The 108,412-nt window shown below is 69.3% G+C and carries 129 protein-coding genes and 4 pseudogenes (1 of these 133 cut by a window edge); 54 read left to right on the plus strand and 79 right to left on the minus strand.

Translation table 11 applies throughout. The features are described from left to right. The first annotated feature begins 219 nt into the window (after positions 1–219). The 4 genes from H288_RS0123035 to H288_RS0123050 are packed head-to-tail and all read left to right on the plus strand — an operon-like array spanning position 220 to position 1,119. Positions 220–480, plus strand: coding sequence for a hypothetical protein (locus tag H288_RS0123035; RefSeq protein ID WP_020094939.1), 261 nt, complete (start codon positions 220–222; stop codon positions 478–480). Then, positions 477–677 (plus strand): hypothetical protein, encoded by a 201-nt coding sequence (locus H288_RS0123040; protein ID WP_020094940.1) that lies wholly within the window; start codon positions 477–479, stop codon positions 675–677. Before H288_RS0123035 ends, H288_RS0123040 begins: the two co-directional genes overlap by 4 nt. A 4-nt stretch (positions 678–681) precedes the next feature. Then, positions 682–864 carry a hypothetical protein gene (locus H288_RS0123045; RefSeq protein WP_020094941.1) on the plus strand — a complete coding sequence of 61 codons (183 nt, stop codon included), beginning with the start codon at positions 682–684 and terminating at the stop codon, positions 862–864. Between the two features lie 12 nt (positions 865–876). Next, complete coding sequence (locus H288_RS0123050; RefSeq protein WP_020094942.1) at positions 877–1,119, plus strand: hypothetical protein; 243 nt, start codon at positions 877–879, stop codon at positions 1,117–1,119. Between the two features lie 10 nt (positions 1,120–1,129). Here the strand turns inward: H288_RS0123050 and H288_RS0123055 are convergent, their stop codons facing one another. The 3 genes from H288_RS0123055 to H288_RS0123065 are packed head-to-tail and all read right to left on the minus strand — an operon-like array spanning position 1,130 to position 3,107. Beyond that, positions 1,130–2,458, minus strand: coding sequence for a Y-family DNA polymerase (locus H288_RS0123055; protein WP_020094943.1), 1,329 nt, complete (start codon positions 2,456–2,458; stop codon positions 1,130–1,132). After that, positions 2,455–2,907 carry a translesion error-prone DNA polymerase V autoproteolytic subunit gene (umuD, locus tag H288_RS0123060; protein WP_020094944.1) on the minus strand — a complete coding sequence of 151 codons (453 nt, stop codon included), beginning with the start codon at positions 2,905–2,907 and terminating at the stop codon, positions 2,455–2,457. Before umuD ends, H288_RS0123055 begins: the two co-directional genes overlap by 4 nt. Before the next feature lie 5 nt (positions 2,908–2,912). Beyond that, positions 2,913–3,107 carry a hypothetical protein gene (locus H288_RS0123065; RefSeq protein WP_020094945.1) on the minus strand — a complete coding sequence of 65 codons (195 nt, stop codon included), beginning with the start codon at positions 3,105–3,107 and terminating at the stop codon, positions 2,913–2,915. 201 nt (positions 3,108–3,308) lie between these two features. On the opposite strand from H288_RS0123065, the gene H288_RS0123070 reads away from it, so the two are divergent. After that, on the plus strand, positions 3,309–3,560 hold the full coding sequence (locus H288_RS0123070) for a hypothetical protein (RefSeq protein WP_026605220.1): 252 nt from the start codon (positions 3,309–3,311) through the stop codon (positions 3,558–3,560). Positions 3,561–3,990: 430 nt separating this feature from the next. Here H288_RS0123070 and H288_RS0123075 read toward each other — a convergent pair whose 3' ends face one another. Then, on the minus strand, positions 3,991–4,188 hold the full coding sequence (locus H288_RS0123075) for a hypothetical protein (RefSeq protein ID WP_020094947.1): 198 nt from the start codon (positions 4,186–4,188) through the stop codon (positions 3,991–3,993). 521 nt (positions 4,189–4,709) lie between these two features. Here H288_RS0123075 and H288_RS35180 point away from each other — a divergent pair. Beyond that, positions 4,710–4,925, plus strand: a complete 216-nt coding sequence (locus tag H288_RS35180) for a hypothetical protein (RefSeq protein WP_158684222.1) — start codon at positions 4,710–4,712, stop codon at positions 4,923–4,925. Between the two features lie 226 nt (positions 4,926–5,151). Here H288_RS35180 and H288_RS34145 read toward each other — a convergent pair whose 3' ends face one another. Beyond that, positions 5,152–6,093 carry a glycosyltransferase gene (locus H288_RS34145; protein WP_081636522.1) on the minus strand — a complete coding sequence of 314 codons (942 nt, stop codon included), beginning with the start codon at positions 6,091–6,093 and terminating at the stop codon, positions 5,152–5,154. A gap of 383 nt (positions 6,094–6,476) precedes the next feature. On the opposite strand from H288_RS34145, the gene H288_RS0123085 reads away from it, so the two are divergent. Then, positions 6,477–6,674, plus strand: coding sequence for a hypothetical protein (locus H288_RS0123085; protein ID WP_020094949.1), 198 nt, complete (start codon positions 6,477–6,479; stop codon positions 6,672–6,674). Positions 6,675–6,856: 182 nt separating this feature from the next. Beyond that, on the plus strand, positions 6,857–7,183 hold the full coding sequence (locus H288_RS0123090) for a hypothetical protein (protein WP_020094950.1): 327 nt from the start codon (positions 6,857–6,859) through the stop codon (positions 7,181–7,183). Positions 7,184–7,507: 324 nt separating this feature from the next. Here H288_RS0123090 and H288_RS0123095 read toward each other — a convergent pair whose 3' ends face one another. Beyond that, positions 7,508–8,221, minus strand: a complete 714-nt coding sequence (locus H288_RS0123095; protein WP_020094951.1) for a class I SAM-dependent methyltransferase — start codon at positions 8,219–8,221, stop codon at positions 7,508–7,510. Between the two features lie 289 nt (positions 8,222–8,510). Continuing rightward, entirely contained in the window at positions 8,511–8,645 is a 135-nt protein-coding gene (locus H288_RS36280; RefSeq protein ID WP_020094952.1) for a hypothetical protein, read from the minus strand. Between the two features lie 287 nt (positions 8,646–8,932). Here H288_RS36280 and H288_RS35185 point away from each other — a divergent pair, with 287 nt between their 5' ends. Beyond that, positions 8,933–9,829 (plus strand): class I SAM-dependent methyltransferase, encoded by an 897-nt coding sequence (locus tag H288_RS35185; protein ID WP_158684223.1) that lies wholly within the window; start codon positions 8,933–8,935, stop codon positions 9,827–9,829. Between the two features lie 48 nt (positions 9,830–9,877). Beyond that, positions 9,878–10,573, plus strand: coding sequence for a hypothetical protein (locus H288_RS35190; protein WP_158684224.1), 696 nt, complete (start codon positions 9,878–9,880; stop codon positions 10,571–10,573). 65 nt (positions 10,574–10,638) lie between these two features. Here the strand turns inward: H288_RS35190 and H288_RS35195 are convergent, their stop codons facing one another. Beyond that, entirely contained in the window at positions 10,639–12,141 is a 1,503-nt protein-coding gene (locus H288_RS35195; protein ID WP_158684225.1) for a hypothetical protein, read from the minus strand. A gap of 7 nt (positions 12,142–12,148) precedes the next feature. Continuing rightward, on the minus strand, positions 12,149–13,618 hold the full coding sequence (locus tag H288_RS0123120; protein WP_081636523.1) for a glycosyltransferase family 61 protein: 1,470 nt from the start codon (positions 13,616–13,618) through the stop codon (positions 12,149–12,151). Positions 13,619–13,754: 136 nt separating this feature from the next. Between H288_RS0123120 and H288_RS35200 the strand changes: the two genes are divergently transcribed. Continuing rightward, on the plus strand, positions 13,755–13,985 hold the full coding sequence (locus tag H288_RS35200) for a hypothetical protein (RefSeq protein WP_158684226.1): 231 nt from the start codon (positions 13,755–13,757) through the stop codon (positions 13,983–13,985). Positions 13,986–14,096: 111 nt separating this feature from the next. Here H288_RS35200 and H288_RS0123125 read toward each other — a convergent pair whose 3' ends face one another. The 12 genes from H288_RS0123125 to H288_RS0123180 all read right to left on the minus strand — a co-directional run bounded on the left by H288_RS0123125 (position 14,097) and on the right by H288_RS0123180 (position 22,266). Continuing rightward, a complete protein-coding gene (locus H288_RS0123125; protein WP_020094957.1) occupies positions 14,097–14,453 on the minus strand; it encodes a hypothetical protein in 357 nt (118 codons plus the stop codon). Between the two features lie 65 nt (positions 14,454–14,518). Next, positions 14,519–14,944, minus strand: coding sequence for a hypothetical protein (locus H288_RS0123130; protein WP_020094958.1), 426 nt, complete (start codon positions 14,942–14,944; stop codon positions 14,519–14,521). Then, positions 14,944–15,210 (minus strand): hypothetical protein, encoded by a 267-nt coding sequence (locus H288_RS0123135; RefSeq protein ID WP_020094959.1) that lies wholly within the window; start codon positions 15,208–15,210, stop codon positions 14,944–14,946. The genes H288_RS0123130 and H288_RS0123135 overlap by 1 nt, the downstream gene beginning before the upstream one ends. A 1-nt stretch (position 15,211) precedes the next feature. Beyond that, complete coding sequence (locus H288_RS32715; protein WP_020094960.1) at positions 15,212–15,850, minus strand: lysozyme; 639 nt, start codon at positions 15,848–15,850, stop codon at positions 15,212–15,214. 13 nt (positions 15,851–15,863) lie between these two features. Continuing rightward, positions 15,864–16,199 carry a septal ring lytic transglycosylase RlpA family protein gene (locus tag H288_RS0123145; protein WP_020094961.1) on the minus strand — a complete coding sequence of 112 codons (336 nt, stop codon included), beginning with the start codon at positions 16,197–16,199 and terminating at the stop codon, positions 15,864–15,866. A gap of 109 nt (positions 16,200–16,308) precedes the next feature. Then, positions 16,309–17,811 (minus strand): hypothetical protein, encoded by a 1,503-nt coding sequence (locus H288_RS0123150; protein ID WP_020094962.1) that lies wholly within the window; start codon positions 17,809–17,811, stop codon positions 16,309–16,311. Positions 17,812–17,819: 8 nt separating this feature from the next. Continuing rightward, on the minus strand, positions 17,820–18,056 hold the full coding sequence (locus tag H288_RS0123155) for a hypothetical protein (RefSeq protein ID WP_020094963.1): 237 nt from the start codon (positions 18,054–18,056) through the stop codon (positions 17,820–17,822). A 2-nt stretch (positions 18,057–18,058) separates the two neighbouring features. Beyond that, positions 18,059–19,228, minus strand: coding sequence for a hypothetical protein (locus H288_RS0123160; RefSeq protein ID WP_020094964.1), 1,170 nt, complete (start codon positions 19,226–19,228; stop codon positions 18,059–18,061). Positions 19,229–19,230: 2 nt separating this feature from the next. Beyond that, positions 19,231–19,704, minus strand: a complete 474-nt coding sequence (locus tag H288_RS0123165; protein WP_020094965.1) for a hypothetical protein — start codon at positions 19,702–19,704, stop codon at positions 19,231–19,233. Further along, positions 19,701–20,267 (minus strand): hypothetical protein, encoded by a 567-nt coding sequence (locus H288_RS0123170; RefSeq protein WP_020094966.1) that lies wholly within the window; start codon positions 20,265–20,267, stop codon positions 19,701–19,703. Before H288_RS0123170 ends, H288_RS0123165 begins: the two co-directional genes overlap by 4 nt. Positions 20,268–20,274: 7 nt before the next feature. Beyond that, on the minus strand, positions 20,275–21,519 hold the full coding sequence (locus H288_RS33570; RefSeq protein ID WP_020094967.1) for a tail fiber protein: 1,245 nt from the start codon (positions 21,517–21,519) through the stop codon (positions 20,275–20,277). A 15-nt stretch (positions 21,520–21,534) separates the two neighbouring features. Next, positions 21,535–22,266, minus strand: coding sequence for a hypothetical protein (locus H288_RS0123180; RefSeq protein ID WP_020094968.1), 732 nt, complete (start codon positions 22,264–22,266; stop codon positions 21,535–21,537). A gap of 147 nt (positions 22,267–22,413) precedes the next feature. On the opposite strand from H288_RS0123180, the gene H288_RS0123185 reads away from it, so the two are divergent. Further along, positions 22,414–22,656, plus strand: coding sequence for a hypothetical protein (locus H288_RS0123185; RefSeq protein ID WP_020094969.1), 243 nt, complete (start codon positions 22,414–22,416; stop codon positions 22,654–22,656). On the opposite strand, the gene H288_RS0123190 is transcribed toward H288_RS0123185, so the two are convergent. The 17 genes from H288_RS0123190 to H288_RS0123275 form a co-directional block, all read right to left on the minus strand. Next, positions 22,603–25,887: a hypothetical protein gene (locus tag H288_RS0123190; protein ID WP_020094970.1), complete on the minus strand. Its 3,285-nt coding sequence runs from the start codon at positions 25,885–25,887 to the stop codon at positions 22,603–22,605. The genes H288_RS0123185 and H288_RS0123190 overlap by 54 nt on opposite strands. Beyond that, a complete protein-coding gene (locus H288_RS0123195) occupies positions 25,887–27,665 on the minus strand; it encodes a hypothetical protein (RefSeq protein WP_026605222.1) in 1,779 nt (592 codons plus the stop codon). Before H288_RS0123195 ends, H288_RS0123190 begins: the two co-directional genes overlap by 1 nt. A gap of 9 nt (positions 27,666–27,674) precedes the next feature. Further along, positions 27,675–28,961: a hypothetical protein gene (locus H288_RS0123200; RefSeq protein WP_020094971.1), complete on the minus strand. Its 1,287-nt coding sequence runs from the start codon at positions 28,959–28,961 to the stop codon at positions 27,675–27,677. Between the two features lies 1 nt (position 28,962). After that, entirely contained in the window at positions 28,963–29,385 is a 423-nt protein-coding gene (locus tag H288_RS0123205) for a hypothetical protein (protein WP_020094972.1), read from the minus strand. Then, on the minus strand, positions 29,386–29,691 hold the full coding sequence (locus H288_RS0123210) for a hypothetical protein (protein WP_020094973.1): 306 nt from the start codon (positions 29,689–29,691) through the stop codon (positions 29,386–29,388). It abuts the gene before it with no gap. Continuing rightward, positions 29,688–31,187, minus strand: a complete 1,500-nt coding sequence (locus H288_RS0123215) for a hypothetical protein (protein ID WP_020094974.1) — start codon at positions 31,185–31,187, stop codon at positions 29,688–29,690. The genes H288_RS0123210 and H288_RS0123215 overlap by 4 nt, the downstream gene beginning before the upstream one ends. A gap of 3 nt (positions 31,188–31,190) precedes the next feature. Continuing rightward, positions 31,191–31,841, minus strand: coding sequence for a hypothetical protein (locus H288_RS0123220; protein WP_020094975.1), 651 nt, complete (start codon positions 31,839–31,841; stop codon positions 31,191–31,193). Positions 31,842–31,848: 7 nt separating this feature from the next. Next, on the minus strand, positions 31,849–32,487 hold the full coding sequence (locus H288_RS0123225; protein WP_020094976.1) for a hypothetical protein: 639 nt from the start codon (positions 32,485–32,487) through the stop codon (positions 31,849–31,851). Positions 32,488–32,580: 93 nt separating this feature from the next. Further along, positions 32,581–32,973, minus strand: coding sequence for a hypothetical protein (locus H288_RS0123230; RefSeq protein WP_020094977.1), 393 nt, complete (start codon positions 32,971–32,973; stop codon positions 32,581–32,583). Positions 32,974–33,067: 94 nt separating this feature from the next. Continuing rightward, positions 33,068–34,165: a N4-gp56 family major capsid protein gene (locus H288_RS0123235; RefSeq protein ID WP_020094978.1), complete on the minus strand. Its 1,098-nt coding sequence runs from the start codon at positions 34,163–34,165 to the stop codon at positions 33,068–33,070. Positions 34,166–34,874: 709 nt separating this feature from the next. Further along, on the minus strand, positions 34,875–35,900 hold the full coding sequence (locus tag H288_RS0123240; RefSeq protein WP_020094979.1) for a hypothetical protein: 1,026 nt from the start codon (positions 35,898–35,900) through the stop codon (positions 34,875–34,877). Between the two features lie 60 nt (positions 35,901–35,960). Continuing rightward, positions 35,961–37,919, minus strand: coding sequence for a portal protein (locus tag H288_RS0123245; protein ID WP_043713050.1), 1,959 nt, complete (start codon positions 37,917–37,919; stop codon positions 35,961–35,963). Continuing rightward, positions 37,916–39,238 carry a PBSX family phage terminase large subunit gene (locus H288_RS0123250; protein WP_020094981.1) on the minus strand — a complete coding sequence of 441 codons (1,323 nt, stop codon included), beginning with the start codon at positions 39,236–39,238 and terminating at the stop codon, positions 37,916–37,918. The genes H288_RS0123245 and H288_RS0123250 overlap by 4 nt, the downstream gene beginning before the upstream one ends. Further along, positions 39,228–39,518, minus strand: coding sequence for a DUF5681 domain-containing protein (locus tag H288_RS0123255; protein ID WP_020094982.1), 291 nt, complete (start codon positions 39,516–39,518; stop codon positions 39,228–39,230). The genes H288_RS0123250 and H288_RS0123255 overlap by 11 nt, the downstream gene beginning before the upstream one ends. A gap of 139 nt (positions 39,519–39,657) precedes the next feature. Next, positions 39,658–39,837, minus strand: coding sequence for a hypothetical protein (locus H288_RS0123260; RefSeq protein WP_020094983.1), 180 nt, complete (start codon positions 39,835–39,837; stop codon positions 39,658–39,660). Next, complete coding sequence (locus H288_RS0123265) at positions 39,834–40,016, minus strand: hypothetical protein (RefSeq protein ID WP_020094984.1); 183 nt, start codon at positions 40,014–40,016, stop codon at positions 39,834–39,836. The genes H288_RS0123260 and H288_RS0123265 overlap by 4 nt, the downstream gene beginning before the upstream one ends. Before the next feature lie 217 nt (positions 40,017–40,233). Next, the gene (locus tag H288_RS0123275; protein WP_026605223.1) at positions 40,234–41,187 is read right to left on the minus strand and encodes a site-specific integrase; all 954 of its coding nucleotides are present in this window, start codon (positions 41,185–41,187) and stop codon (positions 40,234–40,236) included. Here H288_RS0123275 and H288_RS0123280 point away from each other — a divergent pair. Further along, positions 41,186–41,479 carry a hypothetical protein gene (locus tag H288_RS0123280; protein ID WP_020094987.1) on the plus strand — a complete coding sequence of 98 codons (294 nt, stop codon included), beginning with the start codon at positions 41,186–41,188 and terminating at the stop codon, positions 41,477–41,479. The genes H288_RS0123275 and H288_RS0123280 overlap by 2 nt on opposite strands. A gap of 134 nt (positions 41,480–41,613) precedes the next feature. Here H288_RS0123280 and H288_RS0123285 read toward each other — a convergent pair whose 3' ends face one another. From H288_RS0123285 to H288_RS0123360, 17 genes and pseudogenes are all read right to left on the minus strand, one after another. Beyond that, a complete protein-coding gene (locus tag H288_RS0123285; protein WP_020094988.1) occupies positions 41,614–41,868 on the minus strand; it encodes a hypothetical protein in 255 nt (84 codons plus the stop codon). Between the two features lie 167 nt (positions 41,869–42,035). Then, positions 42,036–42,281 (minus strand): hypothetical protein, encoded by a 246-nt coding sequence (locus H288_RS35205; protein WP_158684227.1) that lies wholly within the window; start codon positions 42,279–42,281, stop codon positions 42,036–42,038. Positions 42,282–42,332: 51 nt separating this feature from the next. Next, positions 42,333–42,572, minus strand: a complete 240-nt coding sequence (locus H288_RS0123290) for a hypothetical protein (protein ID WP_020094989.1) — start codon at positions 42,570–42,572, stop codon at positions 42,333–42,335. A 4-nt stretch (positions 42,573–42,576) separates the two neighbouring features. Continuing rightward, positions 42,577–43,446: a hypothetical protein gene (locus H288_RS0123295; RefSeq protein WP_020094990.1), complete on the minus strand. Its 870-nt coding sequence runs from the start codon at positions 43,444–43,446 to the stop codon at positions 42,577–42,579. 95 nt (positions 43,447–43,541) lie between these two features. Then, on the minus strand, positions 43,542–43,973 hold the full coding sequence (locus tag H288_RS0123300; protein ID WP_043713052.1) for a hypothetical protein: 432 nt from the start codon (positions 43,971–43,973) through the stop codon (positions 43,542–43,544). A gap of 22 nt (positions 43,974–43,995) precedes the next feature. Then, a complete protein-coding gene (locus H288_RS0123305; protein ID WP_020094992.1) occupies positions 43,996–44,295 on the minus strand; it encodes a hypothetical protein in 300 nt (99 codons plus the stop codon). Then, the gene (locus tag H288_RS32730; protein WP_020094993.1) at positions 44,292–44,885 is read right to left on the minus strand and encodes a hypothetical protein; all 594 of its coding nucleotides are present in this window, start codon (positions 44,883–44,885) and stop codon (positions 44,292–44,294) included. Before H288_RS32730 ends, H288_RS0123305 begins: the two co-directional genes overlap by 4 nt. Continuing rightward, the gene (locus H288_RS36020; protein ID WP_245274564.1) at positions 44,857–45,708 is read right to left on the minus strand and encodes a hypothetical protein; all 852 of its coding nucleotides are present in this window, start codon (positions 45,706–45,708) and stop codon (positions 44,857–44,859) included. The genes H288_RS32730 and H288_RS36020 overlap by 29 nt, the downstream gene beginning before the upstream one ends. A gap of 4 nt (positions 45,709–45,712) precedes the next feature. Then, positions 45,713–46,330, minus strand: coding sequence for a class I SAM-dependent methyltransferase (locus H288_RS0123320; protein WP_020094995.1), 618 nt, complete (start codon positions 46,328–46,330; stop codon positions 45,713–45,715). Between the two features lie 100 nt (positions 46,331–46,430). Further along, on the minus strand, positions 46,431–46,889 hold the full coding sequence (locus tag H288_RS0123330; protein WP_106735942.1) for a hypothetical protein: 459 nt from the start codon (positions 46,887–46,889) through the stop codon (positions 46,431–46,433). A 227-nt stretch (positions 46,890–47,116) separates the two neighbouring features. Beyond that, a pseudogene (locus H288_RS32740) lies at positions 47,117–47,386 on the minus strand (DUF2312 domain-containing protein); the annotation flags it as partial. A 68-nt stretch (positions 47,387–47,454) separates the two neighbouring features. Next, positions 47,455–47,748, minus strand: coding sequence for a hypothetical protein (locus tag H288_RS0123340; protein ID WP_020094999.1), 294 nt, complete (start codon positions 47,746–47,748; stop codon positions 47,455–47,457). A 2-nt stretch (positions 47,749–47,750) separates the two neighbouring features. After that, positions 47,751–48,239: a hypothetical protein gene (locus H288_RS0123345; RefSeq protein ID WP_043713027.1), complete on the minus strand. Its 489-nt coding sequence runs from the start codon at positions 48,237–48,239 to the stop codon at positions 47,751–47,753. A 360-nt stretch (positions 48,240–48,599) separates the two neighbouring features. Next, positions 48,600–49,016: a hypothetical protein gene (locus tag H288_RS35210; RefSeq protein ID WP_158684228.1), complete on the minus strand. Its 417-nt coding sequence runs from the start codon at positions 49,014–49,016 to the stop codon at positions 48,600–48,602. An 89-nt stretch (positions 49,017–49,105) separates the two neighbouring features. After that, complete coding sequence (locus H288_RS35215; RefSeq protein WP_158684229.1) at positions 49,106–49,270, minus strand: hypothetical protein; 165 nt, start codon at positions 49,268–49,270, stop codon at positions 49,106–49,108. A 214-nt stretch (positions 49,271–49,484) separates the two neighbouring features. Beyond that, complete coding sequence (locus tag H288_RS35220) at positions 49,485–49,877, minus strand: hypothetical protein (protein WP_158684230.1); 393 nt, start codon at positions 49,875–49,877, stop codon at positions 49,485–49,487. Continuing rightward, the gene (locus H288_RS0123360) at positions 49,877–50,119 is read right to left on the minus strand and encodes a helix-turn-helix transcriptional regulator (protein WP_245274565.1); all 243 of its coding nucleotides are present in this window, start codon (positions 50,117–50,119) and stop codon (positions 49,877–49,879) included. The genes H288_RS35220 and H288_RS0123360 overlap by 1 nt, the downstream gene beginning before the upstream one ends. Before the next feature lie 94 nt (positions 50,120–50,213). Here H288_RS0123360 and H288_RS34155 point away from each other — a divergent pair, with 94 nt between their 5' ends. From H288_RS34155 to H288_RS0123405, 9 genes are all read left to right on the plus strand, one after another. Next, positions 50,214–50,603: a helix-turn-helix transcriptional regulator gene (locus tag H288_RS34155; RefSeq protein ID WP_158684232.1), complete on the plus strand. Its 390-nt coding sequence runs from the start codon at positions 50,214–50,216 to the stop codon at positions 50,601–50,603. 438 nt (positions 50,604–51,041) lie between these two features. Further along, a complete protein-coding gene (locus H288_RS35225) occupies positions 51,042–51,191 on the plus strand; it encodes a hypothetical protein (protein WP_158684233.1) in 150 nt (49 codons plus the stop codon). Between the two features lie 2 nt (positions 51,192–51,193). Beyond that, the gene (locus tag H288_RS0123375; RefSeq protein WP_020095006.1) at positions 51,194–51,478 is read left to right on the plus strand and encodes a hypothetical protein; all 285 of its coding nucleotides are present in this window, start codon (positions 51,194–51,196) and stop codon (positions 51,476–51,478) included. Then, a complete protein-coding gene (locus tag H288_RS0123380; protein WP_020095007.1) occupies positions 51,475–51,738 on the plus strand; it encodes a hypothetical protein in 264 nt (87 codons plus the stop codon). Before H288_RS0123375 ends, H288_RS0123380 begins: the two co-directional genes overlap by 4 nt. After that, entirely contained in the window at positions 51,735–52,151 is a 417-nt protein-coding gene (locus tag H288_RS0123385; RefSeq protein ID WP_020095008.1) for a hypothetical protein, read from the plus strand. Before H288_RS0123380 ends, H288_RS0123385 begins: the two co-directional genes overlap by 4 nt. Continuing rightward, positions 52,148–52,447 (plus strand): hypothetical protein, encoded by a 300-nt coding sequence (locus H288_RS0123390; protein WP_020095009.1) that lies wholly within the window; start codon positions 52,148–52,150, stop codon positions 52,445–52,447. The genes H288_RS0123385 and H288_RS0123390 overlap by 4 nt, the downstream gene beginning before the upstream one ends. Positions 52,448–52,452: 5 nt before the next feature. Beyond that, positions 52,453–53,175, plus strand: a complete 723-nt coding sequence (locus H288_RS0123395; protein ID WP_020095010.1) for a YqaJ viral recombinase family protein — start codon at positions 52,453–52,455, stop codon at positions 53,173–53,175. Next, positions 53,172–53,849 (plus strand): hypothetical protein, encoded by a 678-nt coding sequence (locus H288_RS0123400; RefSeq protein ID WP_020095011.1) that lies wholly within the window; start codon positions 53,172–53,174, stop codon positions 53,847–53,849. Before H288_RS0123395 ends, H288_RS0123400 begins: the two co-directional genes overlap by 4 nt. A 2-nt stretch (positions 53,850–53,851) precedes the next feature. Continuing rightward, complete coding sequence (locus H288_RS0123405) at positions 53,852–54,319, plus strand: hypothetical protein (protein WP_020095012.1); 468 nt, start codon at positions 53,852–53,854, stop codon at positions 54,317–54,319. A gap of 32 nt (positions 54,320–54,351) precedes the next feature. Here the strand turns inward: H288_RS0123405 and H288_RS32745 are convergent, their stop codons facing one another. Next, positions 54,352–54,696: a hypothetical protein gene (locus H288_RS32745; RefSeq protein WP_020095013.1), complete on the minus strand. Its 345-nt coding sequence runs from the start codon at positions 54,694–54,696 to the stop codon at positions 54,352–54,354. A 325-nt stretch (positions 54,697–55,021) separates the two neighbouring features. After that, positions 55,022–55,321 carry a hypothetical protein gene (locus H288_RS32750; protein WP_020095015.1) on the minus strand — a complete coding sequence of 100 codons (300 nt, stop codon included), beginning with the start codon at positions 55,319–55,321 and terminating at the stop codon, positions 55,022–55,024. Between the two features lie 61 nt (positions 55,322–55,382). Here H288_RS32750 and H288_RS35230 point away from each other — a divergent pair, with 61 nt between their 5' ends. Next, on the plus strand, positions 55,383–55,553 hold the full coding sequence (locus H288_RS35230; RefSeq protein ID WP_020095016.1) for a hypothetical protein: 171 nt from the start codon (positions 55,383–55,385) through the stop codon (positions 55,551–55,553). 41 nt (positions 55,554–55,594) lie between these two features. Here the strand turns inward: H288_RS35230 and H288_RS0123430 are convergent, their stop codons facing one another. Then, positions 55,595–56,107: a hypothetical protein gene (locus H288_RS0123430; RefSeq protein ID WP_245274566.1), complete on the minus strand. Its 513-nt coding sequence runs from the start codon at positions 56,105–56,107 to the stop codon at positions 55,595–55,597. A gap of 146 nt (positions 56,108–56,253) precedes the next feature. Between H288_RS0123430 and H288_RS0123435 the strand changes: the two genes are divergently transcribed. The 3 genes from H288_RS0123435 (at position 56,254) to H288_RS0123445 (ending at position 58,174) form a co-directional block, all read left to right on the plus strand. Beyond that, complete coding sequence (locus tag H288_RS0123435) at positions 56,254–56,763, plus strand: hypothetical protein (protein ID WP_020095018.1); 510 nt, start codon at positions 56,254–56,256, stop codon at positions 56,761–56,763. Continuing rightward, positions 56,760–57,119, plus strand: a complete 360-nt coding sequence (locus tag H288_RS0123440) for a hypothetical protein (protein ID WP_020095019.1) — start codon at positions 56,760–56,762, stop codon at positions 57,117–57,119. The genes H288_RS0123435 and H288_RS0123440 overlap by 4 nt, the downstream gene beginning before the upstream one ends. 74 nt (positions 57,120–57,193) lie before the next feature. Continuing rightward, entirely contained in the window at positions 57,194–58,174 is a 981-nt protein-coding gene (locus H288_RS0123445; RefSeq protein WP_020095020.1) for a site-specific integrase, read from the plus strand. Positions 58,175–58,799: 625 nt separating this feature from the next. Here the strand turns inward: H288_RS0123445 and H288_RS0123450 are convergent. The 8 genes and pseudogenes from H288_RS0123450 to H288_RS36030 all read right to left on the minus strand — a co-directional run. Continuing rightward, complete coding sequence (locus tag H288_RS0123450) at positions 58,800–59,621, minus strand: oxidoreductase (protein ID WP_020095021.1); 822 nt, start codon at positions 59,619–59,621, stop codon at positions 58,800–58,802. 328 nt (positions 59,622–59,949) lie between these two features. Next, positions 59,950–61,356, minus strand: a complete 1,407-nt coding sequence (locus H288_RS0123460; RefSeq protein WP_020095023.1) for an MATE family efflux transporter — start codon at positions 61,354–61,356, stop codon at positions 59,950–59,952. A gap of 36 nt (positions 61,357–61,392) precedes the next feature. After that, on the minus strand, positions 61,393–61,626 hold the full coding sequence (locus H288_RS32755) for a hypothetical protein (RefSeq protein ID WP_158684234.1): 234 nt from the start codon (positions 61,624–61,626) through the stop codon (positions 61,393–61,395). A gap of 309 nt (positions 61,627–61,935) precedes the next feature. Then, positions 61,936–62,522 (minus strand): annotated as a pseudogene (locus tag H288_RS36025) (IS3 family transposase); the annotation flags it as partial. Between the two features lie 254 nt (positions 62,523–62,776). Next, a complete protein-coding gene (locus tag H288_RS0123475) occupies positions 62,777–62,968 on the minus strand; it encodes a hypothetical protein (RefSeq protein WP_020095026.1) in 192 nt (63 codons plus the stop codon). 92 nt (positions 62,969–63,060) lie between these two features. Continuing rightward, positions 63,061–63,231, minus strand: coding sequence for a hypothetical protein (locus H288_RS35715; RefSeq protein WP_170855082.1), 171 nt, complete (start codon positions 63,229–63,231; stop codon positions 63,061–63,063). Positions 63,232–63,803: 572 nt separating this feature from the next. Then, the gene (locus tag H288_RS0123485) at positions 63,804–63,992 is read right to left on the minus strand and encodes a nuclease (RefSeq protein WP_245274567.1); all 189 of its coding nucleotides are present in this window, start codon (positions 63,990–63,992) and stop codon (positions 63,804–63,806) included. A 935-nt stretch (positions 63,993–64,927) separates the two neighbouring features. Further along, positions 64,928–65,131 (minus strand): annotated as a pseudogene (locus H288_RS36030) (hypothetical protein); the annotation flags it as partial. Here H288_RS36030 and H288_RS36035 point away from each other — a divergent pair. The 4 genes and pseudogenes from H288_RS36035 to H288_RS0123500 all read left to right on the plus strand — a co-directional run. Continuing rightward, positions 65,124–65,224, plus strand: a pseudogene (locus H288_RS36035) (peptidase S24); the annotation flags it as partial. The pseudogenes H288_RS36030 and H288_RS36035 sit on opposite strands and share 8 nt — an antisense overlap. 296 nt (positions 65,225–65,520) lie before the next feature. Further along, positions 65,521–66,507: an NAD(P)H-binding protein gene (locus H288_RS0123495; RefSeq protein ID WP_026605224.1), complete on the plus strand. Its 987-nt coding sequence runs from the start codon at positions 65,521–65,523 to the stop codon at positions 66,505–66,507. Between the two features lie 314 nt (positions 66,508–66,821). Then, positions 66,822–67,445: a glutathione S-transferase gene (locus H288_RS34175; RefSeq protein WP_081636526.1), complete on the plus strand. Its 624-nt coding sequence runs from the start codon at positions 66,822–66,824 to the stop codon at positions 67,443–67,445. A 589-nt stretch (positions 67,446–68,034) separates the two neighbouring features. Beyond that, positions 68,035–69,045, plus strand: coding sequence for a glycosyltransferase (locus tag H288_RS0123500; protein WP_081636527.1), 1,011 nt, complete (start codon positions 68,035–68,037; stop codon positions 69,043–69,045). A gap of 323 nt (positions 69,046–69,368) precedes the next feature. Here H288_RS0123500 and gcvA read toward each other — a convergent pair whose 3' ends face one another. Beyond that, on the minus strand, positions 69,369–70,259 hold the full coding sequence (gcvA, locus tag H288_RS0123505) for a transcriptional regulator GcvA (RefSeq protein ID WP_020095032.1): 891 nt from the start codon (positions 70,257–70,259) through the stop codon (positions 69,369–69,371). A gap of 95 nt (positions 70,260–70,354) precedes the next feature. Here gcvA and H288_RS0123510 point away from each other — a divergent pair, with 95 nt between their 5' ends. Next, the gene (locus H288_RS0123510) at positions 70,355–71,311 is read left to right on the plus strand and encodes a zinc-dependent alcohol dehydrogenase family protein (protein WP_020095033.1); all 957 of its coding nucleotides are present in this window, start codon (positions 70,355–70,357) and stop codon (positions 71,309–71,311) included. Between the two features lie 408 nt (positions 71,312–71,719). On the opposite strand, the gene H288_RS35720 is transcribed toward H288_RS0123510, so the two are convergent. Continuing rightward, positions 71,720–71,884, minus strand: a complete 165-nt coding sequence (locus H288_RS35720; RefSeq protein ID WP_020095034.1) for a hypothetical protein — start codon at positions 71,882–71,884, stop codon at positions 71,720–71,722. Positions 71,885–72,142: 258 nt separating this feature from the next. Between H288_RS35720 and H288_RS0123520 the strand changes: the two genes are divergently transcribed. Both H288_RS0123520 and H288_RS32770 read left to right on the plus strand, forming a co-directional pair. Beyond that, complete coding sequence (locus H288_RS0123520; RefSeq protein WP_020095035.1) at positions 72,143–73,270, plus strand: Gfo/Idh/MocA family oxidoreductase; 1,128 nt, start codon at positions 72,143–72,145, stop codon at positions 73,268–73,270. 2 nt (positions 73,271–73,272) lie between these two features. Continuing rightward, on the plus strand, positions 73,273–74,355 hold the full coding sequence (locus H288_RS32770; RefSeq protein WP_020095036.1) for a Gfo/Idh/MocA family oxidoreductase: 1,083 nt from the start codon (positions 73,273–73,275) through the stop codon (positions 74,353–74,355). Between the two features lie 80 nt (positions 74,356–74,435). On the opposite strand, the gene H288_RS35235 is transcribed toward H288_RS32770, so the two are convergent. Continuing rightward, a complete protein-coding gene (locus tag H288_RS35235; RefSeq protein WP_020095037.1) occupies positions 74,436–74,579 on the minus strand; it encodes a hypothetical protein in 144 nt (47 codons plus the stop codon). Positions 74,580–75,149: 570 nt separating this feature from the next. Between H288_RS35235 and H288_RS0123535 the strand changes: the two genes are divergently transcribed. Beyond that, positions 75,150–75,581 carry a helix-turn-helix transcriptional regulator gene (locus H288_RS0123535; RefSeq protein WP_020095038.1) on the plus strand — a complete coding sequence of 144 codons (432 nt, stop codon included), beginning with the start codon at positions 75,150–75,152 and terminating at the stop codon, positions 75,579–75,581. A 166-nt stretch (positions 75,582–75,747) separates the two neighbouring features. Then, on the plus strand, positions 75,748–77,355 hold the full coding sequence (locus H288_RS0123540; protein WP_106735940.1) for an EAL domain-containing protein: 1,608 nt from the start codon (positions 75,748–75,750) through the stop codon (positions 77,353–77,355). A 37-nt stretch (positions 77,356–77,392) separates the two neighbouring features. Here H288_RS0123540 and H288_RS0123545 read toward each other — a convergent pair whose 3' ends face one another. Then, on the minus strand, positions 77,393–78,295 hold the full coding sequence (locus tag H288_RS0123545) for an MBL fold metallo-hydrolase (protein WP_020095040.1): 903 nt from the start codon (positions 78,293–78,295) through the stop codon (positions 77,393–77,395). 243 nt (positions 78,296–78,538) lie between these two features. Here H288_RS0123545 and H288_RS0123550 point away from each other — a divergent pair, with 243 nt between their 5' ends. The 4 genes from H288_RS0123550 (at position 78,539) to H288_RS0123565 (ending at position 81,575) form a co-directional block, all read left to right on the plus strand. Beyond that, complete coding sequence (locus H288_RS0123550) at positions 78,539–79,204, plus strand: SCO family protein (protein ID WP_020095041.1); 666 nt, start codon at positions 78,539–78,541, stop codon at positions 79,202–79,204. A gap of 87 nt (positions 79,205–79,291) precedes the next feature. After that, positions 79,292–80,881, plus strand: a complete 1,590-nt coding sequence (locus H288_RS0123555; protein WP_020095042.1) for a glucan biosynthesis protein — start codon at positions 79,292–79,294, stop codon at positions 80,879–80,881. A gap of 93 nt (positions 80,882–80,974) precedes the next feature. Beyond that, positions 80,975–81,205 (plus strand): hypothetical protein, encoded by a 231-nt coding sequence (locus H288_RS0123560; protein WP_020095043.1) that lies wholly within the window; start codon positions 80,975–80,977, stop codon positions 81,203–81,205. A gap of 4 nt (positions 81,206–81,209) precedes the next feature. Then, positions 81,210–81,575, plus strand: a complete 366-nt coding sequence (locus H288_RS0123565) for a hypothetical protein (RefSeq protein WP_020095044.1) — start codon at positions 81,210–81,212, stop codon at positions 81,573–81,575. 9 nt (positions 81,576–81,584) lie between these two features. Here the strand turns inward: H288_RS0123565 and H288_RS0123570 are convergent, their stop codons facing one another. After that, positions 81,585–81,851: a hypothetical protein gene (locus H288_RS0123570; RefSeq protein WP_020095045.1), complete on the minus strand. Its 267-nt coding sequence runs from the start codon at positions 81,849–81,851 to the stop codon at positions 81,585–81,587. Between the two features lie 384 nt (positions 81,852–82,235). Here H288_RS0123570 and H288_RS35725 point away from each other — a divergent pair, with 384 nt between their 5' ends. Further along, positions 82,236–82,589, plus strand: a complete 354-nt coding sequence (locus tag H288_RS35725; protein WP_020095046.1) for a hypothetical protein — start codon at positions 82,236–82,238, stop codon at positions 82,587–82,589. Here the strand turns inward: H288_RS35725 and H288_RS0123580 are convergent. Continuing rightward, positions 82,571–83,290, minus strand: coding sequence for a Crp/Fnr family transcriptional regulator (locus H288_RS0123580; RefSeq protein ID WP_020095047.1), 720 nt, complete (start codon positions 83,288–83,290; stop codon positions 82,571–82,573). The genes H288_RS35725 and H288_RS0123580 overlap by 19 nt on opposite strands. Positions 83,291–83,715: 425 nt before the next feature. Between H288_RS0123580 and rpoN the strand changes: the two genes are divergently transcribed. The 4 genes from rpoN (at position 83,716) to H288_RS0123600 (ending at position 90,035) form a co-directional block, all read left to right on the plus strand. Beyond that, complete coding sequence (gene rpoN / locus H288_RS0123585; RefSeq protein ID WP_026605226.1) at positions 83,716–85,290, plus strand: RNA polymerase factor sigma-54; 1,575 nt, start codon at positions 83,716–83,718, stop codon at positions 85,288–85,290. A gap of 75 nt (positions 85,291–85,365) precedes the next feature. Next, complete coding sequence (gene glmU / locus H288_RS0123590) at positions 85,366–86,742, plus strand: bifunctional UDP-N-acetylglucosamine diphosphorylase/glucosamine-1-phosphate N-acetyltransferase GlmU (RefSeq protein WP_020095049.1); 1,377 nt, start codon at positions 85,366–85,368, stop codon at positions 86,740–86,742. A gap of 146 nt (positions 86,743–86,888) precedes the next feature. After that, entirely contained in the window at positions 86,889–88,715 is a 1,827-nt protein-coding gene (gene glmS / locus H288_RS0123595; RefSeq protein WP_020095050.1) for a glutamine--fructose-6-phosphate transaminase (isomerizing), read from the plus strand. Between the two features lie 168 nt (positions 88,716–88,883). Continuing rightward, complete coding sequence (locus H288_RS0123600) at positions 88,884–90,035, plus strand: M20 family metallopeptidase (protein WP_020095051.1); 1,152 nt, start codon at positions 88,884–88,886, stop codon at positions 90,033–90,035. A gap of 4 nt (positions 90,036–90,039) precedes the next feature. Here the strand turns inward: H288_RS0123600 and H288_RS0123605 are convergent, their stop codons facing one another. Next, complete coding sequence (locus tag H288_RS0123605) at positions 90,040–91,035, minus strand: aldo/keto reductase (protein WP_020095052.1); 996 nt, start codon at positions 91,033–91,035, stop codon at positions 90,040–90,042. A gap of 93 nt (positions 91,036–91,128) precedes the next feature. On the opposite strand from H288_RS0123605, the gene H288_RS0123610 reads away from it, so the two are divergent. After that, on the plus strand, positions 91,129–92,016 hold the full coding sequence (locus tag H288_RS0123610) for a LysR family transcriptional regulator (RefSeq protein ID WP_020095053.1): 888 nt from the start codon (positions 91,129–91,131) through the stop codon (positions 92,014–92,016). Between the two features lie 14 nt (positions 92,017–92,030). Here H288_RS0123610 and H288_RS0123615 read toward each other — a convergent pair whose 3' ends face one another. The 5 genes from H288_RS0123615 to H288_RS0123635 form a co-directional block, all read right to left on the minus strand. Further along, entirely contained in the window at positions 92,031–93,161 is a 1,131-nt protein-coding gene (locus tag H288_RS0123615) for a serine hydrolase (RefSeq protein WP_020095054.1), read from the minus strand. Between the two features lie 143 nt (positions 93,162–93,304). Continuing rightward, positions 93,305–94,282 carry an FAD:protein FMN transferase gene (locus H288_RS0123620; RefSeq protein WP_020095055.1) on the minus strand — a complete coding sequence of 326 codons (978 nt, stop codon included), beginning with the start codon at positions 94,280–94,282 and terminating at the stop codon, positions 93,305–93,307. Further along, a complete protein-coding gene (locus H288_RS0123625; protein WP_026605227.1) occupies positions 94,279–96,378 on the minus strand; it encodes a 4Fe-4S binding protein in 2,100 nt (699 codons plus the stop codon). Before H288_RS0123625 ends, H288_RS0123620 begins: the two co-directional genes overlap by 4 nt. Positions 96,379–96,695: 317 nt before the next feature. After that, the gene (locus H288_RS0123630; protein WP_020095057.1) at positions 96,696–97,703 is read right to left on the minus strand and encodes a YVTN family beta-propeller repeat protein; all 1,008 of its coding nucleotides are present in this window, start codon (positions 97,701–97,703) and stop codon (positions 96,696–96,698) included. Next, entirely contained in the window at positions 97,700–98,953 is a 1,254-nt protein-coding gene (locus H288_RS0123635) for an ABC transporter substrate-binding protein (protein ID WP_020095058.1), read from the minus strand. Before H288_RS0123635 ends, H288_RS0123630 begins: the two co-directional genes overlap by 4 nt. Positions 98,954–99,179: 226 nt before the next feature. Here H288_RS0123635 and pedF point away from each other — a divergent pair, with 226 nt between their 5' ends. From pedF to H288_RS0123680, 9 genes are all read left to right on the plus strand, one after another. Further along, the gene (gene pedF / locus H288_RS0123640; RefSeq protein WP_026605228.1) at positions 99,180–99,599 is read left to right on the plus strand and encodes a cytochrome c-550 PedF; all 420 of its coding nucleotides are present in this window, start codon (positions 99,180–99,182) and stop codon (positions 99,597–99,599) included. 31 nt (positions 99,600–99,630) lie between these two features. Beyond that, on the plus strand, positions 99,631–100,449 hold the full coding sequence (locus H288_RS0123645) for a transporter substrate-binding domain-containing protein (RefSeq protein WP_020095060.1): 819 nt from the start codon (positions 99,631–99,633) through the stop codon (positions 100,447–100,449). 347 nt (positions 100,450–100,796) lie between these two features. Next, positions 100,797–102,566, plus strand: coding sequence for a PQQ-dependent methanol/ethanol family dehydrogenase (locus H288_RS0123650; RefSeq protein ID WP_026605230.1), 1,770 nt, complete (start codon positions 100,797–100,799; stop codon positions 102,564–102,566). A 174-nt stretch (positions 102,567–102,740) separates the two neighbouring features. Further along, a complete protein-coding gene (locus tag H288_RS0123655; protein ID WP_020095062.1) occupies positions 102,741–103,400 on the plus strand; it encodes a response regulator transcription factor in 660 nt (219 codons plus the stop codon). 258 nt (positions 103,401–103,658) lie between these two features. After that, a complete protein-coding gene (locus tag H288_RS36285) occupies positions 103,659–103,790 on the plus strand; it encodes a hypothetical protein (protein ID WP_020095063.1) in 132 nt (43 codons plus the stop codon). Then, on the plus strand, positions 103,787–105,835 hold the full coding sequence (locus tag H288_RS0123665) for an FUSC family protein (RefSeq protein WP_020095064.1): 2,049 nt from the start codon (positions 103,787–103,789) through the stop codon (positions 105,833–105,835). Before H288_RS36285 ends, H288_RS0123665 begins: the two co-directional genes overlap by 4 nt. Continuing rightward, positions 105,832–106,041 (plus strand): DUF1656 domain-containing protein, encoded by a 210-nt coding sequence (locus tag H288_RS0123670; RefSeq protein ID WP_026605231.1) that lies wholly within the window; start codon positions 105,832–105,834, stop codon positions 106,039–106,041. Before H288_RS0123665 ends, H288_RS0123670 begins: the two co-directional genes overlap by 4 nt. Continuing rightward, a complete protein-coding gene (locus tag H288_RS0123675; RefSeq protein ID WP_020095066.1) occupies positions 106,038–106,964 on the plus strand; it encodes an HlyD family secretion protein in 927 nt (308 codons plus the stop codon). The genes H288_RS0123670 and H288_RS0123675 overlap by 4 nt, the downstream gene beginning before the upstream one ends. Before the next feature lie 73 nt (positions 106,965–107,037). Beyond that, the gene (locus H288_RS0123680) at positions 107,038–107,328 is read left to right on the plus strand and encodes a hypothetical protein (protein WP_020095067.1); all 291 of its coding nucleotides are present in this window, start codon (positions 107,038–107,040) and stop codon (positions 107,326–107,328) included. A gap of 82 nt (positions 107,329–107,410) precedes the next feature. On the opposite strand, the gene H288_RS0123685 is transcribed toward H288_RS0123680, so the two are convergent. Further along, positions 107,411–108,412 carry the 3' portion of an NAD-dependent succinate-semialdehyde dehydrogenase gene (locus tag H288_RS0123685; protein WP_020095068.1) on the minus strand. Its footprint extends 471 nt past the window's final position, so only the last 1,002 of its 1,473 coding nucleotides appear in the window; its start codon lies beyond the right edge, outside the window — the gene reads right to left on this strand; it ends in the stop codon at positions 107,411–107,413.

Here is a 108,412-nt window from a genome sequence, read left to right on the forward strand (position 1 = left end):
TCTGGGGGACTAGGGGTCGTGGGTTCGAATCCCGCCACTCCGACCATTAAAGCCTTTCTGCTGAAAGGCTTTTTCCACGAACAACCGGCCGGCCGCCGGTAAGCCGAAGCGGAACGGACGGTGCACGTGGGGGCCATGGGGCGCCAAAACCACCCACGGAATCCCCCACGGTGTGTTCTCGGTTGGTGCGCCGCTCGTGTTGGAGGGTAGCCGGAGCCGATGGCCAAGGAACCGCCGACCGTCTCCGAACTGCGCAAAGCCGCTGAGGTCACCGACCAGGAGATCGATGCCGCGGCCGACGCCGTGCTCGCGGACCTGGCGACCGAGGCCTACCCGCTGGCGAGGGGCTGGACCCTCGACCTCGTTGAGACGCTCCGCACGAACACGCGGGCGGCCGAGGCGTTGACTACCGACAAGCCGGCCTGGAAGCGCAACATGATCCGGACTGCGATCCTGCTGGCGCACCCGGTGAAGGGATGAGCGGCGACACCGATCCCGACCACGCGGCGTCCGTCGACCGCCTGATGGAGCGGTTGAGCGGCTTCGCGCAGGGAATCGGGATAAGCGGCATCGAGGCGCGCGAGATCATCAAGCGCGTGATCGCGTCCGACCCGTCAGCGGGCGACGGAGACCTGATGGCCAAGGCCCGCACCTGGATGCTGATCGCGCTGGGTTAGCGGCATGAGCGACGAGGCCGACCCGATCATGGAGGCGGTCGACGCGCTCCGCGCCGCTGGCGTCGCGGTGTGGCCGATCGGCGACGAGCTCGAGCACTGGCAAATTGGCGATCTGGTCTATGCCGACGCCGATCTGTGGCGCCTGGCCTCGAGCCGTGGACTCGTCGAGGACAGCGACTCGCGATAGTCCGTCGCCGCCATGCCTTCCGAACCGAAAGCCCCGATCCGTGGCCGTCACCTTGAGGCCCTGCGCGCCGTCGCCGAGAACCCCGGCGGACTGAGGCATGAGGCCTACCCGACCGTGATGCCGATCCTGGAAGAGCTCGGCTACGTCGAGGAGCGCACAACGCGCGGCAACACCGGCAGGCGCGTATGGCACCTGACGCCGGGTGGGCGCGAGCTACTGATCGCGCTTGGTATCCGCGAGAGCGCCGAACCCTGACGCCCGACCTTTAGGTGTAGGCGACCGGCAGCTCGCTCACCTGCGTCGTGTACCGCGGCGTGCGCATCTCGAACTTGGTGTTCCAGTCGCGCCGGCTCACCAGCCCCGCCCGCGCCGGCACGACGGCGCCGCGTCCCCAGCGCGCGTTGCACGCGTCCATCGCTGCCATCAGCGGCCCCGACCGGTCCCGATCCAGCGCGCCGATCAGCGCCCGCGGGCTGTGCGACAGCGGCACGAGGTCGTTCGTGACGATCCCGGCCTTGCTGTACCGCCACGGCCGCACGCCCGGCTCGCGCCAGGTCCGCGCCACCCCGTGCCGCGCCGCCTTGATCAACGCCAGCGTGTCCGACGAGTGCTCGGGCAGCTGTACGGTGGTCGAGACCGAGCGCATCGGCTCGTCCCGGTCGTGTTCGCTCGTGTGATAGAATATCGTGACGTGGTTGGTGCCCAACCCCTCCCGCCGCAGCTTCTCCCCGAGCCGCGTGGCGTGCGCCGCTACCGCCTCCTCCAGCACCGCCCGCTCGGTGATCCGGCCGGAGAACGAGCGCGTCACTGCGCAGCCCTTTCGCCGCGCCGGCACCATCTCCAGCGGCAGGCAAGCCGCGCCGCGCAGCTCGTAGATGATGCGCTCGCCGACCACGGTCAGGCCCTTGCGCACCGGGCGTGGGTCGAGGTCGCGCAGGTCCGCCACGCTCTCGACGCCCATCGCCTGGAGCTTGGCCAGCGAGGCCCGGCCGATGCCCCAGACCTCGGCGACGTCGATCCGGCACAGCCAATGCGCGTAGGCCGCCGGGTCGGTCAGGTCGCACACGCCGTTCAGCACCGGCACGGTCTTGGCGATGTGGTTGGCGAGCTTGGCCAGCGTCTTGGTCGGGCCGATGCCGACGCAGGTCGGGATCCCGGTCCAGGCCCGGACCGTGGCGCGCAGGTCGCGCGCGAGCTCGCCCCGTAAGACCGGCGCCACGTCCGACAGGTTCAGGAAGCTCTCGTCGATGGAATAGATCTCCACCTGCGGGCTGAACTGCCGGTAGACCGCGTTGGTCCGCCCCGACATGTCGCCGTAGAGGGTGTAGTTCGACGAGAACACCCGCACGCCCTGGACCCGGCACAGGTCGCGGATCTTGAAGTACGGGTCGCCCATCTTGATGCCGAGCGCCTTGGCCTCGCTGGTGCGGGCGATGGCGCAGCCGTCGTTGTTCGAGAGCACGATCACCGGCACGGTGGCGAGCTTGGGGTCGAACACGCGCTCGCACGAGCAGTAGAAGCTGTTGCCGTCGATCAGCGCCACGGCGCGGCCGCCGCCGATCCGGTCGCGCTGCCGGGCCTCGGGCGTGCTCACGAGAGCTGCCCGCGGGCGACGTGCCAGCGGATCGAGAAGCGCACCACGCCCCAGATCACGCCCTCGCCGAGCTCATCGATCGCGAAGGCGGGCAGGTCCGGATTGCAGAAGGCGAGCCGGGCGACGTTGCCGTCGATCACGAGGCGCTTGCAGCTCATCTGGCCGTCGACCGCCGCGACGACGATGCTGCCGTGCCCGGCCGTGAGGCTTCGGTCGACGCAGGCGAGATCGCGGTCGTAGATGCCAGCGCCCTCCATGGACGAGCCGCTGATCCGCCACAGGAAGGTGGCGGGCGGGTTCGGCACGAGCCAGCGCGGCAGCTCGAGCGCGCCTTCCAGGAAGTCGTCGGCGGGCGACGGGAAGCCGGCGCATAGGGCCTGCCCGAGCAGCGGCACGCGGACGGCGTCGGGGCTGTGGATCAGCAGCTCGTCGATCCGGTGAACTGACATGAGGTTCAGGCTGCGCAGATGCGGCCGCGCGCGTAGCCGTGGGAGACCAGCCGCCCATGGTCTGCGATGTGGCGCTCCGCGGCATCGATGTCGGCAAGGGCGTCGGCGATCGCCTGCACCAGCGCCGTCCAGCCATCCCGATGCGCGGCTTGGTAGTAGTGGAGTGCGATCGCCTCGGCTTCAGTGAGACGAAACTCCACAGGTGGCTCATGCGGGAGAGCGTGCATCGCGTTCCGATTCCCTGCTAGAACAGACTGAGAACAAAGCGCAGGGGTGATCGCGGTTCAACCGCCGGATCGGCGGCAGCTTGGATAGCCGTGGATCTCTGTGGAAGGCACCCGGAAACGCCAATGCTGTCCGGGCCTTGGCGCTACCGAGACCGCTTGGAGGAGAAGACGACGATGGCGATGAAGACGGCGTTCGTGGTGCAGCCCTTCGAGCTTCATCGGAAGCGGCTGCGGCCGGCCCGGCAGGAGCCGGCGCAGACCGAGAGCGGGGCGGTGAAGAAGGCCGAGAACCTGGCCAAGCAGATGCCGGGCGCGGCGGCGCTGAAGGTGGTGGCTGACGACGAGACCGGCGAGCTGGAGGGCGTCACGATCCTCGGCCAGTGGGGCGAGATCCCCGACGATTTCGCCGAGAGCCTGCAGGGCTGATCGTCAGCTGCTTCCCTTCACCACCAACTGTCAGGCTGGCAGCTCACAGGCCCAACTGACCTTCGCCTGGTAGCCACAAGGCCGCGATCTTCGCTTTGGAGGAGAACTCGGTTGCAAGGCGCGGCTCGCTCACGCGCACCCTATGCTGCCGATATCAACCTGACATGACGCTTGGGTAAGATTTTAGCTATGAGGTTGCGCCTCGCGTTAAACGCCGTCGCTCTAAAGTTGCATCCATGCGGAGGACGACGATGACGCGGCTCAAGTTTGATAAGGCATGGGCGCTCGTGCTGCTTGGTACAGCACTGACTGCTGGCACATTTACAACTGCGATTATTCGTCTTGTGCAATCGTTTAACTAGAATAAATTCTCACAATGCCACAGTTTCCGTCGTGATGACGCGCGCTTATTAGAATTGTCGACGTAAATCTAGATCAGACTGCCCGCTGACGGGGCGGTTAGCGTCTTCCCGGCTCGGGTAACCAGCTTCGAGAACGCCAGCGCGGCTGCCGACGCCTGTGCTTCGGACGGGAAGGTCCGGTCCGATTCCATCACCGGCAGATGCGTGGAGTCGAGCAGCACCCAGGTCCAGAGATGGCGGCCGGTGGATCGGATCTCGAAATGCATGGTCGGCTCGGTATGCGAGTGGACATACCGGCACATTGCGCCTGGAAAAGGCCTGAGGCGTTAATGGCTCGCTGGGCGCAACATCCTATGCCGGCTCACATCGCGGTTGCCCCCGACATCCTCGCAGAACACAGGCAGGATCAGCCGCGCCTTTGACCGGGAATTCCCAGGCCAGCGGCCTATTTTCGTGCGGCTAGCGATCGAGCAAAAGCAAAAAGCTTCCGGCGATCAGATGCATCCTCGATTTGGATCCAGAGCCGGAGTAGCTCGCTGGGAGTGTCTACCGCAGGGCCAGCAGCGATCGCCTCTCGGAGCGCCGCTTCCGACACTCCCAATGCCTCGGCGATCTGTCCCATGCGCGCTCCGTTCCGAGCGTGACCCTCACCATCATCAGCAGGACTATTCACCGCTACAAAGATCCTAACCGGCGCTCATAAAGCGCCGACCGACGCCGATCCCGATATATCAAGACGCCTTGCCGCAGCCGCGTAATCCCTGTGCGCCACTTAACCTCAGTACGAATGCACTGGTATCGTTTCGCAGCACTGGAGGCGCTGGTGGAGCCACCAAACGATTTCGAGGCGATGGCAGAGACCTGCATCGCCAACCACGAAGCGATCCTCCAACACGGATCGCCTGAGATGCAGACCGCCTCACGCATGCTGCTTTACGCATTGGCCGAGGAGATCCGCCGACGTGAGCAGACAATGTCCGCCGTGAATGACGACGAGGCTTAACGCGCCTTGGCCGCGAACTCCCAGACCGGCGGCCCCTAGGTCTGCCCGGGCTTGGTCCGGTAGCCGGAGAACCGGTCGAACACGATCCGGTCCTGCTCGACGCCGAAGACCATTCAGTCATTGACCATCGCGACGCCGGTATGTTCACTTAAGAACCAACGAAGCCATCCATGAATGATCAAATTCAGACTTGGCCAATCCACATACCAGTCGCTATTGAGCCTCTTTAGTTAAGATTGAGGCGCTCTGGTATCCTAGAAAAAATCTTAGGATCGGTATCCTGAAGAGTCTTTATCATATCGACTTTTCCAGTTCGGACATAAAGCAATAGCAGCAAAGCTGCGAATGGAAGTGCGCGATTTTCTTCGTACCAAACGGAGTCGGCGTCGCTTAGAATTCGCCTCGCAGCGGCGAGATGGAATTTCAGCTCGGCAATCCCGTGTTTGAGATTTTGCTTGTCCCAGTTGCTATCGTAGTCCCACCACATACCATTTGAATGACGGCGGTAGACTGAAGTGACTTCGTCTAGAAAGGCGATGTCTCCTTCACGAGCGTGCACCATGTGCAGATAGTAATCGCCAGGCAAAATACCTCGCGGAACATGATCCTCGACCCTTCTTTCCGTAAATATCCACCTGTAGACCACCGTACATGTCGGGATTGGGTTTGTATTCATCAAGTCAGCCAAATTGAAGCGGCTCCGGTTTGCGATAATGCTGCCCTTGGGGGCAACTTCGTCAGACAATGAAGCATCATCGTATATGATCCGCGCCTTACTGAAACAGATCGACAAAGATGGGTCATCCTTTAGTATTCGAATTTGTTTATGCAACTTGTCGTCAGTAATAAAATAATCGTCACCATCGCACATTGCGACGTATTTTCCACGAATATGCTGGCATGCTTTGGTGAAATTTTCCTCCGCGCCGACATTTGTCGTTTGAACAAAATGCCTGACGATTTGAGGGTGCCTATCGGCGTATTCCCGTACTATGTCCGTCGTTCCGTCCGTGGAAGCATCGTCAGCAACGATTATCTCGAATGAAACATCCTTTTGAGCTAGAAAGCTATCCAAACATTCGCGAATAAATTTCGCATGATTGAATGCAAGGCAAATGATTGTAACTTCCGGATTTGTGGCAATCGATGCTATAGTTGATGCAGTCATTTTCGGGCCGTGCGTATCGAGATCTGGCTATGGCAGTCTGTCAATTGGGTCGTGCCTGATGTCAATGGATTGATCGCGCTGCGAACGCTGCGCGAGGGAACATCGTGGCGCACCGCAAAAAGCCGGGTCGTCGGCTACTTCAATGGCTAAAGGGCGGTTCCTGTGGGCCGCTCGGCCCCGCCCCGATCTGCTCACGGGGCGGGGGAGCGCCTGATCTCACCAGCGTGTGAGCCGAGCCGATACGCAACTTGGCTCGCAGGCAGGATGGTCGATGGCGGCTACCGGGCCGTGCCCATGCCGGCGACCGGCTCGTCCCGCGTCGGGATTCGGGCTATTTTGAAGCCCGATCCGGCGAACCATGGGCTCGAAGCGAGAGGGGTGTCATGGACCCAGAACCGCTTACCATCGACAACGAGGCCGAGGCCAAGCAGTACCTGACGGATCTCCTTCGCCACCGGGATTTCCAATCCATGGACGTGATCGAGTCGCGCTGCGCCAAGCTCGTCCCGAACCCGACCGTGAAGGCCTATTTCTTGGCCGAAGGCGCCAAGATGCTAGCCAAGTTGAAGGGCCAGCTCTGAACGAAAAAGCCCCGCGCGGCGGTGCCGGCGGGGCTGAGTGAATCCCTGTGAGGAATACCGGGCCATCGCAGGCCGCGGGGCAGCGCGGGGCACAGAGCCACTCGCGCACGGGGATCGGTCAACGCTTGCGGCGCAGCTCGAAATGATGGATCGAGCGTGGGTCTCGTGTTCGGAGATCGATCATGAAGCTGCGCATGCTGCGGCCGTTCAGACGCCCTCCGTCGTTCGTTAAGGTCCGGCTGCCCGGCTTCGATCCCGTCTACTATCTGAACGCCTACCCGGATGTGCAGGTCGCGGGGTTGAACCCGCTCGACCACTACCTTCGGCACGGCTGGAAGGAAGGCCGGGATCCGAGCGCGGGCTTCAGCACATCGGGCTATCTGGCCGCGAACCCCGACGTAGCCGCCTCCGGCCACAACCCGCTCGTGCACTTCGTGAACACCGGCTTGGCCGAGGGTCGGAGCGGCTTCTTCAAGGACCCGAAGTCGCCAGCTCCGAAGCCGCGCTGAGGATTGGGCGTGAGAAAGCCCGCGCCGGCGGACCGGGTGGGCTGAAAGGGGTTGCGTCGGCGAGGTCAGACCGACTGAGAGCTGACCACAGACAAAGAACCGACCTGCCGACGCACGACCGCGAGGCGGTCGCGACGCGACGTGTCGTCTGGAAAAGCGGATTGATCAACCTCGGCTAGCACGAAAAAGCCCCGCGCGGCCGTGCCGGCGGGGCTGAAGTGGCGGCGGCCGTCCAAGCTGCCGGTCGCGGTGCAATAGCAGACGATGGGGCACGAAAAAACCGCCGCGGCCGGAGCCGGGCGGCCAATCATTCCCCTTCCAGGTTTAGCGCTTGGCGCAGAGCGAGAGGGCTGGCCCGTTTGAGTTTGCCGCATCGGACTGCACCGACGTCGTGAACCCGCGATCGTGGAAGAATTGGATCAGGCTGTCGTGCTCCAGCCAGACCGCGTGCCGCTCGGAGCCGCCTGAGAAGCCCCGCCAGGCCATCGCTGCCTCCGGATAAAAGCGCTTCACGCCGCGATACGGCGAGCCCTTCAGGGCGGCTGGCTTGGCATAGAGGTTGTTGTCCGGACGCGCCTGGATTGCCTCGTGATCGTAGTAGTGGGTCCAGAGCATGATGCGGTCAGCCTTGCTGGCCATCCGCTCCAGGAGCACCAGCGGCTCCGTCATGTGGTAGAGGACGCCGCAGGCGATGATCGCGTCGAAGCGAGGGCAGTCGGCGAGGTACGGGACGAAGTTCCCCAGCTTGTAGGTGACGCGCTTCATGGCCATCACCTCCTTCATGCAGAGGCATTTCAGGAAGGCGCGCGAGTTGCCCTCAATCGCGGTGACCGAGGCGGCGCCGAGCCGCTCCAGTAGGTAGGAGTGTGCGCCCTCCAGCGGGCCGAGCTCGAGAACGTCGAAGCCCTCGAACGGTCCGAGTACCTCGTTGGCCCAGGCTATCCTCGGATCCGTGAACAGCTCGGCATAGCCGGGGCTGGCCACGGCGCCGGCATCCGGCGGCAAGATGGTCGACCACTCCCCGTGGAAGAGGTCCATAACGTTCTGAAGATCGGGGGCAGACCTTACGAAGTCTCTTTCCGACGACATCCGGGACCTCAGGCGCGAGCATGGGCAACTCGCCGATCGGCTCGCGAGTTTGCCTCACCCCTGCCGCCGGCACGTTGATCGCTGCTACAACGATAGCGATCCGCCGCCTACCGGTGGTTGATGCGATGCAGTCGCGTTCGCGCAAAAAACCGCCGCGGCCGGAGCCGGGCAGTTCGAGGTGGTCTCGTCGGGGAATGTCGAGGCCCGGTCTACGCGCGGGCGTGCGGGGTGGTTCCGGTCAGATCCTCGGCTCTCGGTCGAGCCAGGGCCGCAGCTTCTCGACCAGCCAGCGCAGATCCGGCTGGGTCAGGTTCAGGACGGCGCGGTCGTTGGCTTGGCGTGCCTTGCTGATCGAGGCCGATCCCGCTTCCACGGGCGTGGCCGGCGGAGGCCCGCCACGGCGCGTCGGGCGGGCGGATTTCGGCGCCGCGAGGCGTGCTCGGCCAGGCGCTCGATCTGGTCGCGCTAGGTGGCGACGGCGGTCGGAAGGTCGGACATGGTCGCCGCGTTAAGGCTTAATGGTTGCCAGAACCCAAAAGCCGCAGCTGACATAGGAGAAGGCGAGTGACCGATGCGCCATAGCGAGGCGCGGCGAACGTGACTAACGCTAGCCGCAACCGGGCATCAGATCGCCGCAACCAAGTATGTGAGACGTAAACGATGGAAAAGAACCTGCTTGAAAACATATATTACGGTGGTGAGTTAGACAAATTAGAAGAAGGGACAAAGTGGCTCAAGCACTATCTTCGTAGGTCGGAGCCGCTATTCGATGGCGAGGCGCCGAACGTTGACCTAGATGCCACAAGTGCATTCGTGAGGGAGTTTTTCTCGAAATATTATGACGGCGCGTTCGGCGGCCCTATCACTCCAGGGGACGCCGCGTTCATTATGATATTCATGAGCGCCATCAAACCAAGTTTAATGATGGAAATTGGCGTAGCATCCGGCATATCATCGGCATTTATTTTGTCCTGCGCTGAGCACCTGCAACTAACAAGCGCGGGAACCTTTCTGAACAGCTTCGATATCTCCAAATCACATCAACCCGGTTTTGATGTTGGCCAAGTTCTAAGAACTCAATTCAGGCATCTTGAGCCACTTTGGCGGCTCAACACAGAACTAACGTCTTTAGACATATTGATGGACAGAGTCGCCTACATGCAGCCCACCACGGGACCAAGTATGGCGTTCATCGACGGGGGGCACGAGCATCCTTGGCCTTTCATCGACATTTTTGCGATGTCCAAGGTGCTGCCGCACAATTCTTGGATATTGCTTCAAGATACGCAGATAATGGAGCGGTGGATTGCTGACTGTATTATACACGGCTCACCTGCTCCTCGGCCTGTCCGCGGTGTCAACATAGCGTTGTCGCACTGGCCGGGCAGCAAGATCGTTGGGCTCGATATTTGCTACAACATGGCGGCCATAAAGCTCGATGTCAGCGCAGAGGCAATCGCGACATACTGCAGAGCTATGCTCAGTTATCCGTATGAGGATACCGATCTTGCGAATAATAACATCGCGGCTGAGCTGATGAGCCGATTTCTTGATTAAGACGAATGTCGCCTTTCTCGCCCTCTCATTACAAGGCTCAATGCTATAATGGAAACGCCCGAACAGCTTTCGATATATTACGGGAATGGAAAGGAACAGTTTGGCGCCCTGCTCGATGAGGTTGGCAGAGCTGCGACTTCTAACCATGAAACAGATCTCTGCCGCATCATGAAAAGATGCGGTAGTGACAAAGGATTAGGATGGCATAATTATACCTTGCTTTATCAGGAGCTTTTCAGGCCATTTATCAACGAAAGATTTCATCTCCTCGAAGTCGGCATTGGGACCAACAATCTAGATGTGCCTTCGAATATGGGAGAGTCCGGAGTCCCGGGTGCATCGCTACGAGGATGGCGTGAGTTCTTCTTACACTGCACTGTCTGCGGAGCAGATGTGGACAAGCGCATTCTCTTCGAGGAAGACCGGATCAGGACATTTTTTGTCGATCAAAACGACACGTCTTCGATTGACAACCTATTCTCGACCATACCTCATATCGAATTCGATATTATTATCGACGACGGTCTCCATGAGGTCATCGCAAATCGTAATTTGTTTGAGCGAGCCATACATCGGCTGAAATCAGGCGGCGTCTATGTTATTGAAGATATCGTGACAACATTCGTCAACCTGTCAAAATTTGACGAGCTCATTGCGCAGTCCGGAATGTCAGGCTTTATCTATCAGTTGCCCAGCGAGGCGAATAAGATCGACAATGCCGTCGCTGTGATCAAGAAGGCTTAGCCCTCAACGCCCCGACCGGCTATGCAAAACCTCGGTTTCGCGCGCCGCGGACCGAGGGCATGCCGTCAATTGTAGAGAAGGGAGTGTAGCTTACCCCTGAGATTGCAGACCCGCTTCAGGGTGTTAGCTGCGGTGTTGTTCCAGTCAACGCATCTGTTGAGCGGTACGTCGCCGAGGGACGGCTCACCTGGTCGCACATAGAGGCCAGTCTGCGCGCCCGCGTCGCCGCTCCCAACCAGCGCTATAGACGCATCGTGCGACCCACCGGGCTGAATGGTTGGCGTCGTGCCGGGGACAAGGAGTGGCCATCCAAGGCCTTCCTTGGCTGCGCCGGCCACCTCGAGCAGGACCTGCTTGTAGAGGCGCCCCGTCAAGACCAAGCCGCCGGCGCCCTGCGCGTCCAGGCCGAAGCCGATATTGGCGTCGGCGCCGCGGGCTGTGAGAGTGGGCGCAAAGCCCCTTCCGGTGCCGGATACCTCGATCCGGTTCACGGTGTCGGGAGTGTTCAAGACCCGCATGCCCTCAGCGCCCGCCAAACCGCCGAGACTGACGCCATCTCCCTGCACATCGATCTGGGTGAGCCTGGAGCCGTTTCGGACGCCGTTCTTAATTCGCAGCGGGTCTGGGCTGGTGGCCTCTCGAAATGACCCCGCTGCGATCTCCCACTCGCCTGTTGCCCGCCCCGAGATTGTCAGCGTTTCCTCGATCGCGCCATTTTGCTTCCCGATGCGAAGCGATGCGACCTGATCAGCGATATTGGCGCTGTAGCGGTATGCTACGTTTGCCTTGGTGACCGACCCATCTGATAGTGTGATCTGTGTCGGACTCTGGAATGTAACGGAGGTATAGGTTTTACCGTCAATGACAATGCGGAAGTCTGTCTGCTTCCCCACGTACGGCAAGAACTGCTGGCCGCTGACCCAAGTCACAACACCCTTAGCGACGTTTGCGCGGCCCGTCCCAGTTGTCATGACATACTGGAAGAAAACGTTGCTCATCGCCGGCAACTTTACGGGAGACCCATCCAGGTTGGTCAGAGTCAAACTGTTGCCGCCAACGGCAACAGACGCCACCCGATAAGGTGCACGATTTAGATAAAACCGATCGCCGACCCAGATCGGATCAAAGATCGTACCTTCAACTCGGGTGACCACGTTCGAGGTGCCGGTGGTGGATGCGTGCCCCTGGGCGCCAGCCCCACCAACAATCCATTCGGTCGGATTATAATTAAGCGATGTGACCGCTGCGGCCCAATTCGGATGTCCATCGTTGCGAAGGATCGTGCCTTGATAGCCTTGGTCGGCCCTGCCGCCGCCTATGACAAGGCCGCCTGCGCCCATATTGCCGCCGAGCCCGAGATACTCTGGGTAGACCAAGCGATGCCGATCAGGGGTCGCAAGCAGTCCCGGAAGCTGCGCACGATTGCTATCCGGCTGCTTCGCGTCGGCGCGCTGATCAGCTCCTGTTGGATCAGTGAAGGACTGCTCACCTAATCGCTGGAGCTGTTCCGCAGAGATTGGCGTAGGCGCAAGTGCGACGACGCCAATCAGAAGTGCGATGCGTCTCACCTGCACCTCACCGTGCGTCCAATGTGGCTCCGCTCGCGACCAAGATCTCGCGAACACCTTCGAGGAACGGCGCTATCTCGACCTCTTGAACGATGCGCTCTACCGGCAGTTTCTTCTGCTCCGGTGGCAGAGGAAGGCAGATCGCTGCGTACGCACGGCCCATTAAAGCGGCAATATGGTAATTCCACCAGTTCTGATGATTTTCGTTGAAGATCTCGATCACGGTGCAGCTCGGCGGCGTATACATGACGTTGTGCAGAGACCCGCCATGCACAGCCATGATGATGCTCGCCTTGCCGAAGAGCGACCGCTTTTCAATCTCGGATAAGTGGCCGGGATCGACGCGAATGAAATCGAACTCCTTCTCAAGCGCGTCCGCGACCTGGTCCTCATTCGAGAACCCTCGGCTGTTACCGACGTCCCGGCGCGAGAAAAATAGTCTCAGCCCTTGATCCTGCTGTGCGGGGCTTGCCTCATAGAGGCTCCGGAAGGTCTCCCCAACCAAATTCGAGAATGCGTATATGTGTGCCAAACGATGCGTCGACGGCACGTAAAGCCGCCTATAGCGCTTGGTCGAGTGATGCCGCCCTGGCGAGACCATGGGATAATTGACCCGCAGATCGCGCAAATGGTCGGCCCGAAACGCCACGGACTCAGGCGGCGCTATGAAGAGTGTCGGATGCTCCAGCAGCCCCATCGCACGGAGTCGCTCAAGCATGAGCGTCGTCGGAAGCTCCTGCACGAGCCAGTGCGCGAAGTTGGGGTCGGATAGCGTATTGGTTACAAAGAGCGGCTCTTCGTTATATTCTTCAACCTCGCCAGCGGCGAACTTCAGGGTCTTAGCGCCCTCATCCCATTCGGCATTGTAGTGACGAGGCCTGCGGGCGTGATAGGTCGTCGAGAAAAGCGGCACACAATTCCGGTCCGTGATCACGCTGCCGCCAAAGACCCAAGCGTCATGAATGACGTCGCACCTAACCTCTTCGGCGTCGTATGAGCCGGTGAAGTTCGCGAAGAAACTTATGCGGGCGCTCTGGTTGATAACTTTGACTGGCGGAGGAAGCTGCACACGCCGCCCCTCCTCTATAATAATTGAGTAGTCGATTAGGTCGCGCTCGAATTGTCGGCATTCGCTCAGCGTGGTCGCAGTGTGTCTAAGGCGTCCTGTGTGAGCGAACGGAATGTGATTGACCCGGATCAGAATATGCGCGATCGGCTTTCCAGATGGAACGGACGAGGCGAAAAACCCCTTCATCATATTGGGGCCGAAGCCATCAGCCCTTACAATTTCAAACAGAGTGGTAACCCTCCTCGATCCGTCGAGGACGGCAACTTGTCCATTTATATATTCCCAGTACCTCTCGTTGAAAGATGGCCCAACTATATCGCCGCTTAGCTTGAACTGTAAGTGCGAAACGAATTGACTTTGGTCATTCCTATACAAAGCCCATTCGCCAACGAGGCTATAGTCAGTCATGTACCGGCCCAGCGAGATCCCGTCCTCAGAAGCGCCGCAGCCTTAGCATGGAGCCCACCTGCTGGCACGCCTATGCCTTGCCTTGCGCTCTGCCTGCCGCTACGCCTGCCTAACGATCCGCCACCAAGGGGATTCCATGCGCGACGTTTGGTCGGATGAAAATGTCTACGCAATGATCGAAGAGCATCTTGGCCCTGATGCCGCCGACAAGCTAAGGCGGCAAGACAAGGAAGATCTCAGCAAGCGACCCATGGATAGAAGCGCCGAGCCTTCAAGATCTGCCATCAAGGATACTAGCATCGGCAATGCTGTTAGCTCCGGCAGCAGCGAGCAAGTCGGTCTGCGCACATCAATCAATCACGTCTGATCAGGAATCAGAAAAGCCCGCCGCGGCGGTGCCGGCGGGGCTAAAACGACGAAGGGCGCCCCGTCCGAAGCCAGGGCGTCCAGGGCGTTGACGGATGTTAACAGCCGCGGGTCAGTCGGGCGGGCGTCGCATGAAGGCCTTCAGCATCGCCTCGCGGGTCTCCTTCATCTCGTCCCGCACCGAGACCACCATGTCGTCGATACGCCGCTCCAGCCGGGTAATGACGTCGCCGGTCACGTAGGTCCGCGCCACCTCGATCTTGAAGGCGTTCAGCTTCTCCTCGAGCGACCGGATCTCGATCTTGGCCGCGGCCATGTCGATCGTCAGCGGCGAGACCGCCTCCTTCGTGCCGGTGCGCAGCTTCCCGATGATCCAGTCTGCGCCCTTGCCGAGCGCGATCAGGAACAGCGCGAGCGCGATGAGCTGCGCCCAGGTGATCGGCCCGGGCGACAGGAAGGACGTGTCCATGGGGGCGGTCTTTCGCTGCCTGCCCCCTGCGGGGAAGACGGAGGGTGAGGGTCAGAGGGAGGCGGCTACTTGCCGAAGATCCGGCGGACGGTCGGCGCGATGCCGGCGACGCCGATCACCGAGAGCACGATGGCGTTCTCCATGGCGTCGTACGGCGCCGGCAGCTTCGCGACCTGCCAGTTGAACCGGAAAGTGCTGTCGAGAACGATCGCGCCGAAGTGGATCATGCAGAGCCCGAACGCCGTCGGGATCATCCAGGCGGTCCAGGGCGACAAATGCTGCTCGGCGCGCTCCTGCGCGACGATCTTGCGCTCCTCGATGTACGCCGAGAGTTGTGCCTGGCCGACCGTGACGTCACCCGTCACGTTCTGCGCGTTCGTCAGCACGCCGTTGTCGGAGCGCTTGTTCAGATAGGCGAGCACCGCCTGGACGATGCCGGAGCCGAACAGCTTCACGAGGAGGCTGCCGGCCATGGCGAGGGCGGCGCCCATCAGCGCGGACCGGCGGCCGGCGGCGGGCCGACCATGGCGAGGCGCCGGATCACGACGCCCAGCACGACGCGCGCGATCGCCAGGATCGAGGCGGCCTTGGCGCCCCAGCCCGGCGGCAGCAGGACGGTGAAGTCGACGCCGGCCAGGGCATCGAGGACGTCCGGCACCGCCAGCACGAGGGCGAGCGCGTAGATCCGGTAGCCGCGCGCGGCTGCGTACCAGCGCATGATGCCGAGGCGGATCCGGTGAGAGCGGTCGCGGAGCATGTCAGGCCACCTTGGTCTTGCGGGAGAGGAGGGCGTGCAGGCGCGCCCAGAAGCCGGGCTCCGCGGCAGGGACCCACGCGGAGGCCGGCGGCTTGGCGCCCATCATCGTCGCGAGCGGATCAGGCACGCTCACCGGAGCCGGCAGCGTGCCGGCCATCGCCTTCACGGGCGAGCGGTCACCACGGCGCGCGTAGACCTTGGCGCCATCGTAGGAGGCGAGGGCGGCCTGGTCGTGCTCACCCTGCCGGCGCGAGATGATCGCGGCCGGCTTGTTCCACATCAGGAATGCCTCGACGGCACCCGCCAAGTCGCCGGCATTGGCGCGGCGGACCACGGTCGAGTGGGCGAAGCCGACCGGCCCGATGTTGTAGGCGAGGCTTACGCAGGCATCGAATAACGGCTGTGGGACGGGCTTGGCCAGGGCAGCGCGCACGGGCGCCGCGTACTTCTCCAGCGCGGCCGCGAAGAGCGCGTCGGACTGGACTGGCGTGATCGTCAGGCCCGGCACGACCTTGATCAGCCCGGAGGCGGTCGTAATCCCGGTTCCGATTGTCCAGACGCCGACGGAATCCTTGTAGGCGGTCAGCCGGGTGCCTTCGCGCCCCTCGAGGGCGGCGCGTCCGATGGGCGAGACGTCCATGGTGGTCTCCGGGTCAGCCGAGGATGGCGAGGTGGACGCGGCCGACGCCGGTGAGGCCGATGGCCCGGGCCGCGCCGCGCGAGAGGTCGATCGCCCGGCCGGCGATGAACGGGCCGCGGTCGTTGATCCGCACCACCACCGAGCGGCCGCCGTAGGTCACCCGCACGCGGGTGCCGAACGGTAGGGCACGGTGCGCCGCGGTCAGGCCGTCGGGCGCGAACCGCTCGCCGTTCGCCGTGCGGCGGCCGGAGCCGTACCAGGAGGCGACTTCGGCACGGGCGCACGAGGCCGATCCCGCGAGCGCGAGGCACGCGAAGGCGGCCCGCAGCGCGTTGCGCGGCAGGAGCATGAGAAGCGTCCGAGATAACGGGAGGGCCGAGTGGTCGAGCAGTCGCCTGACGTCAGGTTACCACCCTGCAGCGGGGATCTGCGGGGTATCAGCGATGCGGACCGAAGCGCTACTGATACGTGATCGCGCGCAACGCATTCGCCACGTTGCAATAGCGCTTCATCGTGTTGGCCGTAGAGTTATACCAGTCGGCGCAAAAGGCATTCGGGATATCGGAGGTCGTCGGGTCAGAGGCGCTGATGTAGAAATTGTTCTGGATGCCGGCGTTCTTGCCGATCAGAACAACTGGACCGTTCGCACCGCCTGCCGTGACGAGTGCCTGTCCAACGCCGTTGCTGAGCGTCGGGAAGCTGGTCGCGCCAGCAACCGAGTTGCCCTGCATGATGGTCGTGGCGCCGTTGTAGCCCTTCACCTGCAACGCGCCGGAGCCTTGCGCCTGAAGGGTCACAGGTACGTTGGCGTCGATGTCGCTTTGGCTGGCTAAGACCGGCCCAGACGTGCCGGTTGATGGCGCCGCCATGACCCACCGGCTTTCCGTCCCGGAGGATGGTCCAAGGACGCGCAGGACATCGAGGCCGTAGTCGCCGCCCAGCGTCAGATCGCCGTTCGGCTGAAGACCGAGTTGCGCGCGCAGTCCGCCGGGCGCCGTGTAAGCACCAGAGCCGATCGTTAGCTTTCGATGCTTGCCGACACCTGCGACTAGCGTGTTGATAAAGAAACCATTCGGTGTGGCGGCAAGGGTGAGGTTCTCCTCGCTCGCGCCCCAAAGTTTCTGAACACGTATTGTGGAGATTTGGTTGTTGATATTGCCGTAGCAGGCAAAGGAAACATTGCTCTGGGTGCCGGCACTGGTTGCCAGCGTCATCGAACGACCGTCCGAGGTGACCGAGGCGACGTTGTAGACGGTGCCGTTCAGCTTCACCGTCGGCACTTTGAGGAACAGCTGACCACTGACCCAGGTGACGGCTGTCCCTGAGACGTTTGCGGTGCCGGTCGCACTCGTCACTAGGTAATTAATCAGCTCAGTCTGGTTTGCCGGGAACGAAACCGCGCTCCCGTCGAGGTTAGTTACCGTGAGCGACCCGCCGTCGGCCGCCACACTGGCTACTTTGTAGTTCGTGCCGGCAAAGTAGAAGTACGGCTGCCCGACCCAGGCAGGATCGTAAAAGTTGCCGTCGATCCTGGTCACGGTGTTCCCGCCTGCCGTGACACTCGCTTGCCCCTGAGCCGGCGAGCCGTAGAGGACGAGTTCGACAGGGTTGTAGGTGATGCCGGATTGCAGGCGGTTCCAGTTCGCGTGGCCGTCAGAGGCAAAGGTCGAGCCTGCCGCCCCGGTCGGATCGAGGATCTTGAATGTGGGCGCCGCTGCCGTGCCCCCAAAAGTCGGCGCGTAGAGCATCCGCGAAAGGGACTGCGCAGGAGCAGACGCATTCGGCGTTACGCTCATCCCCGACACGTCACCGGTGGAACCCGGTCCGTTCAGGATGATCCGGTCCACATTCGGCCGGTACATATCCGGCGAGGCGTACCGGGATGCCTTCGTCGCGTCGTAGGCGAGCGCGTGGCTGGAGAGCAGCGTTAGAAAGGCCGCTAGGGTCGTGCGGAAGCGCATCTCGGTCCTCAGGAGGCGACGAACTGGAGGGTGTTACCGGAAATCCACGGATCTCCGACGCCAAGACCATCCGGCGACTTCGGCAGGAGGTCGTAGGCGGCGCGGAGCACCGCCGCGGGCTGGGCCTTCAGCAGCGCCAGGGCGAGCGCCGGGCTGATCAGCGTTCCGGCATCGAGGGCGGCCTGCGCCTGGGCGGTGGTGGCGAACTGGAGCGGGGTCGGCGGCGGGATCGCGGGCGCGGCCATGGTCAGTTCCCCTCGTAGAAGAAGACGTCGCCAACCGTGCCGTTGACGGAGACGGCGCTGGCGTTCGAGCAGGCGAACGAGGCGGCCTCGCCCGGTGCGAGCGGGTAGCCTGGGCCGGTACCGTCGATCACCGTCGTCACGCCGGCGGGCCCGACCACGCCGGGCGCGGCCGAAGTCTGCGCCGCGTTCGAGGTCTTGGCCTTCACCACGATGCCGTTGACCAGCGCCACGTTCGGGAGCGCCACGGCGGTACCGGTGGTCGCGATCTTCACCTGGCCGGTGACGATGCTTGCGGGCGTCGGCGTCGCGACCTTCAGCGTACTGGCCAGGAGCGCCCGGATCGCCTCGGACTTCGCGTCGGTCGCCGCGCCCGCCGGAAGCGGGAGGCCTGCGGCCGAGATCGGCTGGGTGACCCCGGATCCGTCGACCGGGATGCGCCCGGCGACGAGCGCCGGCACCCGGGCGAGGAGGGCGGTCCAGTTCCCGAGGCCGCGGCGGAGCAGCGCCAGGACCGAGGCTGGCGCCGTGTCCGAGCCCGGGTCCGTGTCGGACGGTGCGCCGAGACCGGTCGCGAGGTTCGATAGGGTGGCATTCCCGGTGCCCTGGAGCGCGGAGGTGGCGGCGCCGGCCGGCAGGGGCAGAGCCACCGCCGAGACGGGCTGCGTCACGCCCGAGCCATCGACCGAGAGGCGGCCACCGACCAGTGCGGACGGCAGCCGATCCCGGATCGCGGCGAGCACCGTGGCGATGCCGGTCTGCGTCCCGAGCAGCCGCGTCACCTTGGCGATCAGCGAGCCGGCGCCGGCATCCGAGCCCGGCGCCGCATCCGTGGGCGTCCCGATGCCGGTCGAGATGTTCGACAGCGTCACGTTGCCGGTGGCGAGGAGCGCGCGGCAGGCCTCGAGGCGGACATCGCTGGCGACATCCACGCCGTCGTCGCGGAATCCGATGATCGGTCCGGGCGACAGGAACTTGGTGTTGAAGACGAGGGTCAGGACCTGGCCGTTGATCGACTTCCGGCCCAGGCCACGGCGCCCGACGGCGTAGATCCACTGGTTCGTGGGCTCGTGCAGGACCGCCAGCACGGTGCGCGGGTCGATATTCACGCCCGAGAAGTCGAGCGTGCCCGCGGCGGGGTTCAGCACCACGCCGGTGAGATCGATCTGCTTCATGCTCAGATCCCGCCGAAGACCAGGGCCGCGGTGATCGCCGCATCCTCGGCATCGCTGCGCGCGATGCCGCCGAAGTCGCTGACCCAGCCCGGGCCGGACGCGATGGCGAGGTAGAAGGCACCCGCGCGCACGGCGCCGGCCGGCGGAGCTGTGCCGTTCATGTCGAGCCAGGGGCGGGCACCGGTGCCGTCGACGTTCAGCGTCGGGTCGTCGGTGTTGTCCCGGTCGACCTGGACGAGGACGGCGACGCCGGGGCGGGGCGTCCGGACACCCGAGGCGGTGCGCGCCACGTAGGCGTTGAACATGCCGCCTGTGCGGATCGCGCCGCCCTGGTCGCCGACGTAGCCGGCGAGGGCCGACATGAGATCGCGGATGAGACCCGGCAGCTCACGGGCGGAGGCGCCGTCGAGCGCCGGCACGCCGGCATCCGAGACCGCGTTGGCGGCGGGCCGGGTCGACCAGTCGAAGACGCTCACGACTGAGCGCCCGTCGTGACCTGGAACATCCCGTTGTTGTACCAGAGCTTGCCGGCGCCATCGGGCGCTTCCTTCGGCAGCAGCGCGGCGAGCGCCTCCATGGCCGTCTGCGCGTTCATCACCTGCAGGTCGGTCGCGGCCGGGTTGATCTTGCGCCACGCCGGCTTCTCCGGCGATACGGCCTCGTCCCAGGCCACCATCTGAAGCTGGCCCTGGACGACCGCGCCTGGCGCCAGCTCGCCGCCGTCCGCCGCCAGGAACGCCACCGGCCCGTAGCCGTCGACCATGAGGGACGGCTCGGCCTCGTTCGTCCGATGCGCCCAGAAGGCGATCATCGTCCCGGGTCGCGGCTTCAGGCCGGAGAAGGTGTTCACCGCGTAGAGGTCGCTCAGCCCGACCGAGACCAGCGCGCCCGACGTGTCGGCGATGAACTGCGCCACGCCGGCCATGAGCCCGCGCACCAAGCTCGCGTAGACGCGCGCCGACACGCCGTCCGGGACGGGCATGGCTTTGTCCGCGATGGCGTTCAGCCCCGCGTTGGTGGACCAATCGAAAGCGCTCATCGGGGCCTCAGGTCTTGATCGCCCAGGTCACCACGGCGCCTGGAGGGACGTTCGGGTGTGGGTCGCCCGAGCCGGCCGCGTCGATCACCAGCTTGTGGGTGTGGTTCGGTGCCGGATCGATCGCGTGGGTGTGGTCGCCGTCGATCGGGATGTCGTGCCCATGAGACCCGCCGGGATCGGTCGCGAAGGCGTGGCCATGATTGCCACCGGGCAGCGTCGCGAAGGTATGCTGGTGAGGGCCGCTCTGCGTGGTCTGGCCGTTGCCGGGACCGCCCAGGTTGATGCCGGTGACGACCTGAGAGTTGTTGGGCGGGCTGGTACTGACGAGGCCGTAGCCGTACTGGACGACGTGGGCATGATCGCCGCTGACATCGGTCGTCCCGATATGGTTGTGGTCGCCACTCAGCCCGGTTGAGCCGGTGTGGGTGTGGTCGCCACCGAGCTTCGTGCCGCCGTGGTTGTGAGCCCCGGTCGTCTGCACGGACGGCTGGAAGAAACCGGCCGGCGACATGGTCGAGGTATGAATGTGGCTGGGCATCTGGTTCGCCAGCATTGCCACGACCTCGGAGCCCCCGAGATAGCCGAGCGAGCCGACGAGGCCTCCCGCCCCCGAGAGCAGGTTCAGCCCGCGGTTCGCGCCGAACAGTGACCGGCCGCGCAGGTCCGGCAGATTGAAGGTCGTGAAGCCGTCGCCGTTGCCCCAGAACGTGCTGATCGCGGCGAGAAGGGCGGCGTAGCTGGTGCGCGAGATCGGGCGGCCGTCGCAGATCTCCCAGCCCGACGGCACGTTGGGGCCGCCGAACGCCTTGATCGCCCCAGCCTGCTCCGTGGTCGGTGACAGGGTCCGGTAGACCTGCGCGTCGGGGTCGTACACGACCGACCAGACGACGTTTTGCCCGATGTCGCCGGGCCCGAACTGCGTCCCGTCCCAGCGCAGCCAGGGCTTCGGGGTGTTTCCGTCGGCGCACAGCGTGCACGGGTTGAGGTTGGTGGTCGTGGTCCGGAACTTGAGCGTGTGCGCCTGGGCCGCGGCCTTCGCCGTCACGCCCTGCCGGGTGATGACCGTGTAGGCGTCCGAGCCGTAGGCCTGGTTCACGCCCGCGTTGTCGAGCATCCAGAGCTTCATGGATGCCATCAGCGCGCGCATGGCGTCGTTGATGGTCTTGGCCGGCTGCCCCTCGTTGAAGATGATCGGGGGATCCGAGACGTCGTTGCCCGAGGGCGCGACGTCCCAGTTGATGGCGCCGGGCATAGAGCCGTCCTCGGGTTAGCGGGTCGTGGCGCCGGGCAGCAGCGCGAAGAAGCGCTGAGCGTCGAAGGCGGGCGCCTGCCGGCGGGCCGGGTGCATCTGGACCGGGGCCGGGGCGGGCGCCGCAGCGGCCTGCGCGACCGGTGAAGCCGCGGGAGCATCGGCGGCGGTGAGTGTCCGGAGCAGCGAGGCGACCTGGAGGCTGCGGTCCGCCTCGGGCGCCTGCATCGTGGCGCCGGCTGCCGGGGTAACGGAGCCGGCGGTACCGGCCGCGACCGGGCCGGACAGGCCGAAGGCGCCGCGGGGCGAGGCCGCGCCGGGCGAGAAGGCGCCGCCCAGGAAGGCCTCAGCCTTCGCCCGGTGCCCGGCCATCTGCGTGTTGACCTTGTCGGCGACGGTCCCGGGCGTGCCCCCGTTCGCCGTGTCGCTCCGGTCATAGAGCCCGGGCCGGCCGGCGTTCACCGTCGAGTAGAGGTCGAGCATCCCCATACCGGGCTTGAAGCCGCGGTCGGTCAGGTAGCGCTCGACGGCGGGAAGCTGGTCGGCGAAGCTCTGGTCCTGGCTCGCGCCGTACTGCTGCTGCTCGGTCGGCCCGAACTGGATCAGGCCGATGTGCCGGTTGCCCGAGCCGCCCCGGATCGAGGGGCTGAACCCGCTCTCGAACGACATGACGGTCGCCAAGTCGAGCGGGTCCGCGCCGATGCGCTGCGCGCTGGCGATCAGCGCGTCGCGGTCTGCGGCAGTCGGCATGTCGGGAGGTCCTGAAACGACAAAAGCCGCCCTTGCGGAGCGGCTTTCAGGGTCCGGCGCGCAGCGCTGCGGACGGTGGCTTAATCCCGCGGTTCGCCCGTCGGGTCAAGGGTGCTTCGGAACGCGAGGCCGTGCTACGCTGGCGCCATGCCGACCCGCACCGACGTCATCCTCTGCTGGCTGCTCTTCACCGCAGCGATGGCGGCCCTGTCGTGGCTGCTGCACACCATCGTGCCGCCGATCATGACCAGCCTGCAGGACGCGATCGGCGTCGGAACGCTCGGCATCCTGATGCTGGCCGGATGGCTCATGTTCGCCTTCTACGTCTACCCGCCCCTACTGCGGGGCTGGCTCGCGCGCCGGCGCCAGTCCCGCATTCGCCAGGGATAGCAGCCGCGTCGTGAACAGCTCGGCGTTCTTGCTGCCGGGCGGGGACTTCGCCAGCGCACGCAGATCCGGGAGTGCCTTCGGGTCGAACATCAGGCGCGCCACGGCCTCGCCCGAGTTCAGCATCCGCGCCCGCATCATCGCATCGCCGATTCCATGCTTGGCGCCGACCGCCAAGCCAGCGATGCCGCCCTTCACGCCGCCGGCCGCCGCACCCGCCACCATGCCGGTGACCGCGTCCGAGACCGCCTGGCCGACGTGGGTCTTGCCGGACTGGAATTCCTTCTGGATGGCGTGGTTGAACGCGGTGTCCGACCCCTTCGCCGGCCGGTAGCCGGTCGCCTCCAGAGTCGTCAGGAGCCGGTCGAGCCCGCCCCAGCGCGTCTCGCCCTCGGGCAGAGCGCGGATCACGGCTTCGAGGTTATGGCGCTGCTGGGCGTTGCCCCGGATCGCGGACGCGAACCTGGCGCCCCCGTACTGCGAGGCGACCCCCTTCGACTGCTGGGTCGCTTCGTTGAACACGGTCTCCAGGTAGGTCCGGGCAAGGCTCTGCGCGGCCGGGGCGTCGTTGCGGGCCAGCGCCTGCATCGCGCTCGCCACCTCGACATGGCTGCCGGGCCCGGGGTTCGGCGCGAACAGCGCGCGGGTCGCGGCGGCGACGTCCGGACGCTGGGCGATCTGGCCGAGCGGCGACGCCTCGATCCGGGCCATGCCCTCGCGCGCCATCGTCAGCCGCGACAGCCGGTCCCGCACCTCGGGGAGGGCATCGAGGACATCGGCATGCTCGCGCATCGCCGCGCGCAGCGTATCCGCCGAGAGATCGCCGTTCCCACCCGTCGCCCGGTCGAGGATCTGCGTCTCGACGTGGCGGCCCAGCGCCTGGCGCGAGTTCGGCGCGGGCTGGGCCAGCATCTCGCGCGCGGCACTGGGCTGGCCAACGATGCCGGGTACCTGCTCGGTCGGTGTCGCCATGCGGCCGGTGAGATCGTCCCGCCGGACCACTCGGCCGAGCGGGTTGTTGCCGGTGAACGGCTCCAGCGGCGCCGAGTTGGCGGCGAAGTTGGCGTCGGCGGTCGCTACCTCCGGCACGCTCTTCAACTGAGCGTCGAGCGCCGAGCGGGTGGCCTGGAGGTCCCGGACCTTCGTCGCGTCGCCGACGTCCTGCGCGGCGCGGATGCTGAAGTCGAGCCGCTCGCGGGCGTGCAGCAGGCCAGCGACGCTCATGTCGAGGTCGCCGCCGGGCTCGCGCAGGTCGCGGCCGGCCGCCGTCAGGGCGCCCCGCACATCACCCTTGGCGGTCCGCCCCTGCTCCGCCACCGCGGCGAGCGCCGGGCGCGGATCGACCTGTCCGAACCGGACGTCGGGGATCTCCTCCGTCACGGTCGGCGTCTTCACGAGCGGCGCGGGCTGCTCCCGCATCGAGTTCACGGTGCGCTCGAACGCGTCGAGGGGCTCGGCTGTCTCCCCGCGCATCAGGGCGCCGAGCGTCCGCGACCGGACATCGGGATGCACGCTGGCCGGGTCGATGCCGGCCGCGCGCAGGTCGCCGTTCAGCCGGGTCTCCGCCTGCGAGAGCGCTGCCGCATATTCGTCACCGAGCTGCCCGGCGGTCGGGCCGGCCCCCATCGCCCGGCTGGAGCCGAGCGGGTACGAGGGGACGCCCCGCTGCTCGTTCTGGAGCTTGCGCAGCAGCTCGGACGAGATGTCCCGCGCCATGCCGCCGTCGGCGTCGGGGCGGAAGTACCCCTCCTCGATCAGCCGCTCGCGCCAGAAGTTGTCGATCGACTTCCCGCCCGGCCGCGCGACGTTGCCGAGGCCGGGGATGCCGAACCGGTGCAAGTCGGTGGCCAGCACGTCGCCTTCGAGCGGCAGGCCGCCGTTCTGGGCGATGAACCGCCCGAGGCTGACCGGGTCCGCCTCCTGAATGGTGCCATCGGCGCGACCCGGGGGCGGCCCGAGCGGTGCGGGCGCACCATCCGCGAACTGCGGCCGGCTGTACCGCTGCGGCGTCACGATCGGCTCGCCGGGCCGCTCCACGGTGGTCGTGCGCTCGATGCCGACCGTCTCCGGCGCAGCGCGCGCGGCGCGATAGTCGACGTCCGCCTGCCCGGCCCGCCGCGCCTCCAGGCCATCGGCCACGCCGCGGAGCTCGTCCTGGATCGTGCGGCCGGCCTGCTCCGGCGTGATCCGGGGCCCGGTTGCCGCACGCGCCTGCGAGAGCGCGGTACCCTCGGGCGTCTGCATCACGCCCTGGCGCGCGGCGGTCTGGACATTGAAGCCGAGGCCAGTCGGGCTCGCGGGCTCCGCGCCGATGCGATCGAACAGGGCGCGGCCGGCGTTGTCGACCTGCGCGGGGCGGGCGGCGTAGAACTCGCCGGCGATCCAGCTGCCCTCGCCGCCTGAGTTGGCCGCCACGCGGGCGAGCTGTGACGCGCGCACCGCCTTGCCGCCGGTGGCCGCGTTCAGCGCCTCGTCCACCGACAGCGCAACCGGGCCGCCCGGGCTGTTCATCGCGCCATCGCGCAACGACTGTGCCGCCGCCAGCTCGGATTCCGTGAGGCCGTGGGTCGCCTCGCGCAGAAGGTGCTCGCCGGGATTGCCGCCCTTGATCGCGCGGACGACGCGCCCGACGCCGGCACCAATCGCCGGGCCGGCCACACCGAGACCACCGCCGATCGCGGCGCCCTGCTCGATCGCACCGAGGTCGCCCCCGGACCGGACGGCAGCGTCAGCGCCGCCGAGACCGGCTCCCGACAAACCGGAGGCCGCCATGCGGATGGGGAGCGCGGCGCCCGAGATGCCGAACGCCGCGGGCGCGGCCGCCATGAGGGGCAGCGCGCCGACGACACCACCACCGATCTCGCCGGCACCGGCCGCGATCGGGTGCTCGGCCGCCGTGCGCTCGCCGAACCGCTCGACGTTCGCCAGCTCGTCCGAGAAGCGCGTGTCGTTCTTCAGTGCACGGATGCCGGCGGCGGCGCGGTTCGCTCCCGCGAGCAGGTATGGGCCGACGACGGGCACGCCCTCGATCAGCCCGCGACCGACCGCGGCCGGCGCATCACCCGGCTCGGCCGCCGTCGGCGCGTCCGAGAAGCCGCGGTGCAGCTTCAGCAGGTCCGCATCCGACATGCCGGCGAGGTCCGCCTTTGGCGCGGCGCCGGCCGTCGCCTGAGGCGCGGGCGCGCTCTGGTAGAGGCGCTGCAGCTCGTCGTCGGAGATCTTCGAGAGATCCATCAGCGCATCATCCCGCGGCGGCGCATCTCCGCCTCGACCGCGGCCCGGTCAGGCGCGGCCGGCTTGTACTGGTAGACCTCGGGCTGCTCCACCTTGAAGAAGCCCGCGCGCTGCGCCGTCTCCGGCGTCGCGAACCGATCCACGCTCGCGTTGTGGTGGGCGATCGTGTTCTTGGCGAGGATCTCCTGCGCCTCGATGCCGGCGCGCAGGGCCGCCTCGACGCTGGACCGGTCGCCCGACGAAATGGTCTTGCCGAGCTGGAGATCCATGTTGGTCGTGTGGCCGGACTGGCTGATCGCCTTCGCCAGCTCGGCGCTCTTCTGGGTCGCCGCCTGGTCGAACAGCTGCGAGTTCGTCACGTAGCTGTCCGGGATCCCCAGGACCTGCGCGGTGATCGCCCGAGCCTGCGTCCGCCAGTCGGCGCCCGCGCCCGCCACGATGCCCCGGTCGAGCGCCTCCTTCTGCCGGTTGATGGCGGCGATGGTGCCGATCGCGCCCTCGGCCTTCGCCCGGCTCTCGGTGATCGCCTTGACGGCGGCCTGATCCAGTTCGGCGTTGGCCTTCTGCGGGAGCTGGTTCGTGCCCTGCGTCAGGGCGACGTGCGGCATACCCTTCTCGTCGTACGCGCCGGGCGTGCCCGCCGGTGTACCCGGGGGCGGCTCGATCATGCGACCGTCGGCCCCGACCGTGCCCCACACCCGGGCGCCGCCCGTCGCCGGGGCGACCGGGGTCAGCGCGGACGGGCCATCGGTCTCGCCGATCCGGGACTTGTTCACGCCGACGATCGACCCGTCCGGACGGGTGATGATCTGCACGTCGTCCTTCGAGCCGGCGGCGGTACCCTCGGCCTGCGCCTGCGCGCGGGCCTTCAGCGTCGCGGTATCCTGCGGGCCGCCCGCAACCGGCACGAGGCCGGTCGAGGTACGGACGTAGCCCTCCGGCGCGCCGTAGTTCCCCGAGAGGAAGCTCTTCACGAAGTCCGGGTTGCCGGCGAGCGCGACGGCATCCTCGGCCGACGTGCCGGGGAGCTTCGTCATGATGGCGCGGGCGGTCAGGTTCTGGACGCCCTGCTCCTGCTGCGCCTTCCGGGCCTTCAGACCGAACTCGGCCTGGGCCAGCGCGGAGGCGGCCCGCTTCCCTTCGTTGTCCTGGTAGGCCTTCAGCCCGGCCGCCGCGCCACGACCGAAGCCGGGCGTCGACATGAGGCCGATCCCGAGCGAGGTCAGGAGGTCGCCACCGCCGTTCGCGTTGAGATTTCGCAGTCCATCGCCGATCCGGTCGAGGAGTGACGGCTCCGCAGCGGGAGCAGCCGGCGAGGGCGCCGCGGGGGCTGCGGTCGACGCGGTCGTCGCAGGAGCGGCGGGCGCCGGAAGGCTGCCAAAACTCAGCGGGCGCGGCGGCGCGGCGGCCGGTGCCGCATCATCACCACGCGGCGCGGCCGGCGCGCTGACCGGCATGGCGGGCCCGCGTGAACCGACGAGGCTGGGCAGCGGCGAACGCTCCGGCTCCGCGGTCATGGGCGCCGACATCTGCGGAGGCAGGGCGCCAAACATGCGCAACGGGGCGCGGGCGGGCGCCTCGGGCTCGACGACGGGCGCCGGCGCGGCGACCTGCGGCTGCATGGTCGGCGCGGTCGGGGGCACGAAGCTGGTGAAGCCGGGCGGGACCGCCGCCGGCACATCATCGGCCGAGACATCCATCTGCGGCCGCGCCTGCTGCATCAGGCGGGCGATATCGGCTGGGGAGAGGGCGCCGAACGGCGCGAGACCTGCGGACACGACGCGCTCCTACTTGCCGATGAACTTCGAGGCGGTGCCGGCGATGGCCAAGCCGCCACCGAGGAGCTGCTGGAGCACGCCTGGCTGCGGGATCTTCTGGACCGACGTGCCGCTCGAGGAGCCGCCCAGGCCGGCGATCGGGTCGACGATGCCGGCGTAGAGCCCGAGTTGCTTCCAGGGCGACGCCTGCTGGTCGGCGAACTGCTCCTGCGCGGCGTCGAGCTGGGCCTGCCGGTCCGCGTCGAGGGCGGCGCCAACCCCCGCCAGGGTCAAGCCGGGCTGCTGGAGGTTGGCGATGATCGTCCCGACCATGCCGAGACCCTGGAGCGCCGCGGCCCGGTCCGCCTGCGCGGCCGACAGCTTCAGTCCGGCGGTCTGGATGCCGTTCTGGATGTTCTGATTGTCGATGCCGGCCAGCGCGGTCGCGCCGCCGAGCGCCGTCGTGTTCGTCGAGTTGTACAGGCCGGCCCCGGACAGGGCGAGGCCGGCGTTGACCTGCTCGGCGTTGTTGATGCTGCCATAGAGCCCCTGTTGGAGGCTGGTGCGGGCGTTGCGCGAGCTGTCGATCGCTGTGGCCGCCTGCGCCTGCCGGGTGCGCTCGTTATCGTAGTCGGTGTAGCGCGCCTGCGTGGCGATCCCGCCGAGGGTATCGGCGATGGTGGCGGCATACCTGCCAGAGCCGCTGCGGCCCGCTGCGCCCATCTTCTGCGCGATCGTCGAGGCGGCCTCGCCCTGGCTCCGCCCGATCACCGCGTCGAGGTACGGGTTCGCCCCGCCCAGGAACTTGCCGTCGGCGGCATTCTGCAGCGACTTCTCCGTCTGCGTCTGGCCGGACAGCCCGTTGAGCAGGCCGGTGTAGCCGTCGGTCGAGAGGTTATAGTCGCCCCGGCTGAGCGCCCGCGCGGTCGAGTAGGCGAGGTTGTTCGGATCGGCCATCGTGTCGGCGAGCTGGCTAACCCGCGACGTGTCGATCTTCCCGACGCTGTCGAGACCGGAGAGCGCGGCCTGGATGCCAGAGGTCGTGCCGCCGTTCTGGAGGAGGCCGGTCAGGTAGCTGTCGCCGGCCTTGGCCGCACCCTGTCCGGCGTTGGCGTTGCCGGCGATGGTGTCCAGCGCCGCGAGCGAGGTATCGCCGAGGCCGGCATAGCGCGGGCCGGTGTAGACCTGCGAGCCGACGCCCGAGTTGTACGCCGCGGTCGCGCCGGAGAGCACACCCTGGAGCGCGGGCTGTGCCGGCGCCCACGGATCGTTGTTCTGCTGCTGGACCGTGGTCTGGGTCTTGGTGCCGCCGCCCATGTCAGGCCCCGATGCGCTTCGTGAAGTGGTGGCCGAGCTCGCAGGGCGCGGCGGTGTAGTCCGGCAGCACGCGGGCCCAGCCGCGGCGGCCGACGAACTCGACGGTGGAGCAGCCCAGCCGGGCGGCGCCGCGCTCGACGGCGGCGATGACGGCGCCCCATGGGCCGGCCGCGCGGCCACCGAGGGACAGCACCCAGCAGGATAGGCGGCCGCCGCGGTGCTGGCGGACCTGCGTCACGCCCGCCGCCACGAACCGGTCGCCCTCGAAGATCCCGACAAGCTGCGCCTCGCCCGCCGCGCAGGCCGCGAGCAGGCCACCCACGGTCAGGTCGCAGCGGGGCAGCGCGCAGGCGGCGCCCAGGCATGCCTCGACGCGCTCGGCGAGGTCAGGCGCGAGCGGCATCGACAGGGGCTGGAGGCGCATTCAGGCCCGGCGCATCTCGAAGCGGAAGGTGCGGTCAGTCGCCGGGTTCAGATCGTGCCCGAGCGTGAAGCTGCGGCGGTCGGCCGAGACTAGCCACACGGTCGCCTTCGACGCGGATTCCGTGATCGGGACCCAGCGCGGCAGCGCGCCCGGGCCGCCATTTTCGCAGGGCACGACGGTTCGCGAGACCCCGTTGGCCAGGGTGAAGGTGCTGGACGCAATCGCGTTAGTGGCGCCGCGGGCGAGGTCGTCGATCGCGCGGCTGAAGAGCGACAGGTCCTTCTCGTTCCGACCGGGGACATTCATCGCGAGCCCTCTGCCGTGGCATCCGGCTCGATCGCCGAGACGTAGGACCAGGTCGTGCCGGCCGGGATCCGCACCCGGGCGCGGTGGTACCGGCCCGACGCGCGCGCCGGCGCGAACCGCTCGACGGTCGGCGCGGACTCGGTGAGCCACCGGACGGGGGTCGAGGCCCCGAGGCTCTCGCGGACGCCAAGTGTCAGGCGCCAGTCGTCGGCATCCGTGTCGACGCGGCCCGCGCGCACGAAGGCCCGGTTCGGCCGGGCCAGCATGGCGTCGGGGGTCTGCACGACCGCTTCGAGGGGCGCCCCGTCGAGCACGGCGAGCCGGTTGTCGGTCGTCATCACCGCGAGCAGCGTCGCGCCGCCCTGGTACATCGGGTCGTCGAGCGAGGGCTGGGCCGGGTCGTCGATCGACCCCTCGATGCTGTCGACCGAGGTGTCCGGCGTCGCGGCCGACATGCCGAAGCGGATCGGGGTGTTGAGGAAAGACCAGCGGTCGAGGAGCCAGTCGTACAGCAGCGCCTCGCCCAGAAGGGACGGGTCCGCGGCGTCGGTGCCGGCGAGCCGATAGGCGAACAGGATCCGCTCGCCGGTCGGGTCGCGGAACGCCACCGTCATGCCGACCCGCTCCGGATCGACGCGGCCCTGGAAGAACCGGTTCACTCGCTCGGCGCCGATTGGCTGCGACGGGCCGCCGCCGATCACGAGGGCATAGAAGCCATCCCGGTCGAGGAAGAAGATGCGCGGGCCGACCTTGGCGATGCACCAAGGCGCCACCGCGCCGCGGTTCTCCTCGAGCACGGAGCAGTCGAAGATGTTCCCGGAATCCGGGCTCAGCGTCATGCGCCGGATCGCCCGCTCCTGGAAGATCACGCCGTACTCGCCACCCGCGAAGCCGGTCACCGCCCCGCCGTCGGGAAGCTGCTGCTCGTCGGCCTCGTGACCGTCGAGGCCGAGGCCCCACTGCTCAATGTCGCCGCTGTCCGACCACCGGACCGACTGCGGGCTATCTGGCAGACCGGCGAGCACGAGGAAGTCGCCGACCACGCCCATGTGCCGGGCCCGGGGCGGGTTGCCGAGAAGATCCGTGAACGGCTGCGTGCCGGCCTGGACGACGTCGATGGTAGCCTTCTGCACGGGGGTGCCGGCCGAGCAGGCGAGCAGCAGGGTGCCGTAGACCGCGAAGGACCAGTAGTCCCCCGGCGGCACGCTGTAGGAGGTGCACGGGTTCGTCACCTCGTGCCACGCCTGGTCCGTGGTCCGGTATACGAACAGGCCCTTCGAGGTGCCGGCCACGTAGATCGGGAAGTTGTAGGTCGGGGAGAACACCGCGATCGCGCCGCGGCACTCCGCCGGCAGGGCAAGCGACAGCGGTACCGGCGCCAGGACCGGGCCGTAGCCGTCCGAGCGCGGCACCACGTTCGTGGCCACCGCCGAGACCGCGGCGTCGACCGAGGCCGTATCGGGCGCGAACGGCGCCAGCTTGATCGGATCGGGCACGGCTTAGTTCGGCGTGTCGCGTGCGGTGGCCTCGGCCTGATCCTCGGCCGTGCGACGCGGGCGACCGCCCGTCTTCTGCGAGTCGCCCTGGCCCATCAGCGCCTGGAGGAACGCCATGCCGTCGGCGAGCCACTTCTGGTTCCGGGCCTCGTCCTTCTGGAACCGGTAGGCCTCGGCCATGACGCCGTAGAGGTACAGCTCGGGCGCCTTGGTCAGGAGCCAGTTCGTCGGCGCGGCGGCGGAGAGCGCCGGGATCTGCCGGTAATAGGTCAGGGAGACCTTGCCCGGCTGGAGCGAGCGGGTCTGCACCTGGTCGCCGAGCACGGTGAAGTACTGCGGGTCGCCGTTCGGTCGGAACCGGTGCCGGAACTCCGGGCTGTCCGGCTCGACGTAGCGCAGCATCTGCACGCGCGAGAGGTCGGCCGAGGACCACTGGAGCGCGATCCACTCCAGATAATCGCCCGGGATGGTGTAGCCGGGCGCCGACGCGGTGAGGGCGGCCGTCGCCATCATCTCCCGGGTGCGGAGCTGCCGGTTCAGCCACGCCTCTGTGACGCGCACGAAGTAGGGCAGGAACTCGGTCAGGTCGGTGCGCGCGAGGTAGTTCTCGAACGCGGCCGACAGGCTCGGGTAGTCCGTGATCTCGACGGCCATGGGCGCCTCAGAGGTTATAGGCCTGGACCTGGCCGGTGGAGGCGATGACGTTCGAGCGCCCGCGGAGCGCTCGCAGTTCGTCGTCGACGATCTGGGCCTGCATCTGCGCCATCGGCGCGCTCCGCAGGGCGTTCAGCGCGAGGTGCCACTTCGCCTGGGCCGCGATCAGGCCGGAGGCCTCCTCGGTCCAGGCGTTGGCCTCGTCGAGCGCCGGCGCCGGCAGGCGGACATGCGCCATGATCCGCACCGTCCATGCGTCGGACGGCATCGGCCACAGCCGTAGCGAGCGGCCGAAGTACGCGTAGGCGCAGGGCCGCGACTGGCTGGTGGGCTCGTCGCCCTTCTCGATCCAGGCCTCGTCGACGCGCTGCAGGACGGTCGGGGTCTCGCCGTCGAGCATGACGACGCTGTCGATCGCCATCAGGTCCGGGATCGCACCAGCATCGCCGGCCGCGTAGACGTCCGACCCGGCGATGGTCTGGAACGTCACATAACCCTCGTTGAAGAAGAAGCGGTCCGGCTGGAAGAACCGGATCGCCCGGTCAACGGCGGTCGCGATCTGCGGGCCGAGGTCCGCGCGCTCGATGTCGTCCGCGATCTCCGCGTACAGGTCGGCGAGCGTCGGCCGCCCGTCCTTGGTCGGCATCGGGCACCGTCTCCGTCTTCGAGGGCGGCGGCGGGGCGCTACGCTCCGCCGCCAGAACCGCCGCGCCGAGGTGCAGCAGCATCCACGCCGACATCAGGCGTCGTTGTCGGGGGTGTAGTGGACCACGATCGTGGCCACGCCCGCGGCCGGGGCGCCCGCGATCGTGCCGTAGACCGTGGTGTCGGCGGCGAGGCGGCCCTTCAGGATCGCGGTGTCGACGCGCTTCACGCCGGCCGCGGTCACGACGGTATCGGCCGCAGCGGCGAGGTCGTTGCCGCCCGCGGCCGAACCGAGGACGAGCGAGGCGCCAGCCGAGAAGGCGGTCTCCACCAGCACGAGCAGCGAGGTGATGAGCGCGCCGGCCGGCAGCGAGGCCGGCATGACGAAGGCGCCGTTGGCGAAGTTCACGGTCTTGCGGACGGTGTGCGAGACCTGCTCGCGCAGCTCGCGCGCGGGCGGCTGCACCGGGGTGACGTTGGTGGGCACGGTGGCCTCCGGGTTCGGGACAGGCAGGGAGGAGCGGCGGGCCGGAGCGCGAAGCCCCGGCCCGGGTCAGCCGTCAGGCTGGATCAGCGACCGATCAGGCGTCGGCGGGCTTGGCGTAGGTCGGGATGACGATCGTGCCGAAGTCGTCGCCGTTGAAGGTCGTCTTCTTCAGACCCCAGATCGCCCAGGCCGAGACCTCGAGGTTCCGCTTGTGGTCGAGCAGCTCCTCGTTCCAGCGGTACCGGGTGTCGCCGCCGGCCTTGCCGTAGGCGATGGTCGCCGCCTGAGCGCCGAGCAGCACCGCGCGGCGGGTGTTCGGGACGGCCGTCATGCCGTCGGCCGAGACGCCAGCGGTGACGTCCTGCGCCTCGCGGAGCACGACGCCGTTGTACTCGCCGAGCGCACCCGAGAAGATCGGCGAGTTGCTCGACTGCATGCCGGCCATCGCGGCCTTCTGGATGTCGAGCCACTGGCCGGTGCCGATGTTGGTGCGCAGCGACGTGATCTGCTCGGTGGCGAGGTACATCACGTAGAGCTTGCGCCCTTTGACCACGACCGGCCGGATCATGACCTTGCGGTTGACGCCGCCGGTCTTGGCCAGCTCGACCGCCTTGTCGATCAGGTCGAGGGTGAAGCCGTCCGCGTTGGTCAGGGCGGCATCGTTGGCGCGGCCGTTCGGGCGGAAGATGCGGCCCGCCGTCGCCGGGGTGACGACGTTGTTGGCGGTGAACTTCTTGGCGCCGTTGAGCTGGTTCGCCGGGGTGAAGCCGCAGACGTGGTTGAAGAAGCACACCGTGCGGCGGGTCTGGAACCAGTCGGCGATGCCGGCGCGGGCGGTCTCGCGCAGGTTGAACGGCACGCGCTGCTGGTCGATCGTGTTCTCGGACTTCACGCCGACGACCTCACCGAGCTCGTCGATGGTGACCTTGTCGGAGTTGACGCCGATCTGCTCGCCGTTGCCCTCGGCCACGTCAGACGAGGAGAAGCCCGGGCCGCGGAGCTGCATGCGCAGGCCGAAGGTGACCTGGTCGCCGTTGCCCTTCTTGGTTTCGGTCTTCTCCTGGATCACGGCGTCGTCGCCGGTGCCGACCAGGGGATCGATGTCGATGGACTTGTTGGCCTCGGCCGCGAGCTTCTTGCTCCACAGCTTGACGGCCACCGGGTCGTTCTGTCCGAACGCGGTGTAGGACATGGGGGTGCCTCTGAAGGCTGGATTCCGTGGGGGAGGGTTCGTGCGGGCCGTGCGTCGGCGCGCGGACGGAAGCCGGGCCCCAGAATGACCGTTGGGGACGGGGTCGGACGGGCGCCGTGCGTGGCGCGGACGAAGGCACTGACGCGGCCGGGCGGATCCTGGCGTGGATCAGACGAACGACCAGACACGCGCGAGCGCCCCGCCTTGCAGCAGGGTCAGACACGGGGCCGGACGGAACTCGGGGAGGCGCAGAGACGGGGCAGGGGGGGCCCGCACGTCTCGCGACAGATAGTCCTTTGAGCGGGTTCGCCCGTCGGGTCAACTGAGAAGTCGCCCCCGCGTACGAACAGAGACCGTTAACCGGACCACGAACGTCGCTACTCACGCCGGAACGCCTCCCGACCTTCACCGTTACGGCCAAGGTTGGGAGGCGCGGATGTTGAACAGGATGCGGTCTACTTTTGCACGATTGCAGGCCTGGAGCAGCGCGTCGAGCGAACTTCTGGCTCCAAACGAAGCCCAGACCTTTCTCGCAAGCCGGCTCGCCGCAATATCATCGGTGGAGCCGCCCACGGCCGCTAACGATGACGCCCTGTCAGCAGCGAGAGCTGCGATCCAGCGTCACCTGAGAGAGATCAACTATCATCGCCGAGCTCTCGCGGCTCAACAGGCCGAACTGGATCAGCGCTGATCGTCGCGCGGCGCCGGATCAGCCGCCCATCAGCGCGCGGATCCGTGCCGGATTCGATGCCATCAGCTTCTCGAAGTCGGCCTCAGACATGCTGGACAGCGTCTCCAGTGTGATTTCGCCCGCGGGCTGGCCACCAGCGGCCGAGAGCGAGCGGCCCGGGCCCGCCTGCCCGGCGGCAGCGCGCGCGGCCCGCTCGACGGCGGTCTCGGCGGGAGCGGCAGCAGCCGGGGCGGGGGCTGGCTCCGGCGCCTTCGGGGCGAACCCGCGGCTCTTGGCCAGCGCGGCGATCATGGCGGCGGGCGACTGCCCGCGCTGGCGGGCGGTCTGGGCGAGGTTGAACTCCTCCTCGCGCACCGCCTCGATCGCGTCCTTCTGGGCCATGCCGAACAGCGTCAGCTCGGCCACCCGGCCGGCGAACAGGTGCTCGTAGGCGTCCGCGACCGAGGCGTCGGCCTGGATCGCGGTGCGGAGGTCCTGCTGGTAGAAGCCGATCACCTCGTTCCGCTCGTCGTTGGCGCGGCGGGACTCCTCGGCCTTCTTCTGGCTCTCGGTGATCTGGGTCTGGCCGGTGCGCAGCGCCTCGATCTGCTGCTCCAGGTGCTTCGCGTACCCGAAGATGTCCTCGGCCGGATCCGGGACTTTCACCGGCTCGGGCGCGGCCGCGGGCTGGGCCGGGGTGGCGGGGCGCTGCATCGCCTCGGACAGGATGCGCAGGCGCTCGTCGCCGCGGGCGAACCGCTCGCGCAGTTCGTCGCGCTCCTTCTCGACCGCCTTCCGACGCTCACGCTCCTCGTGCAGGGCGCCGTGCGGGACGAACTTGCCCTTCTCGTCGCGCGGCTGGGCTTCAGGGGCAGCCTCAGGCTCACCGGTCTCGGGCTCGGCGGCCGGCGGCTCGGCAGCGGCCGGGGCGGGCTCGGCGGCCGGCGGCGTCAGGCCATCGGAGGCGGGGGCTTCCTCGCCGCGCTCGTAGGCCTCGAAGGCAGCCTGCTCCTCGGGCGTGAAGGCGTCTTCGCCGCCGCCGGTGGCGAGGTCGTTGTCGGTCATGTGGTCCTCGTGACGTGAAGGGTACGAAAGCCGGCGTGCGCCGCCGGCGGGCGTAAGGGGTCAGGCGGCGGCTTCCGCGGCCTGGGCTGCGGCCTCGGGCGCCGTGAGCAGCTGCGCGAGCTGCACCGCCGCCGAGGCGTGATCCTGATGGGTCAGCGCCTGCTCGCGCCCGGCCTTGGCGTTCTTGAGGTTCGCGCCGGCGGCCATGTCCTGGATCCGGGCGACCGCCGTCTGCACGGCGAGGGCCTTCTGCTGCTCCTGCTCCGGCGTGTCGGCCGTCTGGGCGAGCAGGTCGCGCATCTTGGCCACGAACGAGGCCGGGAACGGCGAGTAGGGCAGGATCTCGAGCAGGACCTGAGGCGTGATCATGTCCTTGATGATCGGCAGGACGCTGGTGAAGGTCTGCCACACGATCTGCTGCTGGTTCGGTGAGGCCGGAGCGTCGTCGATCACCACGTCGAAGTCGCCCATGGTCCGGTCGCGGATGAGCGGCACGACCTTGGCGCCCTCATCGCCCACGATCCGGATCAGGCGACCGTCCGAGAGGTAGGACTGGATGAAGTAGAGGCGCACCCGGCCGATGTGCTTCCGAGCCCGACGCAGGGAGTCGAACAGCGTCGCCAGGATCGTCATGGCGGCCTGCTTGCGCTGGTACTCCAGCACGCCCGCCTGGTCGTTCTGCTTCTGGCCGAGCAGCTCCAGGTTCACGCCCGACGTGTCGCGGATGGAGCCGATAGCGAACTCCATGAGCTGCCAGTGCCCCGACGGCAGCACCGGGAGCGGCTTCTCCTTCATGCGCGCCGACATTAGGGCGCCGTCGTTCACCCAGGAGATCGCGCCGGGCTTGGCGATGCTGGCCTCGAAGGCGCGCTGGTCCGGGACTGCGCCCTTCTCCATGATCCAGCCGCCCTTCGACTGGCGGTTGAGCATGTCGAGGGTCTGCGACAGCCACTTGTTGGCGAAGCGCTGCGGGTCGCGCATCGGCCGCACGATGCCGAACCACGTGCCCTTGTTGTGGTCGCGGTCGCCGGTCAGGCAGGCGTAGGAGAACTGGTCGCCGGCCGGGGCCGGGCCCTCCTCCAGCACCACGGCGCCGAGGAAGGCGCGGCGGTAGACCCGCTTCATCCGGTGGAACACCTTCAGCGGGATGCCGACCATCTCGGCGCGGCGCGTGAGGACGGCGGCCTGCTCCGGCTCCATCTCCTGCGGCTCGCCGGTCGTGGGCTCGATCACCATCGCGACGCGGGCGCGCTCCCACCACTGGCACTCGACGATCGTCACGCGCGAGGACGAGGCGTCGGCATCCTGGCCCGGCCGGTCGATGCGGCGCTCGCCGGGCTGGATCTCCCGATGCTCACCGTCGCCGTCGCGATCCTCGGCCCAGGCGGCATCGAGGAGCGCAGGGTCGACGTCGGGGAACAGCGCCTCGGCCTCGGCCCTGTCCATCGTCTTCGCACGGAACAGGCGGCGGGCGTCGGCGAGGTTCCGCTTCCGGGCCGCGGCGTCCCAGATCATTTCCAGCGCGTTGACCCGGTCCTCGACATAGGCGCCGTCCGGGTTGGTCTCATAGTCGAGACGCATCTCGACCCAGCCCATGCCGCAGATTGCGCAGTCGACGAACGCGTCGGATTCCTCATCCTCCGCTTCGGCCTCGTCCGCGAGGTAGCGGGAGGCCTCGGTCAGCAACTCGTTCTTGGCCGCGTCGCCGATCTCGCGGGGCAGATACTGGATGTCCTGCCGGCTGTTCACCTCGGAGCCGGCCACCGCCTTGATGACGGGCAGGATCCGATTGAACGTCACGGGCGGGCGGCCCTGCTGGCGCAGGACGGCCTCGTCCTCAATGCTCCACTGGCGGCCGGCGACGAAGTCGAAGTCCTCGCGGGCGTCCTCGCGCCACTTCGCGGAGGCCTCCCGGTCGGTGCGGTACCAGCCGCGCAGGCGGCGCAGCAGCGCCTCCCGGTCGAGCCCAGCCTGATCCACCGCCTCGCCGTCGAGGGCGGGCGCGTCCGTATCCGTCATGCCGCCCAACCTGATCCTGATGTGCTCTCATCCGCCTCGCGGCGGCGTCGGCGCGCGTAGACGTCGTTCGGACCATCCACCGGCGGATCGTCCTCACGGGGCTCGGCGATGCCGATGGCGAAGTACCGGAAGGCGTCGGCCGCGTGGCTCGCCCAGTCGTGCAGAGGGGCCTTCGAGAAGGCCTGCGTGTTCGGGTCGACGTCGAACCGATAGTTCCGGAGCGCCTGGAGCCCGTCGGCGCAGGCCTTCTCGTCGAACCAGCACCGCGCGAAGATCTTGCGGGCCGCGTCGATGCCGGCGGCGACCGTCAGGCGGGGCGTGATCCGGACGCGGTGCCCGGCCACCCACATCTGCTGCTCGATCGTCCGCTCGGAGGCGAGGAGCTCGTTCCGGGCGTCGTGCGGGAGCCAGTGCTCGCCGTAGACGTAGCCCTGCCCGCCCTGCTCGACCGGGAGCGCCCACTCCTTCAGCACCTCGAGGTAGTGGCCGAGCGCGTGCCCGCGGTTCTCGTAGAAGTCGATCAGCCGGAACTCGAAGCCGACGATTTGGGCGAACCAGATGCTGGTCTTGTCCGCCCGGCCCAGGTCCCAGAACGTGTGAACCGGCTTGGTCGGGTCGTACGGGACCTTCGTGAACCGCTCGGCGGTCGTCGCCGCGAGGATCTCGTTCGCGTAGATCGCGCCGTCGAGCACGGCCTTGCAGTTGCCGCCCCAGACCGTCTCGTAGGCGACCGGGTCGCGCTCCTTCAGGTCCAACGCCTCCTGCCGGAGCACGTCGGGGAACCAGGGATTGTCCTCCCAGCCGATCTTCACGACCCGCGCGCCGGTCGGAGGCTTCTTCACGAAGCGCTGGTAGGTCTCGTCCTCCTCCAGCTCCGTGTTGAAGCTGATCCAGATCTCCGAGCCTTCCTTGCGGATGGTCGGGATCAGCACGTCCCAGGACGTCTTCGAGACGGTGCGGGCCTCCTCGACCCAGCAGATGTCCACGCCCTCGGTCGACTTCACCGAGGCGACGTTGTGCCGGAGCCCTTTGAAGATGAACTCGGTCCCGTTCCGGCCGAGGATCCGCTTCTCCTGGACGTCGTAGAAGCCGTGCAGCCCAAGGAGGTCGACCTGCTGCGCGAACAGCGCGTGCGCCGATTCCGCGATGCTGTTCTGGAACTCGCGGGCGCAGAGCACCCGGAGCGGCCGCTGCGCACCCATGATGAGGAGCGCCCGGCCGAAGCCCCAGGATTTCGCCCCGCCGCGCCCGCCATAGGCGACCTTGTAACGGGCCGGCTCGAACAGGAAGTCGAGCTTCTCCGGGAACTCAACCTGCATCGGGCAGGCGCCCGGGCCGGATGAAGGTCACCGTCATGCCAGTCGGGATCGCGCCGCCCTCACCATCACCATCGATGGGCTGGGTCGGCTTGCCGTAGCCGCGGTCGAGGATGGCGTTGGCGGCCGCGACGCGGGCGGCCTCGCTCTCACCCGCGGTCGCGATCTCGACGAGGACCTGCAGCGCGGTCTCGGTGTGCGCACGGGCGAGGTCGCGCACCTTGGCCGACGCTTTCGGACGGCCGCCAGGGTTGCCGGACTGGCCGGGCTGGAACTGGCTCATGGGCCTGTATCGTGTCTGATCTCAGGAGCGCCGCATGACGCTGCCTGCGCGGGGCGATCAAACACCCACACCCAGGCCCAGCCGGCGACGAGCACCAGGAGGATGCCGGCGAGGTGCCGGAAGCTGACGATTCCGCGCATCAGTGCACCGCCCGGGACGGCATGTCGCCGAACAGAAGCGTCAGGCGCTCGGCCGCGACGCGGATGTCGTTGTGGAGCGCGGGCCGGACCGTCACGACGGCGGCCGGGCGACGCCAGCGCATGGCAGCTGCGGCGATGCCGGCGAGCAGGATGGCGGCGCAGAGGCAAGGCATCATCATCGGCCCTGGTGGACGCCGAAGCACCGGAGCGCCTCGTCGTAGGACAGCTTCGAGACCGGGCCGGCCGGCACGCCGAGGTCGGGGCCGGCGGACAGCTCGCGCTCGCCGCGGTGGACGATCGGCGCGGGCGCGGCGGGCCGGCCGCGGAGCAGCCAGCGAAGGACGAGGCGCTTCAGCATGGCCGGGCGCTCCTCATCGCCATGGAGCGGCGGACATCGAACTCGCCGGCGCGGGCCTCGTCAAACGGTGTCTCAGCTGGGAGATGGACCAGCGCGGGGATCAGCCCCTTGCGGCGGAGGTGATCGCCGTAGGCCTGGGCCGCCGGGTCTCGCAGGAGGCGCTGCGCATGGCGAAGCGCCCGGTCCGCGTCGGCCGAGGTGAAGTCGAGGCGAGCTGTCAAAGGAACCGCTTTCCGGCGTGATCGTCGAAGGCGCGGGCGCGCCGGTCGTACTTCTGGAGCGTCGTCACCGCAGTGTGCCGGGTGACGTGCATGACCTTCAGGACGTCGGCCCCGGCGGCGAGCGCTGAGGTGACGAAGCCGGCCCGTAGCGAGTGGCCGGAGAAGAGAGAGGCATCGAGCCCAGCCGCCGCAGCGTGCCGCTTCACGATGTCGGCCACGGATCGATCGGTGAGGCGCTCGGCCGAGACCGCGCCGCCCTTTCCGACGGACCGGAATACCGGGCCCGCCGTGATGCCGGCGACCTTCAGCCAGGCGTCGAGCGCCTCGCAGGGCTTGAGCTTCGCGCCGCGCGGGACGGCAATCTCCTGGCCTGCACCCTCCTGGTCCGTCTTCGAGCGGTGGACGTGGACGATGATCCCGTCCGGCACGCGCTCCAGATCGGCGACGTCGAGCGCGACGAGCTCCGACCGGCGGAGCGCGGCGGCGAAGCCCAGCAGGATCAGCGCGCGGTCTCGTAGGCCTGCCGGGCTGTCCGGGATCTTGCGCAGCATCTTCCGAAGCGCCTCGGCCGTCGCCGGCGCCTTCCGGGTCTGGCGGGTGCCGAGCGCCCGGCGGGCACCGCGGATCGTGGCCTTCACCGCCTCCGCAGCAACCGGGTTGTCGAACCCGGCTGCGCGGTGCGCCGCGGCGATGGCCGCCACGTGCAGGTCGATGGTAGCCGGCTTCCGTCCAGTGTCCGCGAGATGGGCGACGTAGGCAGCCACCGCGAGTGGATCCGCCGGCATCGAGTTGACGCCGGCACCGCGGCACCAAGTGACGAACACGGTGAAGGCCGAGGCATAGGCCTTCAGTGTCCGCTCCGACCGGGACGCACCAGCGTAGGCCTTCGCGCGCTCCAGTGATGCAGGTAGCGTAGCTGCCGGCGCGACCGGCACCGGCAGGATTTCCATGAGTTTCCAGGAGCACCGCAGGTGGGTGAACAGCGGCGAGTTGATTGGGGTCCGGATCGCCTCGGGCCTACGGAAGGGCCAAGATCAGTTCGCGCTTCGAGCAAGCGACCTGATCAGTTCGGGCCTCGACGTCGCCTATCTTCTAGTTCGCCTCGGTCCCGGCTGGACAGAACGCGACGGCACCGAGGATGGCGTTACCATCCTCGTCTGCGGCATCCCACTCGAACAGGCGATTACCCAGATACATCAGCGGGTTGGGCTGAAAACCCCGCTGTCCGGCCAAGCCATCTGATTGCTTCCGACAAGGAAAGTTAGCGGAAGCGTAATAGGTGGCCGATAGCCGGATCCCGTCGGCTCAAATGCCCCTCAAGCAGGCCGGCCGGCGGGTCGAGCGCGTGCGATTTAGCGTAGCTCGGCCCGCTAAAATCAGGCCGCCGGCCGAACCGACCGGCGCCGCCGAGCAACCGTGAAAGGTACGCCCTTCGTGCTCGTGCCGTTATGCCCGAAAGTGCGCTTCTCGATGGTCCCGATGAGGGGCCTGAGCTGGCGGATCAGCGACCGGATGCGCCGGCAGTGATGGTCGCGCGCGGCGAGGTCGACGTCCTGGCGCCCAGTCGCGCGCAGGCGGCAGAGCGCGAGGCTCTCCTCCTCGATCGCGGTGACGATAGCGTGGGCGCTCATCGGGGACCGATCATGACATGGAACACCGCCCGCGTCTCACGGGGCAACGCCTAAGCTGTTGAGCGGGTTCGGTGAAGCTGGGTCCGGACATGCAAACGCCCGGCGGCTTCTCAGCCCCGGGCGTGCGTCTCGCGACGGTCGGTTTTTGCCGGGTTTCGCCCGTCGGGTCAAGGAGTCGGGCGACGAACAGCCGTACCACTCAGGACCAGAAGCTCCTCAATGACATGCGGCGGTTCAACGAAGTTGCGATAGTAGGAAGAGCCGCCGGTCAACCCCTGTTTCGCAACAGTGAATTGCACGTTCGAGCTGTCTGCCGCGTCCCTCATCTTGAACACGTTGTAGGAAACGATGTGGTCCGTGTTGACGACCACCTTTGTGTTCGACCCGTGTTCTGTCAGCTCAATCCAAGCCACGTGATTACCTCCGTTCCGACGCGCCCATGCTGGCGCATGAGCCGGCCGCTGTCACGGGTCCATCCCGTTCGCCCGACGCCACGAGGCATAGAACGCCTCGTCGCGAACCCAGGTCGCCTCAACGGTCACCGTGGAATCGGAGACGCGCTTCCAGAAGCGGTGAGCCGCCCGTGACCGCGCGGCCAGCATCCGGTCGGCCGCAAAGCGGTTGAGGCGCTCGTATCGGACGCGCGGCCGCCCCACCCGCCGCATGCCGAGCGGCGGATAGACCGCGAGGTGGCCGCTGCACACGCCCTCAGGCCTCCCCGCCGACCCGGCAGCGCGCCGCCACGATGTCCCGCACCCGCCCCCGCCCGGCGACGGCCCGCTGGACCTCCGACTTGGCCTGCGGGGCGTAGCGCGCTTCCTCGGCACCCCAGTACTGACCTTGGCCGGCCGGGACGGCGCGGCCCTGCGCGTCGGTCTCCTCGCCGGTCTTCTGGCCCTGGAAAAACCGCTCCTGCACGTTCGCCACGCCCTCGGCCGCGAAGTCCTCGTCGAGGTTCTCCATCAGGATGCGGAAGTGCGCCGCGATCTGGCTGGTGCCGCGGTCGCCGCCCTTGCCGCGGGACTCGGCGAACTGCGCGAAGGTCTGCCGGCCGGTGAGGACCTCGTGGAGGAACCGGGCGCCGGGCACGCCGACGGCGCGGACGACCTTGTCCTTCAGCTTCGCCACCAGCCGGGCGTCGTCGATCGCGTAGATGACCGACAGCTCGTGCGCGATGGTCATGTCCTTCGATCCGCGGACGCCGAAGTCCATGGAGCCGAGCCGGGCACCGGAGGCGCGCTCGAAGATCGCCTGGACCTGGCGCCCGACCTCGTACTGGGAGACCGTGAGGCGCCCGTGCGAGCGCTCCATCTCCAGCACGTCGACGCGGCGGTTGACCGAGGCGAGCGTGCGGCCGCCGGGCGTCCACGGATCGTCGACCGCGACGGCCGCCGTCTGGATCGGGCCGCGCTTGCAGCGGACCGGCTTCGACAGGTCGGTGCGCGGGTCGAAGGCGCCGGTGTGGTCGTACCGGTCGCCACGCGGATCCCGGCGCCGCTCCGGCCGAGCGAACCGCTCGTGCGTGTGGGTGGCCGGCGAGCCGGCGAGGGTGATGGCCTTGGTCCTGGACGCTGCCACGGTGGTGCCCCTTGAGGCGGTCGACCTTCCGTCGATCCGTGACACCTGATCTGCGTCCCGTTTTTGGACACACGCAAGCGTGATCTATGCCTGCGTCACTCCGGCAGGCCGGCTTCACGTGCGTTCCAAGCATCGGCGAGCCGCTCGCAGGCCCGCTTCCAGCGCCGGTCGAAGGTTCGCCGCCAGATGCCGAACTCGCGGCAGTGATCCGAGATCGTGCCGCCGGGCACCTCCTTCAGCAGACGAAGCCGGCGGTCGCGCTTGATCCGCCGCCGCGCCTTCGCCCGGGCCCAGGTCAGGAGCGCGATGCGCTCGTCGCTGTCGCGCCCCAGGACCTCCGACGAGAAGTTGACCCAGTCGAAGGTACCCGGCGCCGCGTCCGGATTGAGCAGCGTGCCGATGCCAGCCCGGGCCGAGAAGATGGGGGTGTCGGGCAGGGCCTGGAATGCCGCGACGAGCCAGCGCGACACGTCCTTGCAGTCGACGGCCGGCGGGTCCGGGCCTTCGATCCTCAGCGGGTTCGCCATCAGCACCGGGTACGCGCTCTCCTCACGCGGCCGAGCGGCCGAACAGGTCAGCCGCTGGCGGGTCGGCGCGGGCGGGTGCGGCCGGCATCGGGGGCAGCGCCACGCGCGCCTCGACGATCGCGCGACAGTCTGGATCGGCGCACGACCACATGCCGTCGGAGCGATTCCGGAAGACGCCGAAGCCGAACGAGGCGCCGAACACGCCGCAGGACGCGCAGGAGCGCTCGACCGGGCGCTTGGCCGCCTGCTCCGCGGCTTCCTCGGCAGCCTTCCGCGCTGCCTCGCGCTGACGGAGTTCGATCTCCCAGAGGTTCGGCCTCACGACGCACCTCCCGTGTGGCCATGACGCTGGTCGAGGCGGGCCATCAGCCGGCCGATGTCCGGACCGTGGCCGGTCGCGCGGAGCCGGGCGAGGTCCTCGTCCAGCTTCGCCCGCTGCGCCTGGGCGATCTCGGCCGGCGTTTCGGCACGACGGCGCGCGGGTTCGGCCTGCCGCATCCGCTGGAGATGCGCCTCGGCCGCCTTCGCAACCTCCGCGCGCTGCTCGGCCGTGGGCACGTCGTAGATCTCCGCCTCGAGCACGCGGCGGATGCGCAGGAGCTGCGTCCGGAGCGGGATCAGGCCCTCGCGCGCCTCGTCGGCGAACTCGGCTGGGGAGGGCCGCCAGCGCTTCACCCAGGGCCGCAGCGTCTCGCCCGACCGGAAGCGCTCTGCCGCCGCGTGAATTGCGGCCAGCGGAAGGGCCTTCAGCGCCGCCACGTACTCCGCGATCAGCACCTCGTTCTCGTCATCGCCGCGCCCGCGCCCCTGCTCGAATCCGAGGAGCACCCGGGTCACGACCGTGTCGACGTGCCGGGGATCCGAGGGCGCCGTCAGCTCGGCGTTAAGCCGCGCGGCGACGTCGGAGAGCACTCGACGCTCGGCTGTCGTGGCCGCCCTGTCCCGCCGCACGCAGCAGCGGGTCGGAAGGACGGGATGCGCCTCCAGCCTGCCATGGAGTGCCGAGATCCTCTCCTCGACCTGGGCCGGCGTCGGGGTCGTTCGCGTCGATGGCGGGCGGTTCGACATCGTAGGCTCCCATCTGGGATGCGGCGTGCTGACGGATGAGGCGGGCGGCGAGGCCCGTAGGCGCTGGCTGGGCGGGGCGGCCGCGCTCTGGGCGCCGGCCGGTGGCTTCGCGCCGGGCCTGGAGGCGCCGCTCGACCCAGGTCGAGAAATCGGCCAGCTCGCGGCCGTCGGCCTCCTCGATCAGGCCGAGCACGACCACGGCCTCGTCGTGGGCGATGCCGAGCCAGTGGCCGATCAGGCCGCGGGCCGAGTGCTCGGACCGGCCGGTGTTGGCGCAGATCAGCCCGATGCCCCGGGTCATCAGCTCCCGGCGGTAGCTCCGCGGCTGGTCGCCATCAGCCTCGCCAGCGCCACCGGCCTGCCCGACGACGTCGGCCGACCCGTCAGGGTCGGAACCGGGGGTTGGGGAGGGGTTAAGGGGTGGGGGTGGAGGTGCAGGAGGAGGGGGCGGACCATCCGGGGAGGGGCCGGGGGGTAACGTGCCATCTGCGGTGTCACGTGACTTCACGTGACGCGTGCGCCCTTGGCGGACCCGGTCGGAGGTCCGGCGCTTCTCGATCGCCTCGACGGCGACCTGCGCGCGGGCGAGTTCCATCGCGACGCGCTGGAGCAGCTCGGGCTCGAGGCCGGCACGGGCCAGATCGGCGATGAGGGTGGGATCGCTCATCGGCCTACTCCACCGCCATCGGCATGGGGCCGGGCTCGTGGTTGGCCTCGGTGTAGTCCTCCCAGGACATGCGGCTTAGCTGCGTCGGACCGCGGTGGGAGACGTCCCAGACGAACCACGCGTGGGCCATGTTCGAGGAGGCCTTTGGGCCCACCCAGCCGTCGCGGTGCATCATCGGCAGGCGCTTGCGGAAGCAATACACCCGGGCGAGCGTGCCGGTGTCGAGGATGGAGCCGCGCGAGATGCTCTCGTAGAACGAGAACCGCAGCAGCATCATCACGCGCGGGCAGAGCCGCACCGCCTTCTCCACGAAGGCTCGGGCGTCCTTGTAGGGCGGATTCGTGATGATGCAGTCGATGCCCTCGGGCGCCTCCTCGATCGTCAAGAAGTCGAGGCCTGAGACCTGCCCCTTCCAGCCATAGTCGACGAGGTCGGTGGCGAGCACGTCGTGACCGCCAGCGTACAGCTCGCGCACGATGGCGCCGGGCCCACAGGCCGGCTCCCAGATCCGCTGCGGCATCCACTCGATCGCCATCAGCGCGCGCACGGCCACGGCCGGCGTCTCGTAGAGGTCGTTCCCACGCTCCGAGAGCGCGTGCGCCTTGTTCTCGCGATGGCTCACGGGGCGGACCTCCGGAGGCGCGAGGAATCGGCGCTGGCGCGCGCGACGACGGAGATGCTGCCGTAGAGCGCGCGGACCGCGAGGATGGGGAGGTGCCATGTCATACCACCGCCTCCAGCGGAGGGCGCACGGGGGCGATCGGCTCCAGGGCCGCTCCGTCGGACAGGCCGCGCACCGTGGCGGCGACCTCGTCGTGCTCGGCGTGCCACTCCAGCAGGGCCCGCACCGCGTTCCGGTCGTTGTCGACGACGCCGTGCCGCTGGAGCAGGTCGGAGACCGCCTTTACCGAGTTGTCGAGATCCATGCGGGACGAGCGCGGCACGGCCAGGAGCAGGACGTACGCGCCCGGCACCCGGCCCGGCCGCTGGGCCTGGAGACGCCAACCGGCGCCATCAATCCACAATTTGTAGGCGTCCGACTTCACCGGACCGCGCTCCTTCGTGTGCCGGTAGATCCGGTTCACCGAAGGCGGGACCGGCAGGAGCACGGTCACGGAATCGACCACGCGGCGCGCAGGCGGCGCGAACACGGGACCATGGGAAGAGGGCAGGCGGCGCATGGCGATCACCGGCTCGACGCGATGGCGTCTTCGAGGTCGATTTGGCGCGCGGCCGAGCCGCCGCGGCGGTTGCGCTGCGCGTGCGCCTCGACGCCGAGCGAGGCCGATGCGCGGGCGAGGCCGGCGCCGGTGGTCTCGACCGGCTCGATGCCGGGCCCGGAGATCGTGATGCGGGCCTCGGCGAACTCGCGGCTCACCGCGGCGCGGCCGAGCGGCGTGTCCGCCAGCATGCCGAGGGCCTGCATGTAGAGCTCAAGGATTGCCTCCTGCTCCTGGCGCTCGGAGTGATCCTGCTTGCGAATGCGGAGGATGGTCCGCATCGCCTTCGTGTCGAAGCCGCGGCCCTTGGCTTCGGCGAACACCTCTTTGATGTCGCCAGCAACCCCGGCCTTCTCCTCTTCCAACCGTTCGAGCCGCTCAATGAACTGTCGAAGTTCATCCGCGGCGACGCCATCAGCGGCCGAGACTTGATCGGGGGAAGATCTTGTGGCCTTCATAGCTCAACCCGTCGCAGGGGATTTCATCGTCCGCCCGGTCTGTTCGCGCAGGCCGGGCGGTTCTCGTTTCAGGGGTGCGAGCGGTTGCCCGGCAGGCGCGGGTCGTGGCCGCTGTGACGGGGCACACGCGGCTCCTCGACGACGGGCGAGCGGTCGCCGAGCGGCGCGTAGAACTGCTGCTGCGCGGGCGCCGGCGTGATCGACACCAGCGCGTGCGCCATCGCCTCGGCCCAGCCGAGCAGAGCAATCAGGCCCGTGCGGAGGATCGCGTTCACGGCCGTCTCAGGCACGTGCGTCTCGACGCTCTCGCGCAGGGTCGCGAAGTGCGCCGGCAGGGTGGCGACGAAGACGCCGTCGGCCATGCTCACTCCTCCTCGTTCGCGGCCCGCCACAGCGGCAGGTCCGTCAGATCACCCGCACCCGGCAGGCCCGGCAGACGCGGGCCAGCATCCGGAACGACCAGTGCCGGTGCGGTCGGCCGTCCTGGACGGCGCGGAGCTGCGCCCGCAGCCGGCGCGCCTCCCGGCGTTCTCGCAGCAGCCGGCCGATCTCCCTGAAGAGCCGCATGAAGATCCTCCCGGAGCAGGGCGTTGCTGGCTTCGGCCGCGTCTGCGGCGGCCTCGATGCTGGTGCAGAGCCGCTCGTAGGCGGTCCGGATGTTGTGCAGGACGTGCCCGTCGAGGCCGGTGTCCTGGCGGCCGATGAATTTCCGGACCCAGGATCCCGAGGCGCCGATCCGGCGTCCGACCGCATCGTAGGCGGCCATCTTCGAGCCCATGCTCGTCTGGGCGAGGCGGACGAGCGCCGACAGCTTCGGCAAGGTCTCGTCCCGAGCTTGAGATGCGGTCAGCATTGCTCGGTTCCGGTCAGTCTTTGTCCCCACTGGCCCACTCCTTCGCGACATCTTGCGGATGTCGACGAGGAGCGCAGTGAATGCGGGAGGTTGACGAGGTACGCAGACACACGAGCGCGACCGCTGGCTTGGCGGCATGGACGGACGCGCAGGAGAAGGGACGACCCGGCCGAGGGTCCGAGATTGCGATGGTCTCGGCCGGGTCGCTCGCTGGCGGGAGGCGTGAGCCTGCGACCGCTGCGATAGGGGGAAGCTGTGCACAGCCGCGCGACAGCCAGTAAAGACGTCGGCACGGCCGAGGAGTTACAGTTCTCGCGGACGAGAACGGCAGACCCGGCGATGTGCTTGAGCACCGACATTTCAGGCGCGCCTCCGAAGACGCGCCAGGCCACGGCGCATGCGATCGCGAAGCGAGGCGGCGTTGTCCTGGCCGACAACGACAACATCCACCGGACGCTCAGACCGATCGACGGCGACGGGCTCGACCGGCACGAACACCACGCCGCGGCCCATGGCATCGGCGACGCGCAGAAGGTCAGCGAAGCGATCGCGGTGCCGCAGAAGCGCGAGCAGCTCGGTGTCCTGGGCCTCGGCCTGGAGATGCTGCGCGGCGCGCTCCAGCTCGAACGCCTGCTGCGCCGTCTCGGCAGCCGCGCCGGTATCGGGATGCTCGCCACGCTCGACCTCGATGGCGAGACGCGACGCCAGGATCGCGAACGCGCCCGAAGCGCGGCGGCAGGCGCAGCCAAGGGCCAGTAGGTTCTTCGCGTCGGTCACGGTGGGCTCCAGGCAGAAGACCGCCACCGAGGCAGAGGCCTCGACGCTGCCGACGGCAGGGGCACGCGGCGAAAGGCGAGGGGCGGCGCTCACAAGAGCGCTCCGCCGCAGACGATCAGCCCGGCGCCGACGACGAGGCCGACGTGGCTCGCGCGGCGGACCAGCGCGTCAGACGGACCACCCGAGACCAGGGCGCGCCCAGCGGTGCAGCTCAGGACGGACCACGCACCGAGGAAGAGGCATGCCGTACCCATCAGCGGCCACCGAGTTGCGGGGCCACCAGCGCGGGCCGGAGCATCCGGTGGACACCCGACCCGCGCGGCCTACCATCGTGAGTGCGACGCACGATGGAGCTGAAATTGACGCAAGACGAATTGGACGATCTGAACGCTCGCCTCGACACGCTCACGCTCGCCGTGAAGCTCGTCGCAGCGAAGGTCCCGGGAGGGCAGAAGGGCTTGGAGAGGCTCATCGAGACCCTCCAGGAGCATCTCCCCGATGACTCGGAAGGGCATCTCGTTCGCCAGCGGGCTCTTCGTGAGATTGATCGCTGGAAGAAGCCCGCTCCGTAAGATCGGCTGCTCGGACCAGCGCGGCCGCGAACGCGCGGATCACGCTGGCCCGAGCCCGGCCACCACCCTCACGAAGCACGTGATTGTCGACCAGGCGGGCGCCCAGCGCGAACATCACGTCGCCATCGGGAAGGGCGGTCACCTCGACGAACGGGACACCGATCGGCGGCAGGTCGCTGAAGGCATCACCGGAGGCATGGCCGGTGTGAAGCGGCACACGTTCCAGGGACAGGCCATGCGCGCGCGGATCCCAACCGTGGGCGATGCGGAGCGTGCGATCGGCGCCCATCACGCGGCCGCTCCCTCGACGGGAGCAGGGCCGCGCTCAGCGGCGCGAGCCTGTCCGGTGACGACGTGATCGATCGCCGTGACCTCACCGCCGGTAATGCGCTGGATCTCGGCAGCCACTTCGATGGAGGGCATGGCGTCGCCGTTCTTCACTCGCGTGATGAACGACGGATCGCGGCCCAGCTCTTTCGCCAGGGCGACCACCGTCTTGCCTTCGCGTTTGAGCCAGTCTGCGAGCGTCATGTCGCAAAACATGCATCTCATACACAATGCATGTCAAGCACGTTTGTGCATGGGCGAGCGTGGCGCTCTCAGCCCCTATGGCGACACTAGGCGCATGCCACCGATCGCAAAGCCGAAGCGCGAGCGCCGCCCGAACTTCCTCCGCCAGTGGCGCAAGCACCGCGGCTTCACGCTGGAGACCGTCGGCGCGGAAGTTGGCATGACCGGGCCCAATCTAGGCCGAGTGGAGAAGGGCGAGGTTCCCTATTCGCAGGACCTGCTCGAATTGCTCGCTGACATGTACGGCTGCGAGATTGCCGATCTTCTCGTCCGTGATCCTTCGGACCCGGAAGGAATGTGGTCGATATGGGAGCGAGCACAGCCGGCCCAGAGGAACCAGATCGCCGCCGTGGCCAAGGCGCTGATCGGGGAGGAAGCTAATAAGGCGTCGCAGCAGAGTACATCTGCTCCAAAACGGGTAAAGGCAGCACGCCGAAGCGCTTGAGAATGACCAAGCGGCCCTGCTCGCCCGTCCGCATGTCTCCCCTCCACTTGTAGGCTAGAACGCCGGCCACTCGCTTTTCTAATCCTTCCGCCTTCGATACTGCCGCCTCGGGTGAAGCCTCTTGGATCGGGTCATCTCCGATCAGGTCTCCCTCGGCATCCCGCCTGAACACTTGAACCATAAATCGCTCAACGACCGGCACCCACTCCTCCCAGGGTTGTGGTGACGCCTGCCTGAGATAGAACATATCGGGAACATGTCGCGCGTATTTCGCGGGTTCCGAATTACAGCCGACTCTTCAGGTGCTTGGCCTGTGGATGGCTGTGGAGGGCAGCGCTCGCGACAAAGTATGCATCGGATGCATTTTCTGGATTGACCCCGGAATGTGTATGTGATGCACTATCTCCATCGCCGCTCACCGAGCCGATGGAGCCCCAGATGCTCACCGCCTACCTCGACAATCTCCAGCACGCCTCGGCCGCCGCCCAGATCGTCGGCTGCGTCCTGAGCTTCATGGCTCTCGGCCTCGGCCCGTTCGTGCCCGGCTTCGTCGTCGATCACGTCCGCGCCTACCGGGCGGCCCGCTGACCATGGCGACCCACTCCGCCAAGGCGCGCGCTGCCAGCCTCGCCCGCTTCGCCGCCCGCTGCGATGCCGGCCGGGCGAGCCTGCCCGACCCCCGGTTCCGCCCGAGCCAGAGCCCGGCCCTCAACGCGGCGATCGCCGACGTCGAGGACCACGCCCGCCGCTGGGTCGCCGCCCGCGTCGAGACCAACCGCGAGCTGGGCCGCACCGAGCCGCCGGCCCGCGACACCCGCCTCGACCTGTCCCTCGCGCCGGCCGCTGTCCGGTCGCCGACCGGAGCCCTGCTGTGAACGCCTTCCGTGAAGCGCACCGGCACGCCCTGCCGGCCGAGAGCCTCGACGCGCTGGAGCCCGTCGCCTTCCCGAGCGGCGCGGCCCTGGCCGACGCCGTCGCCAGCTTCCTGCGCGCCTTCGACCACGGCCACCTCGGCTCGTTCGGCAGGTGCGGCGGCGAGGACAGCGCCTGGATCGCCGACATGCGTGAGCAGCTCGTCGCCTTCCGTGCGGACCGCGCCCTCGTCGGCAACCTGCAGGATGGAGGCGTCCGTTGAGCGCGACCCAGCCTCTGACCTTCAATCAGGAGGTCTTCATCGCGGCGGTCGACGAGCGAGCCGCGCTGCTCGGTCTGCCGACCTATAGCGAGATCGCCCACTCGCTGCCGCGGCACGTCGCAGCCCACGAGATGGCCGAGCGCAACAGCGCCGACCTCTACGCCGTCCTGCGCGCCCTCGAGAGCCAAGTCGGCGAGCTGCAGGTCCTCCTCGCGCGCACCGGCCTCGACCAGCCGCGCGCGGTCGTCGAGCTCATCCTGGAGGATGCGCTGGAGAAGGCCACGGCCGCCAGCATGGCCGCCGGCGTCGCGCTCTTCACCGCCGAGACCCGCGTCGACCTCGACGGGCGCGACGACGTCACCGTGCTCGCCGACGCGCGCACGCGGCTCCGGGCTGTCGGGAGGCGCCTGTGACCCTCCCGCCCTTCACCCACACCGAGGCCGTGATGACCCGCTCCGTGCTCCCCTTCGAGATGCGCGAGCCCCGCGCCGTCACGCCCGCCCAGCGCGCGATCTTCCTCGGCATCCGGGCCCCGGTCCGCGCCTGCGAGAGCACCCTGCGCGGCCTCGCCGACGCCGACGGGACGGTGTTCGCGCTGCTGCTCCCGGCCGGCTCCCCGGGCCTCGACAGCGAGCGGGCCGAGATGCTCGCCGCCGCCATCAACGCCGGGCTCGGCGTCGCCGGGCATGCCGCGGCGGCGGAGGCGTGACTGCCATGGCCCTGCTCGCCCCCGACGCCCCCTCGCGCCCGTCCACGGTTCGGATCCACGCCGACCTCTTCCAGGGCACCGACGAGTGGATCGCTGCCCGCTGCGGCATGCTCACCGCCAGCGAGATGTCGCTGATCCTCACGCCGACCCTCAAGGCGGCAAAGAACGAGAAGGAGCGGGCACACCTCTACGAGCTGCTCGCCCAGCGGATCACCGGGTTCGTCGAGCCGCGGTACGTCAGCGACGACATGCTGCGCGGCCGGGACGACGAGGTCGAGGCGCTCACCCTCTACGCGCGGCACTACGCCGAGACCGAGACCGTCGGCTTCATCACCAACGACCGCTGGGGCTTCACGCTCGGCTACTCGCCGGACGCGCTGGTCGGCACCAACGGCCTCGTGGAGTGCAAGTCGCGCCGGCAGAAGTACCAGGTCGAGACGTTCCTGGTGCACGTGCCCGAGGGCACGATCCCGGCCGATTACGCGCTCCAGATCCAGACCGGCCTCCTCGTCTCCGAGCGGCTCTGGTGTGACCTCGTCTCGTATTCCGGCGGCCTGCCGCTCGCGGTGATCCGCTCCTACCCGGACGACGCGATCCAGGCTGCGATCATCTCCGCCGCCGGCGACTTCGAGCAGCGCCTCCGCGACGCGATGAGCCGCTACCGCGAGGTGGAGAGCCTCTTCGGCCGCGTCCCGACCCAGCGCATCGAACGGGAGATCATGGCGTGATCGACATCTCGCAGACGTGTGCCCCGAAAAGTGACCAACTGAATGCCGACGACCTGATCGGAGGCCCGCGCACCATCACGGTGACCAGCGTCGTCAGAAAGGACGGCGACCAGCCGATCGCCATCCATTTCGAGGGGGACGGCGGCAAGCCGTACAAGCCCGGCAAGTCGATGCGCCGCGTGCTCCTGCGGATCTGGGGCCAGGACGGCGCCGCCTACGCCGGCCGGCGGATGACGCTCTACCGGGACGACGCCGTGCAGTTCGGCGGCGCGGCCGTCGGCGGGATCCGGATCAGCCACATGTCGGGGATCTCCTCGGCGGTGACGATGGCGCTCACGGTCACCCGGGCGAGCCGCAAGCCGTTCACGGTCAAGCCGCTGGCCGAGGAGCGCAGGCCGGCACCGGAGCAGCAGCGGCTCGCTCCGCCGTCAGACGGGGGCGGTCCGGAAGGCTGGCGCCAGCCCAGCGGACGCGATCGCCTTTACGCCGACGCCCGGGCCGAGGCCGCCAAGGGCAGCGACGCCCTGCGGGCCTTCCGTGCGGACCTCGACCCGCGCGCTGATCGCGCCCTCGACGGCATCGCTGACGAGCTGCAGCGGATCGCGGCCGGCGCAGACGTCGCTGCCGACGACGATTTTCCCGGCTTCGCGCCGGCCGCTGAGGAGGCCGCCTGATCATGGCGACCATCTTCTGCGCCGACTGCGGCACCGAGTGCGCCCTCGTCGACGGCCGCGATGTCGACGCGCACGACCCCGAGATCGCCGACGCGTGGGTCTGGGCCTGCCCGGTGTGCCCCGCATCATGGGCGCACCAGAGCAAGGACGGCGGTTGCGTCGGGCTGCCGGCCGGGCAGGCGACGGTGAACGCCCGCGCCCTGCTGCGCCTCCAGGTAGTGGTGCCGCTCGTCCGGCAGGTGCCGCCGAACGAGCAGGTCCTGGCCGCATCCCGCGTCCGCGCCTTCCTCGCCGACCATCTGGAGCTGCCCGACCAGGAGGGGCTTCTCGCCCACCTCAACCTCGACCAGCTCCGGCACGCGTGGCGCGTCCTTCACGCGGCGACCTACGACGACGTCCGGATCTGGGCCCAGCGGCACCGCGGCACGAAGCGGCGCGCCCCGGCGAGGGGCGAAGGGGTGGCGGCATGAACGCGCCACACCCTCATACCCTGTCGCGGGACCTACGCCCTCACGCCGAGCACGCGGCGCGCTTCCTCAAAGATCACCGCGTGCCGGACGGCCTGCGGACCCTTGTCCGGCACACCCGCGGCAACCTTGCGCACCGCTTCCTGGAACGCCTGTCGGTTGATCGCTCGCGGACCGAGCGTGCTCAGGAGCGCTATCAGGACCGAACGCACCGCTTCGGTCCGCTCATTGGCTTCGGCGACTTCATCCGACTCCCGCGCTGTGGGTCCGCCGAGCCCGGCCAACTCGCGGTGCAGGAGAGCTGCCTGCGACAGCAGCTCTGCGGCCTTCTTCTCAACCTCCGCCGCCCGCCACGCACTATCAGATCCGTCACGCGCCATAGTGCTCTCCGCTCCCGCGTCTCACATCGGTCTGAGCATGACCATCGGGGCGGCCACCGCGGGGCGTGGCACATCCTGCGCGGGGCTGATTACGCCGAGATCGGGCGGTGGTCGACGCGGACGAGGGTAACGCAGCCCCGCGCGGCGCTCGGTGAGGGAGCGGCGGCATGAAGCGCAAGCTCCTCGCCGCCGTCCTCCGCCAGCCCAGCTTTGGCGAGGTGCGTCATGGCTGATCGCGCCGCCCAGCGTGCCGCCACCGAGGCGCTTGAGGAAGCCGTGCGCCGCGAGGCCGCTGCGACGCGGGGGGCCGCGTGATGCGCTGGGCCTACGGGTTCATCTCAAAAACGCGCTGCGACTCGGTCTTCAGCACCTCGTGCCAGACGGCTTTCGGCCCTTCGTTCGGTGTCGCCTTGATCGCCTCGGCGATTGCAGCTTCAAACGCCTTGCGGTCGAACCGGAACCACCGGCGGCTCGCGAGTGCCGTCGTGAGTACGAACCTGACGGCAAAGGTGCGCTGGTTCGCCTCCTCCAGCGCCGTGGTGGACGCCGATACCTCTTCCCGTGCTCGCGCGAACGCGCCGTCGATCTCGGCCTTCGCACGGTCGAGCGCTCCTAGGTTCGTCAATCACAGCTCCATCGGTCTTCGCGCATCAGATCGTAGGCCGCGCGGGTCGGACGTCCAAGCCATGACCGACTCACTCACCCTCGAGGAGATCACCACCGGCGAAGCGCCATGGCCCGACGTCCACTGCTTCGGGCTGACCGCCGACGGCTCACCGATCCATCCGATGGCGCGGGGCCGCTCGCGCATCCCTGATCACGCTCAGCCGATGCTCTGGAAGGAGGGCTCTCGATGACCCGCCGCGTCTACGCCCAGGACAAGAGGGTCAGCCACTTCTCAGCGGTTCGGCCGACTGCGCCCGATCGCTTCTGCCAGTGCAGGGAAGCCGCCGCTCAGTTCGGCACCACTGATCCGGAAGCGCCGTCCGAACATGCTGTTCAGCCAGGACGCGAAGCGAGCTCGTCTCGTCCACTGGATGCGCGCAGAAGCTTCGGGATCGATCTCCAGGCGGTAGTAGCTGCTCATCCAGAACTGCGCCGGCTTGATGGCACGGATCACCTCCCAGGGGATCCAGTCCGTCGAGAGACGACGGTCATAGATGCCTTGCGGACCGACAGAAATGACGGGATCGGACTGGAACAGCTTCAGCCCCCACATGACCGCGCAAAGCCCGAAGAACACTGCGCCGGTGCGCATCTCGTAATCTCGGAAGCTGCCAGGGATTATAGTATCAGCGCCAACATTGGGTCGAACCAGAACCAGCCACAGAGCCACCGCAACGAAAACGCAGGACCCCAAAAAGCCCATAAAAATGCGCGAATTGGATCGGCGAAGATCGATTGTACTCATCGGAATACTCCCTCGCTTGAGTATTCGGCCTACTCCTCGCTATGGGCTCCCGAGGTGCGTTGGAGCACTAATGCGACCGCCGCGAGCGATGCCAGTCACAGCTTCCAGCAGCTCGGTTGCGCAGGCTTGAATTGTGGAGGTGGACGATGACCCGAGACCCCGGCCGCATCGCCTACGAGGCCCGCTTCGCCCACGCCAGCACGCGCGACGTGGAGCCGTGGGACAGCCTGCCCGCGGACGTGAAGGCGATCTGGGTACGGGTTGAAACCGCGGTCATCGCTGCCGCTGGCCCAGGCCTTCACCCCGGCCAGGCTCGGGAGGCTGCTGATGATCCGGGTCAGCCTTCGACCATCTCGACGGCGGCCATAGTCCCATCCGTGGCAGCCGGTGAGACCTTCGTGGTCATTCAGGATGAGCACGTGCAGCTGCTCCAGCGCATCGACCGCGGCCCCTTCTTCGTGCCGCTCCTCGAGCTCGCATACGTGAAGCTGATCCCCTGGAACGGGGACACCCTCATTCCGCGGCTGGTGAGCTGCGGCTGGGCCGAGATGGCGCCGCGCGAGTCGCGCGCCGTCCGCATCACTGACGCTGGCCGTCAGGCATTGGCTGATTTCGACGAAGCAAGGCTGAAGGAGCGGGGAGGGGAGCAGCCATGACGGAACGTCTGCCGGTGCCGAGCCGCCTCGCTGCGGCCTTCGACGGGCGCACGACCCTCACCCTCCAGGAGACCGCCTTCGCCTTGGAGATGGACCAGAAGACCCTCCGCCGCGAGGTCGACCTGGGCCGAATTAAATACGTGTTGCGGGGGACCGGGGAGAAGCGGAAGCTCCGCCGATTCCTGCTCAGCGACCTGCTCGATTACCTCTACGACGAGAGGCGTTCGGAATGTCCGTCTATAAGCGTCCCGACGCGTCGGCCTACTGGTGCGAGTTTTGGATCGAAGGTGACCGATATCGCCTCTCTACGCGCCAGACTGAGCGGCGTGCCGCGCAGCTCACCGAAAAGCAGCTGAAGGCCGAAGCCAAGGCGAATCGGGCGGCGGTCAAGAAACAGCGTCAGGAGTGGGGCGGGAAGGAGCCGCCGACGATGGCGGTGGTGGTCGCGCTCTACTGGGAAGAGGTCGGCAAGCACCATGCTGTCCCGGCGACGACGTGGCGGTCCCTGGAGTGGATCATGGACCATTTCGGCGAGGACACCCTGCTCACCGAAATCACCGGCCAGAAGATCGCCCAGATGGTTGCGCGTCGGCGCGGGATCCGGGTCGTGCGGGACAAGGACTCGCGCCGGCTGCGCGAGATCCCCAGCGACACGGTCCAGAACGCGACGGTGAACAGGTACGCGGTCGACCCGCTCCGCAAGCTCTTCCTGCGCGCCCGGGAGGTCTGGGGCTACCCGGTGATGTCGCCGAAGTGGGGCGACTTCCGGCTGCGTGAGCCCGAGGAGCGCATCCGCGAGGCCAGCGTCGACGAGGAGAAGCGGATCATTGAGGCGCTCGGCCCCGATTACGGCCGGCTCTTCCGGTTCATGATCGCCACCGGTTGCCGCGCCCAGGGCGCGCTGCTGACCTGGGCCCAGGTCGACCGGCTCAGCATGCTCGTCCGCATCAAGAACAAGGGCAAGGACGGGCAGGCCCGGTTCTACACGATGCCGCTCACCCCGCGGCAGCTCGCGATCATCGATGAGGCCGTCGGCCACCACCCGACACACGTGTTCACCTACGCCGAGGCGCGCCCGGGCAAGGGGCCGGACGGCAAGCCGCTCGAACCGAAGCGACATCCGATCACCGACAACGGGTTCAAGTCGCACTGGCGGCGGCACGTCCGCGATGCCGGGATCGCGGAGGGGTTCCGGCGGCACGACACTCGGCACACCATGGGCACGCGGCTCGTCCGGGCGACCGGGAACCTCAAGCTCACCCAGAAGCAGCTCGGCCACTCCCGCATCGAGACGACGATGCGCTACGCCCACGTTCTGGTCGAGGATATCCGGACCGGCGTCGAAGCGATGGAAGAGGCCCAGATCGCAAAGAACAACCACGTTTCCCACCCACGCCGGGCGCGGAAGTAAGGTAAAGTCCTGGCAGGATAAGCTTTATTCAGATCGCACCGAGTTCTGGGGGACTAGGGGTCGTGGGTTCGAATCCCGCCACTCCGACCATTCAAGCCTTTGGGCAACAAGGCTCTGTCCTGGAACGATCGCTGGTCGGTCCGCGAGCAAAGGCGGAACGCGCGGTGCACGTGGGCACTATGGGCCACCAGAGCCACCCACGGTCTGTTCTCGGTCGGTGCATTCTTGGCGGCGAAGGGGCGCCGAAGCCCATGGCCTCGAACCCGACCGTCTCGGCGCTTCGCGGAGGCCGCCGAGCTCTCTGACGAGGCGATCGACTTGGATCCCCAGCAGCGCGGCCGGCGGCGGAGGCGCGCCTCCCCGACTTTCAGCGCCCGCAGGTAGGCGCGGCCGTCCAGGCTTCGCCCTGCCTTGGCCAGATCGGATCATTCCGCCACACGTCGACGAAGCGGTGCGAAGCTGCGGGTGCTGTCGGTGTGCCTGGTGAGAACTCCCTTCCGCGCTGCCCAAACTCGCCATCGCGCGACGCGGCGCGGAGGGTCAGGATCGACGGCGCTGGCGTCCGGCCGATCTCAAACCCTGCATGCCGACACGCGCCGGATCCGCGACCTCTCCGGACTCGTGATCACGGGACCTGCGGGAGGCGCATCTCCTTGCGGAAGCTCTTGTCGAAGGCGGTGGCCGGCACGAAGCGGCGCAGCAGGCTGACCTGCCTCGCCTTGGGGCCCGCCGTGTAACGGCGCTTCGGGCTCGTCGCGGTGGCGGCTTCGACGATGACCTTCGCCACGACCTCGGGCGCATCGGCGGACTTCATGACCTCGCTCAGGAACCGGTCCCGACCGGCGCGCTCCGCCTCGTAGATGCCGAGCGGCGCGTCGGGGCGCACGAGGTTCCGGTCGAAGGCCGTCCGGGTGAAGGCGGGCTCGACGAGCACGATCCGGATCCCTTGCCCACGAACCTCGTGGTCCAGCGACTCGGAGTAGCCTTCGACGGCGTGCTTGCTGGCGCCGTAGAGCGCCATGTAGGGGGCCGGGATCAGGCCCTGGACAGAGCTGACGTTGACGATCCGGCCACCCTTCTGCGCGCGCATCAGGGGAAGCACGGCGCGGGTCGTCCGGATGACGCCGAACAGGTTCACGTCGAACATGGCCTGAGCCTGCGAGACCGACGATTCCTCGGCCGCGCCGCTGATGCCGAAGCCGGCGTTGTTCACGAGGAGGTCGATCCTCCCCGTCTCGCCGAAGACGGTCTCGACCATCTCAGTGACCGATCTCTCATCGGTGACGTCACAGACGATGGTGGCCATCCCGCCGTCCACGGCCAGAGACGCCCTCCGGCTGGTCCCGAATACGCGGTAGCCCGCAGCCTGAAGGGCCTTCGCCGTTTCCAGCCCGATGCCGGACGAAGCGCCTGTGACCACCGCGGTCTTGATGCTGCCCTTGCTCATATCGCCCTCCGATCCACGCGGCACCTTGCCCGCTGCGATCCAATATAAATTATGGTCATCATTTTTGAAAGCAAGCCAGATCCGAGGGCCTCGCCAATCCGGTCCAGGGTCTCGGAGGATTCATCGGCGATCTCCGTCATGGATCGCGAGCGCGGGTCGGTCGGTTCGAGGATCCTGCCGAACTGCTCCTCGGGTGCTCCCAGCACCGTCGCCTCGAGATGGGCGGGCGCCCCGCTCATCCCGAATGAGATGCGGCCCCGGGACGCGGACGCCGTTCGCCTCGGAGGCGCCGGCACCCATCGGCCTCGTCCGCGTCGCAGGCCTCGTCTCAGCGTCCCGAATTGGCGGCCGCCGTCAGGCCCGGCGGAACCGGGGATGTGCTCGGCGCGGGCTCCGCCAGGAACATCCGGCCGGTCGCGAAGGCGACCGCGTTGACGAGGCCCATGGCAACGAAGCCGGCCGAGAGGGCGACGAACATCCCGACCAAGCCCAACCCGAGCCTCGCCGCGATCCAGGCTCCCCCCAGGGCCACGGCCATCCGAAGGACGCTCGCGGCGAGCGGCCAGCCGACACGCCCGGCCCCCTGGGCCGCGAAGTAGAGGGCGAGGCCGGCCCCGAAGAATCCGTAGAACGGTCCGACGACGCGCAGGTAGGTCGAGCCGGTGGCGAGCATCGCCGGATCGTGCCCGAACAGGCCGAGCCACCCGGCAGGATGGAGGGCGGCCGTGAGGCCGATGGCCTCCGTCAGGACACCCGCCACGAGGGCGCCGGTCAGCGCGGCCTGACGGGCGCGTGCGTGCATCCCGGCCCCGAGGGCGGTCCCGACGAGGGCGGCGATCGGCGAGCCGAGCCCGAACACCAGGGGGACCAGCAGGTACTCAAGCCTCGCGCCGGTCCCGTATCCCGCCACCGCCGCCGGTCCCGCCGTCCCGACGAAGCCGGTCGCGGCGATGACGGTGACGTTGGAGGTCATGCTGGCGATGCCGGAGAGCAGGCCGACGTGCAGGATCTCGCGGGACGGCGCCCAGGTCAGCCTCGGCGGGCGAGGGCTCGGGCGCAGGACACCTCGGCCGGACCAGATGTAGGCGGCGAAGACGGTGGCGCCGACGGCGTAGTAGGCGGCGAAGGCGACACCGCCGCCCACGACCCCGAGGCGGGGGAACGGCCCCCACCCGAAGATCAGCGCGGGCGAGAGCGGGATCAGCAGGACGGCCCCGGCGCAGGTGACGCCGGCCGGGAGCGCCATGTTGCCGGTCCCGCGGATCACCGCCGCCAGCGCGTTGAACAGCCAGATCAGGATCGCCGCGCCGAACACGACGGTCGCGTAGGCCGTCGCGGCCCGGAGCGAGGCACCCGTACCGCCCATCGCCGCGTAGAGGCGCGGTCCCAGGGTCAAGGCGAGCAGGCTGGTCACCGCACCGAGGCCGAGGCCGATGGCGGCGGCGTGCCACGCGAGCAGACCCGCCGCGTCCTGCCGACCGCCGCCCAGGGTGCGCGAGACCGCCGACTGGATGCCGCCGCCCATGCCGCCCGCGGACAGCATCTGGACGAGCATGACCACCGGGAAGACGAGCGCCATTCCGGCGAGGGCGTCGGTGCCGAGCTCGGCGACGAAGTAGGTCTCGATCAGGCCGATGGAGGTCTGGACGACCATGACCGCGACATTCGGCACGGCCATCCGGGCCAGCGTCGGCAGGAGAGGGGCCGTCAGCAGTCGGCGCGTCCTGATGTCCATGAGGGCTTCCTCGTCCGTGACAGCTTCGGCGGCCGGCTACGCGATGCCCGAGGAGCGGACTCGGGAGGTCGGGCCCCCTCGTCCGGCTTCGGGGGTATTGGACAGGAGCCCCGGCCGGCCATCCGAGACCTGGATGTTGGCGTCGACGATGGTCACGCCGATGGGGCCTCCGAACTGCTCAAGGCCCTCGATCTCGGCGCCGCTACCCTCGACCATCCCCGCGGCCGGCGCGACCTCGGAGGCCTGGACCAAGGCTGGCTTCAGGGTCACGGAAATCCGGGCCGGCCAAGCCGGTGCGTACGATGACCAGTCCGCATCCATCGCCGGCTCCCCCGCGGGCCCTCGACGGTTTGATATGACGCCCATAATCTATTATGATCGTCATCTATCGTCAACGGCCTTCCCGTCTGCCAAGCGAGGCTTTCTTGGACAATCGGGCCGCGCATCCCGAGCCGGCGGTCGGCGAGGCCCGGGGCCCACGCGAGGTCCTCGAAGCCCGGGGCGTTGCCTGTGTCAGCGCCGATCTCCCGGCCGTCGCGACGCGCGGTCGTCACGCCCTCCCTGGTCAAAGGGATTCTGCGGAACCTCGAGCCTTTCGCGACGCCCGATGCGCCGAACCCGATCCTGGCCCGCTTGCCAGCAATCCGCTCGCAGCAGTGCGGTGACACGGCAGCAGCCGCAGCGCCCGCACTCGGATGCCAGGGTGATGATGGCAGGGGTCAACGCGTCCTCTTCGGCCGACACGGAGGGCACATCGCGTCGCGTGCCGCGGCGCTGGTCGACGGTCCGGCAGGCGTGGCGTTCCGGAAGACCGTACCTCTCCCGGATATCTGCAACCGCCTAGCGGCGTCGCTCGGATGCTACGAGGCTCCGGCCGCCACGTCCGCCAACATCTGCTTCTTCAAGGTCAGATCGGCCACGAGCCGCCGCGGCCGAGCCTTCTCGCGGTCTGGATCCTTCATCTTCCGAGCCTGATCGACTCGGAGACCGGCGTACGCCTTGCGCCAGCGTGAGGCACTCTGCTCAGAGATCTCCGCTTCCTCGCACGCAAGCGCCAAGTTCTTGCCCCGGGCTGTCTGCACCTCGATCTGGTGCAGCTTCGGCGCGCCCTGCTCCGCGCGCGTCGTCCGACCGCGCCGCCTGTCCGGCTCCTCCGGTCCTGGCAGATCCTCTCGATCAGCTCGGTCCGAAGGCGGCCGGTCAGGTCAGCCTGGACGGAGGCCGGGCGCCGTCCTCGTCGGAGGCTTAAACCGTCCCGCCTGCCCACGCGTCGACCGGGCCTCGGCATGCCCTCGAGGCTACCGCCTTCAGCCCCGACGGCACCGCCGCGCGGGACGTTCTCGCTGCCGCTGCACGCCCGCCGGGGCTCGAATCCGGACGGGCCATCCGGTTCGCCGGTCGGAGCTTTCCTGTCTCGCCCCTAGGCTTTCATCTCGGCGAGCATCTTCGCGCCCTCGGTCAGAAAGAACGCCTTGATCTTCGGGTTGCGGACCCGCAGGGCGCAGTGCCTCGCGATCTCGCTCATCGACCGGTTCTTCGGATTGTTGAGGAGATCGGTCAGGTACGTCTGAGCCTGGGCCTCGGTGTCGATGGTGAATGGCTGGGGGTCCACGAAGCACCTCTCGCTTTGACCTGCCCGGCGCGCCGTGGCGCGCCTCTCGATGCCCCGCCGACCGATGAATGGCGAGTCCGTGTCGAGCGCCCTTAGCGCGTCGCCTGCAAATCGATGATCGGGCCGCCGATGTCGAAGAATTCGTCGTCGGTGAACTCTGCCAACTCGATCTCCTCGCGCGGACGCTGAAACGGCAGGAACGCGGAGATCATTCCGAGACACAGCGCCCCGGCAATCAGGACGGCCAACAGCGCGAGGGTCATGGTCAACATCGGAACGCAATGCGATGTCAGACATATAGAACGGTAATCTTAAAACTTGCTTTCGGTGCACGGGATACCGCCCGGTAACCGCCGGCCGCGAACCTGCCGCCGGGCCGCGTTGCGTATCGGCTCGGCTCACACGCTGGTGAGATCAGGCGCTCCCCCGCCCCGTGAGCAGATCGGGGCGGGGCCGAGCGGACTTACCGACCGAGGGACGGGCCGCCCGACGTGCCGCCAGTGCCGGGCGGCCCACTCGTGGGGGTGCCGCCAATGTTGACGCCCGGCGTCGTGCCCGGGATCGACGAGTTGCTCGGGTTGGCCTCATTTCCACGGGTGACCGGGCTCGGTCCAAGATCCCGGGCACCCGGGCCGGCACCTCCGGTTGTCGCCGGCGGGGCGACCCCGGTGTTTCCAGCGCCGCCTGTCACCGTTTGCGCTGAGACCGGCGCGGCCAGGGCGATGGACAAGGCTCCTGCGAGCGCCGCGAGCGTGCGAGTCATGAAGTCGTCCCTGCGATTGCTGTGGCACAGGAACGGTTCATGTCGAGGGAAGTTCAGGGACGGGCGCGTCCATCACCCGCGCGCCGCTCGCCAGCCCGCGGCCTCGACCTCGCGGCAGAGTAAGCGCTCGCCGGAGCCCGTGTCGATCACGGTCCGGTCGTAGTCCCTGCTTCCGGGAAGCTGGTCGATCTCGTCGCCCTTGCGCGGGATGTCGCCCTCGATCGCGCAGACAGCCCGCGTGAGCGCTGCCGTGGGCGCCACGGGCTTCTCCATTTCCGGCCGGTCTCGACGCCACTGGCGCACTCGGCACGCTTCCAGTCCGACGGCGGATGCGGGTCCGGCAGATCACCCCGGTGTCGCCGTCGGTGACCGAAACGCGGCCGATCGGCAAACGCTGGGATCAGCCCGCAGCGATAAAAACCGGTCAGCCTGACCTCACCCGCAGCCTGTTCCCTCGGCGACAGCGCTATCGAGGGGGGCAGCAACGGCGGTGCGCATCCCGGTGCACCCCGAGGGTGACTGATCGGAGCAGGCGTCTCGCTGGTCCAGAAATGGAGAGTTCGTCGCGGGACCGTCGAGCATTTCGCCTGTGCGAGACCACCATTCGCGCTCGAATGTATCACCGCGGGAACGTTATTTAGTTGCATGCCCGCGCATTGGCTGCGATTTCAGCTCAAGCAGACAATGTTATATCATCATCGATAGGTAAATTATTACTGAATTATCATCTGGCCGACATCGAGGATCATCGTGTCGAAATATAGATCCAGCTCGTCCGGCTGAATTCTGCAGTGGCCCCTCACTGCTGCCGGAGGGAGCCGCATTCCATGTGTATCGTGAGACAAAAGTGCAAGTGCTCGACCCGCGTTCGGTATCAAATCGGGCAATCGCTTGGTTCACGCGACAAGTGCGCGCATCCGGTCGTGCGCTGGATCGGCTTCTCTAAACGTCGACGTAGTGAGATATCTCGGAGACGATCTGTCGGACAAGAAAGAATCAGCGTCATTCAGTTGAGTTGGGCACAGACATTTGGTCGACCGGTCAGTGTAGCGACGACCGGAATCGTTCAGCCTATGGCCACGGTGGTGCCGTTCGAATCGCCCTCGCGTTGACCGGCTCGAAGCCGATCGCGAGACGAAGAGACCGTTCTCGAGACGGCCGGTCTGGGGTTCGCGGCCAAGGGGCGCGGCTAACGATCAGCCCTGCAGGCTGTCGGCGACGTCGTCGGGGATCTGCACCCCACTGTCCGGAAATCGTGACGCTCTCCGCCTCGCCGGTCTCACCGCCGGCCACCACCTTCTGCGCCGCTGCGCCCGGCATCCGGCGTCCGGCATCCGCTTGGCCAGATTCTCGGCCTTCTTCGCCACCCCGCTCCCGGCCTGCGCCGGCGTCCTGTCCGCGGCCGACGGTTCCTCGAAGGCGCGCTGGAACTGCCCCGCTGGCGCGTGCCGAACCCACCCGCCACCTTCCTGCGGCGTAGCGCGGGCTCGTCAGGGAGGGCGCCGGCAAGTTCGCGTTGCGCACCCCGCGTTGCGCGACGCAAGTGAGCGAACTGCCGGTTGCGCACTTACAGGGTGCGCACCGTCCGGTTTCGCGACGGCTTGGGGTGGAGAGCGGAAGCCACCTCAGGCCAAGGGTCGACACTGGACAGGCGGTCTCGCGCAGCTGAACGTCAAGATTGACGCGGATCATTCTGCGGATCCCGTCGTATCTTCGCTTTCGCCGTTCGACGGGGCAGCGCAAGCGCCGCCGTCGCGCTAGGATGGTTGAACGTCGTGATGAAGCGATCATGAAAGCGGATCGACCGGACGGTGTGAGGCCGCGCCGTGTCCTCTTCCTGGGAGCGACCGGCACAATCGGCCGGGCAACGGTTCGGGCACTGGTCTCGCGCGGCCACGAGGTCGTCTGCCTCGTCAGGCGCCCTGCCGAAACCGCGATCCCGTCAGGCGCTACCGCGCGCATCGTGGATCTGACCGACACGGTGTCGCTGGCGCGCGACGGTGTCCGCGGCGAACGCTTCGACGCCCTGGTGTCGTGCCTCGCCTCGCGCACGGGGCTGCCCGACGATGCCTGGGCGATCGATTACGGCGCGCAGGTCGAGGCCTTGCACGCGGGTCTGACGGCCGGCGTCACGCATGTCGTGCTTCTGTCGGCGATCTGCGTCCAGAAGCCGATCCTCGCTTTTCAGCACGCCAAGCGCGCCTTCGAGGCAGAGCTGATCGCATCGGGGCTCGACTACACGATCGTTCGGCCCACCGCCTTCTTCAAATCGCTCTCGGGACAGATCGAACGCGTGAAACGCGGCAAGCCATTTCTGGTGTTCGGGGACGGGACCTTGACGGCCTGCAAGCCGATCAGCGACGACGACCTTGGCCGCTATCTCGCGGACTGCCTCGACGATGGGGACCGCCGCAATCGCGTTCTGCCGATCGGCGGCCCGGGCGAGGCGATCACGCCGCGCGCGCAGGGCGAGCGGCTCTTCGCCCTTCTGGGGCGCGAACCGCGCTTCACGCACATTCCGGTCGTGCTGCTGGACGCGATCGTCGCCGTTCTGACGACGATGGGCCGATGGGTGCCGGCCCTGGCCGCCAAGGCCGAACTCGCGCGGATCGGGCGCTACTACGCGACGGAGTCCATGCTCGTCCTGGACCCGGCGACCGGGCGATACGATGCCCAGGCCACTCCCTCGACGGGATCGGAGACGCTCTTCGACTACTATGCGCGCGTGGTCCGTGGCGAGGCGGTCGCCGAGCGCGGCGACCACGCGGTGTTCTGACGACGCGCAACAGGAGGTGTCGGCTTTTCCTGCAGTTTCACTCCGGAGCAGACCGGCATCTTTCGGCCAGCTTCTGCCGCCGCGCATGGCTCTCCCCAACGTCTCAGATGAATGGTTCCCTGCCCGACCGCATCTGGATTGTGGACGCATCGAAGCGGGCGTAGCCGTGGACATCGCTCGAGATCCTCTCGAGGTCGCTCGCTGCATCCGCTTTGCGCACTTGAGACAAGGGCGGTTAACTCCGCGGGTGGAAGATGCAACCACGCCCTCTGTGGTCGTCTCTTCATCATTCCAGCGTTGGCTAACCCGCTCCCATGATCCGCATTCTCGGCAAGGCCAGCTCGATCAATGTTCGCAAGGTGCTTTGGACCTGTGCCGAGATCGGATTGGATTACGATCGCCAGGACTACGGCAGCGGCTTCCAAGCAACGGATACCCCGGAATTTCTGGCTCGCAACCCGAACGGCCTCGTGCCCGTGATTGAAGACGCGGCAGGTGCCTTGTGGGAGTCAAATACGATCTGCCGCTACCTCGCTGCGAGCGCCGCTCGGACGGATCTGCTCCCTGCTGACCCGCGTGGACGCGCTCTGGTTGAACAATGGATGGACTGGCAAGCGACCGAGTTGAACGCGTCTTGGCGGACGGCTTTCCTCGGCCTCGTTCGTCGTGATCCGGCCTACGCCGATCCAGACCGGATAGTGGCGGGGGTCGAGGCCTGGAACGCGAATATGGGGATCCTTGACCACCGTCTCTCCTCAACCGGAGCTTATGTGACCGGAGGAGCCTTCACGTTGGCGGATGTCGTACTCGGCTTGTCCGTAAACCGTTGGCGCATGACGCCAATGGAGCGCCCGAGCTATCCCGCCGTCTCGGCCTATCATGATCGCCTTCTCGCTCGATCCGGCTACCGAGACCACGGGGCGAATGGGATTCCTTAGTGGTATGCCAACCGCGCCTTCAATCCGAGGTTGCTGGACGATCGATAAGTGGCGGCTTTCGGCAGGCAACGACCGCTCTCCGAACGCCTGGGTTGGGTAGCTTGCGAGTCGGCAACGTGGCGTGGATTCCCGCCGGTCAGCTTCGGCGTCGCAGATCTATCGGAGCGCACGCCGTCATCCGGCCGCGCCGATATCCCTTCCGGCCCCCGGCGGGTACAGGTCAATGATCGGAACGTGCAGAACAAGAACTTCATTAGCGCTCTTGCTTTTTGTGGCGAAGGCTATAGACAGTACCGACGACTAAGATGATAAATCAAGAGCCTCCGCGCCGGCGCAAAGCGCCACTCTCGAGTTTAAGAAAGACGTTCTTGGTCGGCATCTTACCGGGAGAAGGGAGCAGAATATCTGCTTCGGGCGCCACAGATCCGTTCATTTATTTGCATCCAAATCCGTTCGATTAAGACTGTGGCCCCAAATGAATACGCGCTCACCCGATAGCAAGAACTCGAGAGGCCACCCGTGACCGAGAGTTGGTCTGATTGTTGCTCCGACCGCAGAAGATAGCAATCCGTTTCGTCAGGACATCATCATGCGATATGAACATGGTGTTTCTGTTGTTCTTGCCACGCATAACGGATCGAGATTTATCCGCGAACAGCTTGAAACTCTCGTCGGGCAAACAGTAAATCCTCTTGAGATCATCGTTTCCGACGATGCGTCTACGGATGACACGCTAGAAATTGTCCGAAATTTCTCTTGCGGCAGCGCAATCGAATTCAAAATCCATGAGAACGTGCCCGCGCTCGGCTTTCGAAGCAATTTCTTGAGAGCCGCTCGGTTGGCGCGTGGAAAATTCGTCGCCTTCTGCGATCAGGACGATATCTGGGACACGAAGAAGATCGAGTTTTGCTCGCCCTATCTGGACGATCGCAGCGTCTCGATGATCGCCCATACGGCCGTCACTATCGACTCCAGCAATCGCGAGCTTGGCGTCTTTCGGCAAGGCATTCATCGTACCGGCCTCAGAAAACCGCTCACCTACGATCCGTGGTTGACGTTCTTCGGATTTTCGATTGTCTTTCGACGGGAACTCTTGGATCTGTGGGATGTCGATGACCGTTTCATCGATTTCATTGTCCCCAGCGAGATGATCGCTCACGACCGGTGGGTAATGTTCCTGGCGCAAGTCGTCGGTCAGACCGTCGAGATCGATGTACCCCTGGTCCGCTATCGGCAGCACGCCCATAATCTGTTCGGACACGGTGAGCGCGAGCGGAGCGCGGGTCGGAGGACGGTAGCTGGGGGCTTGGATCCCTACAGGGAAGCCACGACCGCCATGATCGATATCGTCGAGCGGCTTCCGGAAGCGACGGCTGAGCATTTTCCACTCTTCGATCGGGCAAGGGCGGCCGCTTTCTTTCGCAGCGCGCTTGACCAGCTCGAGAAGCGCGAAGCGATCTATCGAACTGAGACGCGCCTGGAGGCACTCCAGGGCCTGTCGGCACGTGTCGCCGGTGGAACCTATCGGGCGGTTCACAACGGCCGTCCACGATGGCGATCGATCGCGAAAGATCTCAGATTCACACTCCTTCGTCGTTGACCGCCTTGGCGGGCTTGCAACAGGTCCCGTCGAACGTCTTCATCCACGCCTTTACGACACAGCATCGCCTGTCATTCTGACTTAAGCTTCGGTTTTACCGGACACTGGGTTTAGGCTTGCTATGACGCCGAGATTTACCGGCGATCGGCAAAAATTACGCTCCACGACGAGCACTGCGATCGAGCAGGGAGTTTGGGCCAACGCTTCGGACGGTCGCCACCTCATGGTCGAGATGCCGGGTCCCGCCCCGAACAAAGATTTCCGAACCGCCGACGGATGGCCGCTCGCGAACCGTCATACAGACCTCGCCACATGGTCCTGCGTCACCGGATGGCTGCGTTGCGCAGCCAGTCGATCAGCACCCCGACGCGTCCCGCCTGGGCCGGATGTCGCGGGTGGACGACCCAGTAGGGGTGCGCGTCGAGGACGGGGCCGAAGGGTTGAGTCAGCGTGCCGCTCGCTAGGTCGTCGGCGGTCAGTACGACCGAGACCAGCGCTATGCCCTGACCGGCGATCGCGGCCTGGATGACGTGACCTTCGTCGCTGAAGCGGATGCCCGCACCGCCATCGATATCGGTGATCCCGGCCTTCCGCAGCCAGGCCGGCCAGGTCGGCGTCTCGTCGGTCAGGTCGGGCCACTCGAAGTGCAGCAGGGGGTGGCGGGCCAGATCGCTCTCGGATCGAATGGCGAGACGCGGACTGCAAGCGGGTGCGACCCGGTCGACCACCAGCCTGTGCGCGTCGAGGCCGGGATAGGGACCGGGCCCGTATCGGACGGCGACGTCCACGCCGTCGCGGGCGAAGTCGACCAGGCTGTCGGACGCGTGCAGTCGCAGATCGCAACCGGGATGCGCGGCCCGGAAGTCGGCGAGCCGGGGCACGAGCCACTTCGCCACGAAGGCGGTCGGGGCCGAGAGCGTGAGAACGCCGGCCGCGTGCCGGCCGCGGATCTCATCGATGGCTCGGGCGAACGCGTCGAAACCGTCGCGCAGCACGGGCAGGAGAACGGTGCCCTCGGCGGTCAGCCGGACCCGGCGCGTCTCGCGGTGGAAGAGACGCAGCCCCAGGGTCTGCTCGAGAAGCCGGATCTGATGACTGATGGCGGTCGCCGTGACACCCAGCTCGTCGGCGGCAGCGCGGAAGCTCAGGCGGCGCCCGGCCGCCTCGAAGGCCCGGAGCGCCGCGAGGGGAGGAAGCGATCTCCGCATCGTCATGGCTGAACGTAGCTCATCGGCCTCGTGAGGAGAACGCGTTCGTCATCCCGCAGCCCGGCTGACACAAGGTTGGCCGGTCAGGACGGGAGGCTCTCTTGAAGGCGATGGTGTTGACGAAGTTCGGGGGGCCGGACAGCTTCGAGCTCCGGGAGCTGCCAGACCCTCGGCCGGGACCCCGGCAGGTCCGCGTGGCCGTGCATGCCACGTCGATCAACCCGCTCGACGGCCAGATCCGCCGCGGCGACTACGCCGCTCAGGTCGCGCTGCCGGCCATCATCGGGCACGACGTGTCCGGCGTCGTCGACCAGGTCGGATCCGACGTGACCGAGTTCCGCGCGGGGGATGAGGTCTATTACACGCCGCGGATCTTCGGCGGTCCGGGATCGTACGCTGAGTACCACGTCGCGGATGCCGGCATCGTCGCGCGCAAGCCGGTCAACCTCACCCATTCCGAGGCCGCGAGCGTCAGCCTCGTCGGCGTGACCGTCTGGGAAGGGCTGGTCGAGCGGGCCCGATTGCAGGTCACAGAGACCGTCCTCGTCCACGGCGGTGCCGGGGGCGTCGGGGCGATCGCCGTCCAGGTCGCGAAGGCCATCGGGGCACGGGTCCTGGCGACGGCGCGCGGCAGCGACGTGGCGCGCGTCGAGCGGCTCGGCGCCTCCGCCGTCATCGATTTCGAGCGCGAGGACTATGTAGACGCCGTCGATCGCCTGACCGAGGGCAGGGGCGTCGACGTCGTCCTGGACACGATCGGCCGCGACACGCTCGCGCGCTCCCCGCGCATCCTCCGCGAGGACGGGCGCGTCGTCACCCTGGTCGACACCGCGACGCCTCAGAACCTCATCGACGCTTGGGGCCGGAACGCCACCTACCACTTCGTCTTCTCGCGCCAGGACGGCCGCAAGCTCGACGCCGTGACGCGCCTCCTCGAGCGCGGCCTCGTGGTGCCGCGAGTCGGCCTGGAGTTTCCCCTCGACGAGGTCGCCAGCGCCCACGCGCGCTCCGAGGAGGGTCGGCTCGGAGGCAAGATCGTGCTCCGGGTGAGATCGTGAGGCGGCCAGACCTCGATCGCTGTCCCTGACGTGACACCGGCAGCGTCCGGCGCCGCGAAGGGAAGCGGCTCACCTGAGATCGAACCCGCGGAAACGGTGATGTCGCACCGTGGCAAGCCCGACCGGTCGGCGGGTCGAGCGGCACCCGGAGGCACGCGATCCTGCCGTCGACGACCTCGGTTACGTCCGTTCCGGTGACCGCGACCGGCCCGATCCCGACCCGCCTTCCATCGAAGGGATCCCAGGCGGTGGTGCCCGACGGCTACGTCGACCGGGGTGAACCGGTTGAGGGTCAGGGATCCTCGCGCGACCTGGGCACGACGGATCTTCCCGGCGGGAACCCGACCCGACCGCGAACTTAAAGATCTGAGACGCCGGATACTCGGCCGGTGCCGGTCGAATGCCGACCTACGCGCGCCCGAAGTGACGGAGCACGAGGGGCTCGGTCCGGGTAAGCTTGAGGCCGCGCGGCTGCGAGCGGCCGCTCCGGCCGGCGACGATGGCCAGGCCGACGAGGCCGACCGATCCGGTCAAAGCCACGGCCACACACCACCAGAAGGCGACATCGAGCATGGCTGTCCACGGGGCTCCGGTTGCACCGGAACTGTCGGACCGTACGGTAAACGGAGCGTTAAACGCGCGTTCGACCGAATAGCGTCAGCGCCTGCGGCCCGAGCGCCGTGTACTGCCGAGACATGGGCGCCGAATTCGGGCGCCGGAGAGCGTCGCTGAGCTCTCGGCGCGTCGATCCTACGCCCAATGGATGAAGGCGCGGAACGGAGCGCTGCCGCTACGACCCGAATCCGGTGCGGATGACCTTCAGGGACAGAGATGCAGATCGGGATCGTCGGCTGCGGTTACGTCGCCGACTTCTACATGACGACCCTCGTGAACCACCCCGAACTGCGCCTCGCCGGCGTCTACGACCGGGACCCGGAGCGGCGCGCCGTCTTCTGCCGTCACTACAACGCCCGCGCCTTCGACAGCCTCGAGGCCCTGCTCGCCGAGCCGGAGATCGGCCTCATCCTGAATCTGACCAACCCGCACAGTCACTACGTCGTGACCAAGGCCGCCCTGGAGGCCGGCAAGCACGTCTACTCCGAGAAGCCGCTCGCCATGGAGTACGCCCAGGCCGAAGCGCTGGTGGAACTCGCCGAGGCGAAGGGCCTCTCGCTGAGCGGCGCGCCCGCGAGCATCCTGGGCGAGGCGGGCGCGACCGTGCGGGAGGCCGTCGCGTCCGGCCAGGTCGGGTCGGTCCGGCTCGTCTACGCCGAGTTGGAGGACGGGCCGGTGTTCCAGGAGCCGGTGCATGAATGGCGGAGCGTGACCGGCGCCCCCTGGCCGGCCGAGGACGAGTACCGGGTCGGCTGCACCCTGGAGCACGCCGGCTACTACCTGACCTGGATGAGCCTGATGTTCGGCCCGGTCGAGCGCATGACTGCCTTCGCGTCGCGCCTGTACCCAGACAAGGGCACCGGCCAGCCCCCGGACTCGGTCGCCAACGACTTCTCGACAGCGTGCCTGGAGTTCCGATCCGGCGTCGTCGCGCGGATCACCTGCGGCCTCGTCGCGCCGCAGGACCGCTCCCTGCACATCATCGGCGACCGGGGCGTCCTGACCGTGACCGATTCGTGGGCCAGCCAGGGCCCGGTCTATCTCCGTTCGCCGAGCGGCGAGGCGCCCGGGCGGCTCGGCCGGCTGCTGCACCGGATCCAGCGCTACCTGCCCGGGCGGATCTTCCTCGGTCGGAAGCTGCCGACTCCCCGCTTCGGGGGCAAGCTGCCCAGCTACCCGTCGCAGATGGATTTCGCCCGCGGACCCGCGGCCCAGGCCGCGGCGATCCGGGCGGGCGTTCCGGCGCCGCTCCCGGCGCGGTTCGTGCTGCACATCACCGAGATCGCGCTCGCCATGCAGAATGCCGGCGGCGGCGCCGTGATCCAGCTGAGATCCAGGTTCTAGCCATGGCACAGACCGTCTCGTGGGGCGTCCTCGGCACCGGGGTCATCGCCCAGCGCTTCGTCAGCGACCTTCTCGGGCGGCCGGACGCGCGCCTCACAGCCGTCGGGGCGCGGAGCACGGGGAGCGCCCAGGCCTTCGCCGCGGCCTTCTCTCAGGCGTCCGGCGCGCCGGCCGCCGTCGCCGGCGTCGAGGCCCTGGCCGCGCGGCCGGATATCGACGTCGTCTACATCGCCACGCCCAACAGCGACCACATGGACAGCGCGCTGGCCTGCATCGAGGCCGGCAAGTCGGTCCTGATCGAGAAGCCGATCGCGCTCTCGGGCGGGCAGGCGCGGCGCATCGCGGAGGCGGCGCGGCGGAAGGGCGTCTTCTGCATGGAAGCGATGTGGATGCGCTTCACGCCCGGCGTCGTGCGGGCTAAGGCGATGCTGGAGGCGGGAGAGATCGGCGATCCCCTGCATCTCGACGCCCGCCTGTTCTTCCCCCGCGCGTTGAACCCGCCCGGACGGACGGACGATCCGGCCGAAGGCGGGGTGATCCTCGATCTCGGGGTCTACCCCGTGTCGCTGGCGCTCCACCTGTTCGGCGCACCCACGGAGGTCTCGGGCGTCGGCCTCGATCGGGGCGGTGCGGCGGCGCAGCAGGCCGCGCTCGCGCTCGGCTGGAACGCCAGGACCGCGACCCTGAGCTGCGGCTCGACCGGAGAGGCCGACAACGCCGCCGTGATCGTCGGCACGCGCGGCCGCATCCACCTGCACCGGCAGTTCCTGTGCCCGCCCTTCCTCACGCGCGTGCGCACCGCCGCCGCGCCGGCGCCCGCCGACCGTGCCCCGCCGCGCCGCCAGGCCGTCGACCGACTGGCCTTCGCGAAACGCCTCCTGCAGCCGCTGGACTTCCGCCGCGTCGCGCTGATCCCGACGCCGTACCTCGGGTTCGGGCTGCGGCATCAGATCGACGAGGTGCATCGCTGCCTGCTCGCCGGCGCCCGCGAGAGCCCGATCATGCCGCTCGCGGACAGCATCCGCACCCTCGACATCCTCGATCGCGTCCGCGCCCGGCCGCAGCCGCTGGAGGCCGTCGCCTAGGAGGGGCGTCCGGACCGGGCGCCCGTCCCGAGCGGATGATCCGTCCGGGCAGGTCGCGGCGCCGTTCCCGGCGGTCGAGGTCAGGTCGTCTTCGTCGCCTTGGCGGGAGGCAGCCTGCGCAGAATCCGCGCGATATGCGCGCGCAGGGCCGACGTCTCGGATCCCGGCCCGGCCTGCCCGGCGGGTTCGGCTGGCTCCTGGAGGGTGACGAGAAGGTCGGTCATCGACGAGGGCGCTGTGATGGGAGACCGACTCTACCGTCGAGCCTGGCCGGTGAATACATCATTTCATAGATTTTCTCGACCGGGACTTAAAGTGTTTAGGCCGGCGATAGACGCGGCCCGATGTCGGAAACAGGGGTGTGTGTCCCACCGGCCGCGACATTCGCGCCGGTGAATTGCATCGCCGATGTCTTGATGGAGACCCGCGGCCGCAGTCCCATCACAATGCCGGCCGCATCACATATCCGTCACCGTCCGCCACGACGATCGGAGGCCTCGGTACTTTACCACCCCTTCGACCGATCTCCGATGTATCGTCGCGCACGGCGACTGAGAGGCTGCCGTAGCCGGCGAAGACAGGCGCAGGAGGGAAACCGTCTGTGCGCTGCGTGACGGATACAGTTGACCATTGCGGTTTCACCGTCCCTGGGCGTACAACCAACAGCCAAGCCATGCGTCCAGTGCAACTAGGAATTGCGCAACTTATTGGTGCGCTAAGCAGTTTTCGGTTGTGTTTTTTTCCGCGACTCTGGGTAAGTGCCACTCATCCCGCATGCTGAAGGTTTCCGTTCGATGTCGTCCTCCCCGAAGCCCAAGTCCGCCACCGAGACCGATCGCTCGATCGGCGGCCGCATCGCGGCGCTCCGCGTGGCACAGGGCCTGAGCCAGACCGATCTCGGTCAGGCCATCGGCGTCAGCTTCCAGCAGGTTCAGAAGTACGAGAAGGGGCGCAACCGCATCGGCGCAGGGCGTCTTCAGGCCATCGCCGACCTGCTGAGGGTGCCGGTGGACACGTTCTTCGCGGATCCGCGGGACAACGGCGGCGGACGCGTCGGACCCGCGGCCCTGTTCGAGGATCCGAAGGTCATGGAACTCGTCCTGGCCTTCACCAGCATCACCGACGAGACGACCCGCGGCGGGATCCTGTCGATCGTCAAGGCCGCCGCCACCCTCCAGGAGAGCCGCTCGGCCGCGCAGCGTCCGGACGCCGTCGACGAGGCGTGACGGCGCGGCCCTGTCCATCTCTTACCGCGACGGAACATACCGGCGCCCCCGAGCCGCGCGCAGCGTGGCGGCGCGATTTAATCCAAATTAAACCAAGACAAAGACCCGTAAAGATGTAGAGAAGCTGCCGCGTCCGGAGCTGATCTACAGCGCGTGAGCGGACGGCATGCTTCGCTCTGACGTTGGAAACCGGGTCCTGACCATGCCGATCGAGACGTCGAGAGCCTGGGGCCGCGGCGAGCTGTACGAGACCCTGTGCCTCCTCGTGATCGGCGTCGGGATCTGGTTCGTCGGCGTCACGCTCGGGACCTTCGCGTATCTGAACAGCGTCGTCGCCACCTACAACCTCACGGACCTGCTGCTGCTCGCCGCCTGCATGGGCGTGGCGCAGTGGGGCGCCAGCATCCGCAAATCGATCATCCTCCGGCGGCTCATGCTCGAGCGCGCCGCCGCCGCCGCGCAGGCCGAGGCGATCGCCCGGCACGACGGGCTGACCGGTCTGGCGAACCGTCGCCGCTTCATCGACGCCGTGGAACGGGCGCACGCGCCGGGCGCCGCGGACGCGGCGGTGCTCCTCATCGACCTCGACCGGTTCAAGCCGGTCAACGACCTCTACGGCCACGCGGCCGGGAATGCGGTCCTGTGCGCCGTGGCCGAGCGTCTGCAGCAGCTCGTGCCGTCGGGCGGCCTGGCGGCCCGTCTGGGCGGCGACGAGTTCGCCATGCTGGTCCCGCTCCGCTACGAGAGCGAGGCGCTGCGGCGCCTCGCCCAGGCGGTCATCGCGCGCATCGCCGAGCCGGTGACGTGGAGCCAGAACGACCTGAAGGTCGGGGCCACAGTCGGCGTCGCCGCGGTGTCGGCCGAGCACGGGGACGCCGACGCGATCCTGCACGCGGCCGACCTCGCCATGTACCAGGGCAAGAAGGACGGGCGCGGCAATGTCCGCTTCTTCCGCAGCGCCATGGACGCGGAGCTGCGCGCCCGCGCCCGCATGGAGACGGAACTTCGCCTCGCCATCGAGACGGGCGCGATCGAGCCCTTCTACCAGCCGGTGGTGTCGCTCCCCGAGAAGGAGATCGTCGGGGTCGAGGTCCTGGCGCGCTGGCGCCACCCGACGCGCGGGGTGGTGGGCCCGAGCGAGTTCATCCCGGTGGCCGAGGAGACCGGGATGATCGCGGATCTCAGCTACAGCCTGATCCGCCGCGCCTGCCTGGATGCCCGGGCCTGGCCGCCGCACCTGATCCTCGCGGTGAACATCGCCCCGCAGCAGTTCCAGGACGCGTGGCTCGCCCAGCGCATCCTCGGGATCCTGACCGAGACCGGCTTCCCGCCGCAGCGCCTGGAGGTCGAGATCACCGAGAGCGCCCTGATCCAGGACCTGGAGGCGACCCGGACGACCCTGCTGTCGCTGCGCGAACTCGGCGTGCGCATCGCGCTGGACGATTTCGGAACCGGCTATTCCAGCCTGTACCACCTGCGCGAACTGAAGTTCGACAAGCTGAAGATCGACCGCAGCTACGTCGACGCCATCACGATGAGCGACGAGCGGGCGAAGCTCGTCGACGCCATCATCAAGCTCGGGGCGAGCCTCGGCCTCTCCACCACCGCCGAGGGGATCGAGACCGACGCCAGCCTCGACTGGCTCTCCGAACAGGGCTGCCATTTCGGCCAGGGCTACCTGTTCGGCCACGCCATGCCGAAGGCCGAGATGGACGGCGTGCTCGCCGCCGTGCGATCCCCGGCCCCGTTCCAGGATCTCGCGCGGGCCTCGTGAGGCGCGGGATTCCGCCCGCGCGGCCGCATCACGTCGGTCAGCGCGGCGCCCTGTAGGCGGAGCCGTCGGCGGCCCCGAGCGGGTGCTCCACGAACCGGCCCGTCTCCGGCACCGCGACCCGGTCGAAGTCCGCCGCCAGGGCGTCGAGGGCGCGGCGCATCTCGGCGCCCTGGAGCGGCCGGCCGTGTCCGGTGATAACCCGCTCCGGGGCGAGCGCGGCGAGCGCCCGCACCGACGCGCGCGCCGCCGGCCAGTCGATCGTCAGGTACATCGGCGGCCCGTGCAACTCCGGCGCCTGCGTCGCGACCGCGTAGGCGGATTCCTGCGCCGTGGTGATGAAGGCGTCGCCCGCGATCAGCGTCCGGTCGGATTCGCGCCAGAGCGAGACGTGGCCCGGCGCGTGGCCGGGCGTGTGGATCCAGCGCCAGCCGGGCAGGGGCGGCACCGAACCGTCCTCCGGCAGGAGGCGGAGCCGCCCTGAGACGTCGACCGGGCTCGTCGGGAACAGCGGCGACAGGCGGCCGAGGAGCCCGCCGCCGACGCTCGGATCCGGCGTCGGGTAGGCGGCGCTGCCGTCGAGATAGGGCCGCTCCAGGGCGTGCACGTAGACCGGGACGTCCCAGTCCTCCGCGAGGTCCTCCAGGACGCCGACATGGTCGAAATGGCCATGGGTCAGGACGATCGCGGCCGGCCGGGCGCCTTCGCCGAAGCGGGCCCGGGCCGCGGCCTCGATCCCGCGCTTCGCGCCCATCACGCCGGCGTCGATCAGGACCCAACCCCGGTCGCCCGCGCCGGGGGGCCCCACGAACACGACGTTGACCAGGACGTGGCGCTGATAGGCGACGTCATCGGCGATGGCGTGGGTGGCGTCGTCCCGCTCGGCGTCGCGGCGGGGATCGTCGGCCCGGGCCTGCGGGTCGACGGGGATCTGCTGGGCCATCTGGGGCGGCTCCCGTGCACGGTCGCGGAGGGGACGGTCGGGCCCGCGGCCCGAGTGTCCCGGCGCCGGATGGCGCGAGCGCCCGTACCCTGGCCAACCGGCCGCTCCCAGGCGTGTTCCTGACGTCGTCGCCTCTCCAGGTCCGGCCCCGCACGGGAGGCCGCGGCCTCACGCCTGTCGACACGGACCCCATATTGGCGGCATCGATACCGGCCACCCCGACGCGCCGTCGCAGGTCACAGCATGGCACCGAGCCCTCTCGCCCTCATCGCCTCCGCCGCCCTCGTCGCCGTGATCGCTACCGGCACCGGGGCGATCGTCCTCCAGCAGGGATCGCGGTTCAGCCATTCCCGGAAGGTCGGCGGCCCGTTCACGATGGCGGATCTCGACGGCCGCCCGGTGACCCAGGCCGATCTCCGCGGCAAGCCGTCCGTCCTGTTCTTCGGCTTCACCCACTGCCCGGACGTCTGCCCGACCACGCTCGCGACCCTGGCGTCGGCCCTCGGCCGGATGGGCCGCGACGCGGATCGCCTCAACGTCGTCTTCGTCACCCTCGACCCGGAGCGGGACACGCCCGACACCCTGCGGGCGTACCTGGCCTCGTTCGATCCGCGGATCCGCGGCTTCGTCGGCACGCCGCAGCAGGTCGCCCGCATGGCCGACGCCTACCACGTCGCCTACAAGCGCGTGCCGACCAAGGACGGCGACTACACGATGGAGCATTCCGCCACCGTGGCGCTGTTCGACAGGACCGGCCGCATGGTCGGCGAGATCGGCTACGGCGAGGACGAGGCCAACACCTTCGCGAAGCTGATCACCCTGGCGCTGCCGGGGCAGTGCCCGCCGGGGGGCGGCGCCAACCTCTGGACGACCGACGGCAGCACCGGCAACTGCGGTCCGCGGAGCTGAGCCGCGGCCGGGAAATTGCGCCGCCGCGCCGGCGTGGCTAGAGGGCGGCGCGGGTCGCGAGGCCCGACCGAATCCGGGGGTTCCAGCTTGATCACGCGCCGCGTCCTGACCGCCATCGGGCTCCTCGCCCTCGCGCCGTATCCCGGCCTCGCCCGGGCCGCCGGCGGCGGGCCGCGCCTCGCACCGCCCGAGCCCATGGACCTCGACCGGCTGAAGGATCTCGCCCGGACGCTGCGGGACCGGCCCTACGCGCCGCCCCCGGAGGCGCCCGCCTCGGCGGCCCTCGACGCCCTGACCTACGGGCCGCTCCAGGAGATCCGCTACCCGCCGGGCCACGCCCTGTTCGCCGACAGCCCGTACCCGGTGACCTTCTTCCACCTCGGCAACTTCTTCCGCCATCCCGTGAAGGTCTACGCCCTGGAGGGCGGGCAGGCCCGCGAGGTGCTCTACAGCCACGACCTGTTCACCTACCCGCCGGGCAACCCGGCCAAGGACGTTCCGGACGGGGCGGGCTTCGCGGGGTTCCGGTTCCAGAAGGCGCCCGCCGGGCAGCCGGGCGACGACGGCGACTGGCTGGCCTTCCTGGGCGCGTCGTACTTCCGCGCCGCCGGGGACGGAGCCCAGTACGGGGCCTCGGCCCGGGGCATCGCGATCGACACGGCGCCCGGGCCCGGGAAGACCGAGGAATTCCCGGTCTTCACGCGCTTCTACGTCAGCCCGGCCGCGGACGGCGCCGTGACCGTGCTGGCGCTCCTCGAGGGCCGGAGCCTCACCGGCGCCTACCGGTTCGTCGCCCGGAAGGAGCCGCACGTCGTCATCGACGTCGCCTGCACGGTCTACATGCGCAAGGCGGTCGAGCGGTTCGGCATGGCGCCCCTGACCTCGATGCTGTGGTACTCGGAGGGCATGAGCCGCTTCCTCGCGAGCGACTGGCGGCCCGAGGTGCACGATTCCGACGGGCTGCTGATGCAGACCGGCGCCGACGAGCTGATCTGGCGGCCGCTCAACAACCCGCCCCGCCTCAGCGTCAGCGCCTTCGCCGACCGGTCGCCGAAGGGCTTCGGCCTGCTCCAGCGCGACCGCGCCTACGAGAACTACATCGACGACGGCTTCGAGGAGAACCGTCCCGACATCTGGGTCGAGCCGCAGGGCGACTGGGGCCGCGGCAGCGTCCAGCTCGTGGAGATCCCGACCCATCAGGAGACCGACGACAACATCGTCGCTCTCTGGGTGCCGGACGACGCGCCGCAGGCCGGGTCGGACCGCAGCTTCGCCTACCGGCTGCGCTGGACCGTCAAGGAGCCGGTCGCCACCGACCTCGCCCGGTGCGTCGCGACCCGGGCCACCAAGGCCGCGTGGCTCGCGGATGCCGACAGACGCCCGGGCCGGGCCAACCTCGTGCGGCAGTTCGTGCTGGAATTCGAGGGCGCGGCCCTGTCGGGCCTCGATCCCGAGAAGGCCACGGTCGCGCTCACCCTGTCGCGCGGCAGCGTGGAGGAAGTCGGCGCCACCTGGGCGCCCTACGGCAAGCCGAGCCCCTGGCGGGTCTTTCTCAAGGTCTACGCCGAGGGTCCGGATCCGGTGGAGATGCGTCTGCAGCTGAAGTCCGGGGAGAGGCTGCTCTCGGAGACCTGGGCCTACCAATACTACCCGCAGGCACCCAGCACGGTACTGTGAGCGGCGGTCGTCGCCGGACGGCCCGTCGCCCGAACCGGTCCGGCTCCGGGCGGTTCCGCCCCGGACCCGCCCATCGTCGCATCGGAGACCGCCATGACCGGCGAGACACCGCCCGGCCCGCACCTCCCGGAGGTGCTGACGCGGCTCCTCAAGGCGCCCCAGGCGGCGATCTGGCCGACTCCGGAGGACCGGAACCGCCTGCGCCCCGGCCGGTCGCGACCGCGGCAGCCGAGCCGCGCCGTCCTGGGTGTCTGGATCTGGGCGATCCTCTACAACGTTCTCGGCTTCGCGATCCTCGCGGCCCTGTGGTGGACGATGCGCTGACCCGATGAGCCGACACGCCCAGATCCCCGGCCGAGCGATTCTCGCGGCAATCCTCCTGCTCGGCCTCGCCCCCTCCGCGGCGCAGAGCCAGGGGGACGCGCTCAACGCCGACGACGGCACCGGGGCGGTCAAAGTCTGCTCGCCCGTGGCGATGCCGCGCTGGCGGTCCATGACCCCGGTGCCGAAGACCTGGACCTTCCTGGACTGCATGGGCTTCGCGGGCGAGATGGGCGCGACCCACTTCCAGCTCGGCTGCCTCTTCGCCAACGTCACGCCCCACGCCCAGAAATACGCCTGGGGCGCGATGGTGCCGATCGAGAAGTCGGCCATGGCCAAAGCGCAGCCGCCGATCCCCAATTGCGGCTGGTAGGGCCCGCGCTCAGCCGTCGGAGGGCTGCCAGTCCAGGTCGAGGGTGAGGCGGGCGCGGAAGACCGTGCTGCCGGTCGCGTCGCGGACCCGCGCCTCCAGCACCAGGCCGGCATCTCCGGGGGCCGGTCGGTCCGCCCGGACGCGGAGCCGGTCATGCACGGCCTCGATCAGGGCCTCGGTCGCCGACAGGCACGCCTCGTGACGATCGGCGAAGGGCAGCCCCTCCTCGTCGAGGGACAGGCCGCGGTCGTCGGTGAAATCGGTGAAGTAGCGCATGGCGCAGAACCTCACGGCCAGCTGAGGAGCGTGCGCCGCGACCTGAGCGGTGTCGTTAACCTGTGTGTGGGCGCCGCACGGCCTCGCGCGACGGGCCGCCGGATCCTCGCGCCGCGGCGACCGCGCGAAGAACGCGGCCGCGCGGGCCGCGATCCACCCGCCCTCAGAAAAATGTATGAGTGTGGACAGACGCCGCGCGTGCGGCCGGACTGATCCGGCCCCGAACCCTCTGCACGAAAGTACGATATGGCCGGCGCGGTCGGCCCGGTACCCGTCGGTGCGCGAACTGCCGCAGCCGCCCTCGCGCGGGTTGCCCTCGCTCGGGTTGCCCTTGCGCGGGCCGCCCGTCTCGGCGGACACTCGGCGGCCGGTAACCCGCGCGGCGTGGTTCGCGCCGATCCGACACGCCGCTCAGGCCCGCGACGCCGTTCCCGATGGCGCGGCACGCGGTCTTCGGCGGGCGCCCCGAAGGCCCCGCTGGCCGATCCTCGAAGGGGATGTCACCTGCCCCGCTTCTTCCTCAACGTCCGGCGGCACGGCACGCTGATCGCCGATCGGGAGGGCGACGATCTGCCCGATCGGACGGCGGCCGAGCACCTCGCTCGCGACATCCTGCGCGAGATGCGCCGGCTGCCGCACGTCTACGGCGCGCCGCGCGGCTGGCGCGCCGACACCTTCGTCATCACCGACGAGGCCGGCGCGGTGGTGGCCGAAGTCCCCTACGCCAGCGTGCTCTGAGGCCGCCGCAGCGGGCCGATCAGGCGCTCGTACTCGGCCTCGGCCGGGCCGTAGGTCTGGCCGGCGGCCTCCTCCAGGCGGGTGCGGCTCAGGACCCGGATCCGGCCGCGCCGGGCCCGGATCAGGCCGGCGCCCTCCAGAGTGTGGATCGCGACCGTGACGGTCGGGCGGCGCACGCCGAGCATGATCGACAGGAACTCGTGCGTCACCGACAGGTCGTCGCCGTCCTGCCGGTCGTGGTACATGAGGAGCCACCGCGCGAGCCGCTCCTCGGCGGGCGCGCCCGCGTTGGCGATCGCGGTCTGGGCGACCTGGACCAGGAAGGTCTGGACGTAGCGCAGCAGCAGGTTGCGCATCGACGGGCTGGATTTCAGGGCGTCGCGCAGGGCCGGCACGGAGATCCGGCGCCCTCGGCCTGCGACCTGCATGAAAATCTGGTACGGGATCGTGTCGGTTCCGAGCAGCAGCGCCGGTGCGGCCATGCCGTCGCGTCCGAACAGGCCGACCTCGATCCGGCCGCCCTCGGCGAGAGTCGACACCACCGAGCACAGGCCGGTGTCGATGAAGACCGCGTGCGGGATCGCGGCGGCCGGCTCGACGAGCACTTTGCCGAGGGGCAGGTCGATCGCCTCCAGATGAGGCCCGAGCAGTGCGCCGTCCGCCTCGGATAGGGCGGCCAGAAGGCGGTTCTGATGCGGCATCGGCAAACGCGTACGCAGAAATCGACCTCCGCGCAGCGGCTCTCGTGCGGGAACCGCGGCGCACCCCCGAGCCATGCTCGGATCAACACGGAATAGCGAGCGGATATTGCATCTAGCGGGGGAAGCGTCTGCAACCAGACAAAGCTTTGCCGGCGGATTTCGGATGTCCTGGCAAATGCGCGCGGATGATTGCGCAAACCTTCCTTTAAGATCTGCCCTCAGACTGCCGGGCGGCGGATCGGGATCTGACTGGAACGCTGCGCGTCCCGCAGCGCCGAGCACTTGCCAACAACGGCGTGCACGGTCGCGCTTTGACGCGCGGGTCGGATCGCGTTACAGAAAGTGCGACGGAGCAAGCAAGAACCATGCCGTGAGCAGCGTGGCTCCGGCTGGCGAACCGCGCCGGAAGGGCATCGGGGCCTCGCATGAGTTTGGTGCAACGGCTGGAAGTGCGTCAGGGCCAGGCCCTGGTGATGACGCCGCAGCTCCTGCAGGCGATCAAGCTTCTCCAACTCTCGCACCTCGATCTCTCGGCCTACGTCGAGGCCGAGCTGGAACGCAACCCGCTGCTGGAGCGCGCCGAGCCGGACCTGCCGGCCGCGGGTGACACCGCCGAATCGGGCAGCCATGCCGAGGAGGCGGGGGCCGACGGCTTCGACGCGCCGGAGCCCGACTCGTGGCTCTCGGCCGACCTCAACCCGAGCCGCGGCGAGATCGAGAGCGACTTCGACACGCGCCTCGACAACGTCTTCCCCGACGAGAGCCCCGTCCAGGCGCGCGAGGCGGGCGGGGGCGACATGCTCTCGCTGACGCCGCCGCCCTACGGCAGCACCGGCGGCAGCTTCGACGCCGAGGCGCCCGATTTCGAGGCGACCCTCACGGCCGAGACTTCGCTGCGCGAGCACCTCGCGGGCCAGCTCGACCTCGCGACCCGGGAGCCGGCCGAGCGGCTGATCGGCGGCTTCCTGATCGACGCCGTCGACGAGGCCGGCTACCTGCGCGAGACGGTGGAGGGCGTGGCCGAGCGGCTCGGCGCCGACCCGGCCCTCGTCGGCCGGATGCTGGCGCTGGTCCAGACCTTCGACCCGCCCGGGATCGCGGCCCGCGACCTCGCCGAGTGCCTCGCGATCCAGTTGCGCGAGCGCGACCGGTTCGACCCGGCGATGCAGGCGCTGGTCTCGCGGCTCGACCTCGTGGCCAAGCGCGACTTCGCGGCCCTGCGCCGGCTCTGCGGCGTCGACGACGAGGACCTCGTCGACATGCTGGGCGAGATCCGCCGCCTGGATCCGAAGCCCGGCCGGGCCTTCGGGTCGAGCGCCGTCGAGGTCCTGGTCCCGGACGTATTCGTGCGCGCGGCGCCGGACGGCTCCTGGCTGGTCGAGCTGAACAGCGAGGCGCTGCCCCGGGTCCTGGTGAACCAGAGCTACTACGCCCGCGTCTCGCGCAACGCCGCCGCGGAGGGCGACAAGGCCTTCCTGTCGGAAGCTCTCCAGAACGCCAACTGGCTGACCCGCTCGCTGGAGCAGCGCGCCCGCACCATCCTGAAGGTCGCCACCGAGATCGTCCGCCAGCAGGACGGGTTCTTCGTCCACGGCGTCACGCACCTGCGGCCGCTGAACCTCAAGACCGTGGCCGAGGCGATCGGCATGCACGAATCGACCGTCTCGCGGGTCACCTCCAACAAGGCCATCGGCACGAGCCGCGGGACCCTGGAGATGAAGTACTTCTTCACCGCGGCGATCCCCGGGGCGGCCGGCGCGGCCGCCCACTCCTCCGAGGCGGTGCGCCACCGCATCAAGCAGCTCGTCGACGGCGAGACGCCGGACGACGTGCTGTCCGACGACGCCCTGGTGCAGAAGCTGCGCGGGGAGGGCGTCGACATCGCGCGGCGCACGGTGGCGAAGTACCGGGAATCCCTGCGGATCCCGAGCTCGATCGAGCGCCGCCGGGAGCGCTTCGCCCACGGTTCGGGCCAGCACGTCGCCCTGGCGCTGCGCTGATCGGCCCGGACGGGGTTGCGCCGGGCGCCCGTCCGGCCCATCCGTCTTGGCCCTCGATCGATGCCTGGACCCGCGATGACCCCGACCGGAACGCCCTCGCGCAGCCTCACCGCCATCGTGCTCGCGGCCGGGAAGGGCACGCGGATGCGCTCGGACCTGCCGAAAGTGCTGCACCGGATCGCCGGGCGCAGCATGCTCGGCCACGTCCTGGCCGCCGTCCAGGCGGCGGGCGCGGGCCGGATCGCCGTGGTGGCCGAGCCCGGCCGCGACGACGTCGCCGCCGAGATCGCGCGGGCGGCCCCCGGCGCCCGGGTCTTCCCGCAGGCCGAGCGCCTCGGCACCGCCCATGCGGTCCTGGCGGCCCGGGAGATCCTGACCGACCCCGACGACGACGTGGTGATCGCCTTCGGCGACACGCCGCTCGTCTCGGCCGACACCTTCCTGCGTCTCCGCGCGCCCCTGGCCGACGGCGCCGCGGTGGCCGTGCTGGCCTTCGAGACGGCGACACCCTCCGGCTACGGGCGGGTGCTGACCGAGGGCGACCGCGTGCTCGCCATCCGCGAGGAGAAGGACGCGAGCGCGGCCGAGCGGGCCGTGACCCTGTGCAATGCCGGGCTGATGGCGCTCGCCGGACGGCACGCCCTGGCCCTGCTCACCCGCATCGGCAACGACAACGCCGCCGGCGAGTACTACCTGCCCGACGCGGTCGCGCTCGCGGTCGCCGACGGGCTGCCCGTCACGGTCGTGCCGGTGGACGAGGCCGAGGCGCAGGGCGTGAACGACCGGGTGCAGCTCAGCGTCGCGGAGGCCGCGATCCAGGCGCAGCTGCGCCGCAGCGCCATGCTGGGCGGCGCCACGCTGATCGCCCCCGAGACGGTGTTCCTCAGCCACGACACGGTGCTGGGGCGCGACGTGATCGTGGAGCCCAACGTCGTGTTCGGCCCCGGCGTGCGGGTCGCGGAGGGCTGCACCGTGCGGGCCTTCGCGCATCTCACCGAGACCAGCCTGGAGGCGGGCGTGAAGATCGGGCCGTTCGTGCGGCTGCGCGGCCACGCCGTTCTGGAGGCCGGCGCGGAGCTCGGCAATTTCGTCGAGCTGAAGAACGCCCGGATGGGGGCCGGCGCCAAGGCCGCGCACCTCACCTATCTCGGCGACGCGGAGGTCGGCGCCAAGGCCAATATCGGCGCCGGCACGATCACCTGCAATTACGACGGCGTGCTCAAGCACCGGACCACGATCGGCGCGGGCGCTTTCATCGGCTCGAACTCGGCCCTGGTCGCCCCCGTCTCGGTGGGGGAGGGGGCCTACGTCGCCTCCGGCTCGGTGATCACCGACGACGTGCCGGCGGACGCCATGGCGGTGGCCCGGGGCCGGCAGGCGGTGAAGCCGGGCTGGGCCGGGGAGAAGCGCGCGGCGCTGCAGGCCGAGAAGGCGCGGCGCGGCAAGGCGTGAGGCCGGGCACGCCGCGCGGGCGGGGCTGGCCCTGCGCCGTGCCGATCCGGTAGAAGTCCCGCTCGGCCCCGCACGGCGCGGGGCGGCCCGGACCTTGCGCACGACCTGCGCGTGGCCATCCGGGCGCGACAGCGAGAGACACTCCTATGTGCGGCATCGTCGGCATCGTCGGGCGCGACGCGGTGGCGGGGCAGGTGATCGAGGCCCTGCGGCGGCTCGAGTACCGCGGCTACGATTCCGCCGGCATCGCCACCCTGGAGCACGGCCGGCTGGCGCGGCGCCGGGCCTCGGGCAAGCTGGTCAACCTGGAAGCCAGGCTCGCCCAGGAGCCGCTCACCGGCACGATCGGCATCGGCCACACCCGCTGGGCCACCCACGGCCGGCCTAACGAGACCAACGCCCACCCGCACGCCACCAAGCGCTTGGCCGTCGTGCACAACGGCATCATCGAGAACTTCCGCGAGCTCAAGCAGGAGCTGGAGGCCGACGGCGTCGTCTTCGAGACCGAGACCGACACCGAGGTCGTCGCCCAGCTCGTCAGCCGCAACATGGACCGGCAGATGGGGCCGGTGGAGGCCGTGGCCGCCGCCCTGCCGCGGCTGCGCGGCGCCTTCGCGCTGGGCTTCCTATTCTCCGGCGAGGAGAACCTGCTGATCGGGGCCCGCCACGGCGCGCCGCTGGCCATCGGCTTCGGCGAGGGCGAGACCTACCTGGGCTCCGACGCCCTGGCGCTCGCGCCGTTCACCGACGCGATCACGTATCTCGACGAGGGCGACTGGGCGATCCTGTCCCGCGGCGGCGCCGAGATCCGCGACGCGTCGGGCGCCACGGTCGAGCGCGCCCGGCAGACGATCGCCACGCAGGCCTACCGGATCGACAAGGGCGAGTACCGCCACTTCATGGCCAAGGAGATCCACGAGCAGCCCGAGGTGGTGGGCCGCACGCTCGCCCACTACGTCGACATGGCGCAGGGGCGGGTGGCGCTGCCCGAGGCGCTGCCCTTCGACTTCGCCAAGCTCAGCCGCGTCTACATCACCGCCTGCGGCACGGCCTACTACGCGGGCCTCGTCGCCCGGTACTGGTTCGAGCAGGTGGCGCGCCTGCCGGTGGAGATCGACGTCGCCTCCGAGGCCCGCTACCGCGAGGCGCCGCTGGAGAAGGACGGGCTGACGCTGGTCATCTCGCAGTCGGGCGAGACCGCCGACACGCTGGCCTCCCTGCGCTACGCGAAGTCGAAGGGCCAGCACACGCTGAGCGTGGTCAACGTGCCGACCTCGACGATCGCGCGGGAATCCTCCGTGGTGATGCCGACGCTGGCCGGGCCGGAGATCGGCGTCGCCTCCACCAAGGCGTTCTCGTGCCAGCTCACCGTGCTGCTCTGCCTCGCCATCGCGGCGGGCCGCGCGCGCGGCACCCTCGACGCGGCGGGCGAGCGGCGGCTGATCGACGGCCTGATCAAGGCGCCGGGCCTGATGGCCGAGGCGCTCACCCACGAGGCGGCGATCGAGGGTCTGGCCCGGGAGGTCGCGAAGGCGCGGGACGTGCTCTATCTCGGCCGCGGCACCAGCTACCCGATGGCGCTGGAAGGCGCGCTGAAGCTCAAGGAGATCAGCTACATCCACGCCGAGGGCTACGCGGCGGGCGAGCTGAAGCACGGGCCGATCGCGCTGATCGACGAGAGCGTGCCGGTGATCGTGATCGCGCCGCACGACGCGGTGTTCGAGAAGACCGTCTCGAACATGCAGGAGGTGGCCGCCCGCGGCGGGCGCATCGTGCTGATCGGCGACGCCAAGGGCGCGGCCGAGCACGGGCTCGACACGCTCGCGACCTTCACCATGCCGGCGCTCGACCCGACGGTGGCGCCGATCGTGTACGCGGTGCCGATCCAGCTGCTCGCCTACCACACGGCGGTATTCATGGGGAAAGACGTCGACCAGCCCCGCAATCTCGCCAAGTCGGTCACTGTGGAATAGCCGTCGCCGATCACACCCACGTCCGGTTCGGAAGCGGCGCCGTCTTTGCGAGCGGAGCGAAGCAATCCAGTCTGCGCTATGCTGCCAGAGGTTGCGCGACGCTGGGTTGCTTCGCTGCGCTCGCAAAGACGGTCTGCGCAATCCTGCTGACCCCGGTATGAGGCCCCCATGACCGCCCATGACACCGACGTCCTCCGCTGGCTCGACGGGCAGGAGGGCGCGATGCTGGCGCTCCTCGAGGAATTGGTGAACATCGATTCCGGCTCCTACGACAAGCCGGGCGTCGACGCGGTCGGCATCCGCATCGCGGAGTTCCTCGCCGGCCACGGCATCCCGGTGACCACGATCCCGGTCGACGGCTACGGCGACGCGCTGAAGGCGAGCGTGGCCGGATCGGGCGGCGGCAACCGGCCGGTCGTGCTCATGGGCCACCGCGACACCGTCTTCCCGAAGGGGGAGCCGGCCCGCCGGCCGTTCCGGGTCGCCGACGGCCGCGCCTATGGGCCGGGCGTCGCCGACATGAAGGCGGGCCTCGTGATGAACGCCTTCGTGCTGGCCGCCTATCACCGCGCCGGCGGCGCGCCGGTGCCGCTCGTCGGCCTGTTCACCAGCGACGAGGAGATCGGCTCGCCGGCCTGCCGGCCGATCATCGAGGAGACCGCCCGGGGCGCCCGCGCGGTGCTGAATTCCGAGCCGGGGCGGCCGACCGGCAACGTCGTCACCGGCCGCAAGGGCGGGGTGTTCATGCACCTCGAGGTGCTCGGCAGGGCGGCCCATTCCGGCGGCAACTACGCCGACGGGCGCAGCGCCATCCTAGAGCTCGCCCACAAGACCGTCGCGCTCCACGCGCTGACCGACCTCGACCGCGGCACCACGGTCAATGTCGGCCTGGTCTCCGGCGGCCAGTCGGTGAACACCGTGGCGCCCCGGGTCACCTGCGAGATCGACCTGCGCTACGTGACCCCGCCCGACCGCGAGGCCGCCATGGACCGGATCGCCGCGATCGTGGCCGGATCGACGGTGCCGGACACGACCGCGCATCTCACCATCAAGGGCGAGTTCCTGCCGCTCGTGCAGGACGAGGCCTCGCGGGCGCTGTTCGACACCTACGCAAGGGTGAGCGCGGAGGGCGGCAACCCCGTCACCGGCGAGTTCGCAGGCGGCTGCGCCGATTCGGGCTTCACCGCCAGCGTCGGGTGCCCCACGCTCTGCGCCGTGGGCCCGGTGGGCGGCAAGGCCCACTCGCCCGAGGAGTACCTGGAGGTGGGAAGCCTTGTGCCGCGGGCGCGCGCGATGGCCGAGACCATCGCGGCGCTCTGACGGTTCAGAGACCGACCATCGCCAGCCCGGCGGCACCGTAGCGGTCGCCGGTCACCGCCTCGGCGGGCATCGCGTCCGCGATGGCCCGCAGGTCGGTCTCGGCCAGGACGAGACCGGCCGCCGCCGCGTTCTCCTCGAGGTTCCGGATCTTGCGGGCGCCCGGAATCGGCACGATGAAGTCGCCCTGGTTCAGCACCCAGGCAATGGCGAGCTGGGCCGGCGTGACGCCCTTGTCGCGCGCCAGGGCGGCGAGCGTGTCGAGCAGCCGCTGGTTGGCCGCGAGGTTCTCCGCCGCGAAGCGCGGCATCGTGCGGCGGTAATCGTCGGCGGCGAGGCTGTCGCGGTCGCGGATCGCGCCGGTCAGGAGTCCGCGCCCCAGGGGGCTGTACGGCACGAAGCCGATCCCGAGTTCGCGGCAGGTCGGCAGCACCTCGGCCTCGGGATCGCGGCTCCAGAGGGAGTACTCGCTCTGCACGGCGGCGATGGGGTGGACCGCGTGGGCCCGCCGGATCGTGGCCGCGCCGGCCTCGGACAGGCCGAGCGCCCGTACCTTGCCGGCCCGCACGAGATCGGCCATGGCGCCGACCGTGTCCTCGATCGGCACCGCCGGATCCACCCGGTGCTGGTAGAACAGGTCGATGACGTCGACGCCGAGGCGCCGGAGCGAGGCGTCGCAGACCGCCCGGACGTGCTCGGGCCGGCTGTCGACGCCGATGATCCGGTCGGGACCCTGGCCGGTCTCGGAGATCTTGAAGCCGAACTTGGTGGCGATGATCACCCGGTCGCGGACCGGCGCCAGGGCCTTGCCCACCAGCTTCTCGTTCTCGAAGGGGCCGTACATCTCGGCCGTGTCGAAGAGGTTGATGCCGAGGTCGACGGCGCGGCGCAGCGTGGCGGTGGCCTCACCCTCGGGCTGGCCGCCATAGGCGTAGCTCATGCCCATGCAGCCGAGGCCGAGGGCGGAGACGGTGAGTTCGGTTCCGAGTCGACGGTGATCCATGCGGGCCTCCCGTGATGCGGCCCGGACTTCGCACGGGCCGACGGCGGCGATAATCCGTGACCTGCGGCGCAGGCTGTTCTATGCGGCTCAACAGTGAGACGCGCCGACCTCCCCGCCCTGTCGCTCTTCGCCGCGGTCGCGGCGCGCCGGAGTTTCCGCGGCGCCGCACGCGATCTCGGGCTCTCGGTCTCGGCGGTGAGCCACGCGATCAACGGCCTGGAGGCGAGCCTCAGCGTGCGCCTCCTCGCGCGGACGACCCGCAGCGTCGCCCCGACCGAGGCGGGCCAGCGCCTGCTCGACGGTCTCGAGCCCGCCCTCGCGGCGATCGCCGACGCGGTCGAGGTGGCGACCGCCGCGGAGCGGCGGCTCACCGGGACGCTGCGGATCTCGGTGCCGCGGTCGGCCGCCGAGATGCTGCTGCTGCCGCTCGCCGTCGCGTTCACCCGCGCGCATCCGGGCGTCGAGATCGAGATCCGCGCGCAGGACGGCTTCCGCGACATCGTCGCCGAGGGGTTCGATGCCGGCGTCCGCTTCGCCGAGAGCCTGGACCAGGACATGATCGCGGTGCCGCTCGGGCCGCCGCAGCGCGGCGCGATCGTCGCCGCGCCGGACTATCTCGCCCGCCACGGGACGCCCGCGGACCCGCAGGACCTGCACCGGCATGTCTGCGTCCGGCGCCGCTTCCCGAGCGGTGGCCTCTACCTCTGGGAACTCGAGAAGGACGGGATCGCCCAGTCGATCCCGGTCACCGGCACCCTCGTCCTCGACGATGACGGGCTGGTGGCCGAAGCGGCGCGCGGCGGCGCCGGTCTCGCCCACCTCTTCGAGGCGCAGGTGGCGGCCGACATCGCGGCCGGCCGTCTGATCCGGGTCCTCGACGCGTGGTGCCCGCCCTTCCCCGGCTTCTTCCTCTACTACCCGAGCCGCCGCCAGATGCGGCCGCTGCTCCGGAGCTTCGTCGATCACGTCAGGGGCCGCTAGCGCCGCCGGCCCGCCTACGGGCGCAGGGCCGCCACGAGGCGCAGCAGGAAGCCGTCGAGGGCCGCCTTGTCGATCCAGCGCAGGACCGCGACGAGGTCGTGCTCGGGGTCGCACCAGATCACGTTGTTGCCCGCCCCGAGGGCGCTGAAGGCCGAGGCCGGCAGTTCCGGCTTGGCGGCCGCGCCGCGGTTCAGCCACCAGAGGTAGCCGTAGCTGTCGAGGGTCGGAGAGGGCGTCAGCATGGCGCGGATCCAGCGCTCCGAGAGGAGCTGCCGCCCGTTCCAGGCGCCGCCGCGGGCGACGAGGAGACCGAAGCGGGCGTGGTCGTCGGCCCCGATGAACAGGCCGCCGCCCCAGTGGCCGCCGCCGGGGACCGACTGGACCCGCGCGCCGTCGACCGCGACCCAGGCCGTGTCGTAGCCGTGCCACGCCCAGTCGCGGGAGGCGCCGATCGGATCCATGATCCGCTCGCGGAGCACGTCCGGGAGGGCCCGGCCGAAGCGGCGCATCAGGCAGTACGACAGCAGGTTCACCCGGACGTCGTTGTACTCGTAGTAGGTGCCGGGGCACCGCAGCGCCCGCGCCTCGCCCTTGCGGCTGTTGTCGGCGCCCGGGCCGATCTGCCGGAAATGATCGACCTGATCGGACTTGCCGAACAGCGTTCCCTGCCACTCGCTCGACTGCTGCAGGAGGTGGCGCCACGTGATCGCGCCGTTGTGCGGGCCGTCGAGGAGCGGGTCGGGTACGCTGTCGCGCACCGGCGCGTCGACGTCGGGGATCAGGCCGTCGTCGTGGGCGAGGCCGGCCAGCACCGCGAGGTAGCTCTTGGCGATCGAGAAGGTCATGTCCGGGCGGGCCGTGTCGCCCCAGGCGGCGACGCGCCGGCCGGCCTTCAGGATCACGCCCGCCGGGCCGCCGCGCGGGCGCACCGGCCCGTCGACGGCGCTCCAGGGCCCCGTCTCGTTCCACTCGACGATCCCGACGTAGCGCCCGTCGGGATAGTACAGGCTGCGCGGCCACGCGCTCTCGTGGGCCTGCGCGAACGCCACCGCGTCCGCGAGCCGCCCGGCATCGAGCCCCGCCGCACCCGGGTCCTGCTCCGCCCAGTCATCCGTCGGCCAGTACGGCCCGGTCGCTTCGGTCACGCGCGTCTCCTGACGGTCCTCTCCGGTCCGGGCGCATGCAGGGCCTGCGCCGCAGATCGGACCCTCCGTAGAGCCATCGGCCCCGGGAGGGCAGGGCGCGCGCCGCGGTTCGGGGCTCGCCCCGCACGACGGGGCCGGATGTGTCAGCCCTTCCCGGTGAAGCGCACGGCGCAGCCCGGACGGGCCGCGACGAGGTCCGCGCCGCGCGCGCGGCCCAGGACCATGCAGGCGGTCGACAGCCCGTCGGCGACGAGCCCCGTCGGCGCAGTGACCGTCACCGACGACAGGCCGCGCGGCGACCGGCCGGTGGCCGGGTCGAAGATGTGGTGGTCGGTGCGGTCGTGCGAGAAGCTCATGTTGTAGTCGCCCGAGGTCGCGGCGAAGCCGGTGAACGGGGCGATGACGGCGGCGATGTCGCCGGGATGGCGGGGATCGGCCAGCCCGAGGCGCCAGGGCGCGCCGTCCGGATGCGCGCCGGCGGCGCCGAACTCGCCGGTATCCACGAAGGCGTCGTCGATGCCGCGCGCCCGGAAAGCCGCCATGACCTGGTCGGCCGCGTAGCCCTGTATCAAGGCGTTCAGCGTCAGGGCCGTCCCGGGCTCCAGGACGATCCGGTCCGTCGCGACCCGCACGCGCCGCCAGCCGACCCGCGACAGGGCCCCCCGCAGGGCCTCCGCCCCGGGGCGCTCACCGCGGGCGGCCGCGCCGGCCCAGACCGGCCAGAGCGGCTGGACGGTCGGGTCGAAGGCGCCGCCGGTCTCGGCCGCGAGGGCGAGGGCGAAGCGCAGCAGGGCGAGCAGGTGCGGGTCGGGCGCCTCGAGGGACCCGTCCCGGTTGAGGCGGGCCAGGGCGCTGTCGGCCCGGAACAGGCTGGCGGCCGCCTCCACGGCGCGCATCGCCGCGAACCCGTCGTCGAGCGCAGCCTCGACCGCGGACGGGTCGGGCCCGGCGGCGGTCAGGGCCACGGTGGTGCCGAAGGCGAGGCCGGCGCGGGTGCGCAGCGCCAGCCCGCGCGACGCCGCGGCGGCGCGGAACGCCGCGACGCCGCCGAGCGCGGCCAGCCCCGCGGCCCCGACGAGGAGCCGGCGCCGGGCCGGCGCGAAGGGCGGCGGCGCGCTCATCCGACGGTCACCGGCCGGTGCGCGGCGCGGCGGCCCCGCTTGCGCGCCACGACCTGCGGCACGCACTGCCCGGGATCGTGGATGATCGTCACGCACTCCATGCACTGGAAGCACTCGGCGTAGTCGACCCGGCCGGAGGGCGCGATGGCGCCGTAGCGGCAGCGGACCTTGCAGAGCTGGCACGGCGAGCCGCACTCCGCCCGGCGCGGGATCCAGTCGAGGACGCGGACCCGCCCGAGGAGGGCGAGGGCGGCGCCGAGCGGGCACAGGTAGCGGCAGAAGCCCTTGTAGACGAGCAGGTTGAGCACCAGCAGCCCGGCCGCGTAGGCAACGAACGGCCACGCCCGGACGAAGTACAGGGTGATGGCGGTCTTGAACGGCTCGACCTCGGACAGGGTGTCGGCGAGGGGCGACCCCGCGGCGGCGGCACCGAGGATGCCGGCGAGCACGACGTATTTCAGCGACCGCAGCGACCGGTCGAGGCCGGGCGGCACCGCGACCGGGCGGATGCGCAGCGGCCGGGCGAGCAGCGCGACGAGTTCCTGCAGCGCGCCGAAGGGGCAGAGCCAGCCGCAGAACGTGCCGCGCCCCCAGGCCACCAGGGCGGCCAGCGCGAAGGCCCAGAGCACCAGCGAGGGCGGGTCGTAGAGCAGGAAGGCGAGGTCGTGGGTCACGGTGGCGGCCCGCACGAGGCCGACGAGGGTCACGATCGAGAGTTGCGCCTGCGCGTACCAGCCGACGAAGCCGAGGGTCAGCGCCAGGAAGCCGAGGCGGAAGAGGGGGAAGCGGCGCTGGTCCGCCACCAGCCCGCGATGGCGGCTCAGGAGCGGCACCAGCACCGCGAGCATCAGCCCGATCAGCGCGAGTTCGGGCGCCCGGGCCCGCCAGGAGTCGGTCCAGCTCGGCCCGTCATCGGGCCGGACCCGCGTGAACAGGTCGGCGGGCAGGACGGTCTCGACCGTGAAGGTCCGGGCGATCTTCTCCGACAGGATCTGCCCGCGCTCGCGGACGATCGTCTCGGTCAGCACCCAGGGCGCGGACGGGTCGAAGCCGGCGGCCTGGTCGATCCGCAGGATCGTCCAGGGGCCGGGCGGCAGCCCCTCGGCGAGGCCGGCGTCGCGGCGCTCCACCGCCATGTCGCGCGCGTTCACGATCAGGCCGGCCTGGCCGATCGCCAGCCGGTCGGGGACGGCGCCCAGCACGAACCGGTCGCCGACCGGGTTCTCGGGCGCGTCCTCCGGCCCGGCGCTGACGACCATCACGGCGTGGTTGCCGGGACCGAGCTCGCGCATGAGCGCGTCGTAGCGCGCCGGCCCCAGCAGGTTGCGGCCGATCGAGGGCGGGTCCAGGGCGGCGACGTAGAGGTCGGTCAGCACGGCGTCGGCCGGACCCTCGGACGGATCGGCCACGCCGGTGCCCCGGAAGGCCGCGGCGGCGTCCGCGTTCGTGACCGTTAACCGCCGGACCCAGCCCCGGGCGAGGAGGTCGGCCAGGGTCAGGGGCTCGTAGAGGTCGAGCTTCGCCTCGACCTTCAGGCCGACATTGGCCGCCCCGAAGCCGAGCTTCGCGCGGGCGACCGCCAGCGCCGAGGCCAGGATGGACTGGTTGATCACCCGGGTCGAGGCGGTGGCCATGGAGATGCCGTCGACGGTGGTCTGCGGCGCGGCGCCGGCGGCCCGCGCGTTGGGCCGCCCGACCCGGATCGCCTGCCGGGCCGACAGGCCGGCATACTGCTCGACGAAGGCGAGGAGCGGCTCCGGGCCGAGCCCCTCGAGGAAGACCGGCTCGTGGTGCGAGAGCACCGTCACGTCCCGGAAGGTCCCGTCGGGGGCGAGCGCGATCAGCAGGTCGGGGGGCGTGCCCCCGAAGCCAGGGATCGGCGCGAGGTCGACGGATTCGAACGCGTAGGCGAAGACCTCGTAGGACCCGGCCTGCTGCTTCAGGATCGGCCAGACCGGGAGCCTGTCGTCCTTCTCGCCGACCACCAGCGGGGGCGGGAAGTGGCGTTCGACGCCCGCGCGATCGAGCTGGCCGGCCCGGGCCGGAAGGGTCGACAGGAGCAGGGCGAGAAGGAGCAGCGCGGCGCGCAGGAGCAGGCCCGCGCCCCGGGCCAGGGCGGTGCGCGGCGCGGGCGGCCTGGGAGACGGTGCGCTCCGCAGCGGCCGCGCCTTATCCCTCCCTCCGCCCCTGGCCGCGTCGGTCACCCATCCGGACCGAGCACGGACGCCGGCGGCAGTGCGCGACCGGGCCCCTGTCCCGTTCGGGAGAGGGACAGGGTGAGGGATCGGGACGTCGAGGATGGAGCACGCTGTCGACGTGCGGGCCGGGAGAGCCTGTCCCGGATGCCGCACGTCCCTCACCCTGTCCCTCTCCCGAACGGGACAGGGGACCCGCGCTCCGGACTGCGGACGAGTCACGGCACCGCACCGGCGGCGCGCCCGTCCGTCGCCTGCGCCGAAGGCATCGGCCGCGCCGCCGCGCCCCAGGGGAAGCGGCCGACCTTCACGGTCTTGATCGGCCGGAACGTCGCGGCGTCGATCACCGTCACGTCGCCGGAGACGCCGTTGGTGGTGAAGAGCCGCGTGCCCGCCGCGTTGAGCGCGAGCTGCCAGACCCGGCGGCCGACCAGGATGTAGCTCTCCACCCGGTAGGTCGCGGTATCCACCACGGCGACCCGGTCGGACGGCCCCAGCGCCACGAAGGCGTGGCGCCCGTCCTTGGCCATCTGGATGCCCACCGGCTGGATCCGGTCGGCCGCGATTCCCTTCACGGCGAACTCGATCGTCGCGATCACCGCGCGTGTGGCGACGTCGATCACCGACACGGTGCCGCCGATCTCCGAGGACGCCCACAGCCGGGACCCGTCGGCCGTGAAGGCGGCGAAGCGCGGCCGCTGCCCGACCGGCGTCGCGTCCACGGCCGCGAGTGTCGCCGTGTCGATCCAGTGGACCATGTTGGTCGTCTCGGAGGTCGTGACGGCCGTGCGCCCGTCCGGGCTCACCGCGACGCCCTCCGGCTCGATGCCGACGTCGATCTGCGCCAGCACCCGGCGGGTCTGCGCGTCCACCACCGTGGTGGTGGCGTTCTCCTCGTTGGCGATGAACAGGGTGCGCCCGTCGGGCGCCAGGGCGAACTGCTCCGGGTCCTCGCCCGAGGGCAGGTCGTGCCGCACCTGCCCGGTCTCCGGGTCGATCACCTGCACGGCGTCGGAGTCGCTGGCGCAGACGTAGAGCGACCGCCCGTCGCGCGAGAAGGTCAGCCCGCGGGGCCGACGGCCGACCGGGAAGGTGCGCAGCACCTCCAGGCTGTCGCCGTCGATCACCGAGACGGTGTTGTCGCGCTCGTTCGAGACGAAGATCTCCTCGGCCCGCGCGGGGCCCGCGAGGCAGAGCAGTAGCGCGAGGGCGGCGAGCCGGGTCATTCTGACGTCCCCGAGAAGGCGCGGCAGGCACTCTCGGGCGCGTCGAGGCCGAGCGTGTCGAGTTCCGTGCGGTGGTGGAGGAAGCCCTCGATCGGCGCCGTCGCGGTGACGGCCCCGGGCCAGAGCAGGAAGACCGGCTGGCGCAGCTGCCCGTCCCAGGCGCGGAAGCTCAGGGGGCGGCCCTTGAAGCCGCCGATCTCGAAGCCGGGCGCCGTCAGGGCGGCGCGGACCGCCGCGGGGTCGGTGCTGCGCGCCTTCACGGCCGCCTCGCCGACGACGTGCACCGCCATCCAGCCGGCCCAGTCGACGGGCCGCATGGCGCGGCCGGCGAGCTTCCGGAACCGCCCCTGGAGCTGGACGGCGGCCCAGGCCTCGACGGGCCGACCCCAGGCGGCCGGCGCGAGGCCCTGCGTGCCGACGAGGGGCCGGGGCGAGGCGGTGTTGTAGTTGAGGCTCGCGCCGAACGCGCCGGCCTCGTCGGCCACCGCGACCACGTCGTGCTCGGGCCCGCGGGTCGGCAGGGCGAACTCGCGCAGGGCCGTGTCGCGGACGTCGCCCCCCTGCGGGTCGTAGCGCGTCTCGGCGACGATCCGCGCGCCGAACTTCCTCGCGCTGCGCCGCAGCGCCTCGGCGAAGAGCGCGTCAGCTGGCGCCGGCCCGGTCACCAGCAGGATCCGGGACCAGCGCTTGAACGCCAGGAACTGCACCAGCGCGTCGGACAGCATGGCGCGGGACGGCAGGACGTGGAGCAGGTTCCGGCGGCAATCGGCGTCGCGCAGGCGCGTGTCCGGGGCGCCGATGTTAAGGAGCACGCTGCCCTTCGCCTCCGGCAGGTCGGCCAGGGCGAGGACGTCGGCGGCCGGGGCGTTGAGCACCACGAAGCGCCGGTCGGCGAGGTCCCGGAAAGCCTGGCGGATGTCGGCGGCCGGCTCGACGATCGTGGTGCCGAGGTCGAAGCCGAGGCCGAGGAACCGGCCGGTGGCGTTGGAATCGCGCAGGCCGAGTTCCGCGCCCTTGGCGCCCTCGTCGTCGGGGATCGGGTCCTCGTTGTTCAGCGGCGCCGGCCGCTCGACCCGCCGCTCCAGGTAGCGGATCGTCAGGGGCGGGCCTGCCGGCGCGGGCGCGGCCCGCCCCTGCGCGACCGGCGCCAGGGTCGCCATGGCCGCCACGGCCGCCAGCACGACGGCGCGCCGCAGGCCGGCCCATGGCCCGCCGCGCATCCCGGGCCGCCGCGCACCGGAGGACACCATCCCCGCCCGTCTCCTCCAGCCCCGCGGCGCTCGTCTTTGGCCGGGAGTCTAGGAGCGGAGTTGCGCCCTCCGATATTAGACCAAGGTGCACAAACCGGGTTTGGTGCAGCGCAACACAAGTCGTCGATGGCGCTAATCTGGCCGATCCGTACCAAAGCATAATGGGTCCGCCGCCCGGTACTTGCTAACCGTTGTGCAACGACGACGGGAGGGGCGGATGCGCACGATGAAGACGGCGGCGGGCGGCGTGCTCGCGGCGCTGGGACTGGCCCTGGCCGCCGGCGGCGCCCTCGGGCACGGCGATGTCCAGCCCCAGCCGGTCAACACCGACGGCCTCAAGCCGCTGGGCGCCGAGTGGGTCGCCGAGAACCCCTACAAGGACGACAAGCACGCCATCGCGATCGGCGCCTCGGGCTTCAACCAGAACTGCGCCCGCTGCCACGGCCTGGAGATGATCTCCGGCGGACTCGCCCCGGACCTGCGCTACCTGCCGCAGGGCAAGGAGGGCGACGAGTACTTCGTCGAGCGCATGAAGCACGGCGCCGTCATCAACGGCGTGACCAAGATGCCGGCCTTCGAGGGTGTGATCTCGCAGGAGGGCCTGTGGGCGATCCGGAGCTACATCGAGTCGAAGCATGAGGATTAGCGCACGGCTCCTTCTCGCCTGCGGCCTGCTCATGGCCCTCCGGTTCCAGCCGGAAGCGGCGGCGCGCCCCCTCGACCAGATCGTGGCCGACGGCACCCTGCGGGTGGCGGTCTACGGCGACAACGCGCCGTTCTCCGCGGAGGAGACCGGCAGGCCCCGCGGCATCGACGTCGATCTCGCCCGCGCGATCGCCGACGCGCTCAAGGTGAAGCTCGACCTGCGCGTGGTCGACGCCGGCGAGAACGTCGACGGCGACCTGCGCCTGACCCTGTGGCGCGGCGACCTCGCCGGCACGCCGCTCGCCGACCTGATGCTGCACGTGCCGACTGACCGGCAGCTCGCCCTGCGCAACGAGCAGGTGTTCTTCACGGCGCCGTATTTCGAGCAGGAGATCGCCTTCGCGTACCGCAAGGGCGCGCTGGACGGCTTCGACAGCCTCGACGACATCGGCGACCGGAGCGTCGCGCTGGAGGGCACGGGCGCCGCCGACCTGATGCTGCTGACCGCCCAGGGCGGCCGCTTCCGCCCGAACCTGAAGCACTACAGGAGCTTCGAGGAGGCCGCGAAGGCCTACCTCGCCGGCGAGGCGCCGATCCTGGCCGGGAGCCGCGCGGCGATCGCGGCGGCCCTGTTTGCCGCGAAGGCCCCGAAGGACGACAACCCGATCGCCACGGTCCCGTCGACGGGGCTGGTGAAAACGCGCTGGGAGATCGGCGGCGCGGTGAGGACCGATTCCCGCGACCTCGCCTACGCGGTCGGGGACGCGATCACGGCACTGAACGCGGAGGGTCGGCTCAGGGCGATCTGCGAGAGCTACGGCGTCACCTACGCGCCGCCGAAGGGGTATTGAGCGCATCCGTCATCGCGAGCGCAGCGAAGCGATCCAGACAGCGCGCCATCGTGGGATGCTGTGCTGCCCTGGGTCGCTTCGCTGCGCTCGCGATGACGGTAAGAGCGAACATCAGATCTCCCGAACGAGACCTCCGTCGGATTCGCGCCAATCCGAGCGCCGATCTCGACGAATACATTGCATTCGCCGGTCCGCAGAGTGGCCTTATTGGACCAATGGCCAATAAGACTTTCCTGAGAAGCCCGATAGCTTCGTCCTCCAAGGGGGCGCCCCGCGACTCGTGCGGCCCGCGTCGAAACCCGGATGCCCCGGCCACACGGACCGGGGCCGACCACGGAGGACACGTCATGAGAATGCGGACCCGGTTCCTCGCCGCGGTGGGCGTCGCCGCCCTCGTGGCGGGCGGCGCCCTGCCGGCCATGGCCCAGGGGGTCACCGAGCAGGACATCATCAACGACGCCAAGACGCCCGGCGACGTGGTCACCTACGGCCTCGGCCCGCAGGCCCAGCGCTTCAGCCCGCTGAAGACGCTCAACCGCGACAACATCAAGGGCCTCGTCCCGGCGTGGTCGTTCTCGTTCGGCGGCGAGAAGCAGCGCGGCCAGGAGAGCCAGGCGCTGGTCAAGGACGGCATCATCTACGTCACGGGCTCGTACTCGCGCATGTACGCGATCGATTCCCGCAGCGGCGAGAAGAAGTGGGAGTACGACGCCCGCCTGCCGGAGGGCATCCTGCCCTGCTGCGACGTCGTGAACCGCGGCGCCGCGCTCTACAAGGACAACGTCTACTTCGGCACGCTCGACGCCAAGCTCGTCGCGCTCAACACCAAGACCGGCAAGGTCGTCTGGCGGAAGGAGATCGACGACTTCAAGGCCGGCTACAGCTACACGGCCGCCCCGATCATCGTGAAGGGCAAGATCATCACCGGCGTGTCGGGCGGCGAGTTCGGCGTGATCGGGCGGATCGAGGCCCGCGACGCCGAGACCGGCGAGGTCGTGTGGAAGCGGCCCGTGATCGAGGGCCACATGGGCGAGCTCAACGGCAAGCCCTCGACCATGACCGGCAAGGTCAACGAGAGCTGGCCCGGCGACATGTGGAAATTCGGCGGCGGCGCCACGTGGCTCGGCGGCACCTACGATCCCGAGACCAACCTGATCTACTTCGGCACCGGCAACCCCGGCCCGTGGAACTCCTGGCTGCGGCCGGGCGACAACAAGTGGACCTCCTCGCGGCTCGCCCTCAACCCCGACAACGGCGAGATCGTCTGGGGCTTCCAGACCACCCCGCACGACGGCTGGGACTTCGACGGCGTCAACGAGTTCGTGCCGTTCGACCTGAACAAGGGCGGCAAGACCATCAAGGCCGGCGCCACCGCCGACCGCAACGGCTTCTTCTACGTCCTCGACCGGACCAACGGGAAGTTCATCTCGGCGACGCCGTTCGTCGAGAAGATCAACTGGGCCAAGGGCATCGATGAGAACGGCCGCCCGATCTACAACGAGGAGAACCGCCCCGGCGACCCGAGCAAGGCGACCGGCAACGACAAGAAGGGCAAGTCGGTCTTCGCGGTGCCGAGCTTCCTCGGCGGCAAGAACTGGATGCCGATCGGCTACAGCCCCGACACCAAGCTGTTCTACGTGCCCTCCAACGAGTGGGGCATGGATATCTGGAACGAGCCGGTGAACTACAAGAAGGGTGCCGCCTACCTCGGCGCCGGCTTCACCATCAAGCCGGTCTTCGACGACCATATCGGCTCGCTCAAGGCGATCGACCCGGCCTCCGGCAAGGTCGTGTGGGAGTACAAGAACAAGGCCCCGCTCTGGGCCGGCGTGCTCACCACCGCGGGCAACCTCGTCTTCACCGGCACGCCGGAGGGCTTCCTGAAGGCCTTCGACGCCAAGACCGGCGAGGAGGTCTGGAAGTTCCAGGTCGGGACCGGCGTGGTCTCCTCGCCGATCACCTGGGAGCAGGACGGCGAGCAGTGGGTCGGCGTCGCGGCCGGCTGGGGCGGCGCGGTGCCGCTCTGGGGCGGCGAGGTCGCCAAGTCGACGGCCGGCATCAACCAGGGCGGCAGCTTCTGGGCGTTCAAGCTGCCGAAGACGGTGGCGTCGCGCTGAAGGCGCTCAATCGGAAGCGTGCCGGCCCCCGCGGGTCGGCACGCCCAGGTCCCGGGGCCGGGCGGTCGTCTCAACACCCGCTTGCGCCCCGGGGCCGCATCGATCACCTTCGGACCTCCCGCCCGCGTATTCGGCGGATCCTGTGAGGATCTCGAGCGAAGGACCGAGGTCTCCGTGCATCTCCTGATCGTCGATGACCACCCGCTGTTCCGCGACGCCCTGGCGGCCACGATCCGCCTCGCGCACCCGGACGCGGTGCTGCACGAGGCCGACGGGATCGAGGCGGCCTGCGCGGTGCTCGCCGCGAACCGCGGCATCGACCTGACGCTCCTCGACCTGTCCATGCGCGGCGTCACCGGCTTCGACGGGCTGATCACCATCCGGGCGAGCTTCCCGCGCATCCCGATCCTGATCGTCTCCGGCCACGAGGATCCGCGCATCGTCCGCGAGGCCCTGCAGCACGGGGCGGCGGGCTTCGTCCCCAAGGCCATGGACAAGGCGACGCTCACCCGGGCGATCACCGAGGTGATGAGCGGGGCGCTGTTTCTGCCGCCCGGGCTCGCCGAGGCCGGTGCGCCCGCGCCCCGGTCCAAGAAGGCGCCACTGGCCGAGCGCCTCGCCCGGCTGACGCCGCAGCAATTGCGGGTCCTGATGATGATCCGTCAGGGCAAGCTCAACAAGCAGATCGCCCACGAGCTCCAGGTCGGCGACTCGACCGTGAAGGCGCACGTCTCGGAGATCCTGCGCAAGCTCGAGGTCATCAGCCGCACGCAGATCGTGATCGACACGGCGTCCCTCGACTTCGACCAGATCCACAACAGCCACTCGGCCTGACGACGCGATCGCGGGATCCGGCCTGCGGCTCGGGGATCGCCGCGACGGCGGCTGCGCGTCCGCACCCGCCCCGTGCAGCGACCGGATTATATGCGCCCGCCGCAGAACAAACCCAAGTTATGGGTCGACTCATTCTTCTGGCGCAGCCCTGATCCCCTCGCGGCATCCCTCAATCGAGATCGATATGAGGCTATCTATCGGCGTGCGAGCCGATTGATCCGGTGACCTCGCCGGCTCCTCGCGACGGTGGATCAGGTTGTGACCGGCATCGATGGTCCGACGACGCGCGGGCGACATCAGCAGATCGACACCCACGCCCTCCTGACCACCGGCCGCCACCGGCGCCGCGCCACCGTCGGGGCCGCGCCCGAGCCGGAGCCGGTGCCGTGACCCTCCCCGCATGGCGCGACTGGGCCTTCGCGCTGAAGACCTACGCGGCGGCGATGCTCGCCCTGTACCTCGCGCTCTGGATCGACCTGCCGCGGCCCTACTGGGCCCTCGGCACCGTCTACATCACCAGCCAGGTCCTCTCCGGCGCGACGCGCGCGAAGGCCGCGTACCGGGTCTGCGGCACCGTGCTCGGCGCGGCGGTCAGCGTCGTGCTGGTGCCGAACCTCGTGAACGCGCCGATCCTGCTGAGCCTCGCGGTGGCGCTGTGGGTCGCGCTCTGCCTCTACGTCTCCCTCCTCGACCGAACCCCCGCGAGCTACCTGCCGATGCTCGCCGGCTACACGGCGGCGCTGATCGGTTTCCCCGCCGTCGACGATCCCGGGGCGATCTTCGACACGGCGGTGGCGCGGGCCGAGGAGATCTCCCTCGGCATCGTCTGCGCCAGCCTCGCCGCCACGCTGATCCTGCCGCAATCGGCGGCCCCGCTCATCGTCGGACGGCTGAACGACTGGTCGGCGGAGGCCCGGGCCTGGATCCGGAGCGCCCTCGCGGCCGCCCGCGCGCCGGAGGCCGTTGGGCCGAGCCAGGGCCGGCGCCTGCGCCTCGCCTCGGACGCGATCGGCCTCGACGCCCTCGGCCTCGCCCTGCGCAACGAGGCGACGGGCGCGGAGCGCGCCGCCGAGGCCTTCGCGCCCCTCCGTCAGCACATGCTGATGGTCCTGCCGATCGTCGCCGCCGTGGCGGACCGCGTCGCCGCCCTCGAGCAAGCCGGCGCTGTTCCGGCGCGGGTCCGGGCCTTCCTGTCGGACCTCATCGACTGGCTCGCCGACGAGGTCGACGATCCGGATCGCGCCGCGCGGCTGCGCGACCGGATCGACGGGTTCGAGCCCGCCCTCGGCCGAGCGCCGGACTGGAACACGCTCCTCCTCGCGAGCCTCGCGGCGCGCCTGCGCGACGTCATCGACCTGCGCCAGGATCTGCGGGTACTGCGCGGCCACCTCGCGGTCGGCACCGCGCCCCGCGCGCCGCTCGCCTTCGCCTACACGGCCCGCGTCCGGTCGATCCGCCACCGGGACCACGGGCTGGCCGCGTTCTCGGCCTTCGGGGTGTTCGCGGGCCTGCTCGCCTGTTGCACCATCTGGATCGCCACCGGCTGGCCGGACGGCTCCGCGGCGCCGATGATGGGCGCGGTCGCCTGCTGCCTGTTCGCCGCGCAGGACGATCCCGCGCCGCAGATCCTGAGCTTCGCCAACTCGGCGATCGTCGGCGCCCTCGGCGCGGGCCTCTACCTGTTCGCCGTGCTGCCGCTCGCCACCTCCTTCGAGATGCTGGCGCTCGCGCTCGCACCGGCCCTGATCCTGTGCGGCCTGATGATGACGCAGCCGCGCACCGCCCCGATGGGCATGGGCGCGGCGCTGAACGGCGCGACCCTGCTGGCCCTCCAGAACGGTTACAGCGGGGACTTCGCGCCCTTCGCCAACGGGGTGATCGCCTCGGTGGTGGGCATGTGGATCGCCGCCGCGGTGACCCGGGTGATCCGCTCGGTCGGCGCCGGCTGGAGCGCGCGGCGGCTGATCGGGATCAACCGGCGCAGCCTCGCGGCCGCCGCGGACGGGCGCGGCACCGGCCACGGGCTCGAACTCGCGGCCCTCATGCTCGACCGCGTCGGCCTGATCGCGCCGCGGCTGGCGAGCCTGCCCGCGGACACGTCCGCCTCCGTGGGCGACCTGCTGGCCGATGTCCGGGTGGGCATCAACCTCGTGGAGGTTCGCCGGGTGCGCCGGCGGCTGACGGGCCCGGCCCGCAACACCGTCGACCGGGTCCTCGCGCTGGCGGCGCGCCAGCTGCGCGGCCGGACCGACCGGCCGGACGCGGCGCTGCTCGCGGCGCTGGACGAGGCGCTCGACGCCGTCGCGGGCGCGGCCCCGTCGCCGGAGCGGCGCGCCGCCCTGATCGGCCTCACCGGCCTGCGCCGCGGGCTCTTCGCCGACGCGGCGGCCTACCGGGCGGCGCCCGCCCTGGACCACCGGGAGATGGCGGCATGATGGGCGAGATCGACCTCTGCGGCGTGTTCGTGCCGGGCCTCGCCCTCTGGATGGCGCTGGCCTTCGCCCTCGGCCTGCCGCTGCGCCGCCTGCTCGCGGCGACCGGCCTCTACCGCCTCGTCTGGCACCGGCCGCTCTTCGACCTCGCCCTCTACGTCGTCCTGCTCGGCGGCGTGGTGACCCTCGCCCACCGGACCCTGCCATGACCGCCCTGTTCTCCGCCCTCGGCCGCCTCCTGGTCACCCTCGGCATGGTCGCCGCGGCGCTGATCGTCGGCCTCGGCCTGTGGGACTACTACATGGACGCCCCCTGGACCCGGGACGGGCGCGTGCGCGCCGACGTGGTGGCGGTGGCCCCCGACGTCTCCGGCCTCGTCACCGAGGTGCTGGTGGAGGACAATCAGGTCGTGCGGAAGGGCGACGTCCTGTTCCGGATCGATCCGGACCGGTTCCGCCTGGGGCTGCGGCAGGCGGAGGCGATGGTGGAGGGCCGCAAGGCGACCGCCGAGCAGGAGGCGGCCGACTACGCCCGCTACAGCAGGCTCTCCGACGCGGCGGTGTCGCAGCAGCGGGTCGAGGCCGCCAAGGCGGCCGACCTGTCGGCGCGGGCCGCCTACGAGCAGGGCTTGGCGGATCGCGACCTCGCCAAGCTCAACCTGGAACGCTCGGCGGTGCGCGCCCCGGTCAACGGCCGGATCACCAACATGGAGCTGCGGCCGGGCGCCTACGTCACCACCGGACGTGGCGTGATGGCGCTGATCGACAGCGACACCGTCCGGGTCGAGGGCTACTTCGAGGAGACGAAGCTGCCGCGGATCCGCGTCGGCGCGCCCGTGACCGTCGAGCTCATGGGCGAGGACGGGGCGCTCCGCGGCCACGTCGCCAGCATCGCCGGCGGCATCGGCGAGACCGGCCGCAGCGACGCCTCCAACCTGCTCGCGAACGTGAACCCGACCTTCTCGTGGGTGCGCCTCGCCCAGCGCATCCCGGTGCGGATCAGCCTCGACGGCGGCACGGCGGATCCGCGGCTGGTGAGCGGCCGGACCGCGACGGTCTCGATCGCGCCGGCGGCCGGCGGGGAACCCCTGCGCTGGCCCTGGACGGCGTGGCGCGAGGCGCTCGCCCGCTGAAGGCGCGACCGAACCATCCGGGCGCGCCCGGGTTGGCCTCACACCACAGCCCAACGACCTGTCAGGAGGCCCCATGTCGAAGACGATCCTCGCCCTCGCCACGTCATTCGTACTCGCCACGTCCGGGGCGGCGCTGGCCCAGGCGCCGCAGACCGGCGGCGCCAACCAGGGCAACGTCAACAAGTCCGGCGCGGTCGGCGGCACCGGGACCGGGACCGGCTCGATGGAGAGCACCGGGTCCACCGGCGCCGGCATGGCGCCCGGCACCAGCGGCGGCCCGCGGGTCAGCACGCCCGGCGCCCCCGCCGGCAGCAGCTCGGGCAACGGCGCCACCGGCAGCGGCGCTGCGCCCAGCGGGAAGTAGGCCCCGCCGGTTCTCCCTCCCACCTGCGCGGGGGGAGGGAGAACCCGTCAGGTCCCGATCCGGACCGGCGTGTGCCCCGGCCCTACGCGCCGAGCCCGCCCACGCACAGGTACTTGGTGTTCAGGTAATCCTCGATGCCCTGGTACGAGCCCTCTCGGCCGAGGCCGGATTCCTTCACGCCGCCGAAGGGCGCCACCTCGGTGGTGATGATCCCCTCGTTGATCCCGACCATGCCGTATTCCAGCGCCTCCGCGACTCGGAAGGTCCGGCCGAGGTCGCGGGTGTAGAAGTAGCAGGCGAGCCCGTACTCGGTGTCGTTGGCCATGCGGATCGCCTCCGCCTCGTCGCGAAAGCGGAACAGCGGCGCCAGCGGCCCGAAGGTCTCTTCCCGGGCCACCGCCATGGCGGGGGTGGCGCCGGTGATCACCGTCGGCTCGAAGAACTGGCCGCCCAGCGCGTGGCGGTGGCCGCCCGCCACCACCCGGCCGCCCTTCTCCACGGCGTCGCGGATATGGGCCTCGGTCTTCTCCACGGCCGCCATGTCGATCAGCGGCCCCTGGGCGACGCCGTCCTCGACGCCGTTGCCGACCTTCAGGCGGTTGGCCGCCTCGGCCATCTTCTCCGCGAAGGCGTCGTAGATCCCGTCCTGCACCAGGAACCGGTTGGTGCAGATGCAGGTCTGGCCGGAATTGCGGTACTTGGCGAGCATCGCGCCGGCCACCGCCTTGTCGAGGTCGGCGTCGTCGAACACGATGAAGGGCGCGTTGCCGCCGAGCTCCATCGAGACCTTCTTCACCGTGTGGGCGGCCTGCTCCAGCAGCACCTTGCCGACCTCGGTGGAGCCGGTGAACGTGATCTTCTTGACGAGCGGGTTGCCGGTCATCTCGGCGCCGATGGCGCGGGCCGAGCCGGTGAGGATCGAGACCGTGCCGGCCGGGAAGCCGGCGCGCTCGCACAGGACGCCCCAGGCGAGGCCGGAGAGCGGGGTCTGCGAGGCGGGCTTGATCACGATCGGGCAGCCGGCGGCCAGAGCCGGGGCGATCTTGCGGGCGATCATCGAGGACGGGAAGTTCCACGGCGTGAT

It is taken from the genome of Methylobacterium sp. 285MFTsu5.1, assembly GCF_000383455.1.
In the GTDB taxonomy this organism is placed as follows: Bacteria; Pseudomonadota; Alphaproteobacteria; order Rhizobiales; family Beijerinckiaceae; genus Methylobacterium.

What these genes read in the sequence shown, in the direction of transcription:
- H288_RS0123260 (WP_020094983.1), bottom strand. Translation starts at nt 39,837, where the DNA reads ATGATGATGCCTTGCCTCTGCGCCGCCATCCTGCTCGCCGGCATCGCC.
- H288_RS0123565 (WP_020095044.1), top strand. Translation starts at nt 81,210, where the DNA reads ATGAGCCGACACGCCCAGATCCCCGGCCGAGCGATTCTCGCGGCAATC.
- H288_RS34175 (WP_081636526.1), top strand. Translation starts at nt 66,822, where the DNA reads ATGATCCGCATTCTCGGCAAGGCCAGCTCGATCAATGTTCGCAAGGTG.
- H288_RS0123090 (WP_020094950.1), top strand. Translation starts at nt 6,857, where the DNA reads ATGAAGCTGCGCATGCTGCGGCCGTTCAGACGCCCTCCGTCGTTCGTT.
- H288_RS32770 (WP_020095036.1), top strand. Translation starts at nt 73,273, where the DNA reads ATGGCACAGACCGTCTCGTGGGGCGTCCTCGGCACCGGGGTCATCGCC.
- H288_RS0123680 (WP_020095067.1), top strand. Translation starts at nt 107,038, where the DNA reads ATGTCGAAGACGATCCTCGCCCTCGCCACGTCATTCGTACTCGCCACG.
- H288_RS35185 (WP_158684223.1), top strand. Translation starts at nt 8,933, where the DNA reads ATGGAAAAGAACCTGCTTGAAAACATATATTACGGTGGTGAGTTAGAC.
- H288_RS0123620 (WP_020095055.1), bottom strand. Translation starts at nt 94,282, where the DNA reads ATGAGCGCGCCGCCGCCCTTCGCGCCGGCCCGGCGCCGGCTCCTCGTC.
- H288_RS33570 (WP_020094967.1), bottom strand. Translation starts at nt 21,519, where the DNA reads ATGCCCGGCGCCATCAACTGGGACGTCGCGCCCTCGGGCAACGACGTC.
- H288_RS0123125 (WP_020094957.1), bottom strand. Translation starts at nt 14,453, where the DNA reads ATGGACACGTCCTTCCTGTCGCCCGGGCCGATCACCTGGGCGCAGCTC.
- H288_RS0123570 (WP_020095045.1), bottom strand. Translation starts at nt 81,851, where the DNA reads ATGCGCTACTTCACCGATTTCACCGACGACCGCGGCCTGTCCCTCGAC.
- H288_RS0123430 (WP_245274566.1), bottom strand. Translation starts at nt 56,107, where the DNA reads ATGAGTACAATCGATCTTCGCCGATCCAATTCGCGCATTTTTATGGGC.
- H288_RS0123330 (WP_106735942.1), bottom strand. Translation starts at nt 46,889, where the DNA reads ATGCGCCGCCTGCCCTCTTCCCATGGTCCCGTGTTCGCGCCGCCTGCG.
- H288_RS0123360 (WP_245274565.1), bottom strand. Translation starts at nt 50,119, where the DNA reads ATGACGCTCGCAGACTGGCTCAAACGCGAAGGCAAGACGGTGGTCGCC.
- H288_RS35715 (WP_170855082.1), bottom strand. Translation starts at nt 63,231, where the DNA reads ATGACCCTCGCGCTGTTGGCCGTCCTGATTGCCGGGGCGCTGTGTCTC.
- H288_RS0123605 (WP_020095052.1), bottom strand. Translation starts at nt 91,035, where the DNA reads ATGGATCACCGTCGACTCGGAACCGAACTCACCGTCTCCGCCCTCGGC.
- H288_RS0123075 (WP_020094947.1), bottom strand. Translation starts at nt 4,188, where the DNA reads ATGCATTTCGAGATCCGATCCACCGGCCGCCATCTCTGGACCTGGGTG.
- H288_RS0123635 (WP_020095058.1), bottom strand. Translation starts at nt 98,953, where the DNA reads ATGGTGTCCTCCGGTGCGCGGCGGCCCGGGATGCGCGGCGGGCCATGG.
- H288_RS34145 (WP_081636522.1), bottom strand. Translation starts at nt 6,093, where the DNA reads ATGACTGCATCAACTATAGCATCGATTGCCACAAATCCGGAAGTTACA.
- H288_RS0123040 (WP_020094940.1), top strand. Translation starts at nt 477, where the DNA reads ATGAGCGGCGACACCGATCCCGACCACGCGGCGTCCGTCGACCGCCTG.
- H288_RS0123560 (WP_020095043.1), top strand. Translation starts at nt 80,975, where the DNA reads ATGACCGGCGAGACACCGCCCGGCCCGCACCTCCCGGAGGTGCTGACG.
- H288_RS0123250 (WP_020094981.1), bottom strand. Translation starts at nt 39,238, where the DNA reads ATGCAGGTTGAGTTCCCGGAGAAGCTCGACTTCCTGTTCGAGCCGGCC.
- H288_RS0123190 (WP_020094970.1), bottom strand. Translation starts at nt 25,887, where the DNA reads ATGGATCTCTCGAAGATCTCCGACGACGAGCTGCAGCGCCTCTACCAG.
- H288_RS0123285 (WP_020094988.1), bottom strand. Translation starts at nt 41,868, where the DNA reads ATGAGCGCCCACGCTATCGTCACCGCGATCGAGGAGGAGAGCCTCGCG.
- H288_RS0123545 (WP_020095040.1), bottom strand. Translation starts at nt 78,295, where the DNA reads ATGGCCCAGCAGATCCCCGTCGACCCGCAGGCCCGGGCCGACGATCCC.
- H288_RS0123050 (WP_020094942.1), top strand. Translation starts at nt 877, where the DNA reads ATGCCTTCCGAACCGAAAGCCCCGATCCGTGGCCGTCACCTTGAGGCC.
- H288_RS0123540 (WP_106735940.1), top strand. Translation starts at nt 75,748, where the DNA reads ATGCTTCGCTCTGACGTTGGAAACCGGGTCCTGACCATGCCGATCGAG.
- H288_RS0123245 (WP_043713050.1), bottom strand. Translation starts at nt 37,919, where the DNA reads ATGACGGATACGGACGCGCCCGCCCTCGACGGCGAGGCGGTGGATCAG.
- glmU (WP_020095049.1), top strand. Translation starts at nt 85,366, where the DNA reads ATGACCCCGACCGGAACGCCCTCGCGCAGCCTCACCGCCATCGTGCTC.
- H288_RS35190 (WP_158684224.1), top strand. Translation starts at nt 9,878, where the DNA reads ATGGAAACGCCCGAACAGCTTTCGATATATTACGGGAATGGAAAGGAA.
- H288_RS0123235 (WP_020094978.1), bottom strand. Translation starts at nt 34,165, where the DNA reads ATGTCCTACACCGCGTTCGGACAGAACGACCCGGTGGCCGTCAAGCTG.
- H288_RS0123210 (WP_020094973.1), bottom strand. Translation starts at nt 29,691, where the DNA reads ATGAATGTCCCCGGTCGGAACGAGAAGGACCTGTCGCTCTTCAGCCGC.
- H288_RS0123280 (WP_020094987.1), top strand. Translation starts at nt 41,186, where the DNA reads ATGAGTTTCCAGGAGCACCGCAGGTGGGTGAACAGCGGCGAGTTGATT.
- H288_RS36020 (WP_245274564.1), bottom strand. Translation starts at nt 45,708, where the DNA reads ATGAGCGATCCCACCCTCATCGCCGATCTGGCCCGTGCCGGCCTCGAG.
- H288_RS35230 (WP_020095016.1), top strand. Translation starts at nt 55,383, where the DNA reads ATGACCGACTCACTCACCCTCGAGGAGATCACCACCGGCGAAGCGCCA.
- H288_RS0123495 (WP_026605224.1), top strand. Translation starts at nt 65,521, where the DNA reads ATGAAAGCGGATCGACCGGACGGTGTGAGGCCGCGCCGTGTCCTCTTC.
- H288_RS0123120 (WP_081636523.1), bottom strand. Translation starts at nt 13,618, where the DNA reads ATGACTGACTATAGCCTCGTTGGCGAATGGGCTTTGTATAGGAATGAC.
- umuD (WP_020094944.1), bottom strand. Translation starts at nt 2,907, where the DNA reads ATGTCAGTTCACCGGATCGACGAGCTGCTGATCCACAGCCCCGACGCC.
- H288_RS0123520 (WP_020095035.1), top strand. Translation starts at nt 72,143, where the DNA reads ATGCAGATCGGGATCGTCGGCTGCGGTTACGTCGCCGACTTCTACATG.
- H288_RS0123170 (WP_020094966.1), bottom strand. Translation starts at nt 20,267, where the DNA reads ATGAGCGCTTTCGATTGGTCCACCAACGCGGGGCTGAACGCCATCGCG.
- H288_RS0123200 (WP_020094971.1), bottom strand. Translation starts at nt 28,961, where the DNA reads ATGGGCGGCGGCACCAAGACCCAGACCACGGTCCAGCAGCAGAACAAC.
- H288_RS0123155 (WP_020094963.1), bottom strand. Translation starts at nt 18,056, where the DNA reads ATGGCCGCGCCCGCGATCCCGCCGCCGACCCCGCTCCAGTTCGCCACC.
- H288_RS0123095 (WP_020094951.1), bottom strand. Translation starts at nt 8,221, where the DNA reads ATGGACCTCTTCCACGGGGAGTGGTCGACCATCTTGCCGCCGGATGCC.
- H288_RS0123255 (WP_020094982.1), bottom strand. Translation starts at nt 39,518, where the DNA reads ATGAGCCAGTTCCAGCCCGGCCAGTCCGGCAACCCTGGCGGCCGTCCG.
- H288_RS0123160 (WP_020094964.1), bottom strand. Translation starts at nt 19,228, where the DNA reads ATGAAGCAGATCGATCTCACCGGCGTGGTGCTGAACCCCGCCGCGGGC.
- H288_RS0123045 (WP_020094941.1), top strand. Translation starts at nt 682, where the DNA reads ATGAGCGACGAGGCCGACCCGATCATGGAGGCGGTCGACGCGCTCCGC.
- rpoN (WP_026605226.1), top strand. Translation starts at nt 83,716, where the DNA reads ATGAGTTTGGTGCAACGGCTGGAAGTGCGTCAGGGCCAGGCCCTGGTG.
- H288_RS0123240 (WP_020094979.1), bottom strand. Translation starts at nt 35,900, where the DNA reads ATGACCGACAACGACCTCGCCACCGGCGGCGGCGAAGACGCCTTCACG.
- H288_RS0123440 (WP_020095019.1), top strand. Translation starts at nt 56,760, where the DNA reads ATGACGGAACGTCTGCCGGTGCCGAGCCGCCTCGCTGCGGCCTTCGAC.
- H288_RS35720 (WP_020095034.1), bottom strand. Translation starts at nt 71,884, where the DNA reads ATGCTCGATGTCGCCTTCTGGTGGTGTGTGGCCGTGGCTTTGACCGGA.
- H288_RS0123460 (WP_020095023.1), bottom strand. Translation starts at nt 61,356, where the DNA reads ATGGACATCAGGACGCGCCGACTGCTGACGGCCCCTCTCCTGCCGACG.
- H288_RS0123670 (WP_026605231.1), top strand. Translation starts at nt 105,832, where the DNA reads ATGATGGGCGAGATCGACCTCTGCGGCGTGTTCGTGCCGGGCCTCGCC.
- H288_RS35215 (WP_158684229.1), bottom strand. Translation starts at nt 49,270, where the DNA reads ATGGGTACGGCATGCCTCTTCCTCGGTGCGTGGTCCGTCCTGAGCTGC.
- H288_RS0123650 (WP_026605230.1), top strand. Translation starts at nt 100,797, where the DNA reads ATGAGAATGCGGACCCGGTTCCTCGCCGCGGTGGGCGTCGCCGCCCTC.
- H288_RS0123220 (WP_020094975.1), bottom strand. Translation starts at nt 31,841, where the DNA reads ATGGCCGTCGAGATCACGGACTACCCGAGCCTGTCGGCCGCGTTCGAG.
- H288_RS0123535 (WP_020095038.1), top strand. Translation starts at nt 75,150, where the DNA reads ATGTCGTCCTCCCCGAAGCCCAAGTCCGCCACCGAGACCGATCGCTCG.
- H288_RS0123300 (WP_043713052.1), bottom strand. Translation starts at nt 43,973, where the DNA reads ATGGCGAACCCGCTGAGGATCGAAGGCCCGGACCCGCCGGCCGTCGAC.
- H288_RS0123500 (WP_081636527.1), top strand. Translation starts at nt 68,035, where the DNA reads ATGCGATATGAACATGGTGTTTCTGTTGTTCTTGCCACGCATAACGGA.
- H288_RS0123070 (WP_026605220.1), top strand. Translation starts at nt 3,309, where the DNA reads ATGGCGATGAAGACGGCGTTCGTGGTGCAGCCCTTCGAGCTTCATCGG.
- H288_RS0123450 (WP_020095021.1), bottom strand. Translation starts at nt 59,621, where the DNA reads ATGAGCAAGGGCAGCATCAAGACCGCGGTGGTCACAGGCGCTTCGTCC.
- H288_RS0123275 (WP_026605223.1), bottom strand. Translation starts at nt 41,187, where the DNA reads ATGGAAATCCTGCCGGTGCCGGTCGCGCCGGCAGCTACGCTACCTGCA.
- H288_RS0123180 (WP_020094968.1), bottom strand. Translation starts at nt 22,266, where the DNA reads ATGCCGACTGCCGCAGACCGCGACGCGCTGATCGCCAGCGCGCAGCGC.
- H288_RS0123205 (WP_020094972.1), bottom strand. Translation starts at nt 29,385, where the DNA reads ATGCGCCTCCAGCCCCTGTCGATGCCGCTCGCGCCTGACCTCGCCGAG.
- pedF (WP_026605228.1), top strand. Translation starts at nt 99,180, where the DNA reads ATGAAGACGGCGGCGGGCGGCGTGCTCGCGGCGCTGGGACTGGCCCTG.
- H288_RS35200 (WP_158684226.1), top strand. Translation starts at nt 13,755, where the DNA reads ATGCGCGACGTTTGGTCGGATGAAAATGTCTACGCAATGATCGAAGAG.
- H288_RS0123600 (WP_020095051.1), top strand. Translation starts at nt 88,884, where the DNA reads ATGACCGCCCATGACACCGACGTCCTCCGCTGGCTCGACGGGCAGGAG.
- H288_RS0123435 (WP_020095018.1), top strand. Translation starts at nt 56,254, where the DNA reads ATGACCCGAGACCCCGGCCGCATCGCCTACGAGGCCCGCTTCGCCCAC.
- H288_RS0123130 (WP_020094958.1), bottom strand. Translation starts at nt 14,944, where the DNA reads ATGGGCGCCGCCCTCGCCATGGCCGGCAGCCTCCTCGTGAAGCTGTTC.
- H288_RS32745 (WP_020095013.1), bottom strand. Translation starts at nt 54,696, where the DNA reads ATGGCGCGTGACGGATCTGATAGTGCGTGGCGGGCGGCGGAGGTTGAG.
- H288_RS0123135 (WP_020094959.1), bottom strand. Translation starts at nt 15,210, where the DNA reads ATGCTCCGCGACCGCTCTCACCGGATCCGCCTCGGCATCATGCGCTGG.
- H288_RS32715 (WP_020094960.1), bottom strand. Translation starts at nt 15,850, where the DNA reads ATGGACGTCTCGCCCATCGGACGCGCCGCCCTCGAGGGGCGCGAAGGC.
- H288_RS0123375 (WP_020095006.1), top strand. Translation starts at nt 51,194, where the DNA reads ATGGCGACCCACTCCGCCAAGGCGCGCGCTGCCAGCCTCGCCCGCTTC.
- H288_RS0123145 (WP_020094961.1), bottom strand. Translation starts at nt 16,199, where the DNA reads ATGCTCCTGCCGCGCAACGCGCTGCGGGCCGCCTTCGCGTGCCTCGCG.
- H288_RS0123550 (WP_020095041.1), top strand. Translation starts at nt 78,539, where the DNA reads ATGGCACCGAGCCCTCTCGCCCTCATCGCCTCCGCCGCCCTCGTCGCC.
- H288_RS0123150 (WP_020094962.1), bottom strand. Translation starts at nt 17,811, where the DNA reads ATGCGCTTCCGCACGACCCTAGCGGCCTTTCTAACGCTGCTCTCCAGC.
- H288_RS0123395 (WP_020095010.1), top strand. Translation starts at nt 52,453, where the DNA reads ATGGCCCTGCTCGCCCCCGACGCCCCCTCGCGCCCGTCCACGGTTCGG.
- gcvA (WP_020095032.1), bottom strand. Translation starts at nt 70,259, where the DNA reads ATGACGATGCGGAGATCGCTTCCTCCCCTCGCGGCGCTCCGGGCCTTC.
- H288_RS0123630 (WP_020095057.1), bottom strand. Translation starts at nt 97,703, where the DNA reads ATGACCCGGCTCGCCGCCCTCGCGCTACTGCTCTGCCTCGCGGGCCCC.
- H288_RS0123345 (WP_043713027.1), bottom strand. Translation starts at nt 48,239, where the DNA reads ATGCTGACCGCATCTCAAGCTCGGGACGAGACCTTGCCGAAGCTGTCG.
- H288_RS0123035 (WP_020094939.1), top strand. Translation starts at nt 220, where the DNA reads ATGGCCAAGGAACCGCCGACCGTCTCCGAACTGCGCAAAGCCGCTGAG.
- H288_RS0123185 (WP_020094969.1), top strand. Translation starts at nt 22,414, where the DNA reads ATGCCGACCCGCACCGACGTCATCCTCTGCTGGCTGCTCTTCACCGCA.
- H288_RS0123405 (WP_020095012.1), top strand. Translation starts at nt 53,852, where the DNA reads ATGGCGACCATCTTCTGCGCCGACTGCGGCACCGAGTGCGCCCTCGTC.
- H288_RS35220 (WP_158684230.1), bottom strand. Translation starts at nt 49,877, where the DNA reads ATGGGCGCCGATCGCACGCTCCGCATCGCCCACGGTTGGGATCCGCGC.
- H288_RS0123340 (WP_020094999.1), bottom strand. Translation starts at nt 47,748, where the DNA reads ATGGCCGACGGCGTCTTCGTCGCCACCCTGCCGGCGCACTTCGCGACC.
- H288_RS0123580 (WP_020095047.1), bottom strand. Translation starts at nt 83,290, where the DNA reads ATGCCGCATCAGAACCGCCTTCTGGCCGCCCTATCCGAGGCGGACGGC.
- glmS (WP_020095050.1), top strand. Translation starts at nt 86,889, where the DNA reads ATGTGCGGCATCGTCGGCATCGTCGGGCGCGACGCGGTGGCGGGGCAG.
- H288_RS0123265 (WP_020094984.1), bottom strand. Translation starts at nt 40,016, where the DNA reads ATGCTGAAGCGCCTCGTCCTTCGCTGGCTGCTCCGCGGCCGGCCCGCC.
- H288_RS34155 (WP_158684232.1), top strand. Translation starts at nt 50,214, where the DNA reads ATGCCACCGATCGCAAAGCCGAAGCGCGAGCGCCGCCCGAACTTCCTC.
- H288_RS0123645 (WP_020095060.1), top strand. Translation starts at nt 99,631, where the DNA reads ATGGCCCTCCGGTTCCAGCCGGAAGCGGCGGCGCGCCCCCTCGACCAG.
- H288_RS0123225 (WP_020094976.1), bottom strand. Translation starts at nt 32,487, where the DNA reads ATGCCGACCAAGGACGGGCGGCCGACGCTCGCCGACCTGTACGCGGAG.
- H288_RS0123085 (WP_020094949.1), top strand. Translation starts at nt 6,477, where the DNA reads ATGGACCCAGAACCGCTTACCATCGACAACGAGGCCGAGGCCAAGCAG.
- H288_RS35225 (WP_158684233.1), top strand. Translation starts at nt 51,042, where the DNA reads ATGCTCACCGCCTACCTCGACAATCTCCAGCACGCCTCGGCCGCCGCC.
- H288_RS35235 (WP_020095037.1), bottom strand. Translation starts at nt 74,579, where the DNA reads ATGACCGACCTTCTCGTCACCCTCCAGGAGCCAGCCGAACCCGCCGGG.
- H288_RS0123675 (WP_020095066.1), top strand. Translation starts at nt 106,038, where the DNA reads ATGACCGCCCTGTTCTCCGCCCTCGGCCGCCTCCTGGTCACCCTCGGC.
- H288_RS0123445 (WP_020095020.1), top strand. Translation starts at nt 57,194, where the DNA reads ATGGCGGTGGTGGTCGCGCTCTACTGGGAAGAGGTCGGCAAGCACCAT.
- H288_RS35180 (WP_158684222.1), top strand. Translation starts at nt 4,710, where the DNA reads ATGCACTGGTATCGTTTCGCAGCACTGGAGGCGCTGGTGGAGCCACCA.